107 protein-coding genes and 1 pseudogene (1 of these 108 only partly in view) are annotated in these 113329 nt (G+C 63.6%); 59 read left to right on the forward strand and 49 right to left on the reverse strand.

The genetic code is table 11. The annotated features are described in order from the left end of the window. Positions 1–299 precede the first annotated feature (299 nt). The gene (locus PQR54_RS07590) at positions 300–1445 is read left to right on the forward strand and encodes a porin (RefSeq protein WP_408244769.1); all 1146 of its coding nucleotides are present in this window, start codon (positions 300–302) and stop codon (positions 1443–1445) included. Between the two features lie 89 nt (positions 1446–1534). Here the strand turns inward: PQR54_RS07590 and PQR54_RS07595 are convergent, their stop codons facing one another. Together PQR54_RS07595 and PQR54_RS07600 are read right to left on the reverse strand one after the other, a co-directional pair. Beyond that, positions 1535–2275 (reverse strand): LrgB family protein, encoded by a 741-nt coding sequence (locus tag PQR54_RS07595; protein ID WP_408244770.1) that lies wholly within the window; start codon positions 2273–2275, stop codon positions 1535–1537. Further along, a complete protein-coding gene (locus PQR54_RS07600) occupies positions 2272–2643 on the reverse strand; it encodes a CidA/LrgA family protein (RefSeq protein ID WP_408244771.1) in 372 nt (123 codons plus the stop codon). The genes PQR54_RS07595 and PQR54_RS07600 overlap by 4 nt, the downstream gene beginning before the upstream one ends. Before the next feature lie 147 nt (positions 2644–2790). Here PQR54_RS07600 and PQR54_RS07605 point away from each other — a divergent pair, with 147 nt between their 5' ends. The 3 genes from PQR54_RS07605 (at position 2791) to PQR54_RS07615 (ending at position 6897) form a co-directional block, all read left to right on the forward strand. Beyond that, positions 2791–3966 (forward strand): epoxide hydrolase family protein, encoded by a 1176-nt coding sequence (locus PQR54_RS07605; RefSeq protein ID WP_408244772.1) that lies wholly within the window; start codon positions 2791–2793, stop codon positions 3964–3966. 166 nt (positions 3967–4132) lie between these two features. Continuing rightward, positions 4133–5497, forward strand: coding sequence for a sigma-54 dependent transcriptional regulator (locus PQR54_RS07610; protein WP_408244773.1), 1365 nt, complete (start codon positions 4133–4135; stop codon positions 5495–5497). A gap of 440 nt (positions 5498–5937) precedes the next feature. Continuing rightward, the gene (locus PQR54_RS07615; protein ID WP_408244774.1) at positions 5938–6897 is read left to right on the forward strand and encodes a hypothetical protein; all 960 of its coding nucleotides are present in this window, start codon (positions 5938–5940) and stop codon (positions 6895–6897) included. A 61-nt stretch (positions 6898–6958) separates the two neighbouring features. Here the strand turns inward: PQR54_RS07615 and PQR54_RS07620 are convergent, their stop codons facing one another. Next, complete coding sequence (locus tag PQR54_RS07620) at positions 6959–8044, reverse strand: TIGR03118 family protein (RefSeq protein WP_408244775.1); 1086 nt, start codon at positions 8042–8044, stop codon at positions 6959–6961. Between the two features lie 384 nt (positions 8045–8428). Between PQR54_RS07620 and PQR54_RS07625 the strand changes: the two are divergent. Further along, positions 8429–9042: pseudogene (locus PQR54_RS07625) on the forward strand (HAD-IA family hydrolase). Positions 9043–9066: 24 nt separating this feature from the next. Here the strand turns inward: PQR54_RS07625 and PQR54_RS07630 are convergent. Then, entirely contained in the window at positions 9067–9972 is a 906-nt protein-coding gene (locus PQR54_RS07630; protein ID WP_408244776.1) for a LysR family transcriptional regulator, read from the reverse strand. Positions 9973–10132: 160 nt separating this feature from the next. On the opposite strand from PQR54_RS07630, the gene PQR54_RS07635 reads away from it, so the two are divergent. The 6 genes from PQR54_RS07635 (at position 10133) to PQR54_RS07660 (ending at position 15705) form a co-directional block, all read left to right on the forward strand. Then, entirely contained in the window at positions 10133–10468 is a 336-nt protein-coding gene (locus tag PQR54_RS07635; protein WP_408244777.1) for an ArsR/SmtB family transcription factor, read from the forward strand. Beyond that, positions 10465–10914, forward strand: coding sequence for an SRPBCC family protein (locus PQR54_RS07640; RefSeq protein ID WP_408244778.1), 450 nt, complete (start codon positions 10465–10467; stop codon positions 10912–10914). The genes PQR54_RS07635 and PQR54_RS07640 overlap by 4 nt, the downstream gene beginning before the upstream one ends. A 39-nt stretch (positions 10915–10953) precedes the next feature. Next, a complete protein-coding gene (locus tag PQR54_RS07645; RefSeq protein ID WP_408244779.1) occupies positions 10954–11592 on the forward strand; it encodes a glutathione S-transferase family protein in 639 nt (212 codons plus the stop codon). 36 nt (positions 11593–11628) lie between these two features. Continuing rightward, positions 11629–11841: a hypothetical protein gene (locus PQR54_RS07650; protein WP_408244780.1), complete on the forward strand. Its 213-nt coding sequence runs from the start codon at positions 11629–11631 to the stop codon at positions 11839–11841. 91 nt (positions 11842–11932) lie between these two features. Further along, positions 11933–12934, forward strand: coding sequence for an aldo/keto reductase (locus PQR54_RS07655; protein WP_408244781.1), 1002 nt, complete (start codon positions 11933–11935; stop codon positions 12932–12934). A gap of 587 nt (positions 12935–13521) precedes the next feature. Beyond that, positions 13522–15705: a M1 family metallopeptidase gene (locus tag PQR54_RS07660; protein ID WP_408244782.1), complete on the forward strand. Its 2184-nt coding sequence runs from the start codon at positions 13522–13524 to the stop codon at positions 15703–15705. Between the two features lie 44 nt (positions 15706–15749). Here PQR54_RS07660 and PQR54_RS07665 read toward each other — a convergent pair whose 3' ends face one another. Together PQR54_RS07665 and PQR54_RS07670 are read right to left on the reverse strand one after the other, a co-directional pair. Beyond that, a complete protein-coding gene (locus PQR54_RS07665) occupies positions 15750–16397 on the reverse strand; it encodes a glutathione S-transferase family protein (RefSeq protein ID WP_408244783.1) in 648 nt (215 codons plus the stop codon). Positions 16398–16463: 66 nt separating this feature from the next. Next, the gene (locus PQR54_RS07670) at positions 16464–17210 is read right to left on the reverse strand and encodes an SDR family NAD(P)-dependent oxidoreductase (RefSeq protein ID WP_408244784.1); all 747 of its coding nucleotides are present in this window, start codon (positions 17208–17210) and stop codon (positions 16464–16466) included. A 382-nt stretch (positions 17211–17592) separates the two neighbouring features. Between PQR54_RS07670 and PQR54_RS07675 the strand changes: the two genes are divergently transcribed. Next, positions 17593–18537 carry a metallophosphoesterase family protein gene (locus PQR54_RS07675; RefSeq protein WP_408244785.1) on the forward strand — a complete coding sequence of 315 codons (945 nt, stop codon included), beginning with the start codon at positions 17593–17595 and terminating at the stop codon, positions 18535–18537. A gap of 33 nt (positions 18538–18570) precedes the next feature. Continuing rightward, positions 18571–18915: a cupredoxin domain-containing protein gene (locus tag PQR54_RS07680; RefSeq protein ID WP_408244786.1), complete on the forward strand. Its 345-nt coding sequence runs from the start codon at positions 18571–18573 to the stop codon at positions 18913–18915. A 24-nt stretch (positions 18916–18939) separates the two neighbouring features. Here the strand turns inward: PQR54_RS07680 and PQR54_RS07685 are convergent, their stop codons facing one another. Further along, positions 18940–19611: a redoxin domain-containing protein gene (locus PQR54_RS07685; protein ID WP_408244787.1), complete on the reverse strand. Its 672-nt coding sequence runs from the start codon at positions 19609–19611 to the stop codon at positions 18940–18942. Between the two features lie 93 nt (positions 19612–19704). On the opposite strand from PQR54_RS07685, the gene PQR54_RS07690 reads away from it, so the two are divergent. Beyond that, a complete protein-coding gene (locus PQR54_RS07690) occupies positions 19705–20646 on the forward strand; it encodes a LysR family transcriptional regulator (protein WP_408244788.1) in 942 nt (313 codons plus the stop codon). Here PQR54_RS07690 and PQR54_RS07695 read toward each other — a convergent pair. After that, positions 20643–21632 carry a zinc-dependent alcohol dehydrogenase family protein gene (locus PQR54_RS07695; protein ID WP_408244789.1) on the reverse strand — a complete coding sequence of 330 codons (990 nt, stop codon included), beginning with the start codon at positions 21630–21632 and terminating at the stop codon, positions 20643–20645. The two genes, PQR54_RS07690 and PQR54_RS07695, sit on opposite strands and share 4 nt — an antisense overlap. 71 nt (positions 21633–21703) lie before the next feature. Beyond that, positions 21704–22831 carry an alkene reductase gene (locus PQR54_RS07700; protein ID WP_408244790.1) on the reverse strand — a complete coding sequence of 376 codons (1128 nt, stop codon included), beginning with the start codon at positions 22829–22831 and terminating at the stop codon, positions 21704–21706. A gap of 810 nt (positions 22832–23641) precedes the next feature. On the opposite strand from PQR54_RS07700, the gene PQR54_RS07705 reads away from it, so the two are divergent. Together PQR54_RS07705 and PQR54_RS07710 are read left to right on the forward strand one after the other, a co-directional pair. Beyond that, complete coding sequence (locus PQR54_RS07705; protein WP_408244791.1) at positions 23642–24367, forward strand: hypothetical protein; 726 nt, start codon at positions 23642–23644, stop codon at positions 24365–24367. A gap of 40 nt (positions 24368–24407) precedes the next feature. Further along, a complete protein-coding gene (locus PQR54_RS07710; RefSeq protein WP_408244792.1) occupies positions 24408–25472 on the forward strand; it encodes a GGDEF domain-containing protein in 1065 nt (354 codons plus the stop codon). A 9-nt stretch (positions 25473–25481) separates the two neighbouring features. Here PQR54_RS07710 and PQR54_RS07715 read toward each other — a convergent pair whose 3' ends face one another. Beyond that, positions 25482–25733: a DUF1289 domain-containing protein gene (locus PQR54_RS07715; RefSeq protein WP_408244793.1), complete on the reverse strand. Its 252-nt coding sequence runs from the start codon at positions 25731–25733 to the stop codon at positions 25482–25484. A gap of 228 nt (positions 25734–25961) precedes the next feature. Here PQR54_RS07715 and PQR54_RS07720 point away from each other — a divergent pair, with 228 nt between their 5' ends. Next, complete coding sequence (locus PQR54_RS07720; protein ID WP_408244794.1) at positions 25962–26828, forward strand: phytochelatin synthase family protein; 867 nt, start codon at positions 25962–25964, stop codon at positions 26826–26828. Between the two features lie 109 nt (positions 26829–26937). On the opposite strand, the gene PQR54_RS07725 is transcribed toward PQR54_RS07720, so the two are convergent. From PQR54_RS07725 to PQR54_RS07745, 5 genes are all read right to left on the reverse strand, one after another. Continuing rightward, the gene (locus PQR54_RS07725; RefSeq protein ID WP_408244795.1) at positions 26938–27600 is read right to left on the reverse strand and encodes a glutathione S-transferase family protein; all 663 of its coding nucleotides are present in this window, start codon (positions 27598–27600) and stop codon (positions 26938–26940) included. 155 nt (positions 27601–27755) lie between these two features. Then, complete coding sequence (locus PQR54_RS07730; RefSeq protein ID WP_408244796.1) at positions 27756–28142, reverse strand: VOC family protein; 387 nt, start codon at positions 28140–28142, stop codon at positions 27756–27758. A gap of 82 nt (positions 28143–28224) precedes the next feature. Further along, a complete protein-coding gene (gene glgA / locus PQR54_RS07735; protein ID WP_408244797.1) occupies positions 28225–29811 on the reverse strand; it encodes a glycogen synthase GlgA in 1587 nt (528 codons plus the stop codon). A 320-nt stretch (positions 29812–30131) separates the two neighbouring features. Further along, complete coding sequence (locus PQR54_RS07740; RefSeq protein WP_408244798.1) at positions 30132–31604, reverse strand: sodium:solute symporter family protein; 1473 nt, start codon at positions 31602–31604, stop codon at positions 30132–30134. Next, complete coding sequence (locus PQR54_RS07745) at positions 31601–31816, reverse strand: DUF3311 domain-containing protein (protein ID WP_116144978.1); 216 nt, start codon at positions 31814–31816, stop codon at positions 31601–31603. The genes PQR54_RS07740 and PQR54_RS07745 overlap by 4 nt, the downstream gene beginning before the upstream one ends. A gap of 373 nt (positions 31817–32189) precedes the next feature. On the opposite strand from PQR54_RS07745, the gene PQR54_RS07750 reads away from it, so the two are divergent. Next, positions 32190–32867, forward strand: a complete 678-nt coding sequence (locus tag PQR54_RS07750; protein WP_106308723.1) for a MarC family protein — start codon at positions 32190–32192, stop codon at positions 32865–32867. A gap of 52 nt (positions 32868–32919) precedes the next feature. Beyond that, positions 32920–33753: a class II glutamine amidotransferase gene (locus PQR54_RS07755; RefSeq protein WP_408244799.1), complete on the forward strand. Its 834-nt coding sequence runs from the start codon at positions 32920–32922 to the stop codon at positions 33751–33753. Between the two features lie 27 nt (positions 33754–33780). Here the strand turns inward: PQR54_RS07755 and PQR54_RS07760 are convergent, their stop codons facing one another. Together PQR54_RS07760 and PQR54_RS07765 are read right to left on the reverse strand one after the other, a co-directional pair. Further along, positions 33781–35529, reverse strand: coding sequence for a cobaltochelatase CobT-related protein (locus PQR54_RS07760; protein WP_408244800.1), 1749 nt, complete (start codon positions 35527–35529; stop codon positions 33781–33783). 5 nt (positions 35530–35534) lie between these two features. Next, entirely contained in the window at positions 35535–36764 is a 1230-nt protein-coding gene (locus PQR54_RS07765) for an AAA family ATPase (protein WP_408244801.1), read from the reverse strand. Between the two features lie 298 nt (positions 36765–37062). Here PQR54_RS07765 and PQR54_RS07770 point away from each other — a divergent pair, with 298 nt between their 5' ends. Beyond that, a complete protein-coding gene (locus PQR54_RS07770) occupies positions 37063–38169 on the forward strand; it encodes a porin (RefSeq protein WP_494478078.1) in 1107 nt (368 codons plus the stop codon). 66 nt (positions 38170–38235) lie between these two features. Here the strand turns inward: PQR54_RS07770 and PQR54_RS07775 are convergent, their stop codons facing one another. Together PQR54_RS07775 and PQR54_RS07780 are read right to left on the reverse strand one after the other, a co-directional pair. Then, complete coding sequence (locus PQR54_RS07775) at positions 38236–40605, reverse strand: FdhF/YdeP family oxidoreductase (protein ID WP_408244802.1); 2370 nt, start codon at positions 40603–40605, stop codon at positions 38236–38238. 134 nt (positions 40606–40739) lie between these two features. Further along, entirely contained in the window at positions 40740–40940 is a 201-nt protein-coding gene (locus PQR54_RS07780; RefSeq protein ID WP_408244803.1) for a hypothetical protein, read from the reverse strand. A gap of 194 nt (positions 40941–41134) precedes the next feature. Here PQR54_RS07780 and PQR54_RS07785 point away from each other — a divergent pair, with 194 nt between their 5' ends. Then, positions 41135–41380, forward strand: coding sequence for a DUF6723 family protein (locus PQR54_RS07785; RefSeq protein WP_408244804.1), 246 nt, complete (start codon positions 41135–41137; stop codon positions 41378–41380). 64 nt (positions 41381–41444) lie between these two features. On the opposite strand, the gene PQR54_RS07790 is transcribed toward PQR54_RS07785, so the two are convergent. Beyond that, entirely contained in the window at positions 41445–41681 is a 237-nt protein-coding gene (locus PQR54_RS07790; protein ID WP_408244805.1) for a hypothetical protein, read from the reverse strand. A gap of 158 nt (positions 41682–41839) precedes the next feature. On the opposite strand from PQR54_RS07790, the gene PQR54_RS07795 reads away from it, so the two are divergent. The 3 genes from PQR54_RS07795 (at position 41840) to tkt (ending at position 45245) form a co-directional block, all read left to right on the forward strand. Beyond that, positions 41840–42100: a hypothetical protein gene (locus PQR54_RS07795; protein WP_408244806.1), complete on the forward strand. Its 261-nt coding sequence runs from the start codon at positions 41840–41842 to the stop codon at positions 42098–42100. Positions 42101–42353: 253 nt separating this feature from the next. Beyond that, positions 42354–42899 (forward strand): cupin domain-containing protein, encoded by a 546-nt coding sequence (locus PQR54_RS07800; protein WP_408244807.1) that lies wholly within the window; start codon positions 42354–42356, stop codon positions 42897–42899. A gap of 261 nt (positions 42900–43160) precedes the next feature. After that, positions 43161–45245 (forward strand): transketolase, encoded by a 2085-nt coding sequence (gene tkt / locus PQR54_RS07805; protein WP_408244808.1) that lies wholly within the window; start codon positions 43161–43163, stop codon positions 45243–45245. A gap of 107 nt (positions 45246–45352) precedes the next feature. Here the strand turns inward: tkt and PQR54_RS07810 are convergent, their stop codons facing one another. The 5 genes from PQR54_RS07810 to PQR54_RS07830 all read right to left on the reverse strand — a co-directional run bounded on the left by PQR54_RS07810 (position 45353) and on the right by PQR54_RS07830 (position 52058). After that, positions 45353–46438 carry a hypothetical protein gene (locus PQR54_RS07810; RefSeq protein ID WP_408244809.1) on the reverse strand — a complete coding sequence of 362 codons (1086 nt, stop codon included), beginning with the start codon at positions 46436–46438 and terminating at the stop codon, positions 45353–45355. A gap of 209 nt (positions 46439–46647) precedes the next feature. After that, entirely contained in the window at positions 46648–47751 is a 1104-nt protein-coding gene (zapE, locus tag PQR54_RS07815; protein WP_408244810.1) for a cell division protein ZapE, read from the reverse strand. Between the two features lie 130 nt (positions 47752–47881). Further along, positions 47882–50203 (reverse strand): hybrid sensor histidine kinase/response regulator, encoded by a 2322-nt coding sequence (locus tag PQR54_RS07820; RefSeq protein ID WP_408244811.1) that lies wholly within the window; start codon positions 50201–50203, stop codon positions 47882–47884. Positions 50204–50216: 13 nt separating this feature from the next. After that, entirely contained in the window at positions 50217–51020 is an 804-nt protein-coding gene (locus PQR54_RS07825) for an alpha/beta fold hydrolase (RefSeq protein WP_408244812.1), read from the reverse strand. 135 nt (positions 51021–51155) lie between these two features. Beyond that, positions 51156–52058 (reverse strand): YihY/virulence factor BrkB family protein, encoded by a 903-nt coding sequence (locus PQR54_RS07830; protein WP_408244813.1) that lies wholly within the window; start codon positions 52056–52058, stop codon positions 51156–51158. Positions 52059–52294: 236 nt separating this feature from the next. On the opposite strand from PQR54_RS07830, the gene PQR54_RS07835 reads away from it, so the two are divergent. The 3 genes from PQR54_RS07835 to PQR54_RS07845 all read left to right on the forward strand — a co-directional run bounded on the left by PQR54_RS07835 (position 52295) and on the right by PQR54_RS07845 (position 55801). Then, positions 52295–53446, forward strand: a complete 1152-nt coding sequence (locus tag PQR54_RS07835) for a ligase-associated DNA damage response exonuclease (protein ID WP_408244814.1) — start codon at positions 52295–52297, stop codon at positions 53444–53446. Beyond that, a complete protein-coding gene (locus PQR54_RS07840) occupies positions 53443–55119 on the forward strand; it encodes an ATP-dependent DNA ligase (protein ID WP_408244815.1) in 1677 nt (558 codons plus the stop codon). The genes PQR54_RS07835 and PQR54_RS07840 overlap by 4 nt, the downstream gene beginning before the upstream one ends. A 223-nt stretch (positions 55120–55342) precedes the next feature. Further along, on the forward strand, positions 55343–55801 hold the full coding sequence (locus PQR54_RS07845; protein ID WP_408245012.1) for a response regulator: 459 nt from the start codon (positions 55343–55345) through the stop codon (positions 55799–55801). 260 nt (positions 55802–56061) lie between these two features. On the opposite strand, the gene PQR54_RS07850 is transcribed toward PQR54_RS07845, so the two are convergent. Beyond that, the gene (locus tag PQR54_RS07850; protein WP_408244816.1) at positions 56062–56466 is read right to left on the reverse strand and encodes a PRC-barrel domain-containing protein; all 405 of its coding nucleotides are present in this window, start codon (positions 56464–56466) and stop codon (positions 56062–56064) included. Between the two features lie 268 nt (positions 56467–56734). Here PQR54_RS07850 and glgX point away from each other — a divergent pair, with 268 nt between their 5' ends. The 3 genes from glgX to PQR54_RS07865 all read left to right on the forward strand — a co-directional run bounded on the left by glgX (position 56735) and on the right by PQR54_RS07865 (position 61454). Next, on the forward strand, positions 56735–58951 hold the full coding sequence (gene glgX / locus PQR54_RS07855) for a glycogen debranching protein GlgX (RefSeq protein WP_408244817.1): 2217 nt from the start codon (positions 56735–56737) through the stop codon (positions 58949–58951). A gap of 148 nt (positions 58952–59099) precedes the next feature. After that, on the forward strand, positions 59100–59279 hold the full coding sequence (locus tag PQR54_RS07860; RefSeq protein WP_408244818.1) for a DUF2934 domain-containing protein: 180 nt from the start codon (positions 59100–59102) through the stop codon (positions 59277–59279). 141 nt (positions 59280–59420) lie between these two features. Then, on the forward strand, positions 59421–61454 hold the full coding sequence (locus PQR54_RS07865) for an AI-2E family transporter (protein ID WP_408244819.1): 2034 nt from the start codon (positions 59421–59423) through the stop codon (positions 61452–61454). A 127-nt stretch (positions 61455–61581) separates the two neighbouring features. Here the strand turns inward: PQR54_RS07865 and PQR54_RS07870 are convergent, their stop codons facing one another. Continuing rightward, positions 61582–61764, reverse strand: coding sequence for a hypothetical protein (locus tag PQR54_RS07870; protein ID WP_408244820.1), 183 nt, complete (start codon positions 61762–61764; stop codon positions 61582–61584). Between the two features lie 28 nt (positions 61765–61792). Then, entirely contained in the window at positions 61793–63358 is a 1566-nt protein-coding gene (locus PQR54_RS07875; RefSeq protein ID WP_408244821.1) for an FAD-dependent oxidoreductase, read from the reverse strand. 313 nt (positions 63359–63671) lie between these two features. Here PQR54_RS07875 and PQR54_RS07880 point away from each other — a divergent pair, with 313 nt between their 5' ends. The 3 genes from PQR54_RS07880 (at position 63672) to PQR54_RS07890 (ending at position 67423) form a co-directional block, all read left to right on the forward strand. Further along, the gene (locus PQR54_RS07880) at positions 63672–65825 is read left to right on the forward strand and encodes a hybrid sensor histidine kinase/response regulator family protein (protein WP_408245013.1); all 2154 of its coding nucleotides are present in this window, start codon (positions 63672–63674) and stop codon (positions 65823–65825) included. A gap of 143 nt (positions 65826–65968) precedes the next feature. Then, the gene (locus tag PQR54_RS07885; RefSeq protein WP_408244822.1) at positions 65969–66265 is read left to right on the forward strand and encodes a hypothetical protein; all 297 of its coding nucleotides are present in this window, start codon (positions 65969–65971) and stop codon (positions 66263–66265) included. Between the two features lie 135 nt (positions 66266–66400). After that, positions 66401–67423 (forward strand): alpha/beta hydrolase, encoded by a 1023-nt coding sequence (locus PQR54_RS07890; protein ID WP_408244823.1) that lies wholly within the window; start codon positions 66401–66403, stop codon positions 67421–67423. 16 nt (positions 67424–67439) lie between these two features. Here the strand turns inward: PQR54_RS07890 and PQR54_RS07895 are convergent, their stop codons facing one another. Next, positions 67440–67859, reverse strand: a complete 420-nt coding sequence (locus tag PQR54_RS07895; protein ID WP_408244824.1) for a secondary thiamine-phosphate synthase enzyme YjbQ — start codon at positions 67857–67859, stop codon at positions 67440–67442. 57 nt (positions 67860–67916) lie between these two features. Next, positions 67917–68237 (reverse strand): thioredoxin family protein, encoded by a 321-nt coding sequence (locus tag PQR54_RS07900; RefSeq protein ID WP_408244825.1) that lies wholly within the window; start codon positions 68235–68237, stop codon positions 67917–67919. A gap of 264 nt (positions 68238–68501) precedes the next feature. On the opposite strand from PQR54_RS07900, the gene PQR54_RS07905 reads away from it, so the two are divergent. From PQR54_RS07905 to PQR54_RS07925, 5 genes are all read left to right on the forward strand, one after another. Then, on the forward strand, positions 68502–68798 hold the full coding sequence (locus PQR54_RS07905; protein WP_012427147.1) for a DUF2628 domain-containing protein: 297 nt from the start codon (positions 68502–68504) through the stop codon (positions 68796–68798). A gap of 132 nt (positions 68799–68930) precedes the next feature. Then, a complete protein-coding gene (locus PQR54_RS07910) occupies positions 68931–69458 on the forward strand; it encodes a hypothetical protein (RefSeq protein ID WP_408244826.1) in 528 nt (175 codons plus the stop codon). Between the two features lie 173 nt (positions 69459–69631). Continuing rightward, positions 69632–70960, forward strand: a complete 1329-nt coding sequence (locus tag PQR54_RS07915; protein ID WP_408244827.1) for a sugar efflux transporter — start codon at positions 69632–69634, stop codon at positions 70958–70960. A 401-nt stretch (positions 70961–71361) separates the two neighbouring features. After that, positions 71362–72399, forward strand: a complete 1038-nt coding sequence (gene gnd, locus PQR54_RS07920) for a phosphogluconate dehydrogenase (NAD(+)-dependent, decarboxylating) (RefSeq protein ID WP_494478641.1) — start codon at positions 71362–71364, stop codon at positions 72397–72399. Positions 72400–72414: 15 nt separating this feature from the next. Beyond that, positions 72415–73107: an HAD family hydrolase gene (locus PQR54_RS07925; protein ID WP_408244828.1), complete on the forward strand. Its 693-nt coding sequence runs from the start codon at positions 72415–72417 to the stop codon at positions 73105–73107. A gap of 81 nt (positions 73108–73188) precedes the next feature. Here the strand turns inward: PQR54_RS07925 and PQR54_RS07930 are convergent, their stop codons facing one another. Then, complete coding sequence (locus PQR54_RS07930; RefSeq protein ID WP_408244829.1) at positions 73189–73725, reverse strand: ankyrin repeat domain-containing protein; 537 nt, start codon at positions 73723–73725, stop codon at positions 73189–73191. 124 nt (positions 73726–73849) lie between these two features. Beyond that, positions 73850–73975: a hypothetical protein gene (locus PQR54_RS07935; RefSeq protein WP_408244830.1), complete on the reverse strand. Its 126-nt coding sequence runs from the start codon at positions 73973–73975 to the stop codon at positions 73850–73852. A 400-nt stretch (positions 73976–74375) separates the two neighbouring features. Here PQR54_RS07935 and PQR54_RS07940 point away from each other — a divergent pair, with 400 nt between their 5' ends. After that, positions 74376–76769 carry a phosphoketolase family protein gene (locus PQR54_RS07940; protein WP_408244831.1) on the forward strand — a complete coding sequence of 798 codons (2394 nt, stop codon included), beginning with the start codon at positions 74376–74378 and terminating at the stop codon, positions 76767–76769. A 13-nt stretch (positions 76770–76782) separates the two neighbouring features. Next, positions 76783–77943, forward strand: coding sequence for an acetate/propionate family kinase (locus PQR54_RS07945; RefSeq protein ID WP_408245014.1), 1161 nt, complete (start codon positions 76783–76785; stop codon positions 77941–77943). Positions 77944–77946: 3 nt separating this feature from the next. On the opposite strand, the gene PQR54_RS07950 is transcribed toward PQR54_RS07945, so the two are convergent. Then, positions 77947–78207, reverse strand: coding sequence for a BON domain-containing protein (locus tag PQR54_RS07950; RefSeq protein ID WP_408244832.1), 261 nt, complete (start codon positions 78205–78207; stop codon positions 77947–77949). Between the two features lie 154 nt (positions 78208–78361). Here PQR54_RS07950 and PQR54_RS07955 point away from each other — a divergent pair, with 154 nt between their 5' ends. Further along, a complete protein-coding gene (locus PQR54_RS07955; RefSeq protein ID WP_408244833.1) occupies positions 78362–78994 on the forward strand; it encodes a LysE family translocator in 633 nt (210 codons plus the stop codon). Between the two features lie 16 nt (positions 78995–79010). On the opposite strand, the gene PQR54_RS07960 is transcribed toward PQR54_RS07955, so the two are convergent. Beyond that, positions 79011–80231, reverse strand: coding sequence for an MFS transporter (locus PQR54_RS07960; RefSeq protein WP_408244834.1), 1221 nt, complete (start codon positions 80229–80231; stop codon positions 79011–79013). Positions 80232–80514: 283 nt separating this feature from the next. Between PQR54_RS07960 and PQR54_RS07965 the strand changes: the two genes are divergently transcribed. Next, positions 80515–80910, forward strand: a complete 396-nt coding sequence (locus PQR54_RS07965; protein WP_408244835.1) for a PaaI family thioesterase — start codon at positions 80515–80517, stop codon at positions 80908–80910. A gap of 11 nt (positions 80911–80921) precedes the next feature. Here the strand turns inward: PQR54_RS07965 and PQR54_RS07970 are convergent, their stop codons facing one another. The 3 genes from PQR54_RS07970 to PQR54_RS07980 form a co-directional block, all read right to left on the reverse strand. After that, positions 80922–81458 carry a GNAT family N-acetyltransferase gene (locus PQR54_RS07970; protein ID WP_408244836.1) on the reverse strand — a complete coding sequence of 179 codons (537 nt, stop codon included), beginning with the start codon at positions 81456–81458 and terminating at the stop codon, positions 80922–80924. A gap of 8 nt (positions 81459–81466) precedes the next feature. After that, positions 81467–82039, reverse strand: a complete 573-nt coding sequence (locus PQR54_RS07975) for a helix-turn-helix domain-containing protein (RefSeq protein ID WP_408244837.1) — start codon at positions 82037–82039, stop codon at positions 81467–81469. A gap of 81 nt (positions 82040–82120) precedes the next feature. Beyond that, positions 82121–82693, reverse strand: a complete 573-nt coding sequence (locus PQR54_RS07980; RefSeq protein ID WP_408244838.1) for a lipocalin family protein — start codon at positions 82691–82693, stop codon at positions 82121–82123. A 207-nt stretch (positions 82694–82900) separates the two neighbouring features. Here PQR54_RS07980 and PQR54_RS07985 point away from each other — a divergent pair, with 207 nt between their 5' ends. After that, entirely contained in the window at positions 82901–83605 is a 705-nt protein-coding gene (locus tag PQR54_RS07985; protein ID WP_408244839.1) for a YceH family protein, read from the forward strand. Positions 83606–83662: 57 nt separating this feature from the next. On the opposite strand, the gene PQR54_RS07990 is transcribed toward PQR54_RS07985, so the two are convergent. The 9 genes from PQR54_RS07990 to PQR54_RS08030 all read right to left on the reverse strand — a co-directional run bounded on the left by PQR54_RS07990 (position 83663) and on the right by PQR54_RS08030 (position 93012). Next, on the reverse strand, positions 83663–84472 hold the full coding sequence (locus tag PQR54_RS07990) for a MipA/OmpV family protein (protein WP_408244840.1): 810 nt from the start codon (positions 84470–84472) through the stop codon (positions 83663–83665). 26 nt (positions 84473–84498) lie between these two features. Further along, complete coding sequence (locus tag PQR54_RS07995) at positions 84499–85335, reverse strand: alpha/beta hydrolase (RefSeq protein WP_408245015.1); 837 nt, start codon at positions 85333–85335, stop codon at positions 84499–84501. Between the two features lie 102 nt (positions 85336–85437). Continuing rightward, positions 85438–86208 (reverse strand): DUF4118 domain-containing protein, encoded by a 771-nt coding sequence (locus PQR54_RS08000; RefSeq protein ID WP_408244841.1) that lies wholly within the window; start codon positions 86206–86208, stop codon positions 85438–85440. A gap of 424 nt (positions 86209–86632) precedes the next feature. Next, positions 86633–87151 (reverse strand): SLATT domain-containing protein, encoded by a 519-nt coding sequence (locus PQR54_RS08005; RefSeq protein ID WP_408244842.1) that lies wholly within the window; start codon positions 87149–87151, stop codon positions 86633–86635. 95 nt (positions 87152–87246) lie between these two features. Then, positions 87247–88527, reverse strand: a complete 1281-nt coding sequence (locus PQR54_RS08010; RefSeq protein ID WP_408244843.1) for an acyl-CoA dehydrogenase family protein — start codon at positions 88525–88527, stop codon at positions 87247–87249. A 142-nt stretch (positions 88528–88669) separates the two neighbouring features. Then, complete coding sequence (locus PQR54_RS08015) at positions 88670–89575, reverse strand: ABC transporter permease (protein WP_408244844.1); 906 nt, start codon at positions 89573–89575, stop codon at positions 88670–88672. Between the two features lie 2 nt (positions 89576–89577). Continuing rightward, positions 89578–90492, reverse strand: coding sequence for an ABC transporter permease (locus PQR54_RS08020; RefSeq protein WP_408244845.1), 915 nt, complete (start codon positions 90490–90492; stop codon positions 89578–89580). 96 nt (positions 90493–90588) lie between these two features. Beyond that, entirely contained in the window at positions 90589–91884 is a 1296-nt protein-coding gene (locus PQR54_RS08025) for an ABC transporter substrate-binding protein (RefSeq protein WP_408244846.1), read from the reverse strand. A gap of 69 nt (positions 91885–91953) precedes the next feature. Then, a complete protein-coding gene (locus tag PQR54_RS08030) occupies positions 91954–93012 on the reverse strand; it encodes an ABC transporter ATP-binding protein (RefSeq protein ID WP_408244847.1) in 1059 nt (352 codons plus the stop codon). A gap of 318 nt (positions 93013–93330) precedes the next feature. On the opposite strand from PQR54_RS08030, the gene PQR54_RS08035 reads away from it, so the two are divergent. Genes PQR54_RS08035 through PQR54_RS08045 form a run of 3 tightly spaced genes read left to right on the forward strand, consistent with a single transcriptional unit; the run spans position 93331 to position 95626 of the window. Further along, positions 93331–94296: a polysaccharide deacetylase family protein gene (locus PQR54_RS08035; RefSeq protein ID WP_408244848.1), complete on the forward strand. Its 966-nt coding sequence runs from the start codon at positions 93331–93333 to the stop codon at positions 94294–94296. Then, on the forward strand, positions 94293–95045 hold the full coding sequence (locus PQR54_RS08040) for a GntR family transcriptional regulator (protein ID WP_408244849.1): 753 nt from the start codon (positions 94293–94295) through the stop codon (positions 95043–95045). The genes PQR54_RS08035 and PQR54_RS08040 overlap by 4 nt, the downstream gene beginning before the upstream one ends. After that, on the forward strand, positions 95036–95626 hold the full coding sequence (locus PQR54_RS08045; RefSeq protein ID WP_408244850.1) for a flavin reductase family protein: 591 nt from the start codon (positions 95036–95038) through the stop codon (positions 95624–95626). The genes PQR54_RS08040 and PQR54_RS08045 overlap by 10 nt, the downstream gene beginning before the upstream one ends. Before the next feature lie 7 nt (positions 95627–95633). On the opposite strand, the gene PQR54_RS08050 is transcribed toward PQR54_RS08045, so the two are convergent. Genes PQR54_RS08050 through PQR54_RS08060 form a run of 3 tightly spaced genes read right to left on the reverse strand, consistent with a single transcriptional unit; the run spans position 95634 to position 99227 of the window. Beyond that, positions 95634–97220, reverse strand: a complete 1587-nt coding sequence (locus PQR54_RS08050) for a gamma-glutamyltransferase family protein (protein ID WP_408244851.1) — start codon at positions 97218–97220, stop codon at positions 95634–95636. 10 nt (positions 97221–97230) lie between these two features. Next, on the reverse strand, positions 97231–98430 hold the full coding sequence (locus PQR54_RS08055; protein ID WP_408244852.1) for an amidase: 1200 nt from the start codon (positions 98428–98430) through the stop codon (positions 97231–97233). Then, the gene (locus tag PQR54_RS08060; RefSeq protein WP_408244853.1) at positions 98427–99227 is read right to left on the reverse strand and encodes a cysteine hydrolase family protein; all 801 of its coding nucleotides are present in this window, start codon (positions 99225–99227) and stop codon (positions 98427–98429) included. The genes PQR54_RS08055 and PQR54_RS08060 overlap by 4 nt, the downstream gene beginning before the upstream one ends. Positions 99228–99436: 209 nt before the next feature. Here PQR54_RS08060 and PQR54_RS08065 point away from each other — a divergent pair, with 209 nt between their 5' ends. The 13 genes from PQR54_RS08065 to hpxZ all read left to right on the forward strand — a co-directional run. After that, positions 99437–100414 (forward strand): BMP family protein, encoded by a 978-nt coding sequence (locus PQR54_RS08065; protein ID WP_106308871.1) that lies wholly within the window; start codon positions 99437–99439, stop codon positions 100412–100414. 1 nt (position 100415) lies between these two features. Beyond that, positions 100416–102044 (forward strand): ABC transporter ATP-binding protein, encoded by a 1629-nt coding sequence (locus tag PQR54_RS08070; RefSeq protein WP_408244854.1) that lies wholly within the window; start codon positions 100416–100418, stop codon positions 102042–102044. Then, positions 102041–103132: an ABC transporter permease gene (locus PQR54_RS08075; protein ID WP_408244855.1), complete on the forward strand. Its 1092-nt coding sequence runs from the start codon at positions 102041–102043 to the stop codon at positions 103130–103132. The genes PQR54_RS08070 and PQR54_RS08075 overlap by 4 nt, the downstream gene beginning before the upstream one ends. Then, the gene (locus PQR54_RS08080) at positions 103132–104049 is read left to right on the forward strand and encodes an ABC transporter permease (RefSeq protein WP_012427113.1); all 918 of its coding nucleotides are present in this window, start codon (positions 103132–103134) and stop codon (positions 104047–104049) included. The genes PQR54_RS08075 and PQR54_RS08080 overlap by 1 nt, the downstream gene beginning before the upstream one ends. 68 nt (positions 104050–104117) lie before the next feature. Beyond that, positions 104118–104861, forward strand: coding sequence for a TetR/AcrR family transcriptional regulator (locus tag PQR54_RS08085; RefSeq protein WP_408244856.1), 744 nt, complete (start codon positions 104118–104120; stop codon positions 104859–104861). A gap of 218 nt (positions 104862–105079) precedes the next feature. Continuing rightward, positions 105080–106924, forward strand: coding sequence for an allophanate hydrolase (atzF, locus tag PQR54_RS08090; RefSeq protein ID WP_408245016.1), 1845 nt, complete (start codon positions 105080–105082; stop codon positions 106922–106924). A gap of 23 nt (positions 106925–106947) precedes the next feature. Next, positions 106948–108045: a BMP family ABC transporter substrate-binding protein gene (locus PQR54_RS08095; RefSeq protein ID WP_408244857.1), complete on the forward strand. Its 1098-nt coding sequence runs from the start codon at positions 106948–106950 to the stop codon at positions 108043–108045. 40 nt (positions 108046–108085) lie between these two features. After that, a complete protein-coding gene (locus PQR54_RS08100; protein ID WP_408244858.1) occupies positions 108086–109201 on the forward strand; it encodes an ABC transporter permease in 1116 nt (371 codons plus the stop codon). Continuing rightward, positions 109194–110120, forward strand: a complete 927-nt coding sequence (locus PQR54_RS08105) for an ABC transporter permease (protein WP_408244859.1) — start codon at positions 109194–109196, stop codon at positions 110118–110120. Before PQR54_RS08100 ends, PQR54_RS08105 begins: the two co-directional genes overlap by 8 nt. A gap of 85 nt (positions 110121–110205) precedes the next feature. After that, the gene (gene biuH, locus PQR54_RS08110) at positions 110206–110898 is read left to right on the forward strand and encodes a biuret amidohydrolase (protein ID WP_408244860.1); all 693 of its coding nucleotides are present in this window, start codon (positions 110206–110208) and stop codon (positions 110896–110898) included. A 2-nt stretch (positions 110899–110900) separates the two neighbouring features. Beyond that, positions 110901–112511 (forward strand): ABC transporter ATP-binding protein, encoded by a 1611-nt coding sequence (locus tag PQR54_RS08115; RefSeq protein WP_408244861.1) that lies wholly within the window; start codon positions 110901–110903, stop codon positions 112509–112511. Continuing rightward, positions 112508–113203 (forward strand): cysteine hydrolase family protein, encoded by a 696-nt coding sequence (locus PQR54_RS08120; protein WP_408244862.1) that lies wholly within the window; start codon positions 112508–112510, stop codon positions 113201–113203. The genes PQR54_RS08115 and PQR54_RS08120 overlap by 4 nt, the downstream gene beginning before the upstream one ends. Beyond that, positions 113194–113329, forward strand: partial view of an oxalurate catabolism protein HpxZ gene (gene hpxZ, locus PQR54_RS08125; RefSeq protein WP_408244863.1) — the start only. 260 nt of this gene lie beyond the right edge of the window; the window shows 136 of its 396 coding nt (coding positions 1–136); the start codon lies at positions 113194–113196; its stop codon lies off the right edge, out of view. Before PQR54_RS08120 ends, hpxZ begins: the two co-directional genes overlap by 10 nt.

Genomic DNA, 113329 nt, shown 5'->3' on the forward strand with positions numbered 1-113329 from the left:
GAAAATTGAGATTTGCGATCTGTACGGGTCAGGGTGGCGTGCTATTATTCGCCCGTCTGGCTCTCCGGGAGCGTTATCAAATCAGGCACTTGGGGCGTACTCGCGAGAGGAGTACGCCCCATTTCATTTTCGCGGCGTCTACAACGCAAAATTCCATATAAAGCGAAATGATCGGAAAGCTAAAATTATCCGACGTCGCATAAACACAACGCTGTAATTAACTGAAAAACAGTCTTTCGCTTTGTGGGCTATTCTCCGCCGCTCGATAGCATTCGCTATTCGAGTTAGGAGAGAAACCAATGAACAAATTCGTCCTGTCGAGCCTCTCGCTCGCTCTTATCGGCACCGCGAGTGCCGCTCACGCACAAAGCTCGGTCACGCTGTACGGCCTGATCGACACCGGGCTGACCTACACCAGCAATTCGGGTGGCAGCAGCAACTTCCAGCAAGCGAGCGGCATGCTGAACGGCAACCGCTGGGGCCTGCGCGGTTCGGAAGATCTGGGCAGCGGCCTGAAGGCGATCTTCGTCCTCGAAAACGGCTTCAACCTCTCGACCGGCAAGTTGGGTCAGAACAGCCGCGAGTTCGGCCGCCAGGCGTTCGTCGGCCTGTCGAGCGACCAGTACGGCGCGGTCACGCTCGGCCGCCAGTACGACAGCGTGGTCGACTATCTCGGCCCGCTCGCGCTGAACGGCACGCAATACGGCGGCACGCTCGCCTCGCATCCGTACGACAACGACAACCTGAACAACTCGGTGCGTATCAACAATGCCGTGAAGTTCCAGAGCGTCAATTACGGCGGTTTCAAGGTCGGCGCGCTGTATGGCTTCTCGAATGAAGCGGGCGGCTTCGCGGACAGCCGCGCCTATAGCGTCGGTGCATCGTATGTGTTCGGCGGCCTGAAGGTTGCGGCAGGCTATCTGCAACTGAACGGCGGCGGTTCGAGCACCAACACGAGCGGCGCCGTGGCAAGCGGCGACTCCACCTTCAACGCGGCGCGTCAACGCACCTATGGCGCGGGCGTCAACTATGCGTTCGGCGCGGCCAACGTCGGGCTCGTGTTCACGCAAACGCAGTTGAATGGCGCGACGGCGATCGGCTCGAGCGCATCGGGCACGACGAGCGGCTTGACGCTGAACAGCGGCAGCGCACGTTTCACGAACTATGAAGTGAACGGCCGTTACGCGTTCACACCGGCATGGACCGTGTCGGGCGCTTATACGTTCACGGACGCGCGTCTCGACGGCGCCAGCCCGAAGTATCATCAGATCACGTTGCAGACGGACTATGCGTTGTCCAAGCGCACCGACGTCTATGCTGAAGCGGCTTATCAGCATGTCGGCAGCACGGGCAACTCGGGTATCACGGCTGACATCGTCGGCGTGAGCGCTTCGTCGACCGACTCGCAAGTGGTCGGCACGGTGGGTATCCGCCACCGCTTCTAAGCGGACGGTTTGAGCAGCACGCAGTAGAAAGGCCCGCAATTTGCGGGCCTTTCTGTTGCTGCGATGATGTCGATCAGCCCGTCAGCGCGTCAGCCCGTCAGCCAGCGCGCCGCGAGCGGCATCAACACCGGTACGACGAACGCGGTGAACACACCGTTCAGGCCCATGCCGAGGCCGGCGAACGCGCCCATTTCCTCGCTCACCTGAAACGCGCGCGCCGTGCCGATGCCATGTGACGCGATGCCCAGCGCGAAACCGCGCACCTCGGGTTCGGCGATGCGCAGCGCGTTGAGAATCGCACGCGCGAATACGGCGCCGAATACGCCGGTCGAAATGACGAGCACGGCGGTCAACGACGGAATGCCGCCGATCTCCGAAGCGACCGCCATCGCGATCGGCGTGGTCGCCGATTTGGGTGCGAGCGACGCGAGCGTTTGATGCGACGCGCCGAACAGCGCCGCCACGCCGACTGCGGAAATGATGGCCGTCAACGATCCCGCGACGAGCCCGCCGATCAGCGGCAACGCGGAGCGGCGCAGCTTCGGCCATTGCCGGTAGAGCGGCAGCGCGAGCGCCACGGTCGCGGGGCCCAGCAGAAAGTGAACGAATTGCGCGCCTTCAAAGTACGTCGCATACGGCGTGCCGGTGATCTCGAGCAGCACGACCAGCAGCGCCACCGCGATCAGCACGGGGTTGGCAAGCGGATTGAAGCGCGCCTTCGCGTAGATCGTCTGGGCGATGAGGTAGGCGATCAGCGTGATCGTCAGCCCGAGCAAGGGACTCGCGGCGAGATATACCCAGATGGCGCCGAGCTTAGGAATGGCGGTCATGACGCGGACTCCGTCGCGGAGGGCTCATGGCGCTGGCGGCGCATCAACGCGCGCGTGACGAGCGCGGCCACCGCAATCGCGAGCGTCGTGCTGACCGCGATGGAGACGATCACCGCGACTGCGTCGCCGCGAATCCGGCTCGCCGACACCATGATCCCGACACCCGCTGGAACGAACAGCAAGGACAGATGGCGGAGCAATTCGAGCGCGGTCGGCTCGATAGCATCGGCGGTTTGTGGGCGCAGCATGAGGAAGCCGAACAACAGCAGCATGCCGATCACCGGACCCGGCACGGGCAAATGGAACACGTACGACACACCTTCGCCGAGGCACTGAAAAGTGAGCAGGGCGGCAAGCGCTTGAAGCATGGCAGTCTCCAGAACGCGAAACGGAAAATGCGCCATTGTGTACCATGCGGAGTGCCTCGTGCCGGCTCGCTGCCCGAGCGAGGCGCGGTCTTTGCTGTATGAGGTAGATGCGCACGTCAACCAACATACCGTCGCGGACGAGTTGCCATGCAGATACAACCATTTCAGATTGCAATCGACGACCACGAGATCGACGATCTTCGCCGGCGTATTCGCGCGACCCGCTGGGCACCAGCGACGCCGTCAGCAGCCTGGCAACAGGGCGCCGATGCCACATGGCTGCGCGAACTGGCTGAGTATTGGGCCGAGCGTTTCGACTGGCGCGCAGCCGAGCGCGGCTTGAATCAGCAGCCGCAATTTCTCGCCGATGTACAAGGGCAGCGCGTGCATTTCGTCCATCGGCGCGGTGTAGGGCCGGCGCCGTATCCGCTCGTGATCACCCATGGCTGGCCCGGCTCGTTCTTCGAGTTTCACGCGTTGCTCCAGCGCTTATGCGACCCGGCGGCGTCCGGCGGCGATCCTGCCGATGCGTTCGATGTCGTCGTGCCGTCGCTGCCCGGTTTCGCGTTTTCGCAGGCGCCCGCGCAACCCGGCACATCCGCATGGCAAGTGGCCGATTTGTGGGCCTCGCTGATGCGAGGCCTCGGCTATGAGCGCTTCGGCGCGCAAGGCGGCGATCTCGGCGCGGGCGTGTCGATCGCGCTCGCCGCGCGGCATCCGCAAGCCGTCGGAGGCATTCATCTCAACTTCCTGCCGAGCTCGTATGAGCCGGCCATCGGCGCGGCGCAAAAACCGCTTACGCCGGCCGAGGAAAATTTCTTGCGGGAGAAAAACGAGTGGGCCGCGCAGGAGGGCGGCTATGCGCACATGCACAGCACCAAGCCGCAAACGCTGGCTGCATCGCTCAACGACTCACCGGTGGGACTCGCTGCATGGATCGGCGAGAAGTTTCGCGCATGGAGCGATTGCGAAGGCGACGTGGAGCGTGTGTTTTCGAAAGACGATCTGCTGACCAACATCTCGCTTTACTGGTACACGCAGTGTATCGGCCCGGCGATCCAGATGTACTGGGAAAACCGCTTGCAGCCGATGCGTTTCGCCGAAGGACAACGCGTCGCGCCGCCGGTCGGCTTCGCGCACTTTCCGAAGGAGATCAATCATCCGCCGCGCAGTTGGCTCGAAAGAACGTTCGACGTCGTGCAATGGGCCGACATGCCGGCCGGCGGACATTTCGCCGCAATGGAAAAGCCCGGTCTGCTCGCCGAGGAAATTCGACAGTTCTTCCGGCCGCTGCGCGATTTGTCTAGACAACAGATCGTATAAATAGCGGTCACGGTTGAACTATTAAATTTGTTCAGACCGTGCCGCCGTCCTCACGCCAGCACGTATGATTTGAAGGTCGCACGGATTCACCGGAACACCGCAGCGGCGAGGCGTCTCTTCGCAATACGGTTCAGGGCAGGTGCTGCGGGACAAACAAGAAACGACGATGCAGAAGACCAAAGCCATCACGCGACGCGTGATCTACTTCACACGCGATCCCGCGCCGGGACTGCTGGCGAGCTTTCGGGAGCGCGAGTGGGACGTCGAGGTCGTCGGCTCGGTGCGTGCAGTCCGGCAATTCGCGCACGACGGCTCGCTGGCGGGCGGTCTCGTCGATCTGTCGAGCGTGTTCGAGCCACGCGAGGCCGCCGCGCTGGAAGCCTGTCTCGCCATGCCCAACATCGGCTGGGTGGCGATGGCGGCCGCCACGCACCTCGACGACGCGAGCACGCGCCGGCTGGTGCGCGACTACTGCTTCGACTACGTGACACTCCCCGCTGCGAATGAGCGGATCGTCGACACCGTGGGCCACGCCTGCGGCATGATTTCACTCGGCGAGCCCGCCTGTGTCGGCACGTCCACCGCCGAAGGCCAGATGATCGGCACGTGCGATGCCATGTACGCGCTGTTCCGGGCGGTTCGCAAAGTTGCGACGACCAATGCGCCCGTTTTCATCTCCGGCGAATCCGGCACCGGCAAGGAACTGACCGCGGCAGCGATTCACGCGCGTTCGCCGCGCCGCGACGCGCCGTTCGTCGCCATCAATTGCGGCGCGATTCCCGCGCAGTTGCTGCAATCCGAATTGTTCGGCTACGAGCGCGGCGCGTTCACCGGCGCGAATCAACGCCGGGTCGGTCGCGTCGAAGCAGCGAATGGCGGCACGCTGTTTCTCGACGAAATCGGCGATCTGCCATTCGAGAGTCAAGCGAGCCTGCTGCGGTTTCTGCAGGACAGCACGATCAATCGGTTAGGTGGCGACGGCTCGATCGATGTCGACGTGCGCATCATCTCCGCGACTCACGTCGATATGGAAGCGGCGATCGAAGACGGCCGCTTTCGCGCGGACCTGTACCACCGCCTGTGCGTGCTGCGGATCGACGAGCCGCCGCTGCGCGCGCGCGGCAAGGACATCGAACTGCTCGCGCTCTACACGCTGGACCGCTACCGCAAGGACGCGAGCCGCCGCCTCTACGGCTTCGCGCCGGACGCGATCACGGCGATGCATCGATACGACTGGCCCGGCAACGTGCGGGAGTTGATCAACCGGGTTCGGCGCGCGATCGTGATGACGGAGGCGCGCACCATCACCGCGGACGACCTCGAACTGTCGAGCTATGTCACGGCCGTGCCCGTGACGCTCGCGCGGGCGCGCGAAACCGCCGAACGCCAGGCAATCGAGCTCGCACTGCTGCGCCATCGCGGCCGCCCCGGCGACGCCGCGCGCGAGCTCAGCATCTCGCGCACCACGCTTTACCGTCTGCTGACTTCACATGGCATGCGCTACGGCGATGAACCGGACGTGGCGGAATAGCGCTTTGTCTGTCGCGAAGTTGCGAACGCGTAGGCATGCAAATGATGTGTCAGCCAATCGCAAGCGTATCGACACACGCGCAATGAGTAAGTTATGCGCGACGCTGAATAACGAATCCGCAATTATTGCGCGATGCCGATGGTTTGCATGAGCGTGCGACAGCGCTACGTCAATCGCTCTGCGTTTTGGCGGAAAGGCGATGCAAGGACATGAAACGATAGACCAACACTGATGCCTGCGCCCCGGTTCATCCGACTCCATCGCCGCAGATCAGCGTGCCCGGCTCGATTGTGACGCCACGACGGCACGATTCGCGATTTTCATACGTCGCGCACCTTGCGGGTGCTTCCGCGCCCCAGGCAAGAACATGTGGATCAACCTCCGGCAGTCACGGCATCGCTCAAAAGGCGATCCGTCGCTCACGCGTGCTGAGGAGCAACGTGAATCTTTTTCCGTGCACTCTCGTTTATGTCGATGTCGATGCGAAGCCGGGTCCCAACTCGACGAATCGCGATCCGCTCTCGTATGTGAGTCAGGCGATCTGCCTGAATAACAGCTTGCGGCGCGTGGGCCTGCCGACCTTGACGATCATGACCAACGCGCCGGAGCTGGTCGCGCGCCGGCTCGAACCTGTGCCGACGGAGCATCGCCCGGTCGTGACGCCGCTCACCGCGACGATCGAGTTGCCGAAGAACACGCCGTTCTACGCCGCGCATTTCAAACTCGACCTGATGGACCAGGTTGCGGAGAGCCTGCCCGCCGACACGATGATGTTGCTGCTCGACGCCGACATGGTGGCGCTGCTGCCGCTCGACCCCGATCTGATCGAACGATGCGCGCAAGCCGGCCTCGGTGTCTTCGATATTTCGGATCAGGTTTTTCCGGCTTACGGCAGCGAGCGCGTGGTCGCGGATCTGGAAATCGTGGCCGACCGGCGCCTGATGAATCCGCGCTGGTACGGCGGCGAATTTCTGATCGCGACACCCGCCGCGTTGCGCCGGCTAATGCCGCGCGCCCGAGCCAGTTACGCACGCTATCTCAGCGAAAGCGAGCGTCTGCGGCATCACGGCGACGAAGCGTTCATCTCGGCCGCGCTCAATGCGCTCAGCGACGAAGGACAAGTGCTGATCGAAGTCGGGGCGTATCAGGCTGTGGGGCGCCATTGGGCCGGCAACAACTATCGGGATTTGCGCTGGTTCCGCTGCTGTTCGTTCGTCCATTTACCCGGCGGCAAGGCGCTGCTCGAAAAAGAAGCGCGCTTCGACGACTTCGCGCCGGACCGCTTCTGGCGCACCATGCGCGCGGCGCATTTGCGTGGCCGCGTGCGTCACGCGGTGAAGCGGATCGTGAGGATGCTGAACGTGGAGCGGCTCGCGGCGCGCATGCGCTGCGCGGCGTGAAGAGGCCGCCGCGCAAGTCACCCACGCATGGCGGCGAGCGCCCGCAACGGCCGTTCCTCTGTCAGTTTTTCACGTCGATACGTCCATAGACGCCGTTCGCTTCGTCATTTGGCCCGGCGGCGAAAAACAGCGTATTGACCGGCTGATTGCTGAGCCCGTTGCCGAACGCGATCCCCCACAGGCCGTGCTGCACGAACGGCGTGTTGTCGGGCAAGTTGATGGCGCCGAGAGACTGGCCGCTCGCCGGATCGAAGGCGTTGATCGTGCCGTCGCCGAAATTGCCGATCAGCACGTCGCCACTGAAGCGGCCAAAATTGGCCGGCGCCTGCGTGATGCCCCACGGCGCATTCAGCACGCCCCCCGAGGCGAAACGCTGCAGCAGGTTGCCCGCCGTGTCGTAGACATCCACGAAGCCGAGGCCGGCGCCGTCGACGTTGTCGTGCGCCTCCGCGTCCTGTTTCGCGTAGGTCACGAAGAGCTTTGCGCCGATCGCCTGAATGCCGAACGGCGCGAAGCCCGCCGGGAGCGACGCATCCTGGAACTTGCCGGGCGTCGATACCTTCGCGAAGCTCTTGTCGAAGACGTCGATTCTGTTGTTGTGAAAGTCGGCGGCGTAGAGGAAGTTGGCTCCGCCGTTGCTGGCCAGCGCGAGGCCCTTGTAGACCGCGGCGGCGCTGCCGCTGTCGAATACGACGAAGGCGTTGGTAGGCCCGACCGCCGGCGCCCACGCGGTGATCGTGCCGCCTTCGCCGGCAAAGATAAATGCGCCCACGCCGGATTTGCCGCCCTGAGTCACGACGAAATCTGTCGTGCCGTTGAACACGATGCCGGTCGGATTCGCCGGCCCGTTGATTCCGTTCGGAATGCTGACGACAAGCGATTGCGGCGTGCCGTTGCCGTCATAGAGCGTTGCCCGCGAAGTGGCGTTGTCGGCCACCCAGACGAAGCCTTTTGGATTGAACGCAACGCCCCATGCGTTTTTCAGATTCGGGTCCGTGTGCGCCGCCGCGACGGCGCCGTCCGATACGAGCGCCGTCGACGTAAACGACTGGTTATTGACCGAATCGGAACCGCCGCACGACGCGACAAGACTCACCAACGCCGCGCCGCCCACGACGACGCCCAATACCTTAAGCACAGATTTCATGGCCGAACCCCTCTGTCATGACCGATGGTCATTGCGCCTATTGAACGCACGGCGTCGCGGCTTTATTCCTTGGGCAGAGAAGTTTTTTTGATCGATGTGGAGCGGCGAGTTGGGCGGTGCCACGTTGTTCCAGGTTGAGCAGGGCCAGTGGAAAAGCGTCAAAACGGTAGGCGGCAGCGGCGCGTGATGGCCTATTTGAAAACGGGCCGTATTGCGCTGCCGCTTTGCTGACCGCTGTGGAGAAAACCGTGACGCCGGTCGATGCTGTTGCCGTTGCCGGCAGTTATGGTTTTGTCGAGGCACAATAGAAACAGGCAACCGTTCGGCGTCATCGCGTCGCGCGGTTGCTTCATTTCTGAAAGCTTTCGACGCGAGGCCGACAGCATGACCGCATCCATCACGCTGGTTCTGTTCGACATGGAAGGTGTTTTGTCCCACTACGACCGCGCCGCGCGTGTCGATCATCTGGCGGCAACCGCCGGTTGCGCAGCGGACGCCGTGCGTCACGCGATCTGGGGTTCGGGGCTCGAAGCGCGCGCGGACGCCGGCGAAATCAGCGATGACGAGTATCTGCGCGAGTTAGGCATGCTGCTGAACTACCCCATCAGCCGCGACGACTGGCTGGCCGACCGTCAGGCGTCGATTACGCCGAACCAGGACGCGCTCGCGCTTGCCGCCCAGGTCGCCGGGCGGCACCGCATCGCGGTGCTGACCAACAACTGCCGCCTGTTGACCGATCACATCGCTTATCTGAATCCGCCGGTCGCGCGGCTTTCGGGCCGCACGTCTACTCGTCGGCGGCTTTTGGCGCCGCGAAGCCGGCGGCGCAAACGTATCTGCGTTGTGTGGAGCAACTCGGCGTGCCCGCGGCCCAAACGCTTTTCGTCGACGACACGGCCGCCAACGTGAACGGCGCGATCGATGCGGGACTGCAAGGGCACATGTTCGTCAGCGCCGGCGCATTGTCGGACGACTTGCAGCGTCGCGGTTTGATCTAGCGGCCGTGGCCGTTTTCAAAGTTTCTAGTCGCAGAAGTCCGGATTCTGCTGCACCAGTTCATGCACCCACTCGCTGAACACCCGCACGGACATGCTCAAACGACGGTGCGGATAAAGAATCGAGAGCGGCAACGGCGCGCAATGGCAGTCGCGCAAAATCTCACGCAACGCGCCGGATTCGATTTCCTTCGCCGCCATGAAACGCGGCGTCTGAATCAGGCCCAGGCCTTCCACCGCTGACGCCACATAGACCAGTCCTTCATTGACCGCGAGTTTGCCCTCGATCGGTCTTTTGATGAGGACGCCGTCCGCTTCGAACTCCATCGGATAGACGCGCCCGGTGCGCGCGGAAAAGTAATTCACCGCGTGGTGCCGGTCGAGATCGTCGGGCGTGGCGGGCTCGCCCATCTGCTCGAGATACGCAGGCGAGGCGCAGATCGTCATGCGCACGCTGCCGAGCGAGCGCGCCACCAGGTTCGAATCGTCGAGCACGCCGATGCGGATCACGCAATCGACGCCTTCCTGCACGAGATCCACGTTGCGGTCAGCCAGTCCCAGCTTCACCGTGATGTCGGGATAGCGCGCGTTGAAATCGCGCATCACGGGAATCAGCACGTGAGCCGCGAAGGTGGCGGACGTGTCGACGCGGACCGTGCCGCGCGGACTTTGGCGTTTGCTCGATAGCGCCGACTCGGCGTCGGAGACCTCGGCGAGAATGCGTGCGCAGTATTCGTAGTAAAGCGCGCCGTCGTCGGTCACCTGCACGCGGCGCGTCGTGCGGTTGAGCAGGCGCACGCCGAGATGACTCTCCAGATTCTGCACGACCGTCGACACGGAAGCGCGCGGCATCTCCAGCGAATCCGCCGCTTTCGAGAAACTGGACGCGTCCACGACGCGCTTGAACACTGCCATGCCTTGAAGAAGATCCATAAGGTGCTGTCCTCTCGACGCTGAGCGAATCCGTGATCGCGACTCGTTGGAATGATAGCGGTGGCGCGTCAGTGACGGACAGTGCAATACGGCCTACGGGTTCACGGAGTCGGCCGCAAAAAACCTTGACTCCCGGAGTGCGCGGCCTATAGTTCACCATATGGCAAAGTCTCCAGTCAGTCAACTCGATCGCACGTTTTCCGCCCTCGTGGACCCCACGCGGCGGGCCATCCTCGCGCGTCTCGAGCGCGAGCCGGGCTTGTCGGTCACGGAAATCGCGCGTCCGTTGCCGCTCAAACTGCCCGCCGTCATGAAGCATCTCGATGTGCTGAGCGAAGCGGGTCTGGTGGCGCGCACAAAGAATGGCCGGACCGTGTCGGTCGAACTGGTCGCCGGTCCGATGGAAGAGGCGATGGCGTGGCTGCGACGCTACGAACGCTTCTGGTCCGCGAGTCTCGACCGGCTCGCCGATTTTGTGGAGAGGAACGACGAATGAGCGAAAAGCCCAGCCTGACCATCATTCGGCGCATCAAGGCGCCGCCTGCGAAAGTCTACGCAGCATGGACGCGGCCGGAACTGATGGCGCGCTGGTGGGGACCGGACGCCGGGCCGGTGCTGAGCGTCGAAGCCGATCCGCGCGTGGGCGGCCGCTTTCGCGTGGTGTTTCAGACGCTGGACGGCGAAACGCACGACTGCCGCGGCGAGTACCAGGAAGTCGAAGCGGAGCGCAAGCTCGTCTTCACATGGGAATGGGTCACGCTGCCCGAGCGCCGGTCGCTGGTGACGATCCGGTTTCGTCCGATAGAAGAGGGCACGGAACTGTATTTCACTCACGCACGGTTCTTCGACGAGGCCGCGCGCGACGGTCATCAAACCGGCTGGACCGGTGCATTCGAGAAGTTGGACGCACTGATTGCCGAGCTGGAAAACGAAGCCAAATGAAGCACATCCCACCGAAGTCAACGCATACTGAGGTCGACCATGAAGCTTTACTATGCTGAAACGCTGTCTCCCAGAAAAACCTGCGCATTGGCCCAATACTTAGGGTTACCAATCGACTATGCCTTTGTCGATCTGCGCAAAGGCGAGCATACCCGTTCGGATTATCTGGCGATCAATCCGAACGGCAAGGTGCCTTGTCTCGTCGACGGCGAAAAAATCATCTGGGAGGCCGACGCGATCCTGTGCCATCTCGCGCAGCGCGCGGAATCCCCGCTCTGGCCGCGGGGCGCGCAGCAGCAGATCGACGTCGTGCGCTGGTTCAGCTGGAATAGCCAGCATCTGCTAAGACATGCCGGCGCGCTGTACTTCGAATACCTGATCAAGCCGTGGGCCGGACTGGGCGAGCCCGACGCTTCGAAGGTCGCCGAGGCGCAAGGGTTTTTCCGCAAGCATGCCACCGTGCTCGATCAGCATCTGAAGGGACGCAAGTGGTTGCTTGGCGATGACCTGTCGGTCGCGGATTTCTCGGTCGGCATCTCGCTGCCGTACGCGAAAAGCGCGGCGATGCCGCTTGAAGAGTTTCCAGAAGTGGTGCGCTGGCACGATCAGCTGAACGCGCTCGACGCATGGCGCGATCCGTTTCCCGCGCGGCACGAGCGCGCCGCGGCGAACGCCTGAGGAGGAGTCATGTGCTGCGCGATAGTTGCACTCACGATGACCTTGCTGGCCAGCTGGCGCAGCGTGTCGGGCCCGCTCGCCGGCCGCGTCGGACGGCTGCGCCGGATTGCGATCGCGGTTATCGCGATCGGTGCGGCGGCGGGGTCCGCCATGGCGGCGGACCAGTTTGCGGTGGCGGGTGGCGGACAACAGTCGTCGTTGATCTCGCGGCTGCATAGTATGCCGATTTGCGGGCACTTTATCCGCTAGTGCGCGTCGCGTCTTGCGTGGCTTCAACGTGCTGCGCCGATTTGCCGTATCGTACGAAGTCACTGTACTGCGCGCGAATCGAGGGCACGTCATGGCACTTTCGTCGAAAAACGCTGTGGGGATTTCGGGCAGGCGCCGTTTTCTGCGCGCTGCAGGACACACTGCGGTCGGCTTGTCGGCGTCGCTCGCATTGCCGCGGATGGCGGCGGCTCAAACGCAAACGCCAACGCCTAAGTCGCAAACCGAATCCGCCACCACGCCGCTCCCACGCATGTCGCAACGCGTGATTCCCGCCACGGGCGAACGCTTGCCGGTGGTCGGCTGCGGCACGTGGCGCACCTTCGATGTCGGCACCGATCCCACCGGCCGCGCACAACTCGCCGACGTGCTGCGCATTCTGTTCGAAGCCGGTGGTTCGGTGATCGATTCTTCACCGATGTACGGCTCGTCGGAAGCCGTGGCCGGTGCTTTGCTCACGCAACTGGATGCGCACAACAAAGCCTTCGTCGCCACCAAGGTCTGGACCGAAGGGCGCGAAGCGGGCATCGCGCAGATGGAAGAATCGCTGCGCCGCTTTCAGCAGCCGCGCATCGATCTGATGCAGGTTCACAACCTGCTCGACTGGCGCACGCAACTGGCCACGCTGCGCGACTGGAAAGCGCGCGGCCGGATTCGCTATATCGGCATCACGCACTACACGTCGAGTGCGTTCGACGAAGTCGCGTCTGTCATGCGCAGCGAGAAGCCGGACTTCGTGCAGATCAACTACGCCGCGGACGACCGCGCCGCCGAAACGCGCATCTTGCCGCTCGCGGCGGAATTGGGCATCGGCGTCGTGATCAATCAGCCTTTCGGCGGCGGCGGGTTGCTGGCACGGGTCGGCAAGACGCCGCTGCCTGCGTGGGCGGCGGAAATCGGCTGCACGAGTTGGGCGCAGATTCTCTTGAAGTTCGTGCTCGCGCAGCCGGCGGTGACGGTCGTGATTCCCGGCACGGGGCGTCCGCAATACATGGCGGACAACGTTCGGGCCGGTTCGGGCCCATTACCCGACAAGGCGATGTGCGCACGAATCGTGGCGACGGTGAATGGCTAACCGATCGTTTGCGTATTATTCGCGCTAATTCCTTAGTGAACTCTCCAGCTAGTTCAAATTGAAACCTCACTCGAGTTAATTCTCTCGCCCTAACGCGCTATAGCACAATCCCGCATAAATAAATAAAGTTTCCCGTAGTCATCCGCGATATCGCCGATCTTTAGAGGATTAACTCAGCTTCGTTACCGAAACCATTCGATTTGCATGCGAATCGCACGAGTTAAAGAAAGTTTGTGAAAGGAAGTTGACACGGGAACGTTTGCCAAACTAGGCTACGCACTGTCGTCAAAAACTGATCCGGTTTAATCCACCTGCCCGGAGACGCAGGTAAGCCGCCGCTTTGCCGGTCAGCCAGACGTCGAATAACAGCCGGGGAAAATCCTCTGGCTGTCGATATGAAAGCATTGTAATAAACGTGTGTCGCAATTCTAAAATCAGCCACAAGTGCTGAGGCGCCAACACGTCCTTATATTCTCGCTAGCAATTCGGTGCTAGTGCGGGAGACCTTTTTCGCTGAAAAAAAGAGAAAACCAGCTTAAGCACTCAACGCACATTCTTTTGCCGATATTGTCAGTCGAGGATTAATCATGCGTATAAATTTCCGATTGCAGATGCAGTGCCTCGCACTAGCCGGAATTGCGATTCTGGCGGGATGCGGCGGCAGCGACGGCTCGTCTTCGTTGACGAGCAAATCCGCGCAGGCGCCCGCCGCCGCGTCAGGCGCCTCCGAAGTAGCGCTGGCCCCGCCCGCCGCGCCGGTCGTGGCAGACACCTCGATCAACAAGACCGTGCCGCCGGTCGAGTTGCCCGACACGGTCACGCCGGTCAACTACAAGCTGTGGTTCCGGCCAAACCCCGCGCTGTCTTCGTTCGACGGCCGCGCCGACGTGCAGATCAAGGTGCAGAAGGCCGTCAACGCGATCACGATCGCCGGGCATCGGGTCAAGTTCACCAACGGCACGATCACGCTTCAGCCGGGCAACATTCAACTGATCGCTACGCCGCAGGACGACGGCGACTTCTATCAACTGCGCCCCGTGAGCGGGCAGATCGCCGCCGGCAACTACTCGTTGCATATGGAGTGGAGCGGCATCATCAACTTCAAGACTTATGACGATCCGGTCGCGAAAACCGGCGGGAGTTGCGGCGACGATCCGTATCCGGGTTGCTCCGCGGCCGAAGGCGTGTTCCGCGTCGATCTGAAATCGACCGACGGCTCGACGAGCGGCGCGATCCTCACGCAAGGCGAATCGAACCTCGCGCGCCAATGGTTCCCCGGCTGGGACGAGCCGGCTTTCCGGCCCACCTACGAGGTGAGCGCGGAGGTCCCGCAGAACTGGAACGTGGTCTCGAACGCGGCCGAGAAACCGGCGGTGATCGTGGATAGCGGCTACAAGCTGGTGTCGTTCGAGAAGACGCCGCCTATGCCGTCGTATCTGCTGTTCTTCGGCGGCGGCCAGTTCGACATTCTCGAAGACGACTTCACGAGCCCGCTGCCTGACGGCAAAGGGCTGCATCTGCGGATTTTCACGCCGCCCGGCATGCGTGACTGGGCCAAACCGGCCATGCAGCAGACCAAGCAGGCACTCGATTACTACTATCGCTACACCGGCATTCCGTTGCCGCTCACCAAGTTCGACACGATTGCTGCCAACGACGCGTTCAAGGAGCAGAAGGACCTGAACTTCGGCGGCATGGAGAACTGGGGCGCCATTCTCGAATTCGCCGACGACATTCTGCCGGCGCCGGGCACGACCATGTCCGACTACGGCGTGACGGTGCTCACGCACGAAGCCGCGCACCAATGGTTCGGCGATCTCGTCACGCTCGACTGGTGGGACGATGTCTGGCTGAACGAGTCGTTCGCGACGTTCTTCGAGAACAAGACCAAAGTGCGCTTCTTCCCGGACCGCTTCAGCTGGGTCGACGACGTGAAGAACAAGTACGCCGTGATCAACGCTGACCTGAAGTCCACCGCGTTCCCGGTGCAGCCGAACTTCAACGGCTGGGCGTCGAACGACTTCGTGCTGAGCGCGAGCGCCTTCACGTACGACAAAGGCGGTCACGTTCTGAAGATGCTGGAAAACTACCTCGGCGAAGAAGTGATGCGCAAGGGCCTGCAGTCGTATCTCGCCGACTACGCCCTCGGCAACGTTACGCCCAAGCGTCTGTGGGACGAACTGGCGAAGGCGAGCGGCCAGCCGATGGTGGCGATCGGCGACAGCTTCGTGCGGCAAACAGGTGTGCCGCTGATTTCGCTCGACACGCAGTGCGATCTGACGACTAACCAGACCGTAGTCACGCTGAAACAGTCGCCGTTCCCGAATCAGAATCAGTATCCGGGCACGCAGTGGACCATCCCGTTGACACTCGCATACGGCGACGGCCTCACCTCGCGCAAGACGCTGGCGATGAAGGACACGCAAACGCAGGTGCGTTTGAACGGCTGTTCCGCGGTGCTCGCCGATCCGAGCGGACTCGACTACTATGTGACCAACTACAGCAACAACGCGTGGAGCCAGTTGCTCGCGCAGGGTAATGCGCTGAAGGATCCGGTCCTGCTGACGAGTCTGCAACTCGAGGCGAAGCTGCTGGTGAACAACGGTCTCGCGGACCCGTCGCGCGTCACCAGTATCGGTTCGCTGAGCCCGGCGGCCACACCGCTTGCACGCCAGTTGCTGATGACGGCGCCGACCACGCAATCGCAGCGTCCGACAATCCGCTATCAGGGCAAGTTCAAACTGAAGCCGCAGGCGCAGCAGGGCCAATAAGCGGTGCTACGAGGTAATTCAGCGGCCTCCGCTGCCGCGACAGGTCACGCCGTACTGCTGGGCCGCGATGACACCGCGTCGTACCAACGCCTGAGCGATTGCAGATCAACCGGCACTTGCAAGTCGATGGCTTTCGCGGCGAAGTCGATCGTCACCAGCGCGGTAATGTCGGCGACCGAGAAATGCTCGCCTGCCACGAACGCAGAGTGTTTCAGGTGCTCGTCGAGGTCCGCCATAAAATTGGCGACCCGTTGCCGGCTGCGTTCGGCGAGCGCCGCAATCTGCTCGTAGTCGTGCGGGCCGGCAATCGCACGGCCCTTCAAACCGGGCGCGGTGTTGCGGATCGCTTCCATCACCGAGGCAAAGCCTTCCTGTTCCGCGCGGCGCTCCCACATCGTGATCAGCGCTTTGTCTTTCGGCGTGGTGCCGAAAAGGGGTGTGTCCGGAGAGACGTCCTCGATGTAGCGCTGGATGGCGGGCACCTCGCCAATCGACGTGCCGTCTTCGAGCACCAGCGTCGGCACGACGCGCCGGGGATTGATCGCGCGATAGGCGTCGCCGTGCTGTTCGCGCTGGCCGAGGTCGATCGCCACGAGCGTCGCCGTCACGCCTTTTTCAGCGAGAAAGATGCGCACGCGCCGCGAGTTCGGCGACGCGGTGGAATGGTAAAGCGTCAGTGTTTCGGTAGTCATGTTCAGAGTCCTTTGAATGATGTTTCGAGGCGCGCGCGTTGCCGCGCCTCCGCGATCGGGCGACGATCAGCCGGCCGTCTTGCCGCCATCGACGGTCCAGATCTGCCCTGTCACGAACGACGCCGCCTCCGACGCCAGGAACACGATGGCGCGCGCCACTTCGTCGGGCTTGCCAACGCGGCCGAGCGGCACTCCGGCGGCGAGCGCGGCCTTGTTCTCCGGCGTGCCGGTGAAGCGGTCGAGCATGCCGGTATCGGTCGGCCCCGGCGCGACGGCGTTGACCCGCACGCCGGTAGACGCCACTTCGAGCGCCGCCGACTTGGTCATGCCTTCCACCGCATGCTTGCTGCCGGCGTACACAGAAGCGAAGGCCGCGCCTTCGTGGCCGTACGTCGATGAAACGTTCACCACGCTGCCGCTTTTTTGCGCCGACATCACGCGCAGTTCGTGCTTCATGCTGAGCAGCGTGCCAAGCACGTTGGTGTCGAACGTCGCGCTGTAGCTCTCGACGGTTTGATTCGTGATCGCGCCGGGCTGCCCTTCGGTGCCGGCGTTGTTCACGGCGGCGTCGATGCGGCCGAAGCGTGCGACCGTCTGGTCGACGAGGTTCGCGACTTCCTCGTCGCGACGCACGTCGGCCTGGATGAAGTGGGCGTCCGCGCCGAGTTCGCGCAGTTCTTTTTCGAGCGCCTTGCCTTCGGCTTCGCGACGGCCGGAGACGACGAGACGGGCGCCGCTGTCAGCGAAGGCGAGGGCGGTGGCGCGACCGATGCCGGTGAGTGCGCCGGTGATCAGAATGACGGGCTGGCTCATTTCAAAACTCCTGAAGGGTATGTATTTGCGGTATGGGGGCGAAGCAGGCCGCGGCTGGTTGAGCGGGTGTGATCTGCTTTGATTCATTGCCTTGACTGCAATTTAGTGACTTCCCGGCGGGAGTAAAAAGACTTTATAAGCTGGCTGGCATGCTTGACAGGCATGGGCCGCCTGCAAAGCGCAAGGGCTCGACGCGGGCCTGGCCTTCGCCCGCCGCGACGTAAGACCCTCCATCAGCCCGTCAACGCCGCAATGCGATTCATCTGCCCATTGATCGAAGCTGGAATAAAACGGGAGCCGGTTCAGTCATGCCTGACGAACGACTCGCGAGGGCCGCCGGATGATCCACGGCTCGACTGCGACTCTCAATCGTGAGGTCAACATGTCATCACATGATTCATTCAACGCGTCGCGGCGCGGCGCACTCAAGTGTCTTGCGTTCGGTGGTCTCGGCACGGTGTTCGTTCTGACGGGTGGGGTTCTCACACCCGTGGAGCTGGCCCTCGCGGCCGACCCGAACTCGTCCGCTGCAAAAGGCGGTGTGCCGCTTTTCCTGCAGATCAGCGACTCGCATATCGGCTTTAACAAGGAAGCCAATCCCGATGTGGCGGGCACGCTGAAACAGACCATCGAGTACGTCAACGCGATGCCGGTCAAGCCCGCGTTGACCATTCATACCGGCGATATCACGCATCTTTCCAAGGCATCGGAGTTCGATCTGGCCGCCCAGTTGATGTCCGGTCTGAAGATCACGGAGTTGCACACCGTGCCCGGCGAGCATGACGTGACGGACGGCCCCGGAACCGAATACTTCAGCCGCTTCGGCAAGGCCTCGGACAACAAGGGCTATTACAGCTTCGACCATCAGGGCGTGCATTTCATCGGTCTCGTCAACGTGATGCATTTCAAGCCGAACGGCCTGGGCGGCCTCGGCGACGAACAGCTCGAGTGGCTCGAAAACGATCTGAAAGGGCGCTCGTCCAGCACGCCGATCGTCGTGTTCGCGCACATGCCGATGTGGACGATCTACGAGCCGTGGGGTTGGGGCACCGGCGATGCGGGCCAGGCGATGAGCTATCTGAAACGCTTCGGCTCGGTGACCGTTCTGAACGGCCACATTCATCAGATCGTGTCGAAGGTGGAGGGCAACATCACGTTCCACACGGCGCGTTCGACCGCTTATCCGCAGCCGACCGCCGGCAACGGCACGGGTCCTGGACCGTTGACCGTGGCCAGCGACCAGCTTCCGAAAATGCTCGGGGTGACCAGCATTAAGATCGCACAGCACCCGCTCAAGGCCACCCTCAACGACACCACGCTGGTTTAAACGGTCAGTTTTCTTTATTGCAGGAGATCAGTGATGCAAACTAAAAACATTCGCCGCGTTGTGCTCGCACTGGCCGCAAGTTCAGCATTGTTCGCGACATCGGCCGGGTTGTCTGTTGCGCGTGCGGAGACGCCGAACACAGTCACCATCAAGAATTTCATGTTCATGCCGATGGAGATGACGGTCAAAGCGGGTTCGACCGTGACCTGGAAGAATCTCGACGGCGAGCCGCACACGGTAGTGAACGACTCGGGCATGTTCCGCTCCGCAGCGCTCGACCAGAACGACACGTATCAGTTCAAGTTCGACAAGCCGGGCGTGTACAAGGTGTTCTGCGGCATTCATCCGAATATGAAGGAGACCATCACGGTGCAGTGAGCGTGAGCGTCGCGGGAGACCCCTCTACAGACTGCGGCCAGGGCGCTCGCGCATTGCATGCAGATCGGTTGCATGCCTTGCCTGAAGCGCCTTGAGCGCACGCAGCAGCGATTCGATGTCGAGCGATTTGCGGTAGTCCACGTCGACGTGTACCAGCGCGGCGCTGCCGTCGCGATCGAGCAGAAACGTGGCCGGAATCGGAACCAGCCAGCGGCTTGCCTCGCTGGCCGCCGGCCGCGTGTAACCCAGCCGTTCATACGTAGCGCGCAGACGCAGCGGCAGTTCGAATGCAACGCCATAAGCGCGTGCGACCTGCAGGTCCACGTCGAGCAGTTCAGGTAGATGGCCGGGAGCGCGATGCACCGCGGCCTGGCACGGCGGCGCAATGGCGACGGCGCTCGCGCCGAGTGCGAGCACATCCTCGTAGCCCGCCGCGAAATTGGCCAGACTCGACTCGGCGAAGGTGCACCAGCCGCCTCTGAAAAAATGCAGCACGACCGGTCCGGCGCTCAGCAGTTCGTCGAGACCCACGCGTCGGCCGGTGCGATCGGACAACGTGAAAAGCGGCGCGCGCGAGCCTGCCCGCAAGGCGTTCGACGCCGCCGCGGCCGCAGCGCTGAGTGCCAGCTCGGCGTCGCGATCCGACAGCCGCGACTGCCGAATTGCGGCGCTCTCATCGGTTTGTACGTCTGCCATGTTTCCCTCCTTGTCCCTGCGACCCATTTATTCATTCCACTGTCCGTGCGAAAGGTGCAAAATCGGCTGCACTTATTCCACGGGAGTCGTGCGATGGACCGCCTGGCGGCAATCGAAATTTTCATACGCGTGGTCGACACCGGCTCGTTTTCAGCCGCCGCGCGCCATTTCGATGTCGGTCAGCCGGCGGTGTCGAAAGCGATCGCGCAACTCGAGGAATGGCTCGGCGTCAAGCTCCTGCTTCGCACCACGCGCACCCTCACGCCGACCGAAGCCGGCACCAGCTTCTACCAGCGCGCGAAACGCGCGGTGGAGGAAACCGACGAAGCCGTGATTGCCGCGCGTGGCTCGGCGGCCGGCCTCTCGGGCAAACTGCGGGTCTCGGCGGCGGTGTGTTTCGCGCGGCTGCATATCGTGCCGCGTCTGCCGGCGTTTCTCGATGAGCATCCGAACCTCGAACTCGAACTGGTGCTCGACGATCGCAATATCGACCTCGTCGAGGAAGGCATCGACGTCGCCTTGCGCATGGGTGTGCTCGCCGATTCCAACATGACCGCGCGCCGCATTGCCGAGGCACGCCGCCGCGTGATCGCCACGCCGGCGTACTTCAGCCGTCACGGCATTCCCACGGCACCGGCCGATCTGCTCGCGCACAAGTGCCTGATCTACACGCGCGACGGCGGCGGCGAAGACTGGAAGTTCCGCAAGGAAACCGCGGAAGTCTCGGTGCGCATGCAAGGGCGCCTCAGGATCACCGCGACCGAAGGCCTGCGCGCGGCCGTCTTCGCCGACATGGGTGTCGCCGTGGCCTCCGAATGGGCCTTTACGCCGGAGCTGAAGTCGGGCGCGGTGGTGGCGGTCATGGACGACTGGATGCTGCCCACCATCAGTCTGTCGGCCGTCTATCCGACCGGACGCCTCGCGAGCACCAAGGCGAGACAGTTCACCGCGTTCGTGGAAAACTGCCTCGCCGACGAAACCGCTCCCGCTTCACGCGCGGCGAACCCGGCGCTCGAATCCGCGAGGCCGGTCTAGAGCGTCACGACGATCTTGCCGAACTGGCCGTTCTCTTCCAGATAGCGGTGCGCCTCCACCATGTCGTCGAACTTGAAGGTGCGGTCGATCACCGGCTTGAGCGCGCCGCTCGCGAAGCCTTTGAGCACGTAGTCCACCGCGGCCTTCTGCCGTACCGGATCGCCGCTCGTCACCCAGATGTTGTGAGCCTTCACGGTCAGCACCTTGGCGATCATGTCGAGCAACGGCAAGGTCGTGGGCTGCTCGCTCAGCGCGCCGTAGATGTAGGCGATGCCCTGAAACGACAGCGCCGCGAGCAGTTTCGCGAAGCTCGGCCCGCCGACCGGATCGAACGCCACGCGCGCCCCTGTGCCGTTCGTAATGCGCATGACTTCCGCCACAAGATCCGTTTCGCCGGTCGCGATCACGTGCGCGGCGCCGGCTTGCAGCAGCCGCTCGCGTTTCGCCGAAGTGCGCGTAAGCGCAATCGACGTCGCGCCGGCGTAGTTGGCGATCTGAATGGCCGCGAGGCCGACGCTGCTCGACGCGGCGGGCACGATGACGAAGTCGCCTTGGCCTACCTTCGCGTCTTCGACCAGCGCGCCGTAGGCCGTCACGAACATCATCCAGACCGATGCCGCCTCGGCGGACGAGAGCGACTCGGGATGCTTCACGACAGCGCTGTCTGGCACGACGATGACTTCGCCGTACGTAAAGTACTGGTTCATCGAGAACGAGGGCATCACGTTGACCTTGTCGCCGGGCGCGATGCCGGTGACGTCGGCGCCGACCGCATCGACGACACCCGCGGCTTCATAGCCGAGTCCGGCGGGGAACTTGACGGGCTCGATATAGGCGTCGCTGCGCCACATCGACTCGGCGCGATTCAGGCCGATGGCCTCGACCTTGATGCGAACTTCGTGCGGACCGGGCGTGGCCACCGGCGTCTCGATGAATTCGAGCACTTCAGGGCCACCGGCTTTTGCGAACATGATGGTGCGTGACATTAACAGTCTCCGGGTTGGGCGCCCCCGCCACAAACGAGCAAGCGAGGCCAGCAAGGCGAGGGCGCGTGCGCTCAGGCAGTTTCAGCGGTTTGTTCAGCGGCTTCTACAGTAGGCGAATAAACCGGAAAATCCGAGTAGTGCTTTTCGTCGCCGCCCCAGAATGCCGCGCGGACATACGGCGTGAGCGGCAGTTTGTGCTGCAGCCGGTACGGCAGGTCCGGATTCGACGAAAAGTGGCGGCCAAAGGCGACCAGGTCCGCGTCGCCGGACGCGACGATGGCTTCCGCGCTGTCGCCGTCGAATCCGCCGGCGGCGATGATCGGGCCGGAGAAGTGCGGTCGCAGATACTTCACGGCGACCGGCGCGTGGCCTTCGTGCAGCGTGTCGTCGCCCTTCACGCGCGGTTCGATCACATGCAGGTAGGCAATGCCGTAGCCGTCGAGCACGCGGGCGACGTGGCTGAAGGTAGCTTCCGGATCGCTATCGGAGATGCCGCCCCATTCGCCGGACGGCGAGATGCGCACGCCGACTCGGTCCGCGCCCCAGACGGAAATCAGCGCCTCGACGGTTTCGCGCAGGAAACGCACGCGGTTTTCGATCGGGCCGCCGTAGGCGTCGGTGCGGTGGTTCGTGCCGTCCTGAATGAACTGGTCGACGAGGTAGCCGTTCGCGCCATGCAATTCCACGCCGTCGAAGCCCGCATCGAGCGCCCGCTGCGCGGCCACCCGAAACTCTTCGACGATGCCCGGAATTTCCTCGATGCCGAGCGCCCGATGCGGCGAGGTCGGCACGAAGCCGTTTTTCGTCAGCGCCACGCCATCGAACGGGACGACCGAGGGCGCGAGCGGCGCGACACCGCCGGTCATCTCGACGTGGCTTTGGCGGCCGCCGTGAATCAACTGCATGAAGACGCGGCCGCCTTTGGCGTGGACCGCATTGGCGATCGCTTTCCAGCCTTCCACCTGGCCGTCGTGATAGAAGCTCGCGGCGCCCAGATACGAGCGGGCGGGAATCGAAATGCTGACGCCTTCGACGATCTCGAGGCCGCCTTGCGAGGCGCGCTGGCCGTAGAAGTCGGCCATCATCGGGCTGGGAATGTCGCCGGGCTGAATGGTGCGCAGGCGGGTCATCGGTGCGAGCACGACGCGATGCGCGAGGGTGTAAGCGCCGACCTTCTTCGTGGTGAACAGGTGAGCCATGATCTTTCCTTTACCGGGTAGTGAGTTCGGAGACGTTCAGCGAGTTGCCGATTCGTTGATGAAGAATTTATCCATTCCGATATGCCCCGGGAAGGCGCGCGACGGCATATGAATCATTCCAGAGCGGGATCAATGGCCACGCGCGTTGCGTGCGACCGCTCGATCGCAAGTGCGCCGCGATGGACGCGCGTCTGATGCATTAAAAATGCTGGGGCATTGCGGGCGAAGTGCCGACTACATGGCGATCAACCAGCAATGGATGTAGCCGCGTGCCGCCGAAATCGAGCTGTCGGGCGCCAGCTCAAGCGCCAAAAAAGCGGCCACTAAAAAGGCGATCCCCGCGGCGCAAGGGCAGGCCAGGCGCGCACAAAATCGATTCGACGCAACCACCCCGGCACCCGTCCCAGTGAACCAGGACGGTCAAACGCGCACACTTCGCCCATGTGCGGGAACGGCACTTGCGTTTTAAGCTAGCTGCGACGAGTCGCGCGCGAATTGCCGCGCTCACGCATGGTGGTCGCACGAACATAGCCGCCCGCTCGATGCCCGCCGTGCGCCGCCTTTACAGCCCGCCCACGCGTCTTGCGAAACACTCCCGACCTTGTGCATCACTACCCGCGCATGGAAGGTTTTACCCGTTTTCCCGGCGTAGACATGCCACGCAAGCTGGCGTTTAAAGCGCAGCATGTCCGGGTTGCTATCGCACGGGCGGCGGAGTACATGTTTTGGAGCGACTTTGCATCGACCTCGAAAATCGTGTGAATAAAGTCGGCCATCAGTTCAGACATAAGGATTCCGGAGAGTATTGCGATGTACAACGATATCGATTCGCCAAATGCGGCGCTCGATGGCCAGAGTACCGGCGGCCAGATGAACGGCCTGCCGATTCCCGCCATGCCGCCAAGGTTTGGACGCCTCGCCATGTGCGTGGCCGCGGCCAGCGCGCTCGCCATCGGCGTGATGGGTACGGTGGCGTACGGCGTCTGGTTCAATCAGGATCAACAGACCTACGCCAACGCCATGGCCGGCGCGCGGCAAGCGCTTGGCAACGGCGCGTCGGCGAGCGGGGCCGTCGTGGCGAACACCGCCGCGGTGCCGACGTTGCCGGTAGCCGCGGCGCGGCCAAACGCGCCGCAAGCGTCGCTGACGTCATCGACATCCAACGCCGATGCAACCACGGCGGCGGCGCCGGCCGCCTCGGATCCGGAAGCGGGCGGGCAACTCGCGTCCTGGTATGGTGAGGTCAAGCCAACGACGGTGCAGGCTAACGCTGTTGCGGTTTCGGCACCGGTCACGCCGGCGCCTGCCGCCACGTCCGCCCGCCGTCCGGCAAGCGCGGCCAATCCGCCAACGCAGCAACTGGTCGCGTCGCGCGCGGGTAAAGATGGCCGCGCCGCGCCGCAGGAACGCCGCGGCGCCGCCGAGACCGCGCGGCACAAAGACACCTTGTTCGCCCGCATGGGGCTCTTCTTTCGTCGTGTGAATTACCGGCAGCATGGCAACTCAAATCGGCAAGACATCTACTCCCACCCCTGAGCGGCACCGACTCGGGCGCGCCGTTGCAAACGGCGCTTTCATGAATCGCTTCAAGCGGGCTCCGGCCATGCTGGCCGGCGCATCCTTGCTTTGTCTGCTGGTCGGCCTGCTCTATCTCGCCTTGCAGATCCGGACGATTTTCTCCGATCAGTTGAAGCAGGAATATGCCGCGCTCGTGCTCGAAGCGGCCGAGCGCGCGGACAGTGCTCGCGCGATTGTCGGTGTATGGCAGCAACGCTCCGCCGACAATCCGACGCAATCGCAGGGTTACCGGCGTGCGCGCATTGAACTCGCCGATCGTCTCAACGCGCTCGCGGCATTGGTGAATGCGAGTCCGTCCGAGGCGCCGCGGGTGCCGGCATCGGCGTTGACGCCCGATGCCAGTCTGGCCGGCACCGATGCGCTGCTTGCCACGATCCCGCCGTACTGGCGCGCGCAGCGCGATGCCGATGGCGCCGACGTGCGCCTGCGCATTGGCCATGTCGCGAATGTATTGATCGCGCTGGCCGCGCTGCTGTTCTGCATGTTGCTCACCGCGCTCGGCATGTACGCGAAACGCAATCGTCAGCTGATGGGTGAGTCGCACGAGTTCGAGCACGCTGCGTTGCACGATCCCATGACGGGCTTGCCGAACCGCCGCAAGCTATTCGCCACGCTCGACGAAACCGCGGCGAGTCTGCAAGCCGGTTCGACGGCTCGCAAATTCGCGGTGCTGTATGTGGATCTGGACGGCTTCAAGCAGGTCAACGACACGCTCGGCCATCGCGTCGGCGATGAATTCCTGATTGCGGTGTCGCGGTCTTTTCGCGAGTCGGTGCGCAAAGTGGACGTTGTCGCGCGCATTGGCGGCGACGAATTCGCGGTGCTGGTTCGCGAGTATTCGACGCCGGATGAATTGGCCGAAATTGCCCAACGGTTGATTGCGTGCGTGGTCGAGACCGACGCGGAGATGGGCATCGGCGTGGTGCGCGCGAGCATCGGCATTGCCAGCTATCCCGATCTCGTCAGCGATTATCAGCGCCTCGTCGCCGCAGCCGACGACGCGATGTATCGCGTCAAGCGCGGCGGCAAGAACGGCTACGCGTTCGCGGCTCAGGTTGATTGAGCGGCGAGCTCAGGACGTTTGAGTCTCGGATGTTGTTTGCGCCGCTTGCGCTGCTGTTTCCGTTTCCGTTTCCGTTTCTGTTTCTGTTTCCGATTTCAGTATCGCTTCCCGGCCTGGCCGTTCTTTGATGACCGCGAGGCGCATGTCGTCGCTCATGGTCTTCCACGCGCGTATTTCGTCGCGCGTACGCAGACAGCCGAGGCAGAAGCCGGTTTTACCATCGAGTTTGCAAATGTCGATACAGGGTGACTGGATTGTCATGATCCGACCAGCGGTTCCGTGGGGTTGACCTCGACGGCGATGGGCGAGAGTCGGTTAGAAAATGCTGCAGCATTGTAGGGGAGAAGCGCGCTTCGCGGGCCGAAGCGCGCGCACCGTCGCGCACGCGCAGTCCTGTTTCGTGTTACAAAATCGAGGCTTGCGCGGGCGCGCCGATTCGTGCGATGGCACAGCCGCAGTCGTCCGGGTTCATCCACAGCGGAAAGATCCATGTTCAGATATTCGTTGATGCGCGCCATCAGGCGCTTGAGCCAGCCTGAGTGGATCGTCGGCGTTATGGCCGCGGCGCTGGCCGCGTGTGCGCCGGTGCCGCCGGCCAGCAGTCAGGCCGCCGCTCCGCCTGCCGTTATTCGGCCCGCTGTTCAGCCCGGTCTTCAGCGCGCTGTCCAGTCAGATAGCGAGGCCTCCGCACGCCCGGCCGACGGCCCGCTGGCAGTGCCGCCGAACCTCGTCGCGCTGGCGCAGCCGGCCGGTCAGAAACGCCTGACGAGCGCCACCTCCAACCAGTCGTACTGGCCGCTCTCGCAATATTTCGAAACGCAGCGCAACCAGGCCTATTGCTCTGTCGCGACCTCGGTCATGGCGCTCAACGCATTGGGCATCCGCCGGCCGCAGTCGACCCTGTACCCCGACTTTCCGTTCTTCTCGCAGGAAGATTTCTTCCACGGCATCGATCCGCAGGTGGCTAACGCCGCCAAGGTCTCGCAGGAGGGCATGACGCTCGATCAGCTCAGCACGGCCTTGAAGGCCTTTCCGGTCGAGGTCTGGAAATATCACGCGGCGGATCTGTCGCTCGGCCAGTTCCGCGACCTTGTGCGCGCGACCACGGGCCACAGCGACCGCTTCGTGCTGTTGAATTTCAGGCGGGTGGAAATCGGCGAGACGGGCGGCGGACACTGGTCGCCGCTCGCCGCCTACGATTCGGCGAGCGACAGCGCGTTGCTGCTCGACGTGGCGCGCTACAAATATCCGGCGGTGTGGGTGCCGATCGCGCAGTTGTATGCAGGCGCATTGGCGGTGGATAGCGTAAGCGGAATTTCACGCGGGATCGTGATCATCGGCAAGCGGCCGGGTTGATGACTGCTTGTCGAGGCGGCCGCCACATTCAATCGTGCGACACGTAAGACGGTTCACGCGAGTGCGGCCACGGCAAACAGGCGCCCGGGCGCTCCCGATCAAGCGCGCGTCACGCTTCTTCGTTACGCCATTCCGTCAGCCCTTCGCGCGCATTCAATTCGATGAACGAAGGCAGCGCACGTAGCTGTCGGATATAGCGGGCAAGATTCGGCCAGCCGAGCGCCGGCCGCGGCATATTGCGGGTCCAGCGCATCAACATGATGGCCATGAAGTCGGCGGTGCTGAGCTTGGCGCCGATCAGATAGTCGTGGCTTTCGCCGAGATGTGCATCGAGCTTGTCCCACGCCGCGTCGAGACGACGGCAGGCAAGAGCGCGAACCGCTTCGGCGCCGGCAGGGTCGCCGTCGGAGTCCGCATAGAACCAGTCGCGCATGGCGGGCAGAATCGTGTTGGCGAGATAGACCATCATTTCGAGCCACGCGGCGCGATCGGCGGAACCCGGCTCGGGGGCGAGCGCGGCCTCGGGATGCCGCTCGGCCAGCAGGATCAGCAACGCGGCCGACTCGTGGCGCGGCGTGCCGTCGACCATCAGCGTGGGCACGCGTCCCGCGGGATTGAGCCGCAGATACGCCGGGTCGTGCTGCCGGCCTGCGTCGATGTCGATCAACTGGGATTCGAACGAGATGCCGAGTTCGATCAGCATCCAGTGCACGGCCATGCTTGCCGCGCCGGGCGAATAGTAAAGCACGTAAGGGGTGGAATCGCGGGGCATAGTGGCTTGAGTCCGGTTTCGATCCGGCGGACAGTCTACCGCCGTTCCTGACGCGTGCCTATGCGCAAACGACGAGGGAACGCGCCGTCATCGACTCGGCAGCGCTGGCGTGGCACCGACCAGAATGCATCGGCTGCTGGCTGCGTGCCTCGTCATCACCACGCCGCATTCTGCAAAACGATCCGATACCCGTCCGGATCTTCGAACGTTTTGCCTTGACGGTCCCAGTAGGGATTCTCCGATTCGCACGCCGATATGCCGAGCGCTTCCAGCCGTTCGACGGTCGCGCTCCATGCATCGCGTTCCGGGAGATAGAGCACGAGCAGGTGCTCGGTGGTCGGCGCGCGTTCGACGGTCACGCCGCGTTGATGGGTGAACTCGATGTGCCATGGACAGTCCCGCCGCCCAACGATGATGCCATCGAAGCCTTCATGATTCTCGAAGCTCGCGAGGACCTCGAAGCCCAATCCCCGCGTATAGAAATCAGCGACCTTATGCAGATCGTTGGTAGGGCGGGCGACTCGGAGAACGGGCGGCTGCATCGGCAACTCCACGAAACACGGATGTGCCGCAAAGCATAACGTGCCGCGCGCGCCGCAGCGCGCCCGAATGCGTCAAAACGGTTCAGGCGCTTCGCGCCATCTCCCCAATGCCCGCGTTGAACTCTTCCCGGTGTGTACCCGCAGCGACCGTACGCGACCGAACCGGAGTCTTGCGAACTCGCGTATCGCGCAGTGCCGGACGTGCATCGACCAGATCCGCGTACAACGCGAGATAGTTCGCGGTGGACGCGTCCCAGCCGAAGTCGCGGCTCATTGCATTGCGCTGAAGCACATGCCACGACGACGGTTGCACGAACGCGGCCAGCGCGCGGCCGAGCGCATCCATCACGTCGTCCGGGCTTTCGCCGTCGAACAGGAAACCCGTTGCCTTCTGGTCGGCACGAGGATCGTGCGGTACATAGTCGACGATCGTATCGGCCAGACCGCCGACGCGCGAGGCCACCGGAATCGTGCCGTAGCGCATCGCGTAAAGCTGCGTGAGGCCGCACGGTTCGAAGCGGCTGCCATGCAGCAGAATGTCCGCGCCCGCGTGCAGCATGTGCGCGCGCCGCTCGTCATAGCCGATCTGCACGCCGACGCGTCCCGGCCACGCGGCCGCGACGTCCTGCAAGGCCTGTTCGAGCCCGTGCTCGCCCTGGCCGAGAATCGCGAACTGCAGCCGCGGATGCCGTTCGAGCAGCGCCGGCAGCGTATGCACGACGACATCGGCGAGCTTCTGTTCCGTCAGGCGGCTGCCGATGGCGACCAGCGGCGCGAACGGATCGCGCGTCAGACCGAAGGCCTGTTGCAGTTCACGCTTGCAGGCCTGCTTGCCGGCGGTGTCGTCGACGGAGTAGGGGCGCGCGATGAGTTTGTCCGTGGCCGGATTCCACACGCTCGTGTCGATACCGTTGACGATGCCAGACAGCTTGCCGGCCTGTGCCTGCAACACGCCTTCCATGCCGTGTCCGAAGTGCGGCGTCAGGATCTCGCGTGCATAGCGCCGGCTGACCGTGGTGACGCGATCCGAATGGACGATGCCCGCTTTCATCATGCTCAGCGAGCCGTAGAACTCGATGCTGCGTTCGTCGGAGAGCGCCGGCGCCAGCAGTTCCGGCGGCATGCCGATCCAGCCGCCCATGGCGAGCGGATGATTGCCCTGGAACGCCAGGTTGTGAATCGTGAAGACGCTTTTCGCGGCGACGCCCGCGAGTCGCAGGTACAGCGGCGTGAGTCCTGCATGCCAATCGTGCGCGTGCACGATGTCGGGGCGCTTCACGTTGCGCACGCCGCGCGCGACTCGCGCGGCCGCTGCCGCAAGCGAGGCGAAGCGCGTGAGGTTGTCCAGGTAGTCGCGCCCTTGCGGATCGCGATACAGGCCTTCGCGCGCGAACAGGTGATCCATCTGCAGAAGCAGCACCGGCACGCCGGTATCGGGCATCTGGCCGCGCAGCAGCCGCGCGTCGCCGCCGGGCAGGCCCGTCATGCGCGCGACCGGCTCGACGTCGACCGCGCGTTCGAGCGCGGCCGGATAAGCGGGCATCAGGATCGAGACATCGACGCCGGCATCGCGCAGCGCGGCGGCATAGGCGCTGACCATGTCGCCGAGACCGCCGGATTTGGCGAGCGGCAGGGCTTCGGAAGCGACGAGAAGAACGTTAAGCGGCAAAGTGGCCCCCAAGGACGGGTTTTTTGCACTTGCACAGTGCGGTGGGATTCGCGGACGCGTCAGTTCAGCAAGCGGTGTGCCTGACTTCAGCGATTTTGCAGGGGGCGCGAGGAGGGTTTGTGCTGCAGTGCGGGAGGGCGATTCTTTGGCTTGAAAGGCCTATTTATCTGGCTTGACGCGTGGCCGCCCGCAGCGCCGTTTTTTCATTGGTGTGTAGGTTTGACACTTGTTTCCAGAAGCCGGCGCGGCGTCGGAAAAATAAAAAGGGCTGTCGCCGGAACGACAGCCCTTCATTCACTATGCAGACAGCAAAGCCTGAATCAATGCACCGGCGCGTGCGTCTGCTCGACCGGGCGCGGCTGCGTCATCGCGCTCACCACCGCGAACACGATGACGTTCACCGCCAACGCCAGGAAGCCGATATTGATGTCCTTCAACGCATCGGGCAGGAACGGCATCAACTGACCGATGCTCAGGTGCATCGTGGTCGTCACGGCCACCACCGCGACGCCGGCCAGAATCCCGCAAAACGCGCCTTGCTTGGTCGCGCGGTTATGCGGACGCAGGCTGCAGATCACCGCCGGAAAGAGCTGGGTCACGAAGCTGTAGCCCATCAGCAGCAACGCGACGATGGTTTCGCCGCCTTGCAGCGTGAAGCCGACCGCCACCAGCGCCACCACCGGCACGAGGAAGCGCGCGAGCTTCGCCACCGTGGCGTCCGACGCGTTGCGGCTCACCATGCCGCGATACACGTCGTTGGCGAGCAGCGTCGATGCGGACGTGAGGATCATCGATCCCGGCACGAGCGCGGTCAGAATCCCGGCCGCGCCGATCACGCCGACGAACCACGGGTCGAAGGTCTGCAACGACAGGCGGAACAGCGACAGGTCGATGTCGCCGCCCTTCAGACCCGGCACCTTCAGCGTCGCCGCGAAGCCGACGAAAAACACGAACAGCAGAATCAGCTGATAGAGCGGCAGCACCATCGCGTTGCGGCGGAAAATGCGTTCGTCCTTCGCCGTGAAAATCGAACCGAACGTATGCGGCCACATGAAGAAGCCCAGCGCCGTCAGCAGCACGGTCGACTGGAACCATGTGACGCTCGAACCCTTGGCCGGGAAGGTCAGGAAGCCGGGGCGCGCGGCATCGATCGCGCGGAACATGTCGCCGAAGCCGCCGTAATAGTGCAGCGGCAAATAGATGCCGAGGAACAGCACGATCGCGAGAATCAGCATGTCCTTCACCACCGAATTCCACGCGGAGCCGCGCACGCCGGAGACGATCACATAGGCCGTCACGACACAGGCGCCGATCCACACGGCCGCCGTCGACGAAATCGCGCCGTACGAGGCCGTTGCGACGATAATGCCCAGCCCCTTCAACTGCAGCACGAGGTAGGGAATCAACGCGGCCACGCCGACCAGTGCGACGAGCGTGCCGAGCGCCGGGCTGTCGTATTTGCGCGTGAAGAAGTGCGGTTGCGAGACGAGGCGGTGATTCTTCGCGTAACGCCAGATGGGCGGCAGCATCCAGTACGAGAGGATGTACGCGAGCGTGCCGTACGCCAGGATGTAATAGACGGGCGCGCCCTTGCCATAAGCAAAGCCGCTGCCGCCGAGGAACGTGAAGGTCGTATAGATTTCACCGGCCATCAGCAGGAACACGAAGGCGGTGCCGAAGCTGCGGCCGCCCACGGTCCATTGCTCGAGGCTCATGTCGTGGCCGCGCTTCGCGCGCACGCCCAGGTAAAGCGCAAACAGCGTGATTGCCGCAATGATGACGAGTGCGCTCATGAACTGACCTCCTCGCCATCGGCGGCGAGTTGACGGTTGGACGGATCCAGACGGTAGACGATCGCCATGATGATTGAACTGAGCACCACCCACATGACGATCCAGGCCAGCACGAACGGCATGCCGAGCATCAGCGGCTCGACACGATTCACAAACGGGACACCGAGCAGAATGCCGATGAACGGCAGCGCGGCGAGTACACGAAGCAACATGGGGGCAACTCCTCGAACTGGTAAGTACGTCTCGTTGAAAGTGCGGCTTCGCTGGGGACTGTATGCCGGATGCTTTGGTCCCGTAAAGCTGGTCAAAAAAGTGTAGGCTTTCTGAAAGTTGCGGACGCATCTTTATAGGGCCGGTTGCTGCGCTGCAAGGCGGCGTGCATAGCGTGGCGCGCTGCCGCAAGCCAGCCGGAGCCTGGCTTTTTTACGGCTTTGGCTGGCGCGGCGCGATATCATCTCGCCACGCAACGCGAGCAACTTCCTGGCAACAGCCGGAGCGCCGGAGAGTGTCCGGTTTCATCAACATGGCGCGGCGTGCCGGGTGCGCAGTAGAGCCGCCCGAGCCGCCGCTCGACACGGAACGCATATGGTCGAAAGTCTGATCTCGGACATTCTGTTTGGCTTTACCGGGTTGATCAGCATCATCAACCCAATCGGCATTGCTTTCGTCTTCCTGGACCGGACTGCTTCGTTGACCACGGAGGAGCGCACCGCGCTCGCCCGCAAGATCGCCATCAACGTGATGTGCGTGCTGCTGGTGGCGTTTTTCATCGGCACGCCGATCCTGCATTTCTTCGGCATCTCCATGCAGGCGCTGCGCATCGGCGGCGGGCTCGCGGTCGCGGTGGGCGGCTGGCAGATGCTCAATGCGCCCGACACGCAGCCGGCCGAAAAGCCGGCGGTCAAGCGGGTGGACGCGGACAACGCGATGTCGAAGGCATTTTTCCCGTTCACCATTCCGCTGACCACCGGGCCGGGCTCGATCGCCACGGCTGTCGCGCTGACCGCGAACCGCACGCATAAGCTCTCGGAGTTCGTGATTTCGAGCATCGCGTCGGTGGTGATCTCGCTGGCGGTGGCCGTCACCGTCTATCTGATCTACAGCCGCGCGGTGGTGTTCGCCAAGTACCTCGGCGTGGAAGGCACCAAGGTCGCCATGCGTGTATCTTCCTTTTTGCTGCTGTGCATCGGCGTGCAGATCATGTTGACCGGCTTCTCCGAATTCCTGATTCCGATCGCGACGATGCAGCCGGTAGTCAAGTAGACGCGCACCCGACAGTCATTGTCTTGCGTGGAACCGAACAGGAGAGAAGTTCATGTGCCGCTGGCTCGCTTATACGGGCAACCCGATTCAACTCGAAACGGTGTTGTTCAACGCAAAGCATTCCCTGATCGACCAGAGCCTGCATTCGCGGCTCGGCCAGACCACGACCAACGGCGATGGCTTCGGCATCGGCTGGTACGGCCAACCGACCGATATTCCGTTTCGCTACCGCTGCATCCAGCCGGCGTGGAGCGACCGCAATCTGCGCGAGGCCGCGCGGGCGATCCGCGCGCCGCTGTTCGTCGCGCATATCCGCGCGGCGACGGATACGCCTTCGCAGGAAACCAACTGCCATCCGTTCCGTTATGGCCGCTGGCTCTTCGCGCATAACGGGCTGATCCGCAACTATCCGTCCGTGCGCCGCGATCTGATGCTGGCGATCGACTCCGATCTGTTTCCGTCCATTGAAGGCTCGACCGACTCCGAGGTGATGTTTTTCCTCGCGCTGAGCTTCGGTCTCGAACTGGCGCCGGTCACCGCGCTCGAGCGGATGGTGGCGTTCGTCGAGGAGACCGCCCACAAGCACGGTGTGGATGAACCGCTGAACATGACCGTGTGCGCCACCGACGGCGAGCAGATCGTCGCGGTGCGCTATTCGAGCGAAGGGCAGTCGCGCTCGCTCTTTCACAGCAGCTCGTTTCAGCAGTTGCACGCGTTGTATCCGGACGATCCGCGTATCGCGGCGGCCGGCGAGAACGCGTTTCTGGTGTTGTCCGAGCCGCTCGCCGACCTGCCCGGCTGGTGGCAGGAGATTCCCGAGAGCACGGCGGTGGTGGCACGCGGTGGCGACATCGAACAGTATCCGTTCAAGCCGCACGCGGCGTGACTTGCGTGAACTGGGTCAGCCCCGGCGTCACCGCGTGAGCAGCATCGAGCTCAGCACGGAGAACACGGTCGACGGCAATTCGGCAAGGCGGCTGACCACCACGTTGTGCGGATAGAAGTCCTCGACCGCGTCGGTCAGCACGCCGATCCCGACCAGCTCGATGCCGCGCTTGCCGATGGCCGCGACGCGCTCGCGCAGGTCGCTGCGCAATACCTGCGGGTCGCCGTCGCCGGTGGAGGGATAGCCGTCGGAGAACATCATCAGAATGCGCCGTTCGGCCTGATGGTCGGCAAGGCGCGTCGCGGCCCAGGCCAGCGCCTCGCCGTCCGGATTCTCATGGCCGCAATCGATCGCGGCGATCCCGCTCAGATCCGTCGCGCCGAAGCGTTTATAGACCTTCAGGTCGAGCCGTTCGACGAAGCGGTTGTAGCGCCGTAGATCCGCGCCGCCAGCGAGTTGCCGCTCGTAGAGCTGCTTCATGGGCGCCGATTCGACCGAGCAATAACCGAGCACTTCGCAATCGAACGACAGTTGTGTCAGCGCATCGCACAAGGCGGCCGCGCACTGGCGCGCGAGTTCGATCTTGCGGCCGGCCATCGAGCCGCTGCGGTCGATCAGCAGCGTCACGGCCACGTCGCGTCCTTTGGCGGGCCGCTGCGTGCGAAACGGCGTACGGTAACCGGGCGAGGTCGCGAGCTTCGCCAGCGCGGTGCGATCGATCTCGCCGCGCTCCTGCTCGCGGCGCCAGCGCGTGCGTTCGTCGGCGCTCAGCGCGCGTTCGAGCTTTTCCTTGAGCGGCGCGGTGTCCGCGCGAGCCTGCGCGCGCAGTTCGCGCCACGCGGCGCTGTCGCCCTGGCCCGTGAGATCGCGGATCTCGTCGAATTCGGTGGCGAGCGGGATCGACAGTGTGGCTTTGAACGCATGCGTATCCGCGCGGCCCGCTTTGCTTTCTGAAGAACGCGTGGACGGCTGCTGCGCGTCCGCCAGCGATTGACCCATGCCGACTGCGTTGTCCGCCTGCGCGCCACCGCTTCGATCGGATGGCGGCGAGTTCGCGCTGTCCTGATCGGGCAGCACGGTGTCGTCATCGTCGATTGGCGCGGACGATGAAGCCGCCGTTTCCGTATCGATGTCCTCGACCGGATCCGCGGTGAACATCATGCTGTTCGCCTCACCCGTCGACAGCGCGCGTACGCGCGCCACCAGCGCCTGCGCTGCCGCGATGCTCTGCGCGCTCGAGCGGCTCGCGCGCGCCTCGTGCAGCAGATCCTCCGCGGCATGCAAGGCGGCGAGCAGCGAATGACTCGCTTCGATCCGGGTGGGCGGTTCGTCCCACAACGCGCGCTCGACCAGCCAGACCAGCCGGTCGCGCCAGTGCAGCTTCGGCCAGCGCTGCTGCACGCGCTCGGCCGCATGCAGACGCAGCTTGCCGATGAACCAGCGCGCGCCCGGATATTCGTCGAGCAATTGCGCACAGACGCGGCGGTCGTCGATCACTTGCGCGAGCTTCGCGGCGACGCCCGCGGGCAGCGCGTCGAGCTGCGCGAGCGACGCATGCTTGGCGCGCGCGACCAGCAGATCCAGATAACCGATCAGCACGTCGCGCTCGACTTCGCCATCCAACTCGTAGTCGGGAATCACAATGCGGCCCGGCTCCACGCGCGGGCCGTCCGGACTGAACACGACCGTCACGCCGTATTGCCCGGTCAGTACACGGGCCACCTTGCTGAGCGTGGATTCGAATGCGAAGCCGCGCGTGTCGCGGGTTGCATGCATCGCGCTCACGCTTGTGGGGTCGGCGCGATGTGATGACGAACGATGCCGCGAATCAACGCGGCGTCTTCCGGGCTTACCTTCGCGTAGATGGCCGGTCCGGCGGCGCGTTCGGGGTCTCCCGTGCGCAGCATCAGTTCGGCCCAGTCGAGCAGGCGCCGGGTGGAGAACGCGCTCGAGAGATCCTCGCGCGCGAACGCCGCGCGGCAGTCGGCGGCGATTGCGGCGAGCGTGGTGGCGAGCGCGCGCGTCATATGCGGGGCGAGGGTGGCGATCAGTACGTCGGCTTCTTCGGCGGGCGTCAGATAGTCGAGCAGATACACGCGCCAGCGATCCAGAAACGCCTCGTTCATCAGATTGGCGCCCTGATACAGGTGCCGGAACTGGCTCATCGCGCCGACCGCATTCGCCGTGGCGAACAGGCGGAAGGCCGGATGCGGCGCGACGATCTCGTTGCCTTTCTCCTTCAGCACGAGGCGGCCGTGCGGTTCGAGCACGGCGGTGAGGGCGGCGAGAATCGACGGTTCGGCGAAATCGATTTCGTCGACGATCAGCCAGAGTCCCTCGCGCATGGCCGTGGGCAGCACGCCGTCGACCCACAGCGTCTCGCCGCCCTTGACGGTCCAGAAGCCGACGAAGTCGCCGACGGTGGTCTGCCCGTTCATGTTCGAGCGCAGCACGCCGTGCCGCGAACGCGCCGCGACCTGTTCGATCAGGCTCGTCTTGCCGGCGCCGGTATGGCCGATCAGCATCACGCGACGGTTCTCGACGATGTCCTCGACAATGTCATTGAAGCGCTCGGAGAACAGATAGGCCGGATTGATGCGCGGCACGAGCGAATTGCCGACGCCACACGGCACGTCCACATGCCCGATGCGCACGGTCCCGGCCGTGCCTTCCGGCTGCCGGTGTTTCGCCGCCGAAGCCCGCGCCGCGACGCGCTGCAATTCCGCCATGAAGGCGACGCGGCCGGCTGCGGACTGCTCGCTCGCGGCGTCGGCTGTATCCATCGCAAAGCCTTCGCGGCGCCATTTCTTCAGCTTCGCGCGCAGATTTTCCGCGTCGACCACGAGATCGATATCGACCGCGCCAGGGCCGCCGCCGTTGTCGACACCATGTTCGAGCCGATAGTTTTCCGGCCGGTCGGCCACGCTGACGCGCCACCATTCCGCGCCGTTCTCCGTTGCGCGTTGGTAAAGGCCAAGGTTTTCGTCTTCGGTCAGTTCGGGCGCGTTCATGGCAGAGGTTGAATAGTCAATAACGAATCATGCATTGCAATTTGGCTGAGGCCGAATGACCGACTATCTTATCTTGAGTGCCTTTCGATCTTCCTTTGCATTGGCAAGCGGGCTTTGTCGAGCGCATGCCGGGCAAATATTTATTGCGTCAATCGAATAGGCCATGAAGCGCCGCTCGCCTATAGTTCGTCGGACCTGGCGCTGCGGCGTTACCGACATCTTTCTCGCCGATCGTGTTTGAAAGCATCCGCAGTCCGCTTTGGTCTGCATCGCGACACAAAAAATTGACGGCAAAACAATGAGACTACATACAAAATTAATGGCGGCCCTCGCCGTCGCAAGTCCGCTGGCATACGGTCAAACCAGCGTGAGCTTATATGGCCGCCTCGATGCCGGCCTTGAATACCTGAATCACATCAATAATGGCGCGGGCGGCAGTTCGAGCCGCTGGAGCGCCGAAGGCGGCGACTGGGGCACCAGCATGCTCGGCCTCAAAGGCAACGAAGATCTGGGCGGCGGCCTCAATGCGATCTTCAACCTCGAAACCGGTTTGCAGGTCATGAACGGTACGACGAGCGGCGGGCGGCTCTGGTCGCGGCGCGCGTTCGTCGGTTTGAAGAGCGAGCAGTGGGGCACGTTGCAAGCTGGCCGTAATCTGTTTATCGACAGCGACGGCGTATGGGAATTCGATCCGTTCGTGCAGCAGGCGTTTTCGTCGGCCTCGCTCGTGCGCGGGCGCAACTGGCAGCAAACCAGCAACAACGTCGAGTACCACAGCCCGGTGTTCTGGGGTTTCGATGTGCAGGCGCAATATGCGTTCGGCAATCAGGCGGGCGCTTTCAACAGCGGCGCGGCAGGCGAGTTCGGCCGCTCGGACGGCATCATGCTGACCTATCACTCGCCGCTCTTCGACGTGCGCGGCATCTACGACGAGCTGCGCGACAACAACGGCCGCTTCAGCAACATCTTCCAGGCATCCCGCGAATATTTCGCCGGCGTCAACGTGCATTTCGACTCGGTGAAGATCCAGGGCGCCTACACGCATTACTCGGCGCCGGATTCACCGGTCGGCGTCGCCGACTCGGCCGATCATTACTGGCTCGGCGCCACCTACAACTTCCTGCCGCGCTGGGCGATGACGGCGGGCGGTTTCTATGTGAAGGTCGGCGACGGCTCGGGCGATGCCGCGCACGACCCCTCCGGCCACGCGATGATGTACGTGCTCGGCACCACCTACAACCTGTCCAAGCGCACCTTCCTGTACGGCACCGTGGGCTACGTGCGCAACGGCAGCAACTCGAATTTCTCGCTGGAAGCGTCGCCGCGCGACGCGACCAACAATACGAGTCCGCTGGTGGGCGAATCGCAAACCGGTGCGTATGTTGGGATGCTGCATCAGTTCTGAAGAGCGGTTAAAAAGCGGATGGTTAAAGGGCGCGCCGGTTCGCATCGGCGCGCCCTTTGCGCAGTCTTACGCCGCCAGATCCTCGCTCACCGCCGACTTGCGCAGCCGCACCGGAATCGACTTCGACGCCGGCACCTGACTCGATTCCGCGTGATGCGAGAGCGGAATCAGGCGATTGCATTCCGGGTAGTAACCCATGATGCAGCCGGGCGGAATGTCGAACGCGTGGACATGCATGCCGTCTACTTCGCGCGTTACGTCGTCGTTCGAGACGGTGGAGATGCACACCGCGTCGCCCTCCGCGAAGCCGCGCTGTGTCATGTCGTCCTGATGCATGAGCAGCACGTTGCGGCTGCCGTACACGCCGCGGAAGCGGTCGTCGAGACCGTAGACGGTTGTGTTGAACTGGCTGTCGCCGCGGGTCGTCATCAGGCGCAGCACGTCGGGGCCTCGCGACGGCATGTCGGCGTCTTCGTCGAGCGTCTCGGGCGCGATGAAATTCGCCTTGCCGCTTTCCGTGTTCCATTTGCGCTCGCAAGCCGCGAGCGGCCGGTGAAAGCCGCCGGCTTGCCTGAAGCGCTCGTTGAAGTCCTTGAACTGATCCGGATAGGTACGTTCGATTGCGTCGCGCACCAGTGAGTAGTCGTCGACCCAGGCATCCCAGTCGATCTTCGGATTTCGCGGCAGCAGTGCCTTTGCAAGACCCGCGACGATGGCGGGCTCCGACAGCAGCATGTCGCCGGCCGGCTCGGCGAGCCCGTGCGAGCCGTGCACGCAGGCCGTGCTGTCCTCCACGCTGACCCATTGCTCGCCGCTCGCCTGACGGTCGATCTCGATGCGCCCGAGGCACGGCAGCAGATACGCGACCTCGCCGTGCAGCAGATGGCTGCGATTGAGTTTGGTGGCGATCTGCACCGTGAGCCGCAAACGCTGCCACGCGGGGTCCATCACATGATGATCGGGAATCGCCACCTGGAAATTGCCGCCCAGGCCGATGAACGCTTTGACCTTGCCGTCGAGCACGCCGCGGCAGGCTTCGACCGTGGTCATGCCTTTGTCGCGCGGCGGCTCGAAGCCGTAGAGTTCCTTCAGCTTGTCGAGCGGCGCGAGTTCAGGCTTCTCCGTGATGCCGACCGTGCGCTGTCCCTGCACGTTCGAATGACCGCGAATCGGGCAGATGCCTGCACCCGGCCGGCCGATATTGCCGCGCAGAAGCAGCAGGTTCGACAGCATCTGCACGTTGTGCACGCCGCTGCGATGCTGGGTGATGCCCATCCCGTAAAGCACCATCGCGGCATTCGCTTTCGCGTAGACACGTGCCGCGTCTTCGAGCGCGGCGCGGCTGAGTTGCGAGTGGCGTTCGATCTCTTCCCATGAAATGGCGCGCATCGCGTCGGCGAACTCGTCGAAGCCATGCGTATGCTCCGCGATGAAGGCGGCGTCGAGCACGCGTGGCTCACCGTCGCGTTGCGCGGCGTCGTCCCACTCGATCAGCAGCTTGCAGAGTCCGGCAATCGCCGCCGCGTCGCCGCCGATCTTCACCTGATGATATTGCGTGCTGATCCGCGTGTCGGACGGGGTGAGCATGTCGAGCGGCGACTGCGGGTTCGCGAAGGTGACGAGCCCGCGTTCCTTGAGCGGATTGAAGGTGATGATCTCTACGCCACGTTTGCGTGCATCCTGCAACTGATGCAGCATGCGCGGCGCGTTGGTGCCGGTGTTGTGGCCGAAGAACAGCATGCAGTCGGTGTGCTCGAAATCTTCGAGTTGCACGGTTCCGACCGGCACGCCGATCGTCTTCGGCAAGCCGACCGAAGTGCTTTCGTGGCACATGTTCGAACTGTCCGGCAGGTTGTTGGTGCCGTAGAGGCGCGCCAACAGGGCATACATGTAAGAGGTTTCCAGCGACGCGCGGCCCGACGCGTAGAACACCGCTTCGTTCGGTTCCATTGCTTGCAGTTCGCTCGCGATTTCGGTGAACGCATGTTGCCAGGTGGTCTGCACGTAGCGGTCGGTCGCGGCGTCCCAGCGCATCGGCGTGGTTAGCCGGCCGCGCGATTCGAGTTCCAGCCCGCTCCATGAGCGCAATTCACTCAGCGTGTGGTCGGCGAAGAAGTCCGCGTCGACCCGTTTACTGGTGATTTCCCACGCGGTCGCCTTCGCGCCGTTCTCACAGAATTCGAAAAGATGCGGGTCCGCGGGTTTGGCCCACGAACAGCTCACGCAGGCAAATCCGTCAGCCTTGTTCTGCCTGGCGAGAATGCGGCTGCCATTCAACGTCACGTGTTCCTGCACGAGGATCGACGCGACCGCTTTCACTGAGCCCCAGCCTCCGGCGGCGTTGCGATATGGCTTGATGGGCGCGCTATCCGGTGCGTCGGGTGTGCCTTTCGCGCCGCTCTCGGGCGCGGTGTCGACGGTGTGGTCAATGCTCATGGTGACTCCTGGCGGGTTGCCGGTCCTTGCACACCGGTTTGCCCGAAGAGTCCGCAATTACCGGACCACTGGATTAATTTGCGCTTACAACGAACCAGACTCGCTTTCACTGTGCGCGATCTCGTTGGCCAAGGTCACGCGGCGCTGACCGGCGGCGGCCTGGCAGGCGGATCGCCTTCGGGCGCACGATCCGGATCATTGGGCGGTACATCGTCAGGCGGCGGCGATGGATCGGGATCGCTGGTCGGGGGCGGCGCGTCCGGGTCGATTTCCGGTGGCATCGGCGTGTGTAGATGCAAACGCGGCATCCAGGGCGTGTTCGTCGTTAGCGTCATCGTGGTCTCCGTCATGTGCGTGCATGTGAATCGCAACCGGCATGCCACCGGCTCGAGCCGCCCCCAACGCAGCGCGTACCGTGTGGAACGGCTATTGCTCGACCACGGCAAGCGCGTCCGCCACTGCGGCGGTAAGCGCCGCGATATCACACGGAACATGACGCACTGAAGTGCAGGGATAAGGGAAAGACAAAATGGCGCGACATAAGGCCGACGTTGCCGACGACAACTTCGAGATTTTCGCCAGCTATCACGGAACAGGCGACGGCCGTTACGTAGGTGGACTGAAGGTCGTCAGGAAAGCGGACAGAAAAATTCTGTTTCCATTCGATGGCGCGCCCGAAATCGGGCCTTACGCGACCGCCGACGAAGCGCGCCGCGCCGCGATCGACTATGGGCGGGAGATCGTGGCAGCGGATCGTGCGAGCCCTGAGAAGTGAGGGCTGAGAATTGAGGGTATTGACGGATGGCGGCGCATGCGCGCCGCCGGAAAGACCGATTTACTTATGGCATCCCGCCGAGCGACGGAGAAATCGTGCTGCCGCGGGCCGGGTCGTCGGGCTGTTCGTCCGGCATGGTCGGCTGTGCCGAGAGCGGCGGATGGGTGCGGTAGCAACTGTCGATCGAGGAATCGGCGAGGCAGCGCTGGAATGCGTCCGCGTCGTTCTTTTGCGCGAATGTGTACAAAGTGCGTTCGACTTGCACTTCGGTATCGGACACGCGAATCGTCGTCATCGTCATGAGGTTCTCCTTTTTTTACAAATGTCGGTCCAGACCTTCAGCACACTTGGCGCAACGGCCGTGCCCAGCCTGCCGCTCACGTGCAGCGACGCGCTTTGACAGGGAGGGTCCGGATGTTGCTGCATCGAAGCTATATCCGACGTCACGAGGAGAGCGACATGCAGGACATCAAATCACAGGACGAGCTGGACGCATTGGTCACGGACGAGGTCAAACAGCGCAACAAGCCGAGCGGCACGCACTATATCGAACCCAGCCCGCTCGGCATCGAGCCCGTGGAGCAGACCGGCGTCGATAAGGCAACCAATCCGCCGCGTTCGAACGAGCGCCCGGCACAAACCGCCGAAGTGCCGCTCGGCACCGACACGCATGCGGAGCCGCCCGGAGGCGGCGGACGCGAAACGCAGCACAAGGAATGATGCAGCGTGCGCGGCACTCGACCCTCGCGGCCGATGCCACGCAAGCCGGCGTAACCAGCGAGCAATACCTCATATGTTTGCAAAATTCGTCCACCGTCACGGCAGCGCGTACAAACACGCCCGAAAAGAAGCCGATGCCAAGGCAGGCGCGCTTTATGCGGCGCTGAAAAGATCGCCCGAGCCGACGAGCACAGTGTCTTCTACGCCGGCTTCAACGGAGCACTGCGATCTTCAGGACGCCAGGGAGCAAACCATGTTCAACGATTCAAAGCATGGCTTCGACGCCGCCAAAACCGAGTACGAAGCGTTCATGCTCAAGCCGCACGACTGGGTACCGAATAATCGCCACCTGCCCGTCGTGATCTACCGGCGCGCGCTCATGCCGGAGAGCGGCGACCTCGCGGCCGCCTTCGAAATCCTCTTCGAACGCAACGCGTGGCCGCCGCAATGGCGCGACGGCATCTTCGACTATCACCATTTCCACGCCACGGCGCACGAGATACTCGGCGTAACGGACGGCTCCGCGCAGGTGATCATCGGCGGTCCGGGTGGCAAAGTGGTGACGCTATCCGCCGGCGACGCGATCCTGCTGCCGGCCGGCACCGGCCACTGCCTGCAATCGTTCGCGCGGCATTTTCGGGTTGTCGCCGGCTATCCGGAGGGCCAACAGTGGGACATCCGCCGCGAAGCGCTTACGCCGGACGAACTGGCGGCCATGGAGGCGTTGCCTTTTCCGCCGCTGGATCCGATCGACGGCAAGCATGGTCCTCTGGTCGAGCATTGGCTGCGCGCGGCTTGATGCTGGCGCACGCCGTTTCATTTTGTGTGTCCGCGCCGGTCTGAGCGGGTTCGAATCGCAAGCCCGCTGAAAGATCCGCATCCCGCTGCAAGCCCGCCCGAATGCCGCGTGTAACGCTCCGTGCAGATTTGCGCGCATCGGCGCATCATCGTTGAGCCTCGCAGCGGTTCCTCATGCGTTCTTCCACGTAACACGGTTCGCCGGGTGCGCCGACACGGTGCGTTCCGGCTTTATCTTCAACCGCCGAACAAGGAGTGTCCCATGCAAAACGATCCCGCCCTCGATCAGCTGTGTATCAACACGATCCGCACGCTGTCGATGGACGCTGTGCAAAAGGCCAATTCCGGTCACCCCGGCACGCCGATGGCACTGGCACCCGTGGCCTATCATCTGTGGCAAAACCATCTTGTGTACGATCCCGACGAGCCGTTGTGGCCGAACCGCGATCGCTTCGTGCTCTCGGTGGGGCATGCGTCGATGCTGCTGTATTCGCTGCTGCATCTGGCCAGCGTGAAAGCGGTGGATGACGACGGCAAGCCGACCGCCAGGCCCGCCGTCTCGCTCGACGACATCGAGCATTTCCGCCAGATCGGCAGCAACACGCCGGGGCACCCCGAATACCGCATGACCACCGGCGTCGAGACCACCACCGGCCCGCTCGGCCAGGGACTCGGCAACAGCGTCGGCATGGCGATGGCGGGGCGCTGGTGCGAGAGCCACTTCAACAAGCCGGATGCGCCGCTCTTCGACCATCGCGTCTACGCGCTATGCGGCGACGGCGACATGATGGAAGGCATCTCGCACGAAGCGGCATCGCTCGCCGGGCATCTGAAACTGTCCAATCTGATCTGGATCTACGACAGCAACCGCGTGACGATCGAGGGCCACACGGACCTCGCGTACAGCGACGACGTGGAAAGCCGGTTCCGCGGCTACAACTGGCACACACTGCGCGTGAACGACGCCAACGACGCCGCCGCGCTCGAAGCCGCTTTCGTCGAGGCAAAGAGCATCACCGACAGGCCGACGCTGATCGTCGTGCATAGCATCATCGGCTGGGGCTCGCCGCACAAGCAGGACAGTTCGTCGGCGCATGGCGAAGCGCTCGGCGTCGAAGAAGTCGCGCTCACCAAGAAGGCGTATGGCTGGCCCGAGGATAAATTCTTCTATGTGCCGGACGGCGTGCACGAGCGCTTCGCGGCCGGCATCGGCGCGCGCGGCAAGGCGGCGCGCGAGGCATGGCAGGCGCAATACGACGCTTACAACAAGAAGTACCCGGAACTCGCGCGTGAATTCGCGCAGATGGAAGCACACGAATTGCCGGCGGGCTGGGACAGCGACATCCCCACGTTCGATGCCGACCCGAAGGGCGTCGCGTCACGCGATTCGTCGGGCAAGGTGCTCAACGCGATTGCCGCGCGCGTACCGTGGATGATCGGCGGCGCGGCCGATCTCTCGCCGTCCACCAAAACCAATCTGAAATTCGAGGGCGCGGGCAGCTTCGAGCACGATAGCTACGGCGGCTGCAATCTGCACTTCGGCATCCGCGAACATGCGATGGGCGCGGCGGTAAACGGCCTCGCGTTGTCGAATCTGCGGCCGTTCGGCTCCACGTTCCTGATTTTCAGCGACTACATGAAGCCGCCGATCCGCCTCTCGGCCATCATGGAAGTCCCGTCCATCTTCGTGTTCACGCACGATTCGATCGGCGTGGGCGAAGACGGTCCGACCCATCAGCCGATCGAGCAACTGGCCTCGCTGCGCGGCGTGCCGGGCCTCACCGTGCTGCGTCCGGGCGATGCCAACGAAGTCGCCGAGGCCTGGCGTGTGGCGCTGACCGATCCGCGGCGGCCGTCGTGCATCGTGGTGTCGCGTCAGGCGTTGCCCACCTTGGACCGCAGCCGCTATGCCGCCGCCAGCGGCACGCAGAAGGGCGCTTATGTGCTCGCCGATGCAGCCGATGGACAGAAGCCGCAAGTGATCCTGATGGCGACGGGCAGCGAACTCTCGGTGTGCGTCGACGTGTACGAAAAGCTCAAAGGAGAGGGGATCGCGGCGCGTGTGGTGTCGATGCCGTCGTGGGACATCTTCGAGCGCCAGGACGAGGCGTATCAGGAATCGGTGTTGCCGTCGGACGTCGACGCGCGCGTCGCCGTCGAACAGGCTGCCTCGCTTGGCTGGGACCGCTATGTGGGCCGTCTCGGCGCGCAGGTGGTGATGCATACGTTCGGCGCATCCGCGCCGCTCGCCGATCTGAAGAAGAAGTTCGGCTTCACGCCGGAGCATGTGTATGAAGCGGCGAAGCAGCAGATCGAGCGGGTGAAGTCGAAGACCAGTCAGGAATAAAAGGTACGGAAAGGTGCGCAATGAGAAACCGGTGGTTCGATGAGAGCCGCCGGTTTTTTATGGCACGCGGCGAATCCGCAAATCCCTAAGCCGCTGCTATCGCACGATCAATTCGCCGGAATCGTCACCACCGGCGCCTTGCTGCTGGTATCGGCTTCAGCCAGCGCCATCAGATTCTGCACGACCGTAAAGGCATATTTCGAGTCGAAGTCGTTGCGATCGACCCAGTACGTCGACGGTCCATACGCGATCATCACGTAGGCGTTCTCTGGCGGTGTCTTGCCCGAATGCACGATGATGGTCGGCCGCGTCTCGCCGCCGATCAGGCCGACGGTCGGTTTGGTCGAGCCGTCGCTGATGCGCTCGACGGGCACCTGCACCTGGGCGCCCAGGTCGGAGAGGATGCCGAGCACCGAGCGTGTCACCATCGGAATCCGGTCGCCCTTTTGCGATGCCGAGGACGGCCCATAGACGATCTCATAGGTACGTGTATTCGACGACAGATGCAGCAGTTTGCGCACGCGGGCGAGATCGGCCGCCGTGGCCGGCGACTCGCCGCTGGTGGTGGCGCCCATCACCAGATACACGCCCATCGCGCCGCTTTTGCCGTCCGTCTGACGCGACTCGACGTTCAGTTCGCCGGCCAGTTGCAGACGTCGCAAGGCTCGCAGCAATTCGAAGAACCCCGGCGCGCCCGCGCTGTTTTCGCCGCCGAGCGCATTGCCGTTCTGCAAGCCGCCCACTGATTGCGCGGTGATGCGCAACAGCAGATCGATCGGAATGCCGCCTTCGGCAAGCGGTAAAACAAGCGACGGCGCCAGCGGGCGAATGTACGCCGAGGCGAAGGCTTCGCCCGTGGTCGGTGTGAAGGTGAACGTGGGGTGATTCGAATAGGACACGCCGCTTGTGGCGAGCGCGTAGTTTGGCTGACTGCCCGAGCCGACGTTGACCGTAGCGCCCGCGGTGGCATCGAACGTATAGGCGGCGATGATGCTGCTGACCGTCAGGAACGCGGGCGCGTCGCCGTAACGCAACCCGACCACGGCGGCCAGAATCTCGCGTTTCTTCGCATCGCCGAGAGCGCGCGCATAGTCGACCTGGTCGGCTTTGAGGCGCGATGGTCCGATATGCACGCAGGCGGAAGTAAGGCAGGCCGCGCACAATGCCGCGGCAACAGAAGCGGTTCTGATCATGAGAACGGGAAGAGCGGTGCGTTATCCGCTGAAGAATGGGCTCGCAACGGCGGCAGCAGGTCCTATTCCCGAATTGCGGCGCATGGGCGCTTTTTACTGTTTCATCCTATGAATAGCGGCCTTTTCTAGAAGACGGTGATTCACTGAGGTGCGCAGGATTTGCGATTGTTTTGCAAGATTTGCAGAAAACGCGCCCTTGGTCGCCTGGCTTACGCGGAACCGTCCAGCGCATTTGTGGGCGTGTCCGCCGAAACCTCGCGCGTTCCGTCTAGTGTGTTGCGATAGGCGCGCGATTGCATTTCGGCGAGCCGGCTCAGCGTGCGCGACAAATCGTGCGCGCCTTCCAGACCGCTGAGCGCGGTCTCGATCGGTTCATCGGACGCGATGAACAGCGCACGCTTGCGGTCGTAGAAAATATCGACCAGCCAGACAAGCCGCTGCAGCGTGTGAGATTTAGCCAGCCACCCGGTGCGCAGATTGTCGAGAATCAGCCCATGCCATTGCTCGGCGAGATCCAGATAGTCCAGATGCGAGCGGCTCGCCACGCACAGATTCTCGAAGTCCGCCCATAGCAAGGCCGCGCCCGCCGCGCGTGCGGCGAGTGGGCGGCCCGCCGCGCTCACCGTGACCGGTTCCAGCGTTTCGCTGCCTTCGTAGCGCACGAAAATCCGCAGCAAGGTTTCGCCGGTAGTCGCATCGAGCGGCGCGAAGAAATGCGGCACTTGCGCTTCTTCGCCGCCGAAACGGTAGTCGCGCGCGCCGTCGAAATGAATCACGGTGAAGCAACGTTTGATCTGCTCGATGGTCGGCAGAAAACGCTCGTGAAACTCCGGGTCGGACAGCAGGCCCTCCGGCGCGTAGTTCGAGGTGAGGACGATGCGTGTGCCGAGACCGATTGCGGTATCGAGAAAGCGGCCCATCAGGAATGCATCGGCGATATCGTGCACGTGGAATTCGTCGAAGCACAGCAACTCGATACCGTCGAGCCATTGCCGCGACACCGAGCCGAGGCGGTCGTCGCCGCGCGGCTCGCTCACGAGCCGCCGGTTCATCTCACGCAAAAATTCGTGGAAGTGCAGACGCCGCTTGCGGCAGGTCGCCAACTCGAACACGGTATCGACCACCAGACTCTTGCCACGCCCAGGCAGCCCGTAGCAATACACGCCTTGATGCGGCGGTGTCTCGCCGGATCGCGCGCGGCGGGCGTTCGCAGCGAGCAAGGCGACGAGCGCGGCAATCGCTTCGCGCTGGCTCGCGTCGGGCACGATGCCGCGCGCGGCGAGGGCGCGTGTGACCTGAGCGTCGTCAAGCATGGGCAGGCGTGCCAACGCGTGACGAAACGGTTTCGCAAGAGAGGACGGCGAATGCGGAAGCGGTGTCGATGGACATAAAGGGCGGGCGGCGGGCGGAAATCGCGTCAGTTTATCAAGGCGCGTTCGTCGCTCATACCCGCTGCCGGCTCAACACCCGCTGCAACTCGCCTGGATCGACCGGCTTCGTGAAGTGGTGATCGAAGCCCGCGGCGAGAGCCGTCTGCTTGTCCTGCTGCTGGCCCCAGCCGGTAACGGCGATCAGCACTATGCCGGCTTCCGGGTAATCCTGGCGAATCCGCCGCGCCACTTCATAGCCGTTCAGTCGCGGCAAGCCGATGTCGAGAATCACCGCCTGCGGTTCGAACGCGCCGATCAGTTCGAGACCGGCGATACCGTCGCCAGCCGTGCGCACTTCGTGGCCTTCGAGTTCGAGCACCATTGCGAGGCTGTCGGCGGCGTCCGCATTGTCGTCGACGATCACGACACGCAGGCCGCCCGAGTGCGGCGCCTCGACCGGCGCGATGTCGGACGGCACCGACGCGGTTTTCGTCACCGGCAGCCGGATTACGAATTCGCTGCCTTTGCCGGGACCGTCGCTAAAGGCCGCGACCGTGCCGCCATGCAGTTCCGCAAGGCCGCGCACCAGCGCGAGGCCGATACCGAGGCCGCCTTGCGAGCGGTCCAACGCGGGCGCGAGTTGCGAGAACATTTCGAACACGCTGTCCAGATGCTCGGATGGAATGCCGATGCCGGAATCGCGCACGACGATCACCGCTTCGTCGCCTTCGCGTTCCGCCGCGAGTGAAATGGTGCCGCCGGGCGGCGTGTACTTGGTGGCGTTGTTCAGCAGATTCAGGATCATTTGCGACAGGCGCGTGGGATCGGCGACCAGATAGAGCGGCTCGCGTGGCAGCGTCACGCTCAGATGATGCGACGAGGCCTGCACGGTCGGCCGCGCTGCTTCCGTAGCCGACTGCATCGCGCGCGCCAGTTCGAGCCGTTGCATGCGCAACTCGAGCTTGCCCTGAGTGATGCGCGAGACTTCCAGCAGATCGTCGACCAGATGTGTCATGTGTTGGAGTTGCCGGTCGAACACGTCGCGCGACCAGCTTAACTGCGGATCGGCGAACTCTTTCAGACGCAGAATTTCGAGCACGTTGCGCATCGGTGCGAGCGGATTGCGCAGTTCGTGCGCGAGCGTGGCGAGGAATTCGTCCTTGCGGCGATCGGCCTTCGAGAGTTCGAGGTTCAGCCGCGTGAGTTGCTGTTCGGCATGGCGGCGCCCGGTAATGTCGCGATTGATGCTGACCGCGCCGTAGACATCGCCGCGCGCGTTGGCGAGCGGCTTGATCACGGTTTCGCACACCCCGCGCGAGCCGTCGCGCCGAACGAACGGCAATTCGCCGCGCCACGTGCCTTCGGCGGCAAGTGCCGCGAGGGCTTCGCGGCGAATATTCAGCGCCTCTTCCGGCGGCAGGAAGAGCGCTACCGGCTTGCCGAGAATCTCACGCATGCGATAACCCAGCATGCGTTCGCCGCCCACGTTGAAGTCGGTGATATTGCCGCGCAGATCGGTGATCACGATCGCGTCGCTCAGGTGTTCGAAGATCGCCGCCTGGCGCAGCAGGACCGTCTGCGCTTCCTTGCGCTCGGTGATGTCGATGCCGAGGCCGTAGATCGTCGTCGGCTCGCCGTGGCGGTCGTAAGTGGCGCGCCCGCGGCCTTCCATCCAGCACCAGTCGCCGCTCGCATGCAGAAAGCGGAACTCGGCGACATAGTCGTCACCGCTTTCCACCGCGTGGTCCACCGCCTCGTTCAGCGCGATCAGATCGCCCGGATGAATCAGTTCGAAAAAGCCGCCGGGCGTGTTGGCAAAGCGGCCTTCGGCGTAGCCCGCGAGCGCTTCGAGTTCGCGGCTCCACCAGAACTTGCCCGACTTCGGCTCGTGTGACCACGCGCCCATGCGCGCGCCGCGCATGGCGAGACTCAGCACGTCGCGGCTTTCCTGCAACTCGCGCTGCGCGCGCTGATGCGCGGCCACGGAGGCCTCGGCATTGCGCCGCGCGAGCAGCAACTCCTGCTCGTACTTGTGACGGTCGGCGACGATCAGCACCGCCACTTCGAGGTAAGTCGCGTCGCCATGACGGCGGCGCACCGCGTTGAGCAGCATCGGCACCATGCGGCCGTCGCGATGCACCACGTTCAGCTTGACCTCGGCCACCGAACCCTGCATTTGCAGAAGCGGCGCCCAATGCGTCTGATAGAACACTTTGCCTCCAGCGGTCAGCAGATCCTGGATTTGCCTCGCCCCGGCGAGCTCCGCGGTCTCATAGCCGAGCCAGCCGCAGAAGGTCGCGTTCACGCGCAGGATGCGGCCGTCGGCATCGGTGACGAGCAGGCCGCAGGCGGCGTGCTCGAACAACGTGTCGGCTGAGGGCAGCGGGCGGTCCATGCTGTGCATCGTGCTACAGGCTCATCGGCCCGAGAAAGGCGTTCATCGCGTCCGCGCTCGCGCTCGGTGAGCTCAGATGCGGACAATGGCCGACGTTCTCGATGATATGCAGCGTGCTGCCGGGGATCATGCGGTGCAGGTATTCGCCGACCACGCAAGGCGCGATGATGTCGTCGCTGCATTGCAGAATCAGCGTGGGCGTGGTGGTGCGCGAGAGTATCGCGCGATGGTCGGAGAGGAACGTGACGCGCGCGAATTGCCGCGCGATCTCGGGATCGGTGCGGCAGAAACTGTTGGTCAGTTCGACGCCGAGTTCCGGCTGCTCCGGCGCGCCCATGATGGCCGGCGCCATGGTGCTCGACCAGCCGAGGTAGTTGCTTTCCAGCGTGCGCAGCAGATCTTCGATGTCTTCGCGCGAGAAGCCGCCGACGTAGTCGCCGTCGTTCACGTAACAGGGCGACGGGCCAACCATGATCAGAGCGGAGAAAAGCTCCGGCGCCTTGAGGCTCGCGATCAGGCCGATCATCGCGCTGACCGAGTGGCCGACGAACACCACCGGGCCCTCGGCAACTTCACGGATGATCTCGATCAGGTCGCTGGCGTAGCCATACAGCGAGTCGTACTTGTCGATGTCGTAGGCGCTCAGATCCGACGAGCCGCTGCCGACGTGATCGAAGACCACGGTCCGGTAATCGTCATGAAACGACGGTGCGAGTAAGCGCCACATGCTTTGATCGCAGCCGAAGCCGTGCGCCAGGACCATGGTCCGCTTGCCGTTGCCGGAAATATGTATGTTGTTGCGCTGGGTAATGCTCATTTTGGATCCTGAAGCCTGCCGGGTCGAAGCGGCGGTTATGCCAGGCGTGCGCCTCGGCCGGTATTCAACGGAATGTTACAGCAGTCTTGCCGCGAGACCTCGTTGCCGAGCCATAACGCGCATCGCGGCGAGCTCTCAACCGGTCTTGATGTCAGGCTGTGGCGCCTGAAGCGGCTCGAGCCCGAAGCGTTCGTATTGGGAAATCACCTGAGCCCCGAGCAGCAGCAAGGTCGCAAGCCATTCCAGGCTGAACAGGATGACGATGGCCATGGTTAGCGACCCATACACCACGCTGACCTGCGAGAGCGTAGCGAAGTACCAGACCAGTACGTGCCGCGTGATCTCCCACAGCACGGCGGCGACCACGCCGCCGAATAGCGCGTGTTTGAGCGAAGGGCGACCGACCGGCATCACCATATAGATCGAGGTCAGCACGAAGACCTCGCCCGCGAGGCCGAGCAGATACAACACGATGCGCGAGAGTCCCTGCAACGAAACATGCAGGCCGAACAGATCGATGCCTTCGGCGCCGATCGCTTCAAGCCCGCTCGACACGAAGGTGACGATCAGGATGCCGACGCCGAGACAGAGAATGTAGCAATACGGCAGCAACGCCGAGAGCAGGAAGTGCCGCCGCCGGACCACCACACGGTGGACGAAAATCAGCGACATCGCGTTCTCGAGCACGGTGAAGGCCAGCGAACTGAAGAAGATCATCGTCAGCAGCAAGACCCAGCCGATCACCGCGCGATGCGAGAGAAAATTGGCCAGCTCGCGCACCAGCGCGTTCGACTGGCCCGGCACCAGCCATTGCAACAGATGCGCGAGCGCCGCGAGCAATACATGCTGCGGCACGAAGCGCGACAGGGCGATCACGATCAGGATCATGAGCGGTACGATCGACAACAGCGCGTAATACGCGACCGCGCCCGCAAGCAGCAAGCCCTGGTTGGCGCGAAACGCCTTCAAGGTTTGCAGCGCGAATGCACCGGGATGTTTCGCCACATATAACGCGTGGTCGTCGATGATGGTTTGCATGGGACCTCACAGCGCGCGTGGCTGGCCTGCCGGACTGCTGGCTTTGCCGATGCGCTTGCCTTGTTGCTCATGCATACTCAAGCAAGAATGCAGCCACGCCGACATTGCCGTCTCTCTTGCTGTTTCTCTTTGGCATGCCGGGTCGCCAGCACATGCCAGGAATGCAGTTTGCTTGGCGGCTGTATCGAGGTTGCATCGACCTGCTGCAATACGCGCGCTTTTCATCGGAACCACCATTGACTATAGCCTCTGACGAAGCAGATCTCGCGGACCTCGTGGTGGCACGGCCGGAGGGTTTGTATTGTCCGCCTGGCGACTTCTATATCGATCCGTGGCGTCCCGTCGAACGGGCGGTGATCACGCATGCACATTCCGACCACGCGCGCTTCGGGCATCGGCACTACCTCGCGTCGCAAGCAGGGGCGGACGTACTGCTGTCGCGTTTGCCCGGCATATCACTGCAAACCCTGCCGTATGGCGAGCGCATCGATATCAACGGCACGACCGTGTCGCTGCATCCCGCAGGGCACGTGCTCGGCTCGGCGCAAGTGCGGATCGAACATCGTGGTCGCGTGTGGGTCGCCTCGGGCGACTACAAGCTCGACCCCGACCCGACCTGCGATGCCTTCGAGCCGGTGCGCTGCGACACCTTCATAACCGAGTCGACCTTCGGCCTGCCGATCTATCGGTGGGACGCGCCGCAATCCGTATTCGATGGCGTCGATTCGTGGTGGCGACATAACGCGGCCGAAGGACGCGCGTCCGTGCTGTTCTGCTATTCGTTCGGTAAGGCGCAGCGCGTGCTCGCGAGTGTCGATGCCGGCATTGGGCCGATTTTCTGTCACGGCGCCGTGGAGCCGCTCAATCGCGCGTATCGGGACGCCGGCGTGCATTTGCCGCCGGTGCGGCCTGTCAGCGAGATACCGGTCAAGGACAAGGCGGCGTTCCGCCAGGCATTGATCGTGGCGCCGCCGTCCGCACAGGGCAGCGCATGGCTCAAGCGCTTCGGCGACTATAGCGATGCGTTCGCGTCGGGCTGGATGCGTCTGCGTGGCGCGCGCCGCAGGCGCGGTGTCGACCGTGGCTTCGTACTGTCGGATCACGCCGATTGGCCGAGCCTGCAAACCGCCATTCAGGCGACGGGCGCCCAACGCGTGATCGTCACGCACGGTTCGGTCGAGCCGATGGTGCGCTGGTTGCGCGAGCAAGGCCTCGAGGCGGGCGCGTTTGAAACGCAATATGGCGACGATACGGTCGAGGCCGATGCCGCGGGTGCGGATGAAACCGCCGCGACTGGCAGCGTGCCGCTCGAGTTCGATCAGGCCGCCGGGCGCGATGCGTCCACGGATGACACGGCCAACGCGGCCAACCCGTCGAGCCGCGCATGAAACGCTTCGCGGCCCTCTACACCGCGCTCGACGCGACCACGTCCACGCACGACAAACTCGAAGCGCTTACCAGCTACTTCGCCGTGGCCGAACCGGAAGACGCAGCGTGGGCGTCGTATTTTCTCGCCGGCGGCAAACCGCGCCAATCGGTGCCGACGCGTCTACTGACCGAGATCGCCCGCGAGCGTGCCGGCCTGCCCGCGTGGTTATTCGAGGAGTCTTATCACGCAGTGGGCGATCTGGCCGAAACCATCGCCCATATCCTGCCGCCCGCGCAACGCAGTTCGGAACTGGGTCTCACGCAATGGATCGAGCAACGCGTGCTCACTTTGCGTGGCGTGGCGCCGGAAGAGCTGCGTACGCGTTTGCTCAGCTACTGGGACGAACTCGACTGGGGCGGGCGTTTCCTGCTGACCAAACTGATCGGCGGCGGGTTTCGGGTGGGCGTTGCGCGGCAACTGGTGGTGAGGGCGCTGGCGGAAGTCGCGGGCGTCGATCATAAACGGATCGCGCAACGCATGGTCGGTTGGACCGACTCGCAACAAAAACCCGATGCCCCGCGCTATCTGCGTTTGATCGCACCGGAAGCGACAGGCGACGAAACGCAAACCGGCGACCATCCGCATGAGAGCGACCTCGGCCTGCCGTATCCATTCTTTCTCGCGCATCCATTGCAAGCCGATCCGGCAACGCTCGGCGATCCATCGCAATGGCAGATCGAATGGAAGTGGGACGGCATTCGCGCGCAACTCGTCAAACGTGGTGGGCGTGTCTGGTTATGGTCACGCGGCGAGGATCTGATCACGGATCGATTTCCCGAAGTGGCGGCGTTGGGCGAAGCCTTGCCGGATGGTTTCGTGGTCGACGGAGAGATTCTCGCGTGGGAACCCGGCGACATGGCGCCATTACCGTTCGCGCGCCTGCAACCGCGCATTGCCCGCAAAACGCTGACTAAAAAAATCCTCGCCGATTCGCCGGCCACGCTGCTTGCCTACGATCTGCTCGAAGCGCACGGCCAGGACCTGCGCATGACGCCGCTCATCGAGCGGCGCGCGCAACTGGAAGCGCTGGCCGTTTCAATCGAAGGCACACTCGCGCAAGATCTGCTGCGCGTATCGCCACAAGTTCATGCAGCGGACTGGCAGGCGCTTGCTGCGTTACGTGACGAGAGCCGTGCGCGTGGCGTGGAAGGGCTCATGGTCAAGCAACGCGAATCGATGTACGGCGTGGGCCGCACGAAAGCCTCCGGCACATGGTGGAAATGGAAGATCGATCCGTATGCTGTCGATGCGGTGCTGCTCTACGCACAACGCGGCCACGGCCGCCGTGCGAGTCTCTATACGGATTTCACCTTCGCGGTGTGGGACGAAGCGAATGGCGTACGCACATTGGTGCCCTTCGCGAAGGCTTATTCCGGTCTAACCGACGAAGAAATGCGTCAGGTGGACGCGATCGTGCGCAAGACCACGATCGAAAAGTTCGGCCCCGTGCGCAGCGTCACACCCACACTGGTCTTCGAAATCGGCTTCGAAGGCATTCAGGCGAGTCCCCGTCATAAGTCGGGCGTGGCGGTGCGTTTTCCACGCATGCTGCGCTGGCGGACCGATAAACACATCGACGACGCCGATACGCTGGCAATGCTAAAGGGCTTCATCGACGATCGTGCGGGATAACCCGCTGAGTACAAATCCCTAAAAAGGTGCAGGGTTTTTAGCCAGCGGCATTTTATTGCCTGAGCTAAGGTGATGAGGTGAGGGCGTACGCTGCGAACGCGCACGCAACCGGAAGGCCATCGTCTGGCGAACGATGAGTTTTGTCCGCGTGACAGGAGCGAATCTTGCGCGCAGGTTCCGAAGTGCCCGCGAGTGGCACGCGCAAAAAGCCAAGGAGAGAATGGTGACGTTCGACGACCGGATGGACGATAACGAAGACGTCGTGGTGTGGCGGCCTATCCAGTACGCGATGGCATCGCACCGGCGTGTCCTCGTGGTGGACGACTACCGGGAAGCGGCAGAAGCACTGCAAATGTTGCTGGTTGCCGACGGCTTCGAGTGCCGCGCGCTCGAGGATCCATTTGCCGTCTGCGAGATGGCGCGTGAATGGCAGCCATTCGCGGTGGTGCTGGACATCAAGATGCCGGGCCTGGATGGCCTTGAACTGGCCCGGCGCCTGCGCGCCCATCCTTCGACTTCGCATATGTTGCTGGTGGCGTGTACAGCGTTTGCCTCACGCGACGACCGGGTACGTGCGAAAGCCGCTGGTTTCGATGCGCACTGTGCGAAACCGCTGACGCCCGAGCGTCTGTTGCGGGTGCTCGAATCGGCGGCGGCGCTGCACGCGGCCGGCCCGTCGTAAAGGTGCGGGCGGTTTGAAAGAAATTCTCCATGCAGCAATAGTGGAATTCGCGGCAGACTGAAGCAGACGCACAGTGTTGAGGGCATGACTTCAATTACTGTTTTGCTGAATCGAGCGCTAAACGGCACGCAGATTATTTAGGTAAATTGAATATATCGTCGTGCCGAACAGATTTGCCGATCATATTGCGGACGCCAGCGCGATAAACCAGTCTGCAAGGCTAGTCCCTTGCAGCTGGTCAATGGAATCAGGACCCTCGATCAGTCCGGCGCGTACTTGAATTCTGGTAGCGCCTCGAGCGATTTTTTGGTGGCTTCGGGCAGCACCACACGGCGGTTATTGATCTGCAGATCGTTGAACGGCACAGCAACCAGATGTTTGCCCATGCCGAGGAATCCCCCTACCGACAGGATCGCGTAAGTGCTGCGATCGCCGCTCGGCGAGACGATCAGATCGTCCAATGTGCCGATCGTATCCTTGGTCTTGTTATAGACATCGGCGCCACTCAACTTCGACGCGCGGTAGCCGCTTGCGAGTTGCACCACGTCCGTACGCTTTTCGGTAATCGCCTGAGGCGCGCCCTGAGCGTACGCATGGCCATAAGAGGCCAGCGTGGCGAGGAGCAGGGCGGTGGCGGCCAGCGGCTTGAGCTGTATTCGTTGCATGATGATTTTCTCCCTGATGACATGTGCAGCGCTTCTTATGCCGCGCCGCTTCACTGAGTCAGCCTTCACCATGCCGGCTGCAAGAGTTGTGCCGCGGCACGCAAATACTCTGGCCAGTTCTCCCAGGTCCGGAATTTGCTAGATCAGCGGGATTGCCGTTTAAAGCTCCGAACGCGCATTCCATGCGGACGGAGACTCCTGCATAGACTGATCCACCCTTAAACTAAAACACGCGCGCCAGCGCTCTCTTGCTTCCACAGGAACCACTATGTCATTCCAGGCCAACTACTCGACGCGCATCGCGGAAGGCACCCCTTTTCCGCTCGGCGCGACATGGAACGGAAGCGGTGTCAACTTCGCGCTGTTCTCGGCGCACGCCACCAAGGTCGAACTGTGTCTTTTCGATGAGACGGGCGAAAACGAAATCGAACGCATCGAACTGCCGGAATATACAGACGAAGTTTGGCACGTGTTCGTGCCGAACCTCAAACCGGGCGCGGTATACGGCTATCGCGTGCATGGACCTTATGAACCCGAGAAGGGCCATCGCTTCAATCCGAACAAGCTGCTGCTCGATCCGTATGCGAAGGCGCATATCGGCGAGCTCAAATGGGCGCCGGAAATCTTCGGCTATACGCTCGATTCCGAAGAGGGCGACCTGTCTTTCGACGAGCGCGACAGCGCACCCTTCGTGCCCAAGTGCAAGGTGGTCGACGCCAATTTTTCGTGGAGTCATCCCGAGCGCAATGCACTGCCATGGGAGCGCGTGATTTTTTATGAAGCCCATGTGCGCGGATTTACCAAACGGCATCCAGAAGTACCGGAAAACCTGCGCGGCACGTTCGCCGGACTCGGGCAACAGGTCGTGCTCGACTACATCAAGAACCTCGGCGTGACGTCGGTCGAACTCATGCCGGTCCAGACCTTCGTGAACGACAGTTATCTGCTCGATAAGGGCCTCACCAACTACTGGGGCTACAACACCATCGGTTTCTTCGCGGCCGATCCACGTTTTTTCGCGTCGTCGATCGACTCGGTGGGCGAGTTCAAGGAGATGGTTGACCGCTTTCACAACAGCAATCTCGAAGTCATTCTCGACGTGGTCTACAACCACACCGCGGAAGGCAACGAGCGCGGCCCGACGATCTCGTTCAAGGGCATCGACAACGCGTCGTACTATCGCCTGATGCCCGACGAGCCGCGCTATTACATCAACGATACCGGCACTGGCAACACGCTGAACCTGTCGCATCCGCGCGTGCTGCAGATGGTGACCGACAGCCTGCGCTACTGGGTGACGGAAATGAAGGTGGACGGTTTCCGTTTCGATCTCGCCACGATTCTCGGCCGTGAACTGCACGGCTTCGACGAGGGCGGCGGTTTCCTCGACAGTTGCCGGCAGGACCCGGTGCTCTCGAGCGTGCGGCTGGTTGCCGAGCCGTGGGACTGCGGGCCAGGCGGCTATCAGGTCGGCGGCTTTCCGCCCGGCTGGGCCGAGTGGAACGACCGCTTTCGCGACACCGTGCGCGAATACTGGAAGGGCGATGAAGGCAAGGTCGCCGATCTCGCCAAGCGCCTCACCGGTTCGGGCGACAGGTTCAATCGCCGCGGGCGCCGCCCGTGGGCCAGCGTGAATTTCATCGCCGCGCACGACGGCTTCACGCTCAACGATCTGGTTTCATACAACGACAAACACAACGAAGCCAACGGCGAGGACAACAAGGACGGCCACTCGGACAACAAGTCCTGGAACATGGGTGTGGAAGGTCCGACCGACGACCCGGACATTCGTCAACAGCGCGAGCGTCAGAAACGCAATCTGCTGGCCACGTTGCTGCTCTCGCAAGGCACACCGATGATTCTCGCGGGCGACGAATTCGGCCGCACGCAGAAGGGTAACAACAACGCCTATTGCCAGGACAACGAGATCAGTTGGGTGGATTGGGAAGCCATCGACGACGACGGCCGCGCGCTCATTGAGTTCGTCAAGAATCTGACCACGCTGCGCCACCGTCTGCCGGTGTTGCGGCGTGGCCGCTTTATCATCGGCGAATACAACGAGGAGCTGGACGTGACCGACGCGCGTTGGCTCTCGCCGGACGGCACGGATCTCTCGCAAGAGCAGTGGGATGATCCTTCCATGCGCTGCTTCGGCCTCGTGATCGACGGCCGCGCGCAGGCGAGCGGCATTCGCCGGCCGGCCTCGGACGCGACCTTGCTGCTTGTGTTGAATGCGCATCACGATGTCGTCAACTTCACGCTGCCGGACGTTCCCGAAGGCGATCGCTGGACCTGCCTGCTCGACACCAACATGCCGGTGCGTTCCGAATTGCCGCTGTTCGGCGCCGGCGACGCGTATCAGGTGACGGGACGCTCACTCCTGCTGTTCGCCCTCGACGCACCGAACCGCGCGACGCAGCGTGTATTCGACCGCCTCGAAGAGCAGCTCACCACTGACGAAAGCGAACCCTCCGCCGGAGCCTGACGAACCCGGGCGTAAGCAGTCGAGCTCGCGCTGCCGGGTATAGCGCTTGCTCGATTGCAGGGAACTGCACGCAAGCCGCTGTTTTTGCAGCGGCCTGCGCGCAGTGCAGCCAATATCGGCCCACGCCAGGTTCAACCGAGGTGATCAAATGGGACAGGAACAAACCTCTCAAGAGGAACAGATTCGCATGCGCGCTTATTACCTGTGGGAGCAGGCTGACGATCCCAAGGGTACGCCCGACGAGTATTGGGATCAGGCACGCGCCGAGATAGAGAAAGAAGCGCCACCGATGGAAAGTGGGCCGGATTCCGGTGAGCCTTCGAAGTAAGTGCGCTATCGCGACGGGAGATGAGGTTGAAAGAGAGTGCGAGGCACGATGGCACGTCGCTACAGTCGACGTGCGCAACTCCCCTCGCACGTCTCGCCTGACAGGAACGGGAACCGAACACAACCGGACAGATTTGCGCAAATGAAGGACATCCCCGAACCGCGCGGCGTGAGGCCGGCCACTCATATTCGAGCGCCCGCCACGGCCTTCAGCCTCGACAGCCTGATCTCACTCGCGGTGGGCGTGACGGTGGTTGCTTGCCTTTACTTCGCGAGCGCCGTGCTGATCCCGATTACGCTCGCGATCCTGCTCAGCTTTCTCGTCGCGCCGCTCGCCAATGCGTTGATGCGTTTGCGGCTCGGGCACGTGGCGTCGGTGTTCGCCGCCGTGGTGATTTCGATATCGGTGATCGGGATGCTCGGGGCGGTGATCGCCACGCAACTGACCGATCTCGCGGCCGGCATGCCACGCTATCAGGCGACCATCGAGCAGAAGATGGAGACGGCGCACAGCCTGACCATCGGCAAACTGAACCGGTTTGCGAGTGCGGCAGGCCAGGCGCTGCAACGCGCGACGGTCGAGCCGCCGCAACCTGTGCCGCAGCATGGCCCGGCGTCTCGCGGCAATGCGCATTCCACAGCTAGCGAGCCCGCTGCCGTGCCCGTCGAAGTGCGCGAGCCGGTGCCCACGCCGTTCGAACTCGCGAGACGTGTGCTGTCGCCGGCGATCAGTCCGCTCGAAACGGCGTTTATCGTTTTCGTCGTGATGGTGGTGATCCTGTTGCAACGCGACGATCTGCGCGACCGCGCCATCCGTCTGTTCGGCTCGCGCGACCTGCACCGCACGACCACGGTGATGGACGAAGCCGCGCGGCGTTTGAGCCGTTACTTCGTTTCGCAACTTGGCCTGAACGCGGGCGTCGGCGTGATCATCGGCACGGGCCTGTTCCTGATCGGTGTGCCGAGTCCGATTCTGTGGGGCATTCTCGCGGCGCTGCTGCGGCTCGTGCCTTACGTCGGCATATGGATCTCAGCGACGCTGGCCACTGCGCTCGCCGCCGCCGTGAGTCCAGGCTGGGCGATGGCGATCTGGTCGCTGGCGCTATTCGTCAGCGTGGAAGTACTGGTGGGGCAGATCGTCGAGCCGCTGCTGTATGGACGCAGCACGGGGCTCTCGCCGTTCTCGGTCGTGGTGGCCGCGATTTTCTGGAGCTGGATCTGGGGGCCGATAGGCTTGATTCTGTCCACGCCGTTGACGCTTTGCCTGCTCGTGCTCGGCAGGCATGTGCGGCGCCTCGAGTTTCTCGACGTGCTGCTGGGCGACCAGCCTGCGCTCACGCCCGTGGAAAACTTTTATCAGCGTGCGTTGGCGGGCGACCCGGACGAAGCGATCGAGCAAGCGGAACTCCTGCTGCGCGAGCGCTCCTTGTCGTCGTACTACGACGAGGTCGCGATCAAGGGCCTGCAGCTCGCGGCCAACGACGTCGTGCGCGGCAGCGTCACGGCGACGCAGCTTGCGCGCATCGAGGCGACGACCAACGACCTCGTGGACGGTCTCGACGGTTATGACGACCGCGAGCCGCCTACCTCTGCCGCGGACGAAAACTGGAGTGCGGCAGGGCCGTTGGCGCCTTCAGCTTCCGACGCGTCCGATGTTGCACAACCTGAAGCAGCGAATCCACGGCCCGTTGCGCCAGGCAATTCGGGAGAAGCACGTGCCGCGAACCAGTCGCCGCTCGACGCGACGAGCCGCGTGCTGTGCATTCCCGGACGCGGCCCGCTCGACGCATTAGCGACCACTATCCTGTTGCAACTACTGGGCAAGCACGGGTTCACGTCGCGTGCGTTGCCGCATGAGGCCGCATCGCGCGCGTCGATCGATCAGCTCGACGCGGACGATGTCGGCATCGTCTGTATTCTCTACTTGCAGATCGACGGCATTCCGTCGCATTTGCGCTATCTGGTCAGACGCATTCGCGCACGTTTGCCGAACGTGTCGATCGTGGTCGGTTTGTGGGCGGCGGAGGATACGGACAAGTGGAGCGCGGATCTGCAAAGCGCAATGGGGGCGGAGTGTTATGCGAGCACGCTGCAGGAGATTCTCGCGGCTTGCCGGCGTGTCGACGCGGCGAAAAGCCGGACCGAGGAAGAACTACCCATCGTGGTCAATGGTTAAGTCGCCACGATTCCATTGAAAGTTGTTCTGTTACAGCACGTCTGCACGGTGCGTTACATCATTGAAAAACCGCCCGCCGGCAAAGCGGCAAGGCGGTTCATCTCCGCTTGACGCGGCTCATCGAGGTCTAATGCGCAGCCGGCTTCTTTGCAGACGACTTGTCCTTCGAAGCGGCGTCGTTGTCGGGGACGATCTTCGTGGTGCCGCCGGTGGAAGGCGGATCGCTCGCAGGAAAGCTGTCTTCGACTTCCTTGTCGATCTGCTTTTCGCTCTTGTCCGAGTGCGGGTGCTTTTCCTTGTGTTCTGTCATCGTGTTTCTCCTTCAGGTTACCGGTTGTTCATTTCGTGACGCACGAAGCGCCGCCGACGATTGCCAGCGCGTCCGCGCGCGACACACCGTTTCTCATTGCATCGATCAGCCGCGCGGTCTGCGCTTCGCGTTCGCAGGCGAGCACGGCGACCACCTTGTCGTCCTTCAAATACAGCGAGAGGAATTGCTGGCGATCGAGCTCGCCGTCTGTCACGATCTCGTCCCACTCGCCTGCATGGCCAAGATATTCGAAGTTCTTGCCGAAGTGATAGGTCCAGAAATACGGCACGCCGACATAGCGATAACGCGCGCCGCACATGTTTTGCGCGGCAATGCGCGCATGCTGCTGGGCGACGCGCCAATGTTCGATACGCACCGGTTCCTGATCTTCATGCAGCGGAAAGACGGCGATATCGCCCGCCGCGTAGAGACCGCACGCGGCCTGCATGCCCGCGTTGACGAGCACGCCGCCGTCTTTCTGCAACGGCAGGCCTTCGACGAAGCCGGTGGCCGGCGTAACTCCGGTGCCTAACAGCACGATGTCGGCGGCGACATGCTCACCGTTTTCGAGCATCACCTGATGCACGTTGCCTTCTTCGCCTTCGAGCGATGCGACCTTCGCTTCCAGATGGAACACCACGCCATTGCGCTCATGAAGCGCGCGGAACATCGCGCCCGCGCGCTCGCCGAACTGCTTGGCGAACGGCACTTTCTCCGGCGAAATGACGGTGACTGGCGTGCCGCGTTTGCGCAGCGCGGCAGCCGTTTCGAGTCCGATGAAGCTGCTGCCGAGAATGACGACCTGGGTCTCGCTGGCATCGTCGCCGACGGCGTCGACGAGCGCGGCGGCATCGTCGAGACTGCGCAGCACATGTACGCCGCCGAGTTCCACACCGGGAATGTGGGGAAGCTTCGGCACACTGCCGGTCGCAAGCAAGGCAGTGTCGTAAGTCAGCGCGTCGCCGCTTTCGAAATGAATCGTGCGGCCGGGCACATCGAGCCGCGCAACCTTCTGGACGATGCGTTCGACGTCATGCTGCTCGAGCCAGTCCGGCGCGAGAAGCGGCGGTACATCGGCGGGCGCCATTTCACCGGATGGGACGAATTTGCTCAGCGAAGTGCGGTCGTAGGGCGCATGCGGTTCACTGCCGACGAGCGTGATGCGGCCGCCAAAGTCAGACTCGCGAAGGGCCGCGCAGGCGGCGGCGCCTGCCGCGCCCGCGCCGATCACTACGTAATGCGGTTCTTTGGCCTTGGCGTTGCGCGCCGGCTGTGGGATTTTTTCCGGCGTGACCATCACGTCGTCGCCCGTCACCACCACCGGATAGCGATCGAGCCCGACCAGCGCGGGCGGTTCGAGCACGTTGCCGGTGGCCACGTCGAACGTCCCTTTGTGCCACGGACAGATGATCCGGCCGTGGCAGAGCGCGCCTTCTTCGAGCGGCGCACCCGCGTGCGGGCAATCGGCGGAATAGGCGTGCACGGTATCGCCATCGCGCACCAGCAGAATCTTTTCGTCGTTCACCACGACACGTTCAGCGCGGTCGGTTCGCAATTGCGAGAGCTGAGCGACGCATCGGGCAGTCGTAAGCATGGACGGTTCCTCGCGGTCGGTGGAGTGAGAAAGCAGAGCGGTGAGAAAGCACAGCGCAAAACAACGCAAGCAGCGCAGCGCGCCCGAGCACGCCGCAATGCAGCAAGCTTTCAGGTCGCAGAACCCCAATAGTTCAGCAATCCATGTGCCCACATGTGCGCACCGGCATAAGCGCGGTTTCCTCGCCTGGCGCACTATGGAGAACCGCTGAAGTGCGGTAAATTCCGGGAAAAGGAAATAGCGCACGAACATGCGGCGAGCCCGCCATGCCATGCGTTCCTGACCTGTGTTGACCTTTATGGAGATCGTGACCGTGCAACGTGCGGAACGTGCAGCAGTCGATTTCCCCATGCCGTCGCGCAATTTCGCGGCGACGCGGCGCATGCTGCTGATCGTCCTCGCCGTGTCGATTGTGTTTCCTCTGATCTGCCTTGCGGGCTACGGCTACTTCGACTACCAGCGCCGGATCGCCGATTCGAACGACGTGATCGACCGGCTCGCGCGCGTCGCCGAGGAACAGGCCGTCAAGGTGATGGATCTGAACCAGCAGATGTCCTCGCGCATCGTCGAACTGCTCGGCAATGACGACGACGCGCAGATCCGCGCGCGCGAAGCGATGCTGCACGACCGTCTGCACGGAATCGGCGGCGACTTTCCGCAGGTCTCGTCGATTTATCTGCTTGGCGCGCAAGGCGATCTGCTGGTGTCGAGCCGCACGTTTCCCGCGCCCGCCCTGTCGATCGCGCAGCGCGAGGACTTCACCAGCGCGAAAGCGTTGCGCCCACAGCCGTATTTTTCGCTGCCCATGTTCGGCCCGCTCTCGCAGACCAATGTGTTCACCACCGCGACCGGCCGCTCGGGCGCCAACGGCGAGTTCCTCGGCGTGGTCTCGGTGGCGTTGCGCAACGAGTACTTTTCGCGCTTCTATCGTGAGCTGACCAACGGCGATCCTTCGCTGGCGCTGGGCCTGTATCGCCAGGACGGCAGCTTGCTGGTGCGTTATCCGCCGTGGCCGGCGGGCGCTAACCCCAGTCCGCGAAGCAAATTCACGCAGGCGTTGCGCGACCGACAACTGTCCGGCCACGTCCGTCTGAATTCGACGGTGGACGGCGTGGAGCGTCTGCTGGCGTTTCGCCGCGTCGGCGACTATCCGCTCTATGTGATGAGCGCCTACGCCACTGCGTCGATCGGCGAAGCATGGCGGCAGCACTTCCTCATGATCGCGGCGCTCACGGCCGTACCCTGCATCGCCATCTGGCTGCTGGTGTTTTACTCGCTGCGTCAACTGGAAGGCGAGCGCCTCGCGTGGGAACGCTGGCAGGGCGAAGTGGCGATGCGTCTTTCCGCCGAAGCCTCGAGCCGGCAACTGCAGCGCATGGGCGCGCTCGGCAACCTCGTCGCCAACGTCGCGCACGATTTCAACAATCTGCTGATGGTCGTTTCCGCCAACACGGAGCTCGCGCGGCTCAAGCGTTTCAACAACGTCGAGAAAGAAGTGCTCGCGGTGGAGCGCGCCACCGCCAGCGCTGAATCGCTCACGCGGCGCCTGCTGAGCGTGGCGCGCAAGCAGCCGCTCAAACAGCAGCCGCTCGATCTCGCCACGTGGCTGCCCGCCGCCGCGCCACTGATCGACGCCGCGCTCGGCGACAACGTGGAGCTCGCCTTGAACATGGTCGAGAACGTCTGGCAGGTGCTGGCCGATCCGACCGACCTCGAATTCGCGATCATGAATCTGGCCGTCAACGCGCGCGACGCGATGCCGCGCGGCGGCCGCTTCGTGATTCGTTGCCAGAACAACCGGCTGGTCGGCAGCGACACCTTGCTGCCCGACGGCGAATACGTGCTGATCGCCTGTACCGACGACGGCGAGGGCATGCCCGAGGCCGTCGCGCGGCGCGCCTTCGAGCCGCTGTTCACGACCAAGCTGCGTGGCTCGGGCACCGGCCTCGGCCTTGCACAGGTGCTGTCCATGTGCGAACAGGCGGGCGGCACGGCGAAGATCGACAGCGTGCCGGGCAGCGGCACGACGGTGAGGTTGTATTTGCCGCGCTATCGCGACCGCCGGAAGACAGCGGTCGTGCAAGCCGAAACAGTGCCAGCGCCGGTGCCGGCGCCGAGCGGGGTCGTGCTGCTGGTGGAAGACAACGAAGAAGTCGCGGCAGGCGTGGCGGCGGTGCTGGAGACCTTCGGCTGCGAGGTGCGCCACGAGCCGACCGCCGACCAGGCGCTCGACGTCCTCACGGGCGGCGCACGCTTCGAACTGGTGCTGTCCGACATCCAGATGCCGGGCAAGCTCAACGGCATCGACCTCGCGGAGAAGGTGCGCAGCGCGTGGCCGTCGCAGAAGATCGCGTTGATGACCGGCTACGCGGACGAACTGGAACGCGCGCGCCGCCTGGGCGTGGCGATACTCGCCAAGCCATTCAACATCGACGAACTGCACGCACTCGTGGCGTGTGAACCGTAAGGTTCGCCATTCGCAGCGCGCGGCCCGGGATGTTCGAAGTGCTCCATGATTTGCGGCACACCCCTTGCTGAGAGAAAGACGAGGTATGCGTATTTGGCCGCACCGGCCGGCGCAACCCACTTCTTTTCGGACAGGAGAAAGTCATGAACTTCAGAACCAAGACTCGCAGCGCAATTCTCATCTCGGCCTTGCTCGCCGCTTCGTCGATGGCGATGGCGCAAGGCAGCGGTGGCGGTGGCGGCGGTCCGGCCGGCAACGACCCGAACGCGGGCACCAATGCCGGCGCGACGCGTGAAGGCGGCGACATGCAGGCATCCGGCGCGATGGCGCATTCGAAGTCGACCAAAAAGCATCACATGAAGTCGTCGAAAACGAAGCCGGCAACCGACTCGACCAATATGCCGGGCGCGGACGCGAGCAGCGATACGAAGGGGCAGTGATGCAGCCGTAGCCGGCGTTGCATGCCATTCACAGGTATAGCGCTTGCTGAAATTGACCGCATGCACGGTTGTCGAGCGCCGGTCCTGAAAGCCTCCGATGAATCCGTGCCCCTCATTTTCCGCAGGAGCATGGACATGACACTCGGCGATACGATCAAAGGCATGGTCGGCATGGATCCAACGGGACATGCCGATCCCGACATGAAAGCGGTGCTCGACGCGCTCAAGAGTCTCAACCCGAAGCCCATCGAAGATTGCACGGTGGAGGAGGCGAGGCAGCAGCCCACGCCCGCCGACGCCGTCAAAAAACTCATGCAGGACCCGGCATTCAGCGCGCGGCCCGCGCTGGAACTGGAAGCGGTGCGCACCCAGGACATCATGATTCCGGGCGCGGCCGGCAGCATTGCGGCGCGCGTCTACACGCCGCAAGGCGAGGGGCCGTTCCCGCTGATTCTGTATTTTCACGGCGGCGGCTGGGTGATCGCCGATCTCGATACCTACGACGCCACGCCGCGCTCGATGGCCGCGCAGAGCCGGGCCATCGTGGTGTCCGCGCACTACCGGCAGGCGCCCGAACACCGCTTGCCGGCCGCCCATGACGACGCGTTCGCCGCATGGGGCTGGCTGATCGGCAATGCGACGAGCCTCGGCGGCAACCCGGACAGGATCGCGATCATGGGCGAGAGCGCCGGCGCCAATCTGGCGATCAACGTATCGATCCGCGCACGCAATACCGGCATCCGCATGCCGATGCATCAGGCGCTCATCTATCCGGTGGCGAGCAACAACATCGTGTCGATCTCTTATGAAGAGAACCGCAACGCCAAACCCCTGAACAAGCCGATGATGCTGTGGTTCATGCATAACGTGATCAACAGCGAGAGCGATCTCACCAGTCCATTGATCGACGTGGTGAGCGCGGATCTGTCACGCTTGCCGCCGGCCGTGATCGTGACGGCCGGCATCGATCCGCTGCGCTCGGATGGCGAGAAGCTCGCGCAGAAACTGCACAGCGCGGGCGTGCCGGTCGAGCATCGCAATTATCGGGGCGCGACGCACGAGTTCTTCGGCATGGCAGCGGTGGTGCAGGCGGCGCGCGACGCGCAGGCCTTCGTGTCGCTCGCGCAGCGCCAGGCGTTCGGTGGGGCGCCGCTGTGAGGCGGTGAGCCGGCCGTCATTCGCCGATCAGATGCAGCACGATGTCCCGCTGCTGCGTATGACGGCGATGCTCGAACAGATACAAGCCTTGCCATGTGCCGAGCACCATCTGCCCGTGTTCGACCGGCACCGACAATTGCACTTGCGTGAGCGCGGTGCGCAAATGGGCCGGCATGTCATCCGGGCCTTCGGCGTCGTGTTCGTAGCGCTCGGCGTCTTCGGGCGCGAGGCTCGCGAAGTAGCGTTCAAGATCGCGCTGCACCGAAGGGTCGGCATTCTCCTGAATCAGCAATGAAGCGGACGTATGGCGGCAAAACAGCGTCAGCAGGCCGATGTCGATGGTCTGCGCGGCGACGAAGCGGCGCGCTTCGTCGGTGAATTCGACGAGGCCGCGGCTGCGAGCCTTGACGCTCAGATGGTGGATGGCTTGTCGCATGATAGTTGGCGGGTGGACATGGCGCGGCGCACGAGACGCGGCATCCGCCGCTAGAGCTCAGAGCGACGTCAGAACGTCCGCCACTGCCGCGGCGCTGGCCGGGCGGACCACGCGCGCGACTTCCGCGCCGTCGCGCATCAGGATCAGCGTGGGCCACAGTTTGACCTTGAACGAGCGGCCGAGCGGCCGGCCCGGGCCGTCTTCGATCTTCAGATGCCTGAGGCCGTCGTGCGGTTCGAGGGCCTGGGCAATCGACGCCTGCGCGCCCTGGCAGTAGCCGCACCAGTCCGTGCCGAATTCGACGAGAGTGGCGCCCGGCAGGGCGTCGAGTTGGGCTCGTGAGGGGGCTTTGGAAGAATAGGCTGTCTGGGTTGCCATGCGTGCTCCGGAGCGGTTTAACCTGTGCAGGCAGGAGTTTGCGCCGTCGTGGCGTCCCCTGCGGATGGATTTGCCAAGAGTAGCAGCTATGCGCGGCATCGTCAGTGAACGTGGCTTCGCCCGAATGCGCGGTGCGGTACGGGGCGGCTTAGTGCGCGGCGGTGTGATTTCACGCAAACTCATATTCTTGCCGGCATGGCGTGTTAAACATTCGTCCGGGTGTCGCCGTCGCGCGGCGAATCATCGAGGACGGAAAGAAAAGAAATGGGCGAAAAGATTTATCTGCGGTATCCCGGCAAGGACGAAACGGTCGCGGTGGCCACCGGCTTCAGCTGGGGCGCTTGCCTGTTGGGTTTCGTGTGGGCGTTGTCGAAGAAGATGTGGTTTGCCGCTTTCGTCATGCTGGCGATCAACCTGCTGCTTTTCTGCTCGGGTCTATGGGGCGAAACTGCCGACCTGATCGGACTCGTGCTGTCGGTGCTGTTCGGTATCGCTTGCGGGATGTATGGCAATCAGTGGCATCGCTGGACGTTGGAGAAACGCGGTTATGTCGTGCTGTAAGCCGCGGTCGGGAGCGTCGCGCGGGAGTGGATATTGCTTGTTCCACGCCGCACGTGCAGGCACCGAAACCAAACAAAGAGATCGAAGCGAGCGCCGTCAAACAGATTCCCAAACCGCGTCATGGAGGCACCCATGCCCAATGCAGTTGCTCCACGCCGTTGCACCTTGTTGTCCAGCCTGCTGCGCCGCAACCTGACCGGCGCGGCGCTGGCCGTGTCGCTCGGCATTGCGCCGCTTGCATATGGCGCCGACCCGAATGCAGCGCCAGGCGCCGGCATGAGCGGCGCACCCGGCGCGTCGAGCGCCACCGCAGCGGCGACGTCCGCACCGGCAGCACCCGCGGCGTCGGCACCCGACGACACCTTCCTGCTCACCATCTTCCTGCGTCACGACGAGTCCAAGCCGCTGCCGAAGATCAACGACCAGTTGCGCGCACAAGGTTTCTTCAAGACCTTTCCGCCGCCCGGCATCGAAGTGGTGTCGTGGTACGTGATGATGGGCATCGGCCAGGTGGTCACGCTGCGCGTGCCCGCGAGCCGTCTGCGCGAAGTCAACCGGGCGATCGAAACAACCGCATGGGGCGGCTATCGCACCGAGTTTTATCCGACCTACGACTACAAGGCGCAAGCGCAGCAAATGCGCGCAACGGAAGGCAAGTAGCGTGCTCCACGCCGTCAGCCTTGCGGCGACCTTGTGGCCTTTAATTTTGGGATGCGGTGGCGCGGGTTTACGCGCCCGCGAGCTAAGCCGATAATGCCCCGGTCGTTCCGGCCACGAAGTGTGCGGCGTGCATCGCGCGTCGCAGGCTCGCTTTCCCTGACCCACCGCCCCTCGTGTTAAAGACCTCACGTTTTTTCGATCTACTGCGCATTCCCGGCTTCAAGCCGCTCGCCGCCGCGACGCTCATGCTCGGCGTGGCGATGTCGTTCACCGCTCCCTATCTCTCCCTGTTCGGCGTCGAACGCGCGGGCATGACGCCGTTCAGGCTCGGCGTGTTCATGACGCTGATCGCGGCGAGCGGGGTGCTCGCCAGCACCTTCGCGGGCCGCTGGAGCGACGCGAGCGGACGGCACCGGCCCTTGCTGCTGGCCGCGCTGATCGCCGCGGCGCTCGGCTATCTGTGTTTGTGCGTCGTGCGTGATTACCGGCTGCTGCTGGTGGTCGGCATTGTCTTTATCGGCGCGGGCGGTTCGGCCATTTCGATGGTGTTCTCGTTCAGCCGCGCGGCCTTGCCGGTCGCGGACCCGGCGGAGCGGGTGTTCGCCAGCGCGACTTTGCGGACCATTCTGTCGGCGGCGTGGGTGTTCGGGCCGTCGGTGGGCGCGCTGGTGCTCGCCGCCAGCAGCTTTTACGGGCTCTTCCTGTTCGCCGCGGCCAGTTTCGGCGCGTGCGCGACGATCGTCTGGCGCATGCGCGAGCCGCAAGGCCATCTCGGCGATCACACGGTGGAAGACACCGCGTCGGAGCCGTCGGCCTCGATCACCGTGCCGCCGCTGACCACGCCCGGCGAAGAGGCGCACGAGAATCTGCCGGGCGTCGCCTCGGCCAACGACATCGGCCGCGCGGTCGCCGCGCTCACGCTGCTCGGCCTCGCCGCGAACGCGACCATGATCGTGCTGCCGCTCTATATCGTGCACGGGCTGAACGGCACGCATCTGGATGTATCGATCATGCTCGGCCTCGGCGCCTTGATGGAGATTCCGATGATGCTCGCGCTCGGCGCGAAGTCGTCGGCGCTGCACAAGCCCAACTGGCTCGCCGCCTGCGCCGCGGTGCACGCGGTGTATTTCGTCGGCATGTCGCTGGCGGGCGGCGTCCATGTGCTGATCCCGATGCAGATGCTCAACGCCTTCGTGGTCGCCGTGACTTCGTGCCTCGGCATGACCTATGTGCAGGACCTGATGCCGCACGCGCCGGGCCGCGCCACCGCGCTGTTCTTCAACGCGGCGCGCGTCGGCTCGATTCTCTCGGGCGTGCTGTCGGGTTTGCTGGTGCAGGCGTTCAGCTATCGCGGCACGTTTCTGTTCTGCGGCCTGCTGGCGCTGTGCGCGCTGGTGCTGTTCGCCGTGCCGGGCTATCGTTATCCGTTGATGTGGGAAGCCGTGAAGCGTTTTGCGCGTTCGCAATACGGCAAGCTCCAGGCCAGACAACGGCAGCGCTAGGCGCACCGGCTGCATTCACATAACGAACTGTAAGAAGGCGGTCAGCCGAATCGAAGCCTGTGCGCGCGCCTCGCCTGGCAATCCAGCGCAACCGCAACCGCAACCGCAACCGCAACCGCAACCGCAACCGCCAGGAACTTTACGCCGCGCAAAACCTCTGCAAAAGGGCGTATCGTCTTTCGATGCATACGGCGGCTGCCCGCTTCGCTGCAAGAGCGCTTCAGGGCTGCTACCGTGTGTCCGGCGCACGCGAAAAAATACCACTACAGTGAGCTTAGCCACGCGCGAAACCTGGCGCCGCGACTGAAGCGCTCAGCGAAAACGCAGCAGAGCCGCAGTAGAACGAAGCAAATCGTCGAAGCACATCCAGCAGCGCAACGAGGCACTTTCCGGAGCGAGATATGCAGCTAGGCATGATTGGATTGGGACGCATGGGCGCCGACATGGTGCGGCGCCTGACGAAGGGCGGTCAGCAGTGCATCGCCTACGACGTGCAGCCGGCGGCGGTCGAGAAACTGAAACAGGACGGCGTGGCGGGCGCGGCGTCGCTGGAAGACCTCGTCGCGCAGCTCGACAAGCCGCGCGCCGTGTGGCTGATGGTGCCGGCCGCCGTGGTCGACATGACGCTGGAGAAACTCGTGCCCTTGCTGGAGCCGGGCGACATCGTGATCGACGGCGGCAACTCCTATTACCACGACGACATCCGCCGCGGCACCGAACTGGCCGAGCGCAAGCTTCACTATGTGGACGTCGGCACGAGCGGCGGCGTGGCGGGCCGCGAGCGCGGCTACTGCCTGATGATCGGCGGCGAGCCGGAAATCGTGAAGCGGCTCGAACCGATCTTCGCGACGCTCGCGCCCGGCGCCGGCTCGGAGCCCACTACACCGGGCCGGTCCGCCGGATCGAGCACCGCGGAGCAGGGCTTCCTGCATTGCGGGCCGCAGGGTGCGGGGCACTTCGTCAAGATGGTCCACAACGGCATCGAGTACGGCATGATGGCCGCGTATGCCGAGGGCCTGAATATTCTGCATCACGCCGACGCCGGCAAGCACGCGCGCGAGGCCGACGCCGAAACCTCGCCGCTGCGCCGTCCCGAGTTGTATCAATACGATCTGAATCTCGCCGACGTCACCGAGGTCTGGCGGCGCGGCAGCGTGATCAGTTCCTGGCTGCTCGATCTGATCGCCGGGTCGCTCGTCAGCGACGTCGATCTGAAGAACTACGCAGGACGCGTATCGGATTCGGGCGAGGGGCGCTGGACCGTGGCGGCCGCCATCGACGAGGGTGTGCCTACGCCGGTGCTGAGCGCGGCGCTGTTTGCGCGTTTCAGCTCGCGCGGCGAGGCGGATTTCGCGAACCGGGTGCTTTCGGCCATGCGCGCTGATTTCGGTGGCCACGCCGAGAAAGCGGCCACGCCGGCCGATAAGCCGAAAAGCTGATTCCAGGGAGCCGCGATGCCAGCCACTACCTCTACGCCGCACGACGTCGTATTTCTGTTCGATTGCGACAACACCCTGCTGGACAACGACCATGTGCTCGCGGATCTGCGCGCGCACATGATGCGCGAGTTCGGCGCGGAGAACAGCGCGCGGTACTGGGAAATCTTCGAGAACCTGCGCGCCGAGCTCGGCTATGCCGATTACCTGGGCGCCTTGCAGCGGTATCGCTCGGAGCGTCCACGGGACACGCGGCTGCTGTTGATGTCGTCGTTCCTGATCGAGTATCCGTTTGCGAACCGCTTGTATCCGGGCGCGCTGGATGCGCTCAATCATGTGGGCAAGCGCGGCCCCACGGTGATCCTCTCCGACGGCGACGTGGTATTCCAGCCGCGCAAGATCGCCCGCTCGGGGCTATGGGACGAGGTCGAAGGGCGGGTGCTGATCTACATCCACAAAGAGTTGATGCTCGATCAGGTGATGGAGTGCTATCCCGCGCGCCACTATGTGATGGTCGACGACAAGCTGCGCATTCTGACGGCGATGAAAAAGGCGTGGGGCGCAAAACTGACGACGGTGTTTCCCCGCCAGGGGCATTATGCGTTCGATCCGAAAGAGCTCGCCAGCAATCCACCGGCGGACGTGACGGTGGAGCGGATCGGCGAGTTGGCGGAGATCGACGTGGAGTCTTTATTGGCGGAGAAAGGCTAGCAGTTCGCGGCGCTTGCGCATCTCCATGTGCTGTCACGCATAGGGAGATGCGAGAGCGCCGCGTGCCAATGACGGTTCGTTTTATGAACCGAGCTCCTTCAGGCGCGCTTGTGCATCGCCGGCGCCCATGCGGCCGGCCGCATCCATTGCCGTCACGCCGTTCGCGTCGCGAGCCTTCGGGTTGGCGCCATGCGCAATCAGCAACTCCATGATCGCCGTGCGATTGAACATTGCCGCAATCATCAACGCGGTGCGCCCGTCCGGCGACGCGCCTTCCACATCCGCGCCATGCGCGAGCAAGGTTTCGATCACCTTGTCGAAGCCCTTGAAGGCCGCGCCCGCAATCGGCGTCTGGCCGTTGTCGTTACGCAGATTCGGATCGGCGCCGCGTTCGAGCAGCGTTCGCACGGCATCCGCGTGACCGTGGTAGCTGGCGAGCATGACAAGGCTGTCGCCTTTGTCGTTGCGCAGATTCGGCGGCACGCCTTTTTCGATCACTGCCGCAAGCATGGCGGCATCGCCGCTGCGCGCAAGGTCGAAAACCTGATGCGCCAGTTCGAGCAACTCCGGATCGATCGGCTGGCCGGAGGGCGGGGAAGTATCAGCGTGGTCCGTCAATGGAAACTCCTTGCAATGAAGCCGGACGCCCCAGGACTCGGGAAGGCAGGAGAACCTGTGTGAAGGCGCCGGGAAGATTGCTCAGGATACACATTTTGCGCCGGCGACGCCCACGCAGCGGCACTCAGGCGTGGCCGAACAGTTTGACCAGCAAGCCGAACACGCCGATCAGGATGGCGACGCCCCCGAACAGGATCACGAAGGTCAGAACGAGGATCAACGGCGCTTTGAGGCGGCTGGGTGTCGGCATGATTGAGCGTTAGGGTAAGAGGCGAGCAAGGGGGGGGCGCCAGATGCGGTCCGCCGTTGCGCATGCAGCATCAGGAGCTTAAAGGCATTCACTTAATATGCGCTTAAAGTCTAGCGCATGCGGTGTGAGGCCGACGGTTGCGGCTGTCGCGAAGTCGTAGTTGGATCAAGCTTTGGGCGATTGCGTCGAACCATGCGGCGCGCTTCCTGTCACACTGAGGCTCATCGGACAAGGGCGCTCACGCCCGCCGCCAACACGGGACGCTACCCGTACGCTTTTCTAGTGTCGTTCGCGTGACAGCATGACCGGCGTTGCTGATTGCTTTCACGCCGGCCGCCTCGCGAACCACCATTGCCGCATTCGCCAACCTGCCTGACAGTCCTTTTCAAGGAGTGACACCATGGCTGAAGCAACCTCCCAACCCACGCCGCCGCAAACTCTAGACGCCGACACGCTGCGCAACATGGATCGCTACTGGCGGGCCTGCAACTACCTCTCGGCCGGCATGATCTATCTGCGCGACAATCCGCTGCTGCGCGAACCGCTGAAGCCCGAACACATCAAGAACCGCCTGCTGGGCCACTGGGGTTCGGACCCGGGGCAGAGTTTCCTGCTCGTGCACCTGAACCGGCTGATCAAAAAGCTCGATCTGAATGTGATCTACGTAGCCGGTCCAGGTCATGGCGCACCGGCCACGCTGGCCAACTGTTATCTGGAAGGCCACTACTCGGAAATCTATCCGGACCGCAGCCAGGACGTAGCCGGCATGCAGCGCTTCTTCCGGCAGTTCTCGTTTCCCGGCGGCATCGGTTCGCATTGCACGCCGGAGACGCCGGGCTCGATTCACGAAGGCGGCGAACTCGGCTACAGCCTCTCACATGGCTACGGCGCCGCGTTCGACAATCCCGATCTGATCGTCGCGGTGATGATCGGCGATGGCGAAGCGGAGACCGGTCCGCTCGCTACTTCGTGGCACTCGAACAAGTTCCTCAATCCGATCCGCGACGGCGCGGTGTTGCCGGTGCTGCATCTGAACGGCTACAAGATCGCCAATCCGACCATTCTCGCGCGCATTCCCCGTGAAGAACTCGAGGCCTTGCTGACCGGTTACGGCCACAAGCCGTATTTCGTCGAAGGCGACGATCCCGCCGTCATGCATCAGCAGATGGCCGCGACTTTGGAGCAGTGCATCGGCGAAATCCGCGCGATCCAGCAGCATGCGCGTGAGAACAACGACGCGTCGCGGCCGCGCTGGCCGATGATCGTACTGCGTTCGCCCAAAGGCTGGACCGGTCCGAAGGAAGTCGACGGACACAAGGTGGAAGGCTCGTGGCGCGCGCACCAGGTGCCCGTGCTCGATCCGGCGACCAATGGCAAGAGTCTGAAACTGGTCGAGAGCTGGCTGCGCAGTTACGAGCCCGAGACGCTGTTCGACGAAGCAGGGCGCCTCGTGAAAGAGCTGCGCGAACTCGCGCCCGAAGGCGCGCGCCGCATCAGCGCCAATCCACATGCGAACGGCGGTGTGCTGTGCAAGACGCTCGCCATGCCGCCGTTTCGCGATTACGCGGTGGCAGTGAAAAAGCCAGGCGGCTCGTACACTTCGCCGACCGAGGTGCTCGGCAAGTTCCTGCGCGATGTGATGCGCAACAACATGACGAACTTCCGCGTGTTCGGTCCCGATGAGACTTCGAGCAACAAGCTGACGGCGATCTATGAGGCGTCGGAAAAAACCTGGCTCGCGCAAACCGTGCCGAGCGACGCGGACGGCGGCGAACTCGCGGTAGACGGCCGCGTGATGGAAATGCTCAGCGAACACACGCTCGAAGGCTGGTTCGAAGGCTACGTGCTGACCGGCCGCCACGGCCTGTTCGCCACGTACGAAGCGTTCGTCCACGTGATCGATTCGATGTTCAACCAGCACGCCAAGTGGCTGGAGAAATCCAAACGCGATCTCGGCTGGCGTCAACCGGTGCCGTCGATCAACCTGCTGATCACGTCGCTCGTGTGGCGTCAGGATCACAACGGCTTCACGCACCAGGACCCCGGCTTTCTGGATGTCGTCACGAATAAAAGCCCGGACGTGGTGCGCATTTATCTGCCGCCGGACGCGAACTGCCTGCTGAGCGTCGCCGACCATTGCCTGCGTTCGCGCGATTACGTCAACGTGATCGTCGCCGACAAGCAGCCGCATCTGCAGTATCTCGATATGGACGCGGCTGTTACGCATTGCACCAAGGGCATCGGCATCTGGGATTGGGCGTCGACGGATCAAGGCGTCGAGCCTGACGTGGTGATGGCCTGCGCGGGCGACATCGCGACCATGGAGGCGCTCGCCGCGGTGCAGATTCTGAAAGAGCAGTTCGCCGATCTGAAGATCCGTTTCGTCAATGTGGTCGATCTGTTTCGCCTGATGCCCGAGCATGCGCATCCGCACGGTTTGTCCAACCGCGATTTCGATTCGTTGTTTACCGCTGACAAGCCGGTGATTTTCAACTTCCACTCGTATGCTTCGCTGGTTCACAAGCTGACCTATAACCGCACGAATCACGACAACCTGCATGTGCACGGCTATCACGAGAAGGGCAACATCAACACACCGCTGGAGTTGGCGATCATCAACCAGGTCGACCGTTTTTCGCTGGCGATCGACGTGATCGATCGCGTGCCGAAGCTGCGCGGTGTCGGCGACCATGCGAAGGAATGGCTGCGCGGCCAGATCATCGAGCATCTGGCTTATGCGCACGCCGAGGGCATCGATAAGGAAGAGATCCGCAACTGGACGTGGAAAGGCTGAGCGAGGCATGGCCATGCAAACTCAAGGCTTCACACAGGACCAAACGATTCTGGTGTTGAACAGCGGTTCGTCGTCGCTGAAGTTCGGACTGTTCCGGCACGCGGGCGATGACGAATCCCTGCTGCTGGAAGGCAGTGCCGAAGGTATCGGGCGCGACGACGGCAGTTTGCGGATCAAGTCGCCCGAAGGCCGCGTGCTGGTGCAGCAGGAGCGCGTGCTCGAATCGCAGATCGACGCGTTGCAAAAGCTCGCGCAGGTGCTCAAAGAACAGCACCATGCCCGGCCTGCGGCGGTGGGGCATCGGGTGGTGCATGGCGGACCGCATTTGCGCGCGCATCAGCGCATTACCGCCGACGTGCGCCGTCAACTGCATGATGCCGTGCACTTCGCGCCGCTGCATATTCCGCCGGCGCTTGCGTTAATCGACGAGGCTGAAAAGATTTTCGACGACGCACCGCATTTCGCCTGTTTCGACACGGCGTTTCACGCGACGCTGCCACCGCGCGCGGCACACCTTGCGTTGCCGCGCCGTTACGCGGAGGCCGGCGTGATGCGCTACGGCTTTCACGGGCTCTCGTACGAATCGCTGGTGACGCGGCTCGGCGCCGACTTGCCCGCGCGCGCGGTGTTCGCACATCTCGGCAACGGTTCGAGCGTATGCGCATTGCGCGACGGTAGATCGATCGATACGTCGATGGGTTTGACGCCGACCGGCGGCGTGCCGATGGGCACGCGCAGCGGCGATCTCGATCCGGGCGTGCTGCTGTATCTGATGCGCGTGGAGAAGCTCGATGCCGCCGCATTGGAGACGCTGCTGAATCGCCAGAGCGGTCTCGCCGGTTACGCAGACGGCGAAAGCGATATGCAAGCGCTGGAAAAACGCGCCGCGACGGGCGATGCGAATGCGTCGCTGGCGCTCGATGCATTCGCGACCGCCGTGCGCAAGACGATCGGCGGTTATGCGGCGTTGCTGGGCGGAATCGATTTGCTGGTGTTTACCGGCGGCATCGGCGAACACAGCCAGGAGATTCGCAAGCGCGTATGCGACGGGCTGGCTTTCATGGGGCTGACGGAAAGCGATCCGGCCGGCAAGGTGAGAGCGATTCACACCGAAGAGGAAAAGCAGATCGCGCGGCATTGCCACACGCTGCTGCATCAGGCAACGCAGGGCTGACCTTCATTTAGCCTTGACGACGGTGTGATCCGATACGCCGGTTACGCCGAACAGGCGTGTCACGTCTTCGAGCGCCGCGGTGCGTTGCTGGTCGCGTTCTAGCTCGCCACGCAGTGTGATGCGACCGCGCGAGACGTGGACTTTTACGGCGTGTTCGGGGACCGCGGCGTCCCAGGCAAGACGCCGAGTCGCCTCCGCGGCGATCTGCGCGTCGCTCAAACGTGCGCTGTCTGCCTTGTGTTTCTCTGCTCGGGCGTGAGGCATGGGTTTCTCCGCTGTGCTGATATGTATGCCGAGAACACTAGCAGAACTACGGGATTTTGTAGCCGGCAACAGCAGCCATGCCGAGGCATGGCCAATGCCTGGATCGGCTATATTCGACGCCACTGCCCAACTTCCGCTCACAAAGGAGAACGCCGTGCCCGCCTTCACAACGCTGCTCGCCTTCGGCCTGGTCTCGCTCGGCATGGTGCTCACGCCGGGTCCGAACATGATCTATCTGATCTCGCGATCGCTCTGCCAGGGGCGGCGCGCGGGTCTTATCTCGCTTGGCGGCGTCGCGCTCGGCTTCGTGTTCTACATGTTCTGCGCCGCGTTCGGCATCACCGCGCTGCTGTTGACGGTGCCGTACGCGTACGACGCGTTGCGCTTCGGCGGCGCGCTCTATCTGTTGTATCTGGCATGGCAGGCGGTCAAGCCGGGTGGCCGCTCGCCGTTCCAGGTCCGCGATCTGCCGCACGACAGCCGCCGCAAGCTCTTCACCATGGGCCTCGTGACCAACCTCGCGAATCCGAAGATCGCGGTGATGTACCTGTCGCTGCTGCCGCAGTTCATTTCGCCGGGGCACGGCAGTGTGCTTGCACAATCTATCGCGCTTGGCTGCGTGCAGATCGTCATCAGCGTGACGGTCAATGCGCTGATCGCGAGCATGGCGGGTTCGATCGCCGTGTTTCTCGGCGGGCGGCCGGTGTGGCTGCAGGTGCAGCGCTGGCTGATGGGCACCGTGCTCGCCGGACTCGCGGTGCGCATCGCGCTCGATTCGCGTCGCTGAGCTGTCTCGAGGCGCGCTATCCGTTGCGCGCCCTGAACACCCAGCCATTGAACAGCGCCCCGCAAAGCATCAACGCGCTGGTGATGAGAAACACCGACGGCATGCCGAGATGCGCGCCGGCAAAGCCGCCCGCGAGCGGCCCCGCCACCTGTCCCGCGTAATTCGCCGAGGTCGCATAGCCGAGTATGTAGCCGGCCGAGCGGTCGGGCACGTTGTGGCGGATCACGCTCGTGATCGACGGCAGCAAGCCGGCCAGCGCGAGACCCATCAGAAAGCGCAGCGCCACCAGTTGCCAGCCGCTCGTGACGAACGCTTGCGGCACCAGCAAAGCCGCGCACACCGCGAGACACGCCACGATCACCTTAGGCGCGCCGATGCGGTCGGCGAGACGGCCGACACGCGAAGCCGCCAGCACGCTGCCCAGCGCCGAGGCCGACATCACGAAGCCCGACACCAGCGTGACATGCCGTGCGTCGTGCACCAGTTGGCTGACATACACGGTGATGATCGGCTCGATCGACATGTTGGCGAACATCAGCAAGCCGGAGGTGAACAGCATCGCCAGCACGGGCCGCAGATCGGGCACGCTGGCCCAGCCGGTCGCCGCGTCCGCGTGGTGCGCCTTGCCGCGCGTGCGATCCACGGGTTGCTCCTTGACGAGCAGCGTGGTCGCGATGAACGAGCAGAAGATCATCGCGCCGGCAATGAAAAACGTGTTGCGGATGCCGATCAGCGGCGGCAGCGCGCCGCCCACCAGCGGACCGACCAGACTGCCCGCCATCACACCGGAGGCCAGCGTGCCGAGCGCCCAGCCGGTGCGCGAGCGCGGCGTCTGCGTGGCGATCATCACGGTCGCGCCCGACGCATAACCGCCGACCAGCCCCGCCAGAAACCGCAGCCCCACCAGTTGCCAGACATTCTGCGCAAGCCCGAGCAGGGACATCACGATGGCCATGCCGAGGCTCGCGCGAATCAGGATCAGCTTGCGTCCGTAGCGGTCGGCCATGCGCCCCCACAGCGGCGACACCAGCGCGGCGGCGAGGAAGGTTGCGCCGAATGCGACGCCGGACCATTGCACGGCGGCGGCGGCCGAATGGACGCCGAGTTGCTGCACATAGAGCGGCAGAAAGGGCAGCAGCAGGGTCATCGCCACGATGGTCGTGAACGAGCCGAACAGACAGACATAGAGATTGCGCTGCCAGTGCGGCGCGCCGTCGGCGGGAGTGGTCGAACTCATCGAGGCAGGATGGGATGCGGGCGAATGACGTCGGGCCGCGGCGAGCGGCGAAGAACCGATTGTGCCTGAGAGCGGGCAACTGGATCGACCAGGCGGGCAGGGGCACAGCCGATCAAAGAGCCTTGGAGCGACGCAAAGAGAGCAGGTTGATAACGCCGGCCGGCGCAGTCGCGGTTCTGACCTGAAAGTCGGCTAACCATGAACCGGGTATGCTGACTGCTCATGTTTGGCCGCGCGGCACGCGCGCCCGCTGCATTCTTATCTCGAACACAAAGGCCCGCCCATGTCCGACTTTCCTATTGACAACCCGTTTCTCGAATCGCTCGGCGTTCGCCTCACGCAATGGCGCGATGGCTACGCCGAACTGCTCATGCCGATCGATGCGAGCAAGCTCAATCGCCAGGGCGTGCTGCAAGGCGGCGCGATCGCGACGCTGCTCGATGCGGCGGCGGGCTATGCGGGAATCTTTGCGGAAAGCGGCGCACCGGCGCGGCATGCTTTCACGCTCTCGCTGACCACTAACTATCTCGACAAGGGACTCGGCGAGTCCGTCACCGCGAAGGGTTTTCTGGAGCGCGCGGGCCGTTCGATTTTCTTCTCACGCGGCGAGGCCTGGGTGGACGGCAAGCTGCTGATCGCCAGCGCGCAGGGCACGTTCAAGTATTCACGGACGACTTGAGGCGCACACGCTTATAGCGCCTTGTACATGATGGTGGTCGCATCGAACTCATGGGTGTGCGTGCCGCGCGCGTATCCGGGGATCACACCGGCCGTGCGATAGCCGAGGTCCGAGTAAAGCGGCTCCGCGTGATCGCCGGTGCGGGTGTCGAGCGTGAGCAGGCTGCGTTGCAGCACAGCAGCATGGCGTTCGAGCTCCGTCATCAGCGCCCGCGCGATGCCCTGGCGGCGGAAGCCCGGATGGACCAGCAGCTTGCGCACTTCGGCGCGATGCCGCTGATTCGGCATCGTGTCGTAGTCGAGTTGCACGGTGCCGGCGATCGTCTCGCCTTGACGCGCGACCAACAGCACCAAACCGCCGGCATGCAGCGAAGGCAATACTTTGCCGCGCCAGAATGCTTCACTTTCCTCGACATCGCACGGCATCACAAAGCCGACGCTCGCGCCGTCATGCACGCAGGCGCGCAGCAGCGCGCCGAGTTCGGGAAGATGACGCACGAGGTCGTCGGCGGTAAAGGTGGTGATGTTGGTGATGGCGGTCTCACGCATGCTCTGGCTCACACGATGAAGAGAAGGTAGCGGGCGCCGCTGTGCGCGGGCGTCTCGAACGCGCTGGGGCCGAACAGTTGATAGCGCAGGCAGTCGCCCGGTTGCATGTCGTGGCTCTGCCCGTCGACGGTGATGTGTAGTTGCCCGTCGAGCAGGATCAGATGATGTTCGAGCCCAGGACGCGGCGACGCGTCGTAGGTGATCTGCACGCCCGCGTCGAGTTCGCATTCCAGCGCCTCGCCGCTTAGCGCCTGCGCGGGCGGCGACACGGAGCGCCGCCGAAAGCCGACGCTGGCGTCGGTCCAGAGCGGTTGGGCAGCGCGTGGCACGAGCGGCGCGAAGTCTTCCTCGACCATGTGCATCAGGCGCGACATCGGCAGGCCGTAGGCCACGCAGAGCTTGCCGAGCACGCTCGCCGTCGGGCTCACGGCGGCGTTTTCGAGGCGTGACAAGGTCGCGCGGCTCACGCCGCTGAGTTTGGCGAGATCGTCGAGCGACCAGTTGCGCTCGGCGCGCAACGCCCGCAGCCGTTGCGCGATGCGGCGGTCGATGGCGTTGTCGTCGGAGAGTGTGGTTTCCATATTCGGGAAATTATCTCGAATATGGAAACGAGTCAAGCGGGAGAAAAATGTTGGCCGCTCGACGGAAGCCGCGCGCCAGACTTACTCGTGCCGGGTCATGCGCAGCATCGACGTGTCGTAGCCGAGCGCGCGAACCCGCTCGACCAGCGCGTCCTTCACGCTCGCAGCGGGAACGGCCTCGCGCGTGAGAATCCATAGATAACGGCCGCTCGGCTCGCCGACGATCGACCAGCTATAGTCGTCAGCGTGATCGAGCACCCAGTAGTTGCCGAAGAAGAACGGCCCGAAGAACGACACCTTCAGTCTGGCATTCTCCGAGCCGGCGACCACTTTCGCTCGGCCTTTCGACACGTCGAGCGCTCCATTCACGCCGCCTTTATGGCAACTGTTGGTGACGTCGATCAGCCCGTCGTCGCGCGTGGCGTAGTCGGCGGTGACGGCTTCGCAATCGCGTTCGAAGCCGTTTTCATAGCGCGCCAGTTCGTACCATCGGCCGAGGTAGCGGCTCAGGTCGACGGGCTTGGCGGGCTCGGGCACGTGCGCGTTGCCGCTCTTGCCGGCGGGGCTCAGCGCGCAGGCGCCGAGCAGGCATACCGCGCCGAGCGCAAGTGAAAGGGCGCTCACGCGCAGCACCGATTGTCGGCGTAGGGCCATCGATTGACTCCATGAATAAAGGACTTCCTGTGGCAGCACGCGACATGCCAGGTGTGGCCACGCGCGTCACGACGCAGCCGAGATTCGCACACTCGCGCGCCTTGGGCCGTTTATCATAGTGCCCACAAACCAGAAAACGCCGGCCGGCTGTGCAACGGTAAGGCACCTCATCCACGAGACCCGGCGGCATTTGCCGCGACATCACTTATGAATTCCACTACCGACGCTTCTTCCCGTCCTTCGATCCGCGCGTTGACCTTGCTCGAAGGACGCGTGCTCGGCGTGCTCGTCGAGAAGCAGCACACGGTGCCCGACAGCTACCCGCTTTCGCTGAACGCGCTGACCTTGGGCTGCAACCAGAAAACCGGCCGCGCGCCGGTCATGAACGCCACTGAAGCCGAGGTGCTGACCGCCGTCGACGGCCTGAAGCGGCTGAGCCTCGTGATGGAAGGCAGCAGCAGCCGTGTGCCGCGCTTCGAGCACAACATGAACCGCGTGCTGGGACTGCCGAGCCAGTCGGCGGCGTTGCTCACCATCTTGCTGCTGCGCGGTCCGCAAACCGCGGCCGAATTGCGCCTGAACAGCGCGCGTCTGCATGGCTTCGCGGATATCTCATCGGTCGAGGCGTTTCTCGACGAACTCGCGGCCAACGACCCGCCACGCGTCGTGAAACTCGCCCGCGTGCCGGGCGAGCGCGAGAACCGCTGGACGCATCTGCTGTGCGGTGAACTGAGCGTGAGCGAATTGGCGCAGCCGGGCGAAGAAGACGACTCGGTGCCGCTGTCCGCGTTCGAAGCAGTCAAGGCCGAACAGAAGCGTCTCGCCGACGAAGTGAGCCGGCTGCAGACCGTGGTCCGCCGGATGGCGGCGGAACTGGGCATCGACGCTGCCGATCTCACAGCAGGCGAATAGAGTTCGCATGGCCTGCCGCGCATGACCTCACGCGCGGCAGGCGAGAAAGCGGCAAGCCTAGAACTTGTAGTTCACGGAAGCGAGCGTATTGAGTTCGAAGCGCTTTTCGGTGATCGGGCTGTTCGCGGCATCATGCTGAAGACGCCCGAAGGTCGCGGCGACCGAACCATTCCAGTGGCGCGAAAAATCATACGTCGCCATCGCGTTCATATGAATGTCCCGCACGCCCGCGCTCGTGCTGTAGGCGGGCAGTCCCGACGCGGCGCTTTGCTGGTCCGACACGCCGAAGAAGGTCCGTGTATACGTGCCGTTCGCCCACGTGAACCCCGGACCCACTGAAAACAGCCAGCCGCCCACCGGCGCCGACGCCAGCAAATCCGTGCTGACCGTCGTCCCTTGATGATGTCCGGCGATGTCCTGATACAACGCGACCGAGCCGGTGAATGCCCACCACGTGTAGTCGGCGAACAGCTTGAGCTTGGGGCCGCCGTCCACGTCGCCGAGACCGTGCAGGCGCGCATCGTCCGACTCCTTGCGCGACTGGAAATCGAAACTCAGCGCGGCGCCCAGGTGATACGCGGGGCTGCGCAGCACGTTCACGCCGAGCACGTCCGGGCCTTGTGAGAAGAAGCGGTCGTCGTAAGAGATATCGAGCGCCGGGAAGGGGATGTAGCTCAACTGCCGCGAGCCCGGATATTTCGGCGTTATGACGACGCCGGGGCCGGCGCCGATCTTCCATTTGCTGTCGGCGGCGGTGCTCATGCCAGCATCTGCACCAGCATTCGCGTTTGAAGCGGCGTCGTCCGCGTGAGCGGTTTGCGCCGCCGAAACACCCAGCGCCGCAACGAGCAGAAACGATACTCTCATTGGCTTCAAAAGTTTGCGCGCCGCCGTCATACGCGCTCCTTGCCGAGCGCCGCGAGTTGCCTGAGGCGGCGCGCCAGCGCCTTCGAGACGACCTGTTGTTTGCCGCCTTCGTCGCCGCTGTGAGCGGCTTCGCTTTCGCGCAAAAACAGCGCGGTTTCGCGCGCGACGATCTCGCGCTCGTTGTCCGACGTAATCATGTGATACGAATCATCCAGCCAGATCGTGCGCAGGAAAGCCGCGCCGATATGTCCGGCGACGAAGCGGGCATTGCGCGGGCTCGAGGTTTCATCGTCGATCGCATGGACGATCAGGCAATCGGTCTTGATGTCGCGCACCAGCGTGCGCACGTTCGACGCGAGGCGGCTCGCTTCGTGTAACGCAGGCAACGAGATCGTCGACGGCCCGACTTCGCTGAAATCGCTGCGCTGCATGGCGCGGGCGATCTTCGCCCGGAGCGCTTCGTTGCGCAAGCCGAACGGCGCGGCTTCGCGATAGCGCCAGCGTTTGCGCAGCGGCGTGTAGTACGCCCAGTTGAGCAGGAAGCGATACCACGGAATCGCCCAGCCGTCGTACGAGAGCGTGAGCGAAAGCAGCACCAGCGACTGCGCCTGCGGCCGGCGCTGCGCCAGCGCGAGCGCCAACGCCGCGCCGATCGACAGGCCGCAGATCGACACGCGCGCGAAACGCGCGGCCAGCGCGTCGTACTCGCGCACGGCGGCCTCGATCCACGTTTCCATCGCGGCTTCGTCGGAACCGGCGCTATAGCCGGGCAACAGCGGCGCGCAGGTGGTGAAGCCTTCGGCGTTCAGAAAGCGCGCAAGGAACCGCAATTCGAGCGGCGAACTCGAGAGGCCGTGCAACATCAGCACGGCGTGATCGTCGCCGGGGAAGAACAGGGCGCTCGGCTGGGCGGTGGGCTGGGCGGTGGGCTGGCTGGTCGGCTTGCTGGTCGGGTGGCTCACGGTTCAGGCTCCGATCCGCAACACGAGGAAGTCGCCGGCGTGCGTCGTGAAGCGCTCGCACACGCATTCGGTGAGCTTCGGCGCGCCGTCGCCGCTTTTCATGCGTACGCGATGGCTGCCCGGCCACATTCCCTTGCCAAGCCGCTGAATGTCGTCGGGATCGACATCGGCAAAGCGCGGGCCCGGAGCGATTTCATTGGGCAAACGCGGTAGCGCGCCTGGCGCCTTGACGTCGTCCACCTGCTGCAAGGCATTGCGCTCGAGCGCCTGAATAAAAATGAAGGTCTTGTGATGATGCGACAGATGCCGCAGCAGCCGATGCGTTTCATCGACGGCGCGCCGTGCCAGCATGCGTTCGTTATCGTGACGCAGCAGCATTTCATAACGCGACTGCGCGACCGAGGCGATGAGTTCCGCGCGAAACTGCGAGCGCCGCAAACGCTCGATCAGAACGATCACCAGCAGCGTGACGAGCGGATAGGAAATCAGCAGCGCCAGGTCCGCGCGATCGAATACGGTAATGTCCGCGTAAGGCGGCACGAATAGATAGTCGGCAACACACAGGCCGAGCAGCATGACCGTCAATGCCGGCGCCAGCCCGAAAAAATACTCGACCAGCGACGCCGCGATACAAAAGGCGGAGCCCGGCAGAAATGGGCCGATGAATGGGTGGAGCAACAGACGCACACCGGCGGCAATCGCCAATGCGGCAGCGGCGGTAAGCCAGGCGCGCGTTCCCCGTGGTGCCCAGCGTCGGGCGTTCTGAACTTCCATGATATGTATTTATAGGGAGCGACGGCGCTTCCCGATTGAGTGTGGCGTGCGCATTCAAGCGCAGGCCGGACAATACCATAAGCGCGCTGACTCAAAATCAGGCAAATGTAAAATTTGAATGTTCGGGCGCAAATGTTGTATTTCGATTGGCTGACAGAATAGACGCTGGTAAAGCGGACTATTTTCAACGTGCTGAATGATGAGGTATTCGAGCTTAAGTTTTGCTTAAGCGCAATTGGGGGCTTTGCGAGGGTTTTGGGCAGCACCCTTAAAATCGTGCGCGGCGCTTTCGCATCTAAGGTGCATGAACAGCGACGCAAGCCGGCACTTCCGCATTCGTAACGTACTTGTATTCGGTGTGTGCCGATTCGAGTTAAGGCTATTTACACATGACACAAAACATTTACGACGATCCGGTTCCGCATTAGTCGCCGCGCTTGCGTTGCGGATCCGCGGACAGCGTGCGCTGCGTGCGGTAGAAAACGCGCGGCGGCACGTTGGGCGAATCTTCGGCGAGCCGGTCGAGTTCGTCGCGGATAGCGGTGAGGTAGTGGCCGTCGCGCGCATCGGCATCGCCCGCGAAAATCGCTTCGAGCCGGCGGCGCACCGCGCCATAGCGTGCGCCGGCCGCGCGATGTTTCTCGGCGCGCTCGGCGTAGCGCAGGAACGTCTGCAACGCGGCGGAGACCGCGGCCGTCACGCTCACGAGGCCCACGAAGATCCTGAGTCCCGGCGAAACCGCCGACAGATTCAGCGACGCAAACACCGCCGTGCCCACGAAAGCGGTCAAGGCGGTCACTAGCCAGCCGACCTTGCGGTCGCGCGCCGACAGCAGATCGGCCATGTCGTAGTGGCTCATCTGGGATTCGCGCGCGCGCCGGATCCATTTCAACAGAAGCTGGTTCTCGTCGACCGGCGGCTCGTAGGCAGGCAAGTTCTTCATGTCGCTCGTCAGGGCTGTTCGGTTGCGCAAGCTTAGCGCATGCGTCTGACGATACTGTGCCACATGAAGCGGGCGCCCCCCGGCGGCAGTGGTCCTTATGCCGTTGCCGTGGCCGCTTCGGTTGCCAACACCGCTTCCCGCGCCACGCCGAAGCGCTCGTTATGCGCGTTGCCGTTCAGGTAAAAATCACCGATCGCGGCCTCGCGAATGATCGCGGGATTGTGCGACGCCAGCACACGTGCATTGCGCCAGTAGCGATCGAAACGGCGCGTCTCGCTGGTCGCCGATGCGCCGCCTACTTCGAACAGCAGCGTCGCCGCCTGCAATGTCTGCTCGATGACGATCTGTTGCGCCTGGAAGGTCTGGATGTCGAGGTTGATGTAAGTCTGTTCGGTGGTGCGGCCTTCCTGCCGCGCCACCGAGACGTCGTCGATGACACGCGCTAGCGACGCGCTGATGCTCTGCGTCGAGTAAGCCAGACTCGCGAGCCGCCCAACCACGCGATGCACGAGCGGATTGTCGCGCGGACTCGATTCGCCCGGCACACCGAAGGTGCGCGTTTTAGCTTGGGTGAACGCGACCGCGTCGCGCAGCGCCGCGCGGCTGATGCCCGCGAGGTTCGCGACATGTAGCGCCTGGTAGTAAGCCGTCAGCAGACTATTGCGACGCGGCTCGGAGGCGTTATAGCGGCGGTAAAGATTGTCGAGCGACACCGGCACGTGGGTGAAGCGCGCCGTGCCGCTGCCCGTGAGCCTTTGCCCGAAACCATCCCAATCGTCGATGCGTTCGACACCTGGCGTGTCGGCTTTGACGAGCACGCGCACATCGCTCTGGCCGTCGTGCGCGGTGACGTCCACCCAGTCCGCGTAGAGCGTGCCGGTGGTGTAGTACTTCTCGCCGTCGAGATGCCATGCGCCGTCGGTTTGCGTAAGACGCACGCTGTTGTTGGTGACGCCAGTGCGCTCCGACACCGCACCACCGACAATCTGACCTTGCGCAACACGTGTGAGCCAGCGGTCGCGCAGCGAGTCGTCGCTGTTTTCCAGCAGCGATTCGATAAAGCCGCCATGCACGCGCAGGATTTGCGGCAGATTCGAATCCGCTTCGCCGAGGCGCGTAACCAGCGCGAAGAACTGCGTGAGCGAGATGCCTTCGCCGCCGTATTGTTTGGGCACGCGCAGTTTGGTGTAGCCGGCTTCGCGCAGCCACTCGATGGGCGCATAGGCGAGTTCGCGATGCTGTTCGCGCTCGACCGCGCCCTCGGCGATACGCGCGAAAACCGGCGCGAAGCGGCGGGTCAGCGGGTCGTCGCCGAAGAGTTGCGCGGCGTCGGCAATGCTGTGATGCGGGTTTGTTGCTAGCTCAACTGCGGACATGGGTTCTCCGAAACGGGATGCGCGCGAGGCGCAATCAGAGAACGGTAAGGGACGCTGCCGGGTGCTAGCAACGAAGTATTTGGCCGATTCTTAGCAGCAGGAGTGAAATGGTTGCGACGCGCGCCGCGATAAGCGGCGCGGCTTATTTCAGTGCCGCCACCGCGCGCCTGCGCGCCAGCAATCGCACGGCAAGCAGACACACGCCCATCACGGTCAGCGACAACACCGTCGTCATGGTGCCCAGCGCGTAGATCACGGGCGTGGTCACCGACGTGGTGAGACCCTGAAGCTCGAGCGGCAAGGTGTTCTGATCGCCGATCGCCTGCGAGGTGCGGGCAATTTCGTCCCATGAGAGCGTGAAGCCGAACATGGCGACACCCACCACCGACGGTCCGATGATCGGCAACACGACATGCCGGAAGCTTTGCCAGGGCGTGGCGCCCAGATCGCGCGAGGCTTCTTCGTAAGCGGGATTGAAGCGGTTGAACACCGCGAACATGACGAGCAAACCGAACGGCAGCGTCCACGTCAGATGCGCGCCGAGTGCCGAAGTGAACAGGCCCATCGACGTGGTGTAGCTGTCGGCGAAAGACTGATAGCCCCACGCGGTAGCGAAGTACTTCACGCCGTTATCCAGCAGACGGAACGTCAAGCCGATGCCGAGCGACACGATAATGGACGGCATGATCAGACTGGCCACGGAAACATAAAACACCGCTGTATCGCCGCGAAATTTTCTGCGAAACGCGAGACCCGCCGCGACTGAAAACAGCACCGTCAGCACCGTGACCGCCAACGCGAGCCGCACGGAGCGCCCGAACGCACCCCAGATATCGACATCGCCCACACCGTTGCGCAGCATGGCGAACCAGTGCAGCGACACACCGCGCATCGGAAACGTGAGGCCGCCTTCGGGGCCCTGAAACGACAGAATGAAAATCGTGATCACAGGTCCGTAGAGAAACAGCACGAACAGGCCGAACAGCAGCGCGAGCCAATAGAAACTCGCCGGACGGCGCTCCCGATGTTTGACGCGACTGGCCTGCATTTTCACAGCTCCTTGCGAATATCGACGACCCGCGTCAAGCCCCATACGATCATCAGCACCACAGCCAGCAGCATGATCGCGTTAGCGGCCGCTGCGGGGAATTGCAGGTAGCCTGTCTGCACCTGAATGATCTTGCCCACCGACGCGATCTGCTGGCCGCCCATCACGCCGACGGTCAGGAAGTCGCCCATCACGATCGTGATGACGAAGATCGAACCGATCACGATGCCGGTTTTCGACAGCGGCAAGACCACGTCACGCACCACCTGCCAGCCGCTCGCGCCGGCATCACGCGCGGCTTCGAGGAGTGAGCGGTCGATGCGCATCATCGCGTTGAAGATCGGCACGATCATGAAGAACGTGTAGAGGTGAACGAAGGCGAGCACCACCGAAAAGTTCGAATACAGCAGCCATTCCAGCGGCTGATCGATCAGATGCGCGCCTATTAAGGCCTGATTGACGAGGCCGTTGCGTCCGAGCAGCGGCATCCACGAAATCATGCGGATCACGTTCGAGGTCCAGAACGGAATCGTGCAGACGAGGAACAGCACGGTCTGCATGCTCGTGGTGCGCACGTGGAACGCGAGAAAGTACGCGATCGAAAACCCCAGCAGCAAGGTCACCGCCCACACGATCGCGCAGAACTTGAGCGTCGACCAGTATGTCTTGAAGGTGACGCATACATCAGTCAGCGACGAACAGCCATTGAAGATCGCCGCGTAATTCTTCAGTGTGAACGCGGGAATGATCTGGTATTCGTTGAAGTCCCAGAAACTGACGATCAGCGTGATGACCAGCGGCACGATAAAAAACAGCAGGAAGGTCAGCGAGAGCGGTGTCGCCTGCAACCACGCCGGTGCGCGGCGGTGTTTGACGGGCTCGTCCTGCGCGTGCGAGGGAAGGTCGATCGTTGCCATGGGCGTATTTCTAAAGAATGGACTATGCGTTCATTCGGACAGGTAGTGACAACCGGCGTGTCGCGCGCCGGCTGTCATATCGAACCGCGGCGCCAATCAGGCCGCGATGAACTCGTTCCACTTCTGGACCATATAGATGTTCTCGTCCATCACCGCGTTCCAGCAGGCAATCGCGCCCATGCGCTGGTTGTACGAGCCGCCGTCGCGCACGGTACCGGTCTTTTCGAGCAACTGGCCGTCCGGCGCCTTGATGTCCTGCGCGGCCGGTTTGCCTTCGATCCAGTAGTCCCATTCGTAGGGCTGCATGTGCGTTTTTGCGGTCTCAAGCACGCCCGAGTAATAGCCTTGACGCATCAGGTACGCGCCGGCCCAGCCGTCCTGGAACCAGTTAACGAACTCATAGGCGGCGTCGAGCTTCTTGCCTTGCAGCGAACGCGGGAAGCCGAAGCCGGACGCCCACGAACGGTAGCCTTCCTTGAGCGGCTGAAACTTACAGGCAACGCCCATGGTTCGCACTTTCGTAACTGCCGGCGACCACATCGACTGGATCACCACTTCGCCCGAGGCCATCAGGTTCACGCTCTCGTTGAAGTCCTTCCAGAACGCGCGGAACTGGCCGGCGCGTTTTGCTTCGATCAGCATCTTGATGGTCTGATCGATCTCGGCTTTGGTCATGTTGCCTTTGTCGCCGTATTTCATGTGACCCATCGCCTCGATCGCCATGGCCGAGTCCATGATGCCGATCGCGGGAATGTTCAGCAGCGCCGCCTTGCCCTTGAACTGCGGATTGAGCAGTTCCGCCCAACTGTCGACGGGCCGCTTGATCAGGTCGGGCCGAATGCCGAGCGTATCCGCGTTGTAGGTGGTGGGAATCAGCGTCATCCATTCGGTCGGCGTCGCGGAGAATTCCGTGGAGCGCGGGCCGGTGAGGAACATCACTTTCTTCGGCGCGGTGCCTTGATCGCCGATCTTCTTGCCGTTGACTTCGCCGCGCGTAAGCACCGGCGTGATCTTGTCGGCGAGTTTGATGCGCTTCGCGTCCATGCCGGCCAGCGTGCCGGCCGGAATCAGCTTCTTGAGCGCGAAATATTCGGTGTCGACGATGTCGAACGAGTTTGGTTGCGTGATGATGCGTTTGGCGACGTCGTCGGTGGTCACCGGCACGTATTGAATCTCGATGCCGGTGTCTTCCTTGAATTTCTTCGCGATGTCGGCGCTCTGATTGACCGCCGTGCCGAGGTAGCGCAACGTGATTTTTTCCTGCGCGTGCACGTACGGAAAACCGGCAATGCCGGCCGCCGCCACCGCGCCCTTGATGAACGTGCGGCGCGACAGGCCTTTTTCCTTCACATCGGTTGCGGCCGCTGCCGGGCTTTCGTTCGCTTCACTCATTGCTTTCTCCTCAGTTGACGTTCGATTGACGTTTGGTTATTGCTTGTTCAGTGCGTGGGAACGCGATACTCACGCCGCGAGCGGATGCGCGTCCCGCTCTTCCCACCAGACCACCACGCGCGCCTCCGGACCGAGCCGCGCCGGGTCGTAATCGCCGTCGCTCACGAGCGAGACGAGTTCGGGCGAACCGTCGAGCGGGTCGAGCGTCACGCGCAGATGCGTGCCTTGATATTCGGCTTCACGCACGGTGCAGGGCACGCCGCCGATGCGCGTCATGCCGCTGTCGCCGCTCGCGTTCTGCACCGGCGTAATGCCATGCGGCACGACGCGCAGATGATCGGCGCGCACGGTAAACGAGCGGCCATTGGTATTGAAGACGTTGTGGCCGCCGAGGAATCGCGCGACGAACTCAGTGCGCGGACGGTTGAACACTTCATGCGGCGTGCCGCTCTGCTCGATACGTCCATGGCTCATCACCACGACGAGATCGGCCAGCGCCATCGCTTCTTCCTGCGAATGCGTGACGTGCACGAAAGTGATGCCGAGTTCTTTCTGCCAGCGCTTGAGTTCGGCGCGCATCTGCACGCGCAGGAACGGGTCGAGAGCGGAGAGCGGTTCGTCGAGCAACAGGCAGCCTGGCTGATTCAGCAACGCGCGGGCGAGCGCGACCCGTTGCTGCTGACCGCCGGATAGCTGCGCCGGTTTGCGTTCCGCGTACGCCGACATGGCGACCAGTTCGAGCAGTTCGCGAGCGCGTTTGCGTCGCGCGTCTTTAGCGATGCCGCGCATCTTCAGGCTGAACGCGACGTTGTCGAGCGCGCTCAGATGCGGGAACAGCGCGTAGTTCTGGAACACCATGGCCGTGCCGCGAGCGGCGGGTTCGGCGCGCGTGACGTTGCGGCCGGCAATCAGAATGTCACCGTCGGTGACCGATTCATGCCCGGCGATCATGCGCAAGGTCGAGGTCTTGCCGCATCCCGATGGCCCGAGCAGGCAGCAATACTGGCCACCGTCGATGCGCAGATCGATCGCGTCGACGGCGAGCGAGTCGCCATATTGCTTCGACACGTGCACCAGTTCGATGTCGGCAGCTTTGGTTTCGAGCACCGTTGAAGCAGGCTGAATCATGAAAGGGTGTCCTCGTGAGCGACGATAAAGCAAGGCGCAGAAAAAGCAATGCGGCGCCTGAACGAGACCAGGCAAATGCAAGACATGTGCCATCGTTTGCATCGCGATGCCCGATTGATTGCCGACGTGCCGGTGTGCTTAACGTCTACGAGTTGGCTCGCATATTGCAAACGATCCGCAGCGTCGATCGTTAGCGATTCCAACGATTTCTTTTGCGCGATCGCGGTGCGTGCCGGGTCCGTCACGGGGCATGAACTGTTCATTCCGGTTCATGCGCTCACGCGGCGCGGCGCTTTTTCTCACCCACGGCTTCTTCAAATGAACGACATACGGAACATGCCCGCCGCAGAGAGTCGCGCGCGTCAATTGCTTGCCACGCATGGCCGCTTCGCATACCGCCCGATTACCGACAGCGACGCGTACCGCTGGCCCGGCGGCAGCGGACTCGCGGTCTATCTGGGTTTCAACATCGAACACTTTGCCTTTGGCGAGGGGCTCGGCGCCGCGCTCGGTCCGATCTCGCCGCAGCCGGATGTGCTGAACCATAGCTGGCGCGAATACGGCAATCGCGTCGGCGCGTGGCGCTGTATCGAGTTGTTCGATCAACTCGCGTTGCCTGCCGGCACACTCATCAACACCGCGCTCTACGATCATTGCCCGGAGTTGATCGCGGCCTGCGTGGCGCGCGGTGACGAACTGATCGGTCACGGCCACACGAACGCGCACCGCCAGAGCGATCTCGACGAAACCGGCGAACGCGAACTGCTTTTGCATTGCCGCGAAAGGATCGCTGAAGTGTCCGGCATAGCGCCGCACGGCTGGCTGTCGCCGTGGATTTCCGAATCCCATCTGACGCCCGATCTGCTCGCGGAAACCGGCTATCGCTACACGCTGAACTGGTGTCACGACGACCGTCCCGTGCGGATGGCCACACGCGGCGCGCCACTCTGGTCGATTCCGTATCCGCAGGAACTCAACGATCTGCCGATGATGGTGGGCCGCCATATGGATGGCCGCGCGTTCGCCGACATGATCGTCGACCAGTTCGACGAGATGCTCGAACAGGCCAATCGCGGCGCGCAGCCGCAGGCACTGGTGATGGGTATCGCGCTGCATCCGTATCTGGTGGGGCAGCCTTATCGCTTGCGGCATCTGCGCCGCGCGCTCAAACATATCGCCGCGGCGCGCGCCCGAGGCGACGTGTGGATCACGACGCCAGGCGCCATTGCAGATCATATGGACGTGCTGGAGCGGGACGGCGTCGTGCGCCCGGCCATCGCATGAACGCGAAAGCCGGCGCGGCTACCGCGAAAAAGCCCTTGAAAGACGATGCCGATCTCGACGCGCGCATCTATCAATCGATCTTCGACGGCGTGCTGAATCATCGTCTGACGCCGGGCACGAAGCTGCCGGAACCCGAGTTGTGCCAGTTGTTCGGCGTGGGCCGCGCGGTGGTGCGGCGCGTGCTGGAAAAGCTCGCGTATGACGGCATCGTCGTATTGCGGCCGAACAAGGGCGCGGTGATTGCCGAACCCACGCCCGATGAAACGCGCGAGATCTTCGAAGCGCGCCGCTCCGTCGAACGGATGCTGGTCGAGCTCGCCGTGCAGCGGGCGAACGCCAAAGACATCAAGGCGTTGCGTCAACAGCTCGCGAGCGAACATGAGGCGATGCATCGCTTCGACCAGCCTTCGTGGGCGACGCTCGCCAGCGGCTTTCATATGCGAATCGCCGCGCTAGCCGGCAATTCGATTCTGCAAAACTATCTGAAAGAACTGGTCTCGCGCTGCTCGCTGATCGTCGGCGTGTATGAGCCGCCGGGGCATGCGCCGTGCGAACACGCGGAGCACGCGGCGATCGTCGACTGCATCGAGGCGCGCGATGCGGCAGGCGCGATGGCCCATATGGAAGCGCACTTGCGCGACCTCGAAGAACGGATCGAAACCTCACGGATGCGCGGCGAAAAGAGCCTCGGCCAGTTGCTCGGCATCACCGCATCCGTTACTCCCCACCAGGCGTCGACATGGAAATAGATTTCGAAGCGATCACCGAATACCAGCGTTACAAGCTGATGGCGAGCCTGATCGTGCCGCGTCCGATCGCGCTCGTCACCACGCTCGGCGCCGACGGCACGATCAACGCGGCGCCGTTCTCGATGTTCAACATGCTCGGCGAGGAGCCGCCGATCGTGATGATCAGCGTCAACCGCGTGGCCGACGGCACGCTCAAGGACACGGCGGTGAACATCGTGCGCACCGGCGAATTCGTAGTGCATCTCGCGGACGAAGCCATCGCGGACAAAATGCACCGATGCGGCGAAAGACTGCCGCCGAACGTGAGCGAACTCGCCGAGGTCGGCTTGACGCCGGTGCCGAGTTCGCACGTCAAGCCGCCGCGTATTGCCGAAGCGCCCGTCGCGTTCGAGTGCACGACATGGGAGACGCTGGAGACGACGAGCCGGCAGATTTTCATTGGACGCGTGCATCGGCTGCACGCGCGGGACGAGTTGATCGACACGGAAACGTGGCGTGTTCGGCTGCAGCATTATTTCCCGGTGGGCCGCTTCGGCGCGAGCGATTATGTGACGACGCGGGATCGCTTTACGCTGGGCTGATACGGCATCACACCGCGAGCGCACGACCGTCACTGCGAGGATCATGCGCGCCCGATACCGATCCGTCAGCCTCGATGCGAATCACGCCCGGATGCCCCGCCAACGGACTTTGCGCATCGATCGCGCTCACTTCATGTCCGCGTGCGGCGAGCGCCGCGAACACGTCGGCGCCGGCGTCCGCTTCGAGTTTCAACGCGTCGCGCGTATCGGAGAACGTCTTGCCGAGCAGAAAACGCGGACGGGCGAGGGCGGTCAGCGGGTCCATGCCGTAGTCGATGAGCCGCGTGAGAATCGCCGCCAGCGTTTGCGGCTGACCGTCCGCGCCTTGCGTGCCGAACAGCAGTTGCGGGCGGCCGTCTTTCAGATACATGCCGGGGTTGAGCGTATGGAAAGGCCGCTTGCCCGGCTGCACGGCATTGTGATGCGCGGGGTTCGTGCTGAACGACGCGCCGCGGTTGTGCCACAGAATGCCGGTGTCGCCCGCCACCACGCCGCTGCCCCAATCGAAGTAGACCGTTTGCAGCACGCTCACGCTGCGGCCTTCGCAATCCGTCGCGCCGATGAACACCGTATCGCCCGGGCGGAACACATGCGGCCATGCGCGCGCTTTACGCGGATGGATTGAGCGGGCGTGGGCGTCGAGCGTAGCGGGCGAGAGCATCTCGTCGACCGGCACGATATTGAACTCCGGGTCGCAGACGAAGCGGTCACGATCCACGAACGCGCATTTGACCGCTTCCACCAGCAGGTGATAGTAGTCGGCGCTGCCTTCTGGAATTGCGGCAAGATCGAAGCGTTCCAGCGTGCCCATGATCTGCAAAGTCGTCACGCCTTGTGTGGGCGGCCGCAAGCTCACCAGTTCGCCGCCGCGATAAGCTACCCGCAGCGGCGCTTCGTCGCGCGCATGCGTGCGGGCCAGGTCGCTCGCACTGAGCGGTGAACCCGCTTGCTGCAGACCGATGGCGATGCGCTCGGCCAGATCGCCTTCATAAAACTCACGCGCGCCGAAACGCGCAATACGGTCGATGCTTTTCGCCAACGCCGGTTGCACGAAGCGCTCGTCGATCGCGGGAATACGGCCGTGCGGCGCGAAGGTCTCCGCGAAGCGGGGCAACGCCTGCAATTCGCCGGCGCGCAGGGTTTGCCAGAAATGCTGCGATGGCGTGACAGGGAAACCGTCGGCGGCAAGCTCGAGCGCACGGTCGAACAGCGACGACCACGACTGCTCGCCGCCCCAAACGCTTTGACTGATCTCGTAAGCCTGATTCCAAGTATCGACGGTCGCGGCGGTGGTGATCGCAGAAGCCGGACCGCGCAGTGGAATCGCACCGTCGAATGCGGGCAGTTGCGCCGCGGCCTGGCCGATGCCCGATAGCGTGCGCAACGTCCCTTGCCGGTCGCCGATCACCCAGAAGGCGTCGCCGCCCAGGCCCGTGAAGTGCGGGTACGTCACGCACAGCGCGGCGCCGATCGCGATTGCCGCTTCGATGGCGTTGCCGCCCGCGCGCAGGACATCGCGGCCGGCCTCGCTGGCTAACGCATGCGGACTGGTGACCATGCCGCCATGAGTGCCGGCGGGTTGTGGATTGTGCATCGATGCTCCGCTACTGAGGGTGCGCGAAAACGTGTCGCGAGTATAGATCGCGCGCGAGGCTCAGCAACGCGCGATCGCTGCCGCGCGCGCCGATCAGCGACAGCGCGAGCGGCCGGTCGAGTGCGTCGGTGAACGGGAGCGTGATCTGCGGCAGGCCGCCGAACGCGGCGAGTGAGTTCATGGTGAGCGAGTCTGCGTAGAAGCGGCCGATTACTTCGCCCGAGGTGCCTTTCCGCAATAACGAAACGGGTGTGGTGGGCATGACCAGTACCGGGTTTTCCTCTTCTTTGAACAACGAGTCCAACGCGCTGCGTAACTCCTGAAGAACCGCGCGCCATTGCGTTGCCTGCTGTCTGTCGAGTGTTTCCAGCCGCGCGAAACGCGGCGCAATGGATGGCCCGAAGCGCGGCTGCGTCGAACGAATCCATTCGCCCAGCGAGGCGTCGATTTCGAGGTCTTGCACAGCCTGATAGCATGCGAGCCAGCGAGCGCCGCCACCGCTGAACACATTGCGCGAGCTTTGCGCGCCGAGCGATTCAGCCAGCGCGGTGAGCCGCGCCGCGTCGTCGGGTTCGTTGCGCTCACGAGTCACGAACGCTTCGGCGACGCGCGTGAGGCGAACCGGCCTGTCTAAAGAAGCGCCATCACCGCACGACATCACCGGCAACAACACATCGCCCACTGCCTGCAATACATCGATCGATCGCGCGAACCAGCCAACCGTATCGAAGCACGGCGCGAACGGCAGCACGCCGTCGAGCGCAATCGCGCCATGACTTGGCCGCATGCCGAACAGACCGCAGAACGCGGCGGGTACGCGCACCGAGCCGCCGGTATCTGTGCCTAACGCAAAGTCCACGTCGCCATTCGCCACCGCCGACGCCGATCCGCTCGACGATCCGCCCGGCAGCGCTCGCGGCCAGCGCGGATTGAGCGGCGTGCCGTAGTGATGATTCCCGCCTTCGAGGCTATAGGCGAGTTCGTCAGTGATCGTCTTGCCGTCGAGCATCGCGCCGGCGGCCAGCAACGCGTCGACACATGGCGCGTGAACGCGAGCCGGCGAGTGAATCGAGAGCCAGTCGGGATTGCCGCCGCCGGTCGTCACGCCGGCGACGTCGATCAGATCCTTGACTGCAAAGCGCAAGCCGTCCAGTGGCCCGCTCGCCGTCGCGGCGAGCTGCACGCGCGGGCCCGGAATGAACGCGCTCATGCGGCGTCCGACAAGGCATCGACGATTCGCGTGGAATCCGTGACGAAGCCAAAGCATTTCTTCACGTTCCAGACAGCCGCTTCCGTGCAGAAGTCCGGCGACGACGTCGCGCAGCAGTCTTCCACCAGCACGCAGCCGTAGCCGAGGAAGTTGGCGTCGGTGAGCGAATGCAGCACGCACTGATCGGTATTCACGCCCGCGAACAGCACGGTGCGAATGCCGAGGTTGCGCAGGATGCTGTCGAGCGGCGTGTCCCAGAAGCCGCTGATCCGGTACTTGTCCACGCAGATGTCTTGCGGCAGCGGCGCGAGTTCATCGACCACCGCCGCGGCCCACGAATCTTTTTCGAGCACGTGCGAACCGTTGCTCGCGAGCGGCTCGCCGAGACCGGTGCCTGCACCGGTCGGCTTATATAGATGCAACTGATTCGGCGGCATGTTGGCGAGGTCGGGCCGGTTGCCCCAATTGACCCAGATGACCGGCACGCCGCTTTTGCGCAGCACCGGCAGCAAGCGCTGCAATGGTGCAATCGGCGCGCGGTCGACCGCGAAATCGCCCCCAATCTGGGCAACCCAACCTCCGTTGGTGCAGAAGTCGTTTTGCATGTCGATCACGATAATGGCCGTGCTGCGCAGATCGATGCGGACATTTTGCGGCTCGCACGGCAGGGTCGCGACGACCGGTTCAGGCGCGGGCAACGACATGTCGACGAGCGTTTCACTCGCGCTCCAGCGGGGCCGCCCGTCGCGGCCCAACTGACCGGAAACGCTTGTGCCGTATGCGTCGTGCTGTTTCATTGAGACTTCTCCATCGGGTTTGGATCGCTAAGGAAAGCGGGTTGCGTGGATGGCGCCACGTACTGCTTGTGTGTGCTTCGAATCGCTTCAGCAGGCAGGTTGAAAACAAGGAACACGTGCCGCAAAACCGATCACATGGCATCGAAGTTGCATTGGTTTCGTTCATGAATAACCTACTTACCCAAACCAAACGCAAAAGGAATGCCAGAATGTCGATCGCCAAGTTCAAGACCCTCGCGACCTGCGTCGTCGCGCTCGCCGCATCCACCAGTGCGATCCATGCCGTGGCCGCGGATCCGCTGCGCGTCGGCGTGCTGATTCCCGGTTCGAAGTCGGACAAAGGCTGGATGGAATCCGGCTACGACGGCCTCGTCGCGGCGCAGAAGGAACTCGGCCCGAAGCTCAAGACGCAGATGATCGAGAACATCAACTACGCCGACATGGAACAGGCGCTGACCAATCTCGCGTCGAAGAACCAGTTGGTGATCGGCGTGGGCGGGCAGACCCAGGCGTCGGTGCTGAAGATCGCGAAGCGTTTTCCCAATGTGAAGTTCGCGATCGTCGGCGGCAACAAGGGGCAGGACATGCCGCCGAACGTGGCCGGCTATGACGTCAAGCAGGCGGAGATCGCCTACGTCGCCGGCGCGGCCGCGGCGATGCTGTCGAAGAACGGCGCGGTGAGTTACGTGGGCGGCATGGAGATTCCGTCCATCGTCAACGCCGGCAAGGAGTTCGGCAACGGCGCGCGCTCCATCAATCCGAAGATCAAATACTTCGAAAGCTATACGGGCGACTTCGACAACGTGTCGAAGGCCAAGGAAGCGACGCTCGCGGCGATCTCGCAAGGCGCGGACGTCCACTATCACATTCTCAATCTCGGCTTGCGCGGCATGGAGCAGGCGGCCAACGAGAAGCACACGCACGTGATCGGCAGCTATACGGACCGCTGCGGCACCGACCCGCTGTATATCGCGTATTCGATCACCGGCGTCGGTTATCAGGTGCAGTACGCGATCGACCAGATGGCGGCCGGCACCTGGCAGCCGGGCTATAAGGCCTTTGGCCTGGCAATGGGGCCGAAAGCGTCGGGCATGGTGGTGTGCACGCCGACGCCGCAGATGTCGACGAAGATCAAGCAGATCGAACAGGACATCGAAAGCGGCAAGATCAAGGTCTCCGAAGGCTGACATGGACGCGACTTCCGCTTCTGCCACCGTGCGCGCCGACGCGCGCGTGACTGCCGGCACGCCACGCGCCGCGGTGCTGCGCATGCACGGCATCGTCAAACGCTTCGGCGCGTTTCAGGCGCTCACCGATGTCTCGCTCGAACTCTTCGCCGGCGAAGTGCATTGCCTGCTCGGCGAAAACGGCGCGGGCAAGTCGACGCTATGCAACGTGATGTTCGGCGTGCATCAGCCCGACGCGGGCGCGATGTGGCTCGACGGCGCGCCGTACCAGCCGCATAGTCCGCGCGACGCGCTCACGCACGGCATCGCGATGGTTCATCAGCACTTCAGCCTCGTGGAAGACGTGAGCGTGCTCGATAACCTGCTGCTCGGGCAGGCGCGCGGCTGGCTCGATCGCAAAGGCGAGGCGCAGCGCGTGCGTGCGTTGGTGGCGGAACTCGGGCTCGCGCTCGATCCGGATGCGCGGGTCGCCGATCTCTCTGTGGGTGAAAAGCAGCGCGTCGAGATCGTCAAATGTCTGATTCGCGAGCCGCGTCTGCTGGTGCTGGATGAACCGACGGCCGTGCTGTTGCCCGCCGAAATCGATGCGTTGCTCGACACCTGCGCACGTGTCGTCGCGCGCGGCTGCGCGGTCGTGCTGGTGACGCACAAGCTGGCCGAGATCCGGCGTATCGCGAGCCGCGCGACGGTGTTGCAAAGCGGCCGCGTGGTGGCCCGTTCGAGCACGCCGTCCGCCGATGTCGACGCACTCGTGCGGGCGATGATTCAACGTCCGGACAGTGCGAATCAAGGCGCCGCTGCGGATTCCAATGCGACGGCCACGCCGCGTTCAGCAACCCGCAGCGCGTCGCCCTACACCCGTCCGCTGGCCGACGAAGCCTTGCAGATCGACGGCCTCACGGTGCGCGACGCCGACGGTGTGACGCGCCTCGAAGACTGCACGCTGGTGGTCAACCGCGGTGAAATCGTCGGCATTGCGGGCGTGGAGGGTAATGGGCAGAGCGAACTCGGCGCGGTGCTCGCGGGCATGCAGAAGGCGAGTGCGGGGCGCTTCTTCGTGCAGGGCAAGGATTGCACTCAGGCCGCACCGCAAACCTTGACGAAGGCGGGTGTCGGCGTCGTGCCGGAAGATCGCCACGCGGTCGGTTGCGTGCCCGACATGAGCCTGACTGAGAACCTCTTTCTCAACCGGCTCGACGACTACGCGCGGCGTGGCTTCATGCGACGTCGCGCGATGCGCCGCGATGCGCGCGCGCTGATGCAGCGCTTCGACGTGCGCGCCGCGAGCCCCGATGTCGCGTTTCGCGGCCTCTCCGGCGGCAATCAGCAGAAAGCGGTGCTGGCGCGCGAACTCACGCTCGACGGCCTCGCCGTGCTGGTGGCCGCGCAGCCCACGCGCGGGCTCGATGTCGGCGCGGTGGCCGCGGTCTACGACCATATCCGCGCGGCACGCGACGAAGGCGTCGGCGTGCTGCTGATCTCGTCCGAACTCGACGAACTGATGGCGGTGGCCGACCGCGTCCTCGTCATGTATCGCGGCCGCATCATGGGCACTTGCGTGCCGGAGGCGTCGCAACTCAATCTTCAACGCGAGCGCATTGGCGCATGGATGGCAGGGCAGACAGCATGAGCACATTATCGAGTCCATTTCCCCGCGCCGCATGGCGCGATTCGCGGCGCCTGAGAACGGCGGCGGTGTTGAGCGGCGCCGCGCTCGTCGCGATCGTGGCGGCCATGGCGCTGATTGCGCTCGTCCACGTGCCGCTCGGCGACGCCATGGCCGCGTTCGCCGACGGTGCGTGGGGCTCGCCGTACGCGATCGGCGCGTCGATCAATCGCAGCCTGGTGTTCGCGCTCGTCGGCAGCGGCTTCGTGCTGGCCAATCGCGCGCAGCTGACCAATGTGGGCGGCGAAGGACAGATCGCGATGGGCGGCATCGCCGCCACGGCGGTCAGTCTTTATGGCCACGTCGCGCATCTGCCGCTCGGCTTGGCGTTCATCGTGCCGATGCTGGCGGCCGCATTGGCGGGCGCCGCGTGGGGCGCGATTCCCGGCTGGCTGAAATCGCGCGCCGGCACCAACGAGGTGATCAGCACACTGCTGCTGACGTTCATCGCCGTATGGCTTCTCTACTGGTGCGTGCAATCGGAAGCGCTGCTGCGCCAGCCGATGAGCAACGCGGCCACGCTGCCCGAATCGCTGGATATTCCCGACTCGACCAAACTGCCGTTGCTCGCCAGTTCGAGTTCGACGGGACTGCATATCGGCCTGCCGATCACCATCGTGCTGTGCATCGCGGTGGCGCTCGTGCTGGTGTATAGCCGCTTCGGCATGCATCTGCGCGCGGTCGGTCTGAACGCGCTGGCCGCGCGCCGCGCCGGCATGCCGATTACCTCCACCATCGTCGGCGCGCTGGCGCTGGCCGGCGCGCTCGGCGGACTCGCCGGTGCGTTGATGCTGCAAGGCGATCAGTACTCGCTGAAAGCGGGCTTTTCCTCGGGCTATGGGTTCGACGGCCTCGTGGTCGGTTTGCTCGCGCGCGGCTCGATCACCGGCGTGTGCGCGGCGGCGCTGCTGTTCGGCTTTCTGCGCTCGGGCGGCATCAATATGGAAATGGTCGCGTCGGTGCCGTCGGCGCTGGTGCTGGTGGTGCAGGGCATCGTGATCGTCGCGCTGGCGGGCGGCTCGTTGTGGCTCGAACCGAAAGGAGCACGTTGATGAACGCGGAATTCGTAGCGGTTTTCGTCGGCTCGTCGATCCGTTTTGCGGCGCCGTTGATGCTGGCATCGACCGGCGAGTTGATCAGCGAGCGGGCCGGTGTGCTCAACATGAGCGTGGAAGGCATGATGCTCTCCGGGGCGTTTCTCGGCGCGGCCGGCGCATGGGCGACCGGCAACGCAACGCTCGGGCTCGCGATCGGCATGCTCGGCGTGCTGCCGATCGCGTTGCTGCAAGCGTTCCTTAGCGTGACGCTGCGCGCCAATCAGATCGTGACCGGCATCGGCATCAACATTCTTGCGCTCGGCGCGACCACGCTCGCCTATCGCGAGTTGTTCGGCGAGCGTTCGAGCGCGGTGATCCCTGGGCTCGCGCGCTGGTCGCCGCCGGGACTCGGCGCGCTGCCCGTGATCGGCGAGCCAGTGTTTCATCAGGTGTGGCTGGTTTATCTCGGCCTCGCGATTCTGCTCGCGACTTCGCTCGTCATGCGGCGTACCGCGCTCGGCGTCGCGCTGCATGCGGTCGGCGCGGCGCCCAGGTCGGTCGATCAATCGGGCCTCTCGGTGACGCGCCTGCGTTATGGCGCGGTGCTGTTTTCCGGCGTCATGTCCGGCGCGGCGGGTTGCTTCATTTCGATCGGCGACATTCATACCTTCACCGAAGGGATGACGAGCGGAGCCGGCTATCTGGCGATTGCCGCGATCATCTTCGGTAACTGGAAGATCGGCCGCACGGTGGGCGCGTGTCTGCTGTTCGGCGCCGCGAGCGCGTTGCAGTTCCAATTGCCGTTGATCGGCGTGCAGGTGCCGACCGCGCTGCTGGTGATGCTGCCTTATTTGCTCGCGCTGATCGCGGTGGCCGGGCTGATCGGTCGGCAAACCGCGCCGCTCGCGCTCACCCAGCCGTTTCGCCGCTGAGGCCGCGCTTACAATGCCGGTAGTCATGCATCGCCACGCATCCACTTGACGCCACGCTTTCCCTCCTTATGACACGTGCTTCAGCCCGATCGGTTTCCGCTGTACCCGCCGTTGCTTCGACAGAGCCCACGACCCAGCGTCAAAAGCTCGCGGCGGCGACCCGTCAGCGCATCTTCAGGATTGCGATCGCGGAGTTCTCGGACAAAGGCCTGAGCGGCGCGCGAGTGGAGACGATCGCGAGCCGCTCGAAGGTCAACATCCGGATGATCTATCACTACTTCGGCGGCAAGGAAGCGCTCTATCTGGAAGTGCTCGAGTTCGTGCTGGGACGGCTGCGCGAAGCCGAGTTGAAGCTCAAGCTCGATGTCGACCAGATCGATCCGGTCACGGCCATCGTGCAGCTTTACGATTTCATCGAAGGACACTTCGCGGCGCATCCCGAACTATCGAAGCTGCTCTCGTTCGAGAACCTGAACCGCGCCCGCGTGATGAAACGTTCGAGCGCGATTCCGGAAATGTCGTCGCCGGTGCTGACCCTGTTGCGTACGGTGATCGCGCGCGGCGAGGACGACGGCTCGTTGCGCAAGGGTATGGACCCGTTGCATCTGTACGTGGCGCTGGTCAGTCTGTGCTCGTTCCACAAGTCGAATGCTTATACGTTGTCGCGCATTTTCAACACCGACATGCTCGCCGCGCAGTGGCAGGGAGATCACAAAGCGCAGGCGCATGAGATGGTGCGCGCGTTCGTGGTGGCTCCGGCATCGCAGCCGGCGTTGCCGAAGCGCGCGTTGGCGCGAATCCAGGGCGCGTGAGCCCCGAGTTGGTGAGCGCTGCACCACGGTCAGCGTGGGGCGGGGCGTTTTCGGCGGTGCCTGGCGCGCGGCCGGACCGGGCGGAGAACCAAGCCCAGCAGGGGTTCGAAGCGGTTTATCGACACTGAATAAGCACTTGGCATAGCTCCTGCTAATTTGAGTCCAAACTTGTATTCAAGATTGAACTCAAGGAAAAACAGGTGCCAATTTCTTCACCCATGACGGTCAAAGGCTTGCTCGCGGCATACGCGGCAGGCAGCGTGACGCCGACCGAAGCCGTGTCGTCGGCGCTGGCGCGAATCGAAGCCAGCGACCGACCGGAAGCCTGGATTCTGCGTGTGCCGGCAGCCGACGTGCAGGCCCGCGCGAAGGCGCTCGAAGCGTTATACGACGCGCAGGGCAGCGCCGTCTTCGAACAGATGCCGCTGTTCGGCGTGCCGTTCGCGGTCAAGGACAACATCGACGTCGCCGGCTTGCCGACTACGGCCGCTTGCGACTCTTTCGCCTACACGCCGGACACGTCGGCGTTCGCCGTGCAGCGGCTCATCGACGCCGGCGCCATCCTGATCGGCAAGACCAATCTCGATCAGTTCGCCACCGGCCTCGTCGGCACGCGTTCGCCGTATGGCGCCGTGCGGCACAGCGAGTCGCCGCTGCGCGTGTCGGGTGGTTCCAGTTCGGGCTCGGCGGTCGCGGTGGCGGCGGGTTGCGTGGCGTTTTCGCTCGGCACCGACACCGCGGGTTCCGGCCGCGTGCCTGCCGGATTCAACGGGCTGGTTGGTCTGAAACCGTCGCTGGGACTGGTCAGCAAACGCGGCGTGGTGCCCGCGTGCCGAAGCCTCGATACGATCTCCGTGTTCGCGCATGACGTCGACGATGCCTGGCGCGTGCTCTGCGAAATCGCCTGCTTCGATTCGCTCGACGGCTACTCGCGCAAGGTGCCGAGCCTTGGCCTGCTGCGTTCGGCTCCACGCATCGGCGTGCCGGAGCGACTGGAGTTCTATGGCGACACTATCGCCAGCCGGGCGTTTGCAACCGCGCTCGACACGCTCACCACGCATCTGCATCTGCCGACGCAAGCAATCGACTTCGAGCCGCTCAAGGCGGTCTCCGCCTTGCTCTACGACGGCCCGTGGGTCGCGGAACGGCGCGCGGCGCTCGGCGCGTTTTTCGAAACCCATCATCAGGCGATCGATGCGGTCGTGGCCAAGGTGATCGGCAAGGCCGAGCAGTTCAGCGCCGCCGATGCCTTCAACGGCCAGTACGCGCTGGCCGATCTGAAGCGTCACGCCGAAGCGCTCTTTGAAACCATCGACATCCTGATCGTGCCCACCACGCCGACGCATCCTTTGATCGCCGACGTGCAGGCCAATCCCGTCGAGTTGAACAGTCAGCTCGGCTACTACACCAACTTCGTCAACCTGCTCGATCTATGCGCGCTGGCCGTGCCCTGTCAGCGGCGCAGCGACGGCTTGCCGGCCGGCGTGACGCTGATCGCGCCGAGCGGCGCGGATCGGCGCCTCGCCGAATTGGGCGCACGGATTCAGGCGTTGTTCGCGAATGGCGCCGAAACCGCGGAGGCCGTAACAACCACCACGCTCATCCAGCCGTTGCCGTTTCAAGAGCCCACCGTGACCCTCGCGGTGGTCGGCGCGCATCTGCGCGGCCAGCCGTTGAACTGGCAACTCCAGCAGGCCGGCGCGCGTTTCGTGAAAGCGACGCACAGCGCACCCGGCTACAAGCTCTACGCACTCGCCAACACCCAGCCGCCGAAGCCCGGCCTCGTGCGTTCGACGGAACAGCAAGGCCAGCCGATCGACATCGAACTTTGGGAAGTGCCGCTGCGCAGCTTCGGCCAATTCGTCGCCGACGTGCCCGCGCCGCTCGGCATCGGCACGTTGCAACTCGCCGACGGCCACAGCGTGAAAGGCTTCATCTGCGAGCCGTCGGCGGTAAGCGAGGACAGCGGCGCGCTCGACATCACGTCGTTCGGCGGCTGGCTCGCGTATCTCGCCAGCATCAAGGCCAACCCGCAAGCCGATACCCAGGCCAACGCTCTTTAACCTTCGATCAGGAATTGGACACCATGACCAGCCGCCGCCATTTCATCAAGAGCGCCAGCCTGTTGACGCTCGGCAATATTCTGCCCATCCAGTCGGTGTTCGCCGCGCCGAAGACGACAGTCGGCGTGATCTACGTCGGCGCGCGCGGCGACTACGGCTACAACCAGGCGCAGGCGCAAGCCGCCGCGGTGATCAAGAAAATGCCTGACGTGAAGGTGGTGGAAGAAGAGAACGTGCCCGAGACCATCGCCGTGCAGAAGACCATGGAAGCGATGATCGAACAGGACGGCGCCACGCTCATTTTCGCGACCTCGTTCGGCTACTTCGACCCGCACGTGCTGAAGATGGCGGCGAAGTATCCGAAGGTGCGATTCGCCCATTGCGGCGGTTTGTGGAAGCAGGGCAACCCGTCGAACATCACCAGCTACTTCGGCTATATCGACGAATGCCAGTACCTGAACGGCGTGGTCGCCGGGCATATGACGAAGAGCAAGAAGCTCGGCTTCGTCGCGGCCAAGCCGATTCCGCAGGTGCTGCGCAATATCAATTCGTTCACGCTCGGCGCGCAGTCGGTCGATCCGTCCATCACCACGCAGGTGATTTTCACGGGCGACTGGTCGATGCCGGTGAAGGAGGCCGAAGCCACCAACAGCCTCGTCGATCAGGGCTGCGATGTGCTGACCTGTCACGTCGACGGTCCGAAGGTCGTAGTCGAGACCGCGGAAAAACGCGGCGCGATGAGCTGCGGCTACCACGCAAGCCAGGCCGCGCTCGCGCCCAAGGGTTATCTGACCGGCGCGGAATGGGATTGGGCGACGCCGTACAGGCAACTGGTGACGGGTGCGCAAGCCGGCACGCCGCAACCCAACGTCTTGCGCGGCGGCCTGAAAGAAGGCTTCGTGAAGATGTCGCCGTACGGCGCGAAGGTCACGGCCGCCGCGAAGCAGAACGCCGACTCGATCAGAAGCAGCATGGTGGCCGGCAATTTCGTGATCTTCAAAGGCCCGATGAAGGACAACAAGGGCGGCACGGCGATCGCCTCGGGCGCGAGTCACGCTCAGACCGACTACACGCTGGAAAGCATGAACTATCTGGTCGCGGGCGTCGTCGGCCAGATCTGATTCCGATGACGGCGATGTTTGCTTCAATCAAGGAGCCGTGATGCGTCCCAATGCCTCTGCCGCGAGAGTGATGCTCTCGCTCCTGCCCGCGCTGCCGACCGTGCTGGCGGTGCTCGGCACCTTGCTGCTGTTCTCGCTGTTTCTGCTGGTGCAGGGACAGCCGGCGCCCGACGCGATCGCGCTGATTTTCCAGGGCGCGTTCGGTTCGTCGTTCGCGTGGCAAAGCACGTTGCTGCGCGCCGCGCCGCTGATGCTCACGGCTTTGTGTGTCGCGTTGCCCGCACAGGTCGGCCTGATCGTGATCGGCGGCGAGGGCGCACTCGCGCTCGGCGGCATGTGCGCCGCCATCGTCCCGCAGATGCTGCCGCATAACACGCCCTGGCTCATCGCCACACCGTTGATGGCGCTCGCCGGCATGCTCGCCGGCGGCGTCTGGATCGGCGCGGTCGGCGCGTTGCGGCAATGGCGCGGTGTCAACGAGACGATCAGCAGCCTGTTGATGTCGTATATCGCGATCGCGGTATTCAAGCATCTGGTGGAAGGGCCGCTGCGCGATCCGGCAAGCCTGAACAAACCGTCGACGCTGCCGGTGCCCGACGCGATGATGATCGGTTCGATCCCCGGACTCGAAACACATTGGGGCCTGTTCTGGGGCGTCGTTGCATGCATCGCGGCATGGGTGTTCGTGAAGTTCAGCACTAAAGGCTTTGCGATGCGCGTGGTCGGCGGCAGCAATCGCGCGGCGCGTCTGGTCGGTTTGCCGGTCAATATGCTCGCGCTGACGGCGTGCGTGCTGGGCGGCGCCGCGGCCGGCCTCGGCGGCATGTTCGAAGTGGCGGCGGTGCAGGGCAGCGCGAACGCGTCGCTGCTCGCGGGCTACGGTTACGCGGGCATTCTCGTCGCTTTCGCCGCGCGCCAGAATCCGCTCGCGATCATCGCGTGCGCGCTGATGATCGGCGGCATCGAGGCGAGCGGCAGTCTGCTGCAACGGCGCCTCGATTTGCCCGATGCCACCACGCTCGTCCTGCAAGGGCTGCTGTTCGCCAACCTGCTCGCGTGGGAAGCGCTCGGCGGCCGCATCGCCGCATGGCGCGTGAAGTTGCAAGCCGTCGCGCAAACCGATCTTCCCGTGCAACTGGAGCAGACCCATGCCTGATATGCACTCGCCCATCGTCATTCTTTTGCTGTCGCTGTTCGCGGGAGCGATCCGCGTCAGCACGCCTTATCTGTTCGTCAGTCTCGGCGAGTGTCTGACCGAGAAGGGCGGCCGCGTGAATCTCGGCCTGGAAGGCATTCTCGTGTCCGGCGCGATGAGCGGTTACGCGGGCGCGTTTCTGAGCGGCTCGCCGTGGATGGGTGTGCTTGCCGCAGGTTTGGTCGGCTTGCTGCTCGGCTGCCTGCACGGTCTCGTGTGTTCGTTGCCGCGCGTGTCGGATATCGCGTTCGGCATTGCGTTGATGCTGCTCGGCACCGGACTCGCGTTCTATCTCGGCAAGCCGTTTATCGAACCGCAGGCGCCGATGCTGCCGTTCATCGATCTCGGCGCGTGGAGTTCGTCGCCGCAATTGCATAACGCGCTGCATCTGAACCTGCTGTTCGTGATCGGCGTGGCGCTCGCGTTCGTTCTGCAATGGGGCTTGCGCAATACGCGCTGGGGCATGGTGCTGCGGCTCGTCGGCGATCACGCGGAAACGGCGCGCGCGATGGGCTATCCGCTCACGCGTGTGCGTATCGCGGCGACGGCGGTGGGCGGCGTTTTTGCGGGCGTCGGCGGTGCGTATCTGTCGTTGGTGTATCCGGGGAGCTGGAACGAAGGGCTCTCCAGCGGCCAGGGGCTGATGGCGGTCGCGCTGGTGATCTTCGCGCGCTGGCAGCCGCTGCGCTGTTTGTGGGCCGCGTTGCTGTTCGGTGCCGCGGGCGCGCTCGGACCGGCGTTGCAGGCGATCGGCGTGACAAGCGGCTACTACCTCTATAACGCCGCGCCTTATGTGCTGACGCTCGTGATCATGATCATCAACTGCCGTCCGGATCGCACGCTGGCGGGCGCGCCTGGCGAGCTGAGCCTGACGCGCTGACACGGGCGCTGACACGGGCGCTGACACGCTCGCCCATTCACGGACCTTGCCGATATTCACGAACCCAAACCAGGACACCCAGACCATGACCCGATTCATCGAAGCGAGACCCTACCCGTGGCCCTACGACGGCGACCTGCGCCCGGAGAACACCGCGCTCGTGATCATCGACATGCAGACGGATTTCTGCGGCCACGGCGGCTACGTCGACAAGATGGGCTACGACCTCTCGCTCACGCGCGCGCCGATCGAGCCGATCAAACGCGTGCTGAAGACGATGCGTGAGCAGGGCTTCACGATCATTCACACGCGCGAAGGCCATCGCCCGGATCTTTCCGATCTGCCCGCCAACAAGCGCTGGCGCAGCCGCCGCGCGGGCACCAACGGCGTGGGCATCGGCGACGATGGTCCGTGCGGCAAGATCCTCGTGCGCGGCGAACCGGGCTGGGACATCATCGACGAACTGAAGCCACTTGCGGGCGAGATCGTGATCGACAAGCCCGGCAAGGGCTCGTTCTGCGCGACCGATCTCGAACTGATCCTGCGCACGCGTGGCATCGAGAATCTGATTCTGACCGGCATCACGACCGACGTCTGCGTGCACACGACCATGCGCGAAGCGAACGACCGCGGTTTCGAATGCACGGTGCTCGCCGACTGCTGCGGGGCGACCGACAAGAGCAATCACGACGCCGCCTTGCACATGATCACGATGCAAGGCGGGGTGTTCGGCACGGTGTCGGACTCCGGCGCTTTGCTGCTAACGCTAGGTGGATGATCATGTCGACCGTACGGCAAGCCCTCGGCATTGAAGTCATGCATGCGAGCAAATCGTTCGGTGCTTTTCGCGCGCTGGACGACGTGTCGATCAAGGTCAAGGCCGGCACGATTCACGCGCTGCTCGGCGAGAACGGCGCGGGCAAGAGCACGCTCGTGAAGGGCCTGGTCGGCTACGGCGTGCTCGACGACGGACAGATCGCCGCCGACAGCCGCGAAGTGCACATCCACTCGCCGCGTGATGCACAAGCGCTCGGCATCGGCATGGTGTATCAGCATTTCACGCTGGCCTCGGGGTTGTCTGTCGAAGAAAACCTGCTGCTCGCGCGCGGGCAGATGCAATGGAAAATCGACTGGAAAGCGGAACGCGCCGCACTCGCCGCGTTCATGCAGCGCATGCCGTTCCGCTTGCCACTCGACGCGCCCGTCGCGGCACTCGCTGCGGGTGAAAAGCAGAAGCTCGAAATCCTGAAGCAACTCTACTTGCAGCAACGCTTCCTGATACTCGACGAACCAACTTCCGTGCTGACGCCGCAGGAAGCCGACGAAGTTCTCGGCCTGATGCGCGACCTGACCACACGCGGCGAGCTGACCGTGCTGATGATCACGCACAAGTTCCGCGAAGTGATGGCCTACGCCGACGACGTCACCGTGTTGCGCAAGGGACGCCAGGTTGGCACCAGCGCGGTGGCGAACACCAGCCGCGACGAACTCGCCGCGTGGATGATGGGCACAGTGGCAACGAGCGACGCGCCTGTCATGGCCGTGGTGACGGAAGAGCGCGTCCAGCGCAAACCGCTCGATGAATCGGCCCAGGTGCGCCTTGCACTACGCGATGTATCCGTGGAAGACGATCGCGGCCACACCGCAGTGAAGCACGCGACGCTGTCCGTGCGCGCGGGCGAAATCCTCGGGCTCGCGGGCGTCTCCGGCAACGGTCAGAAGGAACTGGTAGAAGCACTGGTCGGCCAGCGTCGCGTGAAGACAGGCGACATGCAGGTGGCCGGCAAGCCATACCAGGCGACGCGCGAGCAGATGACGCAACGGCGGGTCTTCGCGATCCCCGAAGAGCCGCTGAAAAACGCCTGCGTCGGCGCGATGAGCGTGGCGCAGAATCTCGCGCTGCGCGACTTCGACCGCGAGCCGTTGCGGCGCGGCGGCTGGTGGCTCGATCGCCGCGCCATGCGCGCGCGTGCCACGCAGTTGATCGGCGAATTCAACGTGCGCCCGCCGGTGCCGGAGCGCGCGATCGGCACGCTCTCGGGCGGCAACGTGCAACGCGCTGTGCTGGCGCGTGAACTCGGACAGCCGGTGGATGTGCTGATCGTCGCCAATCCCGTGTTCGGGCTCGACTTCGCATCCGTGGCCGATATCCATGCACGTCTGATGGCCGCGCGCGATGAGGGCGCGGCCGTACTGCTGGTCAGCGAAGACCTCGACGAACTGCTCGAACTCGCTGACCGCATCATGGTGATCGCCGAGGGCGAGCTGGTGTACGAAACCCCGGCGACACGCGCGGATCGCACCGTGCTCGGCCAGCATATGGCCGGCCACGGCGACACGCCGGTGCAACCCGCCGCGCCCGCCGAAAAACTCAGGGAAGCCATTGGATGACATCGACTAACACGCTGACCATCGACGCCCAACCCGGCCCGTTCAGCTTCGACTCCGCGAAAACCGCGCTGGTCGTAATCGACATGCAGCGCGATTTCATCGAGCCGGGCGGCTTCGGCGAATCGCTCGGCAACGATGTCTCGCTGCTCGCGGACATCGTGCCGACAGTAGCCGAGTTGCTCGCCTTCGCGCGCAAGCACCACTGGTTCGTCGTGCATACGCGTGAATCGCATGCTCCGGATCTGTCCGACTGTCCGCCGGCCAAACGTCTGCGCGGCGCGCCGAATGCGCGCATCGGCGACGCCGGGCCGATGGGCCGCATCCTCATTCGCGGCGAGCCCGGCAATGCGATCAGCGAACCGCTCGCGCCGCTTGCTGGCGAACTGGTGATCGATAAACCGGGAAAAGGCGCGTTCTATGCGACCCGCCTCGGCGAAGAACTCGCGATGCGCGGCGTCACGCATCTGGTGTTCGCCGGCGTGACCACCGAAGTGTGCGTGCAAACATCGATGCGCGAAGCCAACGACCGCGGCTACGACAGCCTGCTGATCGAGGACGCCACCGCGAGCTATTTCCCCGCCTTCAAACAGGCGACGCTCGAGATGGTGCGCTCGCAGGGCGGCATTGTCGGCTGGACCGCGCCCTTTGCTTCATTGATCAAAACCGACGAGACGACCCAAGCATGGAAGTAAATCAGCCCGAAATCGTGGCACAGGTCCACGCGGCGTTCATCGAATACGAGCGCGCGCTGGTCGATAACGATGTCGCGGCGATGAACGCGCTGTTCTGGCACACGCCGGAAACGGTGCGCTATGGCA

This window comes from Paraburkholderia phytofirmans, from assembly GCF_046028095.1.
Classification (GTDB): Bacteria; Pseudomonadota; Gammaproteobacteria; order Burkholderiales; family Burkholderiaceae; genus Paraburkholderia; species Paraburkholderia phytofirmans_A.

Bases quoted from the DNA above. Each gene is read 5' to 3' on its own strand.
- PQR54_RS07590 (WP_408244769.1), top strand. From the start codon at position 300: ATGAACAAATTCGTCCTGTCGAGCCTCTCGCTCGCTCTTATCGGCACC.
- PQR54_RS07595 (WP_408244770.1), bottom strand. From the start codon at position 2,275: ATGACCGCCATTCCTAAGCTCGGCGCCATCTGGGTATATCTCGCCGCG.
- PQR54_RS07600 (WP_408244771.1), bottom strand. From the start codon at position 2,643: ATGCTTCAAGCGCTTGCCGCCCTGCTCACTTTTCAGTGCCTCGGCGAA.
- PQR54_RS07605 (WP_408244772.1), top strand. From the start codon at position 2,791: ATGCAGATACAACCATTTCAGATTGCAATCGACGACCACGAGATCGAC.
- PQR54_RS07610 (WP_408244773.1), top strand. From the start codon at position 4,133: ATGCAGAAGACCAAAGCCATCACGCGACGCGTGATCTACTTCACACGC.
- PQR54_RS07620 (WP_408244775.1), bottom strand. From the start codon at position 8,044: ATGAAATCTGTGCTTAAGGTATTGGGCGTCGTCGTGGGCGGCGCGGCG.
- PQR54_RS07630 (WP_408244776.1), bottom strand. From the start codon at position 9,972: ATGGATCTTCTTCAAGGCATGGCAGTGTTCAAGCGCGTCGTGGACGCG.
- PQR54_RS07635 (WP_408244777.1), top strand. From the start codon at position 10,133: ATGGCAAAGTCTCCAGTCAGTCAACTCGATCGCACGTTTTCCGCCCTC.
- PQR54_RS07640 (WP_408244778.1), top strand. From the start codon at position 10,465: ATGAGCGAAAAGCCCAGCCTGACCATCATTCGGCGCATCAAGGCGCCG.
- PQR54_RS07645 (WP_408244779.1), top strand. From the start codon at position 10,954: ATGAAGCTTTACTATGCTGAAACGCTGTCTCCCAGAAAAACCTGCGCA.
- PQR54_RS07650 (WP_408244780.1), top strand. From the start codon at position 11,629: ATGACCTTGCTGGCCAGCTGGCGCAGCGTGTCGGGCCCGCTCGCCGGC.
- PQR54_RS07655 (WP_408244781.1), top strand. From the start codon at position 11,933: ATGGCACTTTCGTCGAAAAACGCTGTGGGGATTTCGGGCAGGCGCCGT.
- PQR54_RS07660 (WP_408244782.1), top strand. From the start codon at position 13,522: ATGCGTATAAATTTCCGATTGCAGATGCAGTGCCTCGCACTAGCCGGA.
- PQR54_RS07665 (WP_408244783.1), bottom strand. From the start codon at position 16,397: ATGACTACCGAAACACTGACGCTTTACCATTCCACCGCGTCGCCGAAC.
- PQR54_RS07670 (WP_408244784.1), bottom strand. From the start codon at position 17,210: ATGAGCCAGCCCGTCATTCTGATCACCGGCGCACTCACCGGCATCGGT.
- PQR54_RS07675 (WP_408244785.1), top strand. From the start codon at position 17,593: ATGTCATCACATGATTCATTCAACGCGTCGCGGCGCGGCGCACTCAAG.
- PQR54_RS07680 (WP_408244786.1), top strand. From the start codon at position 18,571: ATGCAAACTAAAAACATTCGCCGCGTTGTGCTCGCACTGGCCGCAAGT.
- PQR54_RS07685 (WP_408244787.1), bottom strand. From the start codon at position 19,611: ATGGCAGACGTACAAACCGATGAGAGCGCCGCAATTCGGCAGTCGCGG.
- PQR54_RS07690 (WP_408244788.1), top strand. From the start codon at position 19,705: ATGGACCGCCTGGCGGCAATCGAAATTTTCATACGCGTGGTCGACACC.
- PQR54_RS07695 (WP_408244789.1), bottom strand. From the start codon at position 21,632: ATGTCACGCACCATCATGTTCGCAAAAGCCGGTGGCCCTGAAGTGCTC.
- PQR54_RS07700 (WP_408244790.1), bottom strand. From the start codon at position 22,831: ATGGCTCACCTGTTCACCACGAAGAAGGTCGGCGCTTACACCCTCGCG.
- PQR54_RS07705 (WP_408244791.1), top strand. From the start codon at position 23,642: ATGTACAACGATATCGATTCGCCAAATGCGGCGCTCGATGGCCAGAGT.
- PQR54_RS07710 (WP_408244792.1), top strand. From the start codon at position 24,408: ATGAATCGCTTCAAGCGGGCTCCGGCCATGCTGGCCGGCGCATCCTTG.
- PQR54_RS07715 (WP_408244793.1), bottom strand. From the start codon at position 25,733: ATGACAATCCAGTCACCCTGTATCGACATTTGCAAACTCGATGGTAAA.
- PQR54_RS07720 (WP_408244794.1), top strand. From the start codon at position 25,962: ATGTTCAGATATTCGTTGATGCGCGCCATCAGGCGCTTGAGCCAGCCT.
- PQR54_RS07725 (WP_408244795.1), bottom strand. From the start codon at position 27,600: ATGCCCCGCGATTCCACCCCTTACGTGCTTTACTATTCGCCCGGCGCG.
- PQR54_RS07730 (WP_408244796.1), bottom strand. From the start codon at position 28,142: ATGCAGCCGCCCGTTCTCCGAGTCGCCCGCCCTACCAACGATCTGCAT.
- PQR54_RS07740 (WP_408244798.1), bottom strand. From the start codon at position 31,604: ATGAGCGCACTCGTCATCATTGCGGCAATCACGCTGTTTGCGCTTTAC.
- PQR54_RS07745 (WP_116144978.1), bottom strand. From the start codon at position 31,816: ATGTTGCTTCGTGTACTCGCCGCGCTGCCGTTCATCGGCATTCTGCTC.
- PQR54_RS07750 (WP_106308723.1), top strand. From the start codon at position 32,190: ATGGTCGAAAGTCTGATCTCGGACATTCTGTTTGGCTTTACCGGGTTG.
- PQR54_RS07755 (WP_408244799.1), top strand. From the start codon at position 32,920: ATGTGCCGCTGGCTCGCTTATACGGGCAACCCGATTCAACTCGAAACG.
- PQR54_RS07760 (WP_408244800.1), bottom strand. From the start codon at position 35,529: ATGCATGCAACCCGCGACACGCGCGGCTTCGCATTCGAATCCACGCTC.
- PQR54_RS07765 (WP_408244801.1), bottom strand. From the start codon at position 36,764: ATGAACGCGCCCGAACTGACCGAAGACGAAAACCTTGGCCTTTACCAA.
- PQR54_RS07770 (WP_494478078.1), top strand. From the start codon at position 37,063: ATGAGACTACATACAAAATTAATGGCGGCCCTCGCCGTCGCAAGTCCG.
- PQR54_RS07775 (WP_408244802.1), bottom strand. From the start codon at position 40,605: ATGAGCATTGACCACACCGTCGACACCGCGCCCGAGAGCGGCGCGAAA.
- PQR54_RS07780 (WP_408244803.1), bottom strand. From the start codon at position 40,940: ATGACGCTAACGACGAACACGCCCTGGATGCCGCGTTTGCATCTACAC.
- PQR54_RS07785 (WP_408244804.1), top strand. From the start codon at position 41,135: ATGGCGCGACATAAGGCCGACGTTGCCGACGACAACTTCGAGATTTTC.
- PQR54_RS07790 (WP_408244805.1), bottom strand. From the start codon at position 41,681: ATGACGATGACGACGATTCGCGTGTCCGATACCGAAGTGCAAGTCGAA.
- PQR54_RS07795 (WP_408244806.1), top strand. From the start codon at position 41,840: ATGCAGGACATCAAATCACAGGACGAGCTGGACGCATTGGTCACGGAC.
- PQR54_RS07800 (WP_408244807.1), top strand. From the start codon at position 42,354: ATGTTCAACGATTCAAAGCATGGCTTCGACGCCGCCAAAACCGAGTAC.
- tkt (WP_408244808.1), top strand. From the start codon at position 43,161: ATGCAAAACGATCCCGCCCTCGATCAGCTGTGTATCAACACGATCCGC.
- PQR54_RS07810 (WP_408244809.1), bottom strand. From the start codon at position 46,438: ATGATCAGAACCGCTTCTGTTGCCGCGGCATTGTGCGCGGCCTGCCTT.
- zapE (WP_408244810.1), bottom strand. From the start codon at position 47,751: ATGCTTGACGACGCTCAGGTCACACGCGCCCTCGCCGCGCGCGGCATC.
- PQR54_RS07820 (WP_408244811.1), bottom strand. From the start codon at position 50,203: ATGGACCGCCCGCTGCCCTCAGCCGACACGTTGTTCGAGCACGCCGCC.
- PQR54_RS07825 (WP_408244812.1), bottom strand. From the start codon at position 51,020: ATGAGCATTACCCAGCGCAACAACATACATATTTCCGGCAACGGCAAG.
- PQR54_RS07830 (WP_408244813.1), bottom strand. From the start codon at position 52,058: ATGCAAACCATCATCGACGACCACGCGTTATATGTGGCGAAACATCCC.
- PQR54_RS07840 (WP_408244815.1), top strand. From the start codon at position 53,443: ATGAAACGCTTCGCGGCCCTCTACACCGCGCTCGACGCGACCACGTCC.
- PQR54_RS07850 (WP_408244816.1), bottom strand. From the start codon at position 56,466: ATGCAACGAATACAGCTCAAGCCGCTGGCCGCCACCGCCCTGCTCCTC.
- glgX (WP_408244817.1), top strand. From the start codon at position 56,735: ATGTCATTCCAGGCCAACTACTCGACGCGCATCGCGGAAGGCACCCCT.
- PQR54_RS07860 (WP_408244818.1), top strand. From the start codon at position 59,100: ATGGGACAGGAACAAACCTCTCAAGAGGAACAGATTCGCATGCGCGCT.
- PQR54_RS07865 (WP_408244819.1), top strand. From the start codon at position 59,421: ATGAAGGACATCCCCGAACCGCGCGGCGTGAGGCCGGCCACTCATATT.
- PQR54_RS07870 (WP_408244820.1), bottom strand. From the start codon at position 61,764: ATGACAGAACACAAGGAAAAGCACCCGCACTCGGACAAGAGCGAAAAG.
- PQR54_RS07875 (WP_408244821.1), bottom strand. From the start codon at position 63,358: ATGCTTACGACTGCCCGATGCGTCGCTCAGCTCTCGCAATTGCGAACC.
- PQR54_RS07885 (WP_408244822.1), top strand. From the start codon at position 65,969: ATGAACTTCAGAACCAAGACTCGCAGCGCAATTCTCATCTCGGCCTTG.
- PQR54_RS07890 (WP_408244823.1), top strand. From the start codon at position 66,401: ATGACACTCGGCGATACGATCAAAGGCATGGTCGGCATGGATCCAACG.
- PQR54_RS07895 (WP_408244824.1), bottom strand. From the start codon at position 67,859: ATGCGACAAGCCATCCACCATCTGAGCGTCAAGGCTCGCAGCCGCGGC.
- PQR54_RS07900 (WP_408244825.1), bottom strand. From the start codon at position 68,237: ATGGCAACCCAGACAGCCTATTCTTCCAAAGCCCCCTCACGAGCCCAA.
- PQR54_RS07905 (WP_012427147.1), top strand. From the start codon at position 68,502: ATGGGCGAAAAGATTTATCTGCGGTATCCCGGCAAGGACGAAACGGTC.
- PQR54_RS07910 (WP_408244826.1), top strand. From the start codon at position 68,931: ATGCCCAATGCAGTTGCTCCACGCCGTTGCACCTTGTTGTCCAGCCTG.
- gnd (WP_494478641.1), top strand. From the start codon at position 71,362: ATGCAGCTAGGCATGATTGGATTGGGACGCATGGGCGCCGACATGGTG.
- PQR54_RS07925 (WP_408244828.1), top strand. From the start codon at position 72,415: ATGCCAGCCACTACCTCTACGCCGCACGACGTCGTATTTCTGTTCGAT.
- PQR54_RS07935 (WP_408244830.1), bottom strand. From the start codon at position 73,975: ATGCCGACACCCAGCCGCCTCAAAGCGCCGTTGATCCTCGTTCTGACC.
- PQR54_RS07940 (WP_408244831.1), top strand. From the start codon at position 74,376: ATGGCTGAAGCAACCTCCCAACCCACGCCGCCGCAAACTCTAGACGCC.
- PQR54_RS07945 (WP_408245014.1), top strand. From the start codon at position 76,783: ATGCAAACTCAAGGCTTCACACAGGACCAAACGATTCTGGTGTTGAAC.
- PQR54_RS07950 (WP_408244832.1), bottom strand. From the start codon at position 78,207: ATGCCTCACGCCCGAGCAGAGAAACACAAGGCAGACAGCGCACGTTTG.
- PQR54_RS07960 (WP_408244834.1), bottom strand. From the start codon at position 80,231: ATGAGTTCGACCACTCCCGCCGACGGCGCGCCGCACTGGCAGCGCAAT.
- PQR54_RS07965 (WP_408244835.1), top strand. From the start codon at position 80,515: ATGTCCGACTTTCCTATTGACAACCCGTTTCTCGAATCGCTCGGCGTT.
- PQR54_RS07970 (WP_408244836.1), bottom strand. From the start codon at position 81,458: ATGCGTGAGACCGCCATCACCAACATCACCACCTTTACCGCCGACGAC.
- PQR54_RS07975 (WP_408244837.1), bottom strand. From the start codon at position 82,039: ATGGAAACCACACTCTCCGACGACAACGCCATCGACCGCCGCATCGCG.
- PQR54_RS07980 (WP_408244838.1), bottom strand. From the start codon at position 82,693: ATGGCCCTACGCCGACAATCGGTGCTGCGCGTGAGCGCCCTTTCACTT.
- PQR54_RS07985 (WP_408244839.1), top strand. From the start codon at position 82,901: ATGAATTCCACTACCGACGCTTCTTCCCGTCCTTCGATCCGCGCGTTG.
- PQR54_RS07990 (WP_408244840.1), bottom strand. From the start codon at position 84,472: ATGAGAGTATCGTTTCTGCTCGTTGCGGCGCTGGGTGTTTCGGCGGCG.
- PQR54_RS07995 (WP_408245015.1), bottom strand. From the start codon at position 85,335: ATGTTGCACGGCCTCTCGAGTTCGCCGCTCGAATTGCGGTTCCTTGCG.
- PQR54_RS08000 (WP_408244841.1), bottom strand. From the start codon at position 86,208: ATGGAAGTTCAGAACGCCCGACGCTGGGCACCACGGGGAACGCGCGCC.
- PQR54_RS08005 (WP_408244842.1), bottom strand. From the start codon at position 87,151: ATGAAGAACTTGCCTGCCTACGAGCCGCCGGTCGACGAGAACCAGCTT.
- PQR54_RS08010 (WP_408244843.1), bottom strand. From the start codon at position 88,527: ATGTCCGCAGTTGAGCTAGCAACAAACCCGCATCACAGCATTGCCGAC.
- PQR54_RS08015 (WP_408244844.1), bottom strand. From the start codon at position 89,575: ATGCAGGCCAGTCGCGTCAAACATCGGGAGCGCCGTCCGGCGAGTTTC.
- PQR54_RS08020 (WP_408244845.1), bottom strand. From the start codon at position 90,492: ATGGCAACGATCGACCTTCCCTCGCACGCGCAGGACGAGCCCGTCAAA.
- PQR54_RS08025 (WP_408244846.1), bottom strand. From the start codon at position 91,884: ATGAGTGAAGCGAACGAAAGCCCGGCAGCGGCCGCAACCGATGTGAAG.
- PQR54_RS08030 (WP_408244847.1), bottom strand. From the start codon at position 93,012: ATGATTCAGCCTGCTTCAACGGTGCTCGAAACCAAAGCTGCCGACATC.
- PQR54_RS08035 (WP_408244848.1), top strand. From the start codon at position 93,331: ATGAACGACATACGGAACATGCCCGCCGCAGAGAGTCGCGCGCGTCAA.
- PQR54_RS08040 (WP_408244849.1), top strand. From the start codon at position 94,293: ATGAACGCGAAAGCCGGCGCGGCTACCGCGAAAAAGCCCTTGAAAGAC.
- PQR54_RS08045 (WP_408244850.1), top strand. From the start codon at position 95,036: ATGGAAATAGATTTCGAAGCGATCACCGAATACCAGCGTTACAAGCTG.
- PQR54_RS08050 (WP_408244851.1), bottom strand. From the start codon at position 97,220: ATGCACAATCCACAACCCGCCGGCACTCATGGCGGCATGGTCACCAGT.
- PQR54_RS08055 (WP_408244852.1), bottom strand. From the start codon at position 98,430: ATGAGCGCGTTCATTCCGGGCCCGCGCGTGCAGCTCGCCGCGACGGCG.
- PQR54_RS08060 (WP_408244853.1), bottom strand. From the start codon at position 99,227: ATGAAACAGCACGACGCATACGGCACAAGCGTTTCCGGTCAGTTGGGC.
- PQR54_RS08065 (WP_106308871.1), top strand. From the start codon at position 99,437: ATGTCGATCGCCAAGTTCAAGACCCTCGCGACCTGCGTCGTCGCGCTC.
- PQR54_RS08070 (WP_408244854.1), top strand. From the start codon at position 100,416: ATGGACGCGACTTCCGCTTCTGCCACCGTGCGCGCCGACGCGCGCGTG.
- PQR54_RS08075 (WP_408244855.1), top strand. From the start codon at position 102,041: ATGAGCACATTATCGAGTCCATTTCCCCGCGCCGCATGGCGCGATTCG.
- PQR54_RS08080 (WP_012427113.1), top strand. From the start codon at position 103,132: ATGAACGCGGAATTCGTAGCGGTTTTCGTCGGCTCGTCGATCCGTTTT.
- PQR54_RS08085 (WP_408244856.1), top strand. From the start codon at position 104,118: ATGACACGTGCTTCAGCCCGATCGGTTTCCGCTGTACCCGCCGTTGCT.
- atzF (WP_408245016.1), top strand. From the start codon at position 105,080: ATGACGGTCAAAGGCTTGCTCGCGGCATACGCGGCAGGCAGCGTGACG.
- PQR54_RS08095 (WP_408244857.1), top strand. From the start codon at position 106,948: ATGACCAGCCGCCGCCATTTCATCAAGAGCGCCAGCCTGTTGACGCTC.
- PQR54_RS08100 (WP_408244858.1), top strand. From the start codon at position 108,086: ATGCGTCCCAATGCCTCTGCCGCGAGAGTGATGCTCTCGCTCCTGCCC.
- PQR54_RS08105 (WP_408244859.1), top strand. From the start codon at position 109,194: ATGCCTGATATGCACTCGCCCATCGTCATTCTTTTGCTGTCGCTGTTC.
- biuH (WP_408244860.1), top strand. From the start codon at position 110,206: ATGACCCGATTCATCGAAGCGAGACCCTACCCGTGGCCCTACGACGGC.
- PQR54_RS08115 (WP_408244861.1), top strand. From the start codon at position 110,901: ATGTCGACCGTACGGCAAGCCCTCGGCATTGAAGTCATGCATGCGAGC.
- PQR54_RS08120 (WP_408244862.1), top strand. From the start codon at position 112,508: ATGACATCGACTAACACGCTGACCATCGACGCCCAACCCGGCCCGTTC.